The 112,864-nt window shown below is 72.1% G+C and carries 108 protein-coding genes and 1 riboswitch (2 of these 109 only partly in view); of the genes, 61 read left to right on the top strand and 47 right to left on the bottom strand.

Going from position 1 to position 112,864, the window contains the following annotated elements; all coding sequences use genetic code 11:
* Positions 1-223, top strand: partial view of a tRNA (adenosine(37)-N6)-threonylcarbamoyltransferase complex transferase subunit TsaD gene (gene tsaD / locus JI751_RS14460; RefSeq protein WP_201938131.1) — the 3' portion only. 824 nt of this gene lie to the left of the window's left edge; 223 of the gene's 1,047 nt are visible here — the last part of the coding sequence; its start codon lies beyond the left edge, outside the window; it ends in the stop codon at positions 221-223.
* Positions 224-306: 83 nt separating this feature from the next.
* Here tsaD and JI751_RS14455 read toward each other — a convergent pair whose 3' ends face one another.
* The gene (locus JI751_RS14455) at positions 307-1,752 is read right to left on the bottom strand and encodes a hypothetical protein (protein WP_201938122.1); all 1,446 of its coding nucleotides are present in this window, start codon (positions 1,750-1,752) and stop codon (positions 307-309) included.
* Entirely contained in the window at positions 1,752-2,219 is a 468-nt protein-coding gene (locus JI751_RS14450) for a hypothetical protein (RefSeq protein WP_201938120.1), read from the bottom strand. The genes JI751_RS14455 and JI751_RS14450 overlap by 1 nt, the downstream gene beginning before the upstream one ends.
* A gap of 173 nt (positions 2,220-2,392) precedes the next feature.
* Between JI751_RS14450 and JI751_RS14445 the strand changes: the two genes are divergently transcribed.
* Together JI751_RS14445 and JI751_RS14440 are read left to right on the top strand one after the other, a co-directional pair.
* On the top strand, positions 2,393-2,989 hold the full coding sequence (locus tag JI751_RS14445) for a hypothetical protein (protein WP_201938118.1): 597 nt from the start codon (positions 2,393-2,395) through the stop codon (positions 2,987-2,989).
* A complete protein-coding gene (locus JI751_RS14440; protein WP_201938115.1) occupies positions 2,986-3,597 on the top strand; it encodes a hypothetical protein in 612 nt (203 codons plus the stop codon). Before JI751_RS14445 ends, JI751_RS14440 begins: the two co-directional genes overlap by 4 nt.
* A gap of 10 nt (positions 3,598-3,607) precedes the next feature.
* On the opposite strand, the gene JI751_RS14435 is transcribed toward JI751_RS14440, so the two are convergent.
* Both JI751_RS14435 and JI751_RS14430 read right to left on the bottom strand, forming a co-directional pair.
* A complete protein-coding gene (locus tag JI751_RS14435) occupies positions 3,608-4,846 on the bottom strand; it encodes a TolB-like translocation protein (protein ID WP_201938113.1) in 1,239 nt (412 codons plus the stop codon).
* Positions 4,843-5,409: a SigE family RNA polymerase sigma factor gene (locus JI751_RS14430; protein ID WP_307814252.1), complete on the bottom strand. Its 567-nt coding sequence runs from the start codon at positions 5,407-5,409 to the stop codon at positions 4,843-4,845. The genes JI751_RS14435 and JI751_RS14430 overlap by 4 nt, the downstream gene beginning before the upstream one ends.
* Before the next feature lie 145 nt (positions 5,410-5,554).
* On the opposite strand from JI751_RS14430, the gene JI751_RS14425 reads away from it, so the two are divergent.
* Entirely contained in the window at positions 5,555-6,661 is a 1,107-nt protein-coding gene (locus JI751_RS14425; RefSeq protein WP_201938111.1) for an S-(hydroxymethyl)mycothiol dehydrogenase, read from the top strand.
* Positions 6,658-7,284: an MBL fold metallo-hydrolase gene (locus tag JI751_RS14420; RefSeq protein ID WP_201938109.1), complete on the top strand. Its 627-nt coding sequence runs from the start codon at positions 6,658-6,660 to the stop codon at positions 7,282-7,284. Before JI751_RS14425 ends, JI751_RS14420 begins: the two co-directional genes overlap by 4 nt.
* A gap of 3 nt (positions 7,285-7,287) precedes the next feature.
* Here the strand turns inward: JI751_RS14420 and JI751_RS14415 are convergent, their stop codons facing one another.
* Together JI751_RS14415 and JI751_RS14410 are read right to left on the bottom strand one after the other, a co-directional pair.
* Positions 7,288-7,836: a helix-turn-helix domain-containing protein gene (locus JI751_RS14415; protein WP_201938107.1), complete on the bottom strand. Its 549-nt coding sequence runs from the start codon at positions 7,834-7,836 to the stop codon at positions 7,288-7,290.
* A gap of 384 nt (positions 7,837-8,220) precedes the next feature.
* Entirely contained in the window at positions 8,221-8,781 is a 561-nt protein-coding gene (locus tag JI751_RS14410) for a TOPRIM nucleotidyl transferase/hydrolase domain-containing protein (RefSeq protein ID WP_201938104.1), read from the bottom strand.
* 83 nt (positions 8,782-8,864) lie between these two features.
* Here JI751_RS14410 and JI751_RS14405 point away from each other — a divergent pair, with 83 nt between their 5' ends.
* Both JI751_RS14405 and JI751_RS14400 read left to right on the top strand, forming a co-directional pair.
* Positions 8,865-9,323: a GNAT family N-acetyltransferase gene (locus tag JI751_RS14405; RefSeq protein ID WP_201938102.1), complete on the top strand. Its 459-nt coding sequence runs from the start codon at positions 8,865-8,867 to the stop codon at positions 9,321-9,323.
* Between the two features lie 61 nt (positions 9,324-9,384).
* Entirely contained in the window at positions 9,385-11,181 is a 1,797-nt protein-coding gene (locus JI751_RS14400; RefSeq protein WP_201938100.1) for a glycoside hydrolase family 3 protein, read from the top strand.
* Here JI751_RS14400 and JI751_RS14395 read toward each other — a convergent pair.
* Positions 11,175-11,480: a hypothetical protein gene (locus JI751_RS14395; protein ID WP_201938092.1), complete on the bottom strand. Its 306-nt coding sequence runs from the start codon at positions 11,478-11,480 to the stop codon at positions 11,175-11,177. The genes JI751_RS14400 and JI751_RS14395 overlap by 7 nt on opposite strands.
* 36 nt (positions 11,481-11,516) lie before the next feature.
* Entirely contained in the window at positions 11,517-12,692 is a 1,176-nt protein-coding gene (locus JI751_RS14390) for a class I SAM-dependent methyltransferase (protein ID WP_201938090.1), read from the bottom strand.
* A gap of 201 nt (positions 12,693-12,893) precedes the next feature.
* Here JI751_RS14390 and groES point away from each other — a divergent pair, with 201 nt between their 5' ends.
* The 3 genes from groES to JI751_RS14375 all read left to right on the top strand — a co-directional run bounded on the left by groES (position 12,894) and on the right by JI751_RS14375 (position 15,897).
* The gene (gene groES, locus JI751_RS14385) at positions 12,894-13,187 is read left to right on the top strand and encodes a co-chaperone GroES (RefSeq protein WP_201938088.1); all 294 of its coding nucleotides are present in this window, start codon (positions 12,894-12,896) and stop codon (positions 13,185-13,187) included.
* A gap of 99 nt (positions 13,188-13,286) precedes the next feature.
* Complete coding sequence (gene groL, locus JI751_RS14380; RefSeq protein WP_201938080.1) at positions 13,287-14,909, top strand: chaperonin GroEL; 1,623 nt, start codon at positions 13,287-13,289, stop codon at positions 14,907-14,909.
* 79 nt (positions 14,910-14,988) lie between these two features.
* Positions 14,989-15,897 (top strand): hypothetical protein, encoded by a 909-nt coding sequence (locus JI751_RS14375; RefSeq protein ID WP_201938079.1) that lies wholly within the window; start codon positions 14,989-14,991, stop codon positions 15,895-15,897.
* On the opposite strand, the gene JI751_RS14370 is transcribed toward JI751_RS14375, so the two are convergent.
* The 3 genes from JI751_RS14370 to JI751_RS14360 all read right to left on the bottom strand — a co-directional run bounded on the left by JI751_RS14370 (position 15,887) and on the right by JI751_RS14360 (position 19,359).
* Positions 15,887-17,248 carry a hypothetical protein gene (locus JI751_RS14370; RefSeq protein ID WP_201938077.1) on the bottom strand — a complete coding sequence of 454 codons (1,362 nt, stop codon included), beginning with the start codon at positions 17,246-17,248 and terminating at the stop codon, positions 15,887-15,889. The genes JI751_RS14375 and JI751_RS14370 overlap by 11 nt on opposite strands.
* Positions 17,242-17,763 carry a SigE family RNA polymerase sigma factor gene (locus tag JI751_RS14365; RefSeq protein ID WP_307814248.1) on the bottom strand — a complete coding sequence of 174 codons (522 nt, stop codon included), beginning with the start codon at positions 17,761-17,763 and terminating at the stop codon, positions 17,242-17,244. The genes JI751_RS14370 and JI751_RS14365 overlap by 7 nt, the downstream gene beginning before the upstream one ends.
* A gap of 63 nt (positions 17,764-17,826) precedes the next feature.
* Positions 17,827-19,359: a hypothetical protein gene (locus JI751_RS14360; protein WP_201938073.1), complete on the bottom strand. Its 1,533-nt coding sequence runs from the start codon at positions 19,357-19,359 to the stop codon at positions 17,827-17,829.
* 47 nt (positions 19,360-19,406) lie between these two features.
* Here JI751_RS14360 and guaB point away from each other — a divergent pair, with 47 nt between their 5' ends.
* Positions 19,407-20,909 carry an IMP dehydrogenase gene (guaB, locus tag JI751_RS14355; RefSeq protein ID WP_201938071.1) on the top strand — a complete coding sequence of 501 codons (1,503 nt, stop codon included), beginning with the start codon at positions 19,407-19,409 and terminating at the stop codon, positions 20,907-20,909.
* Between the two features lie 4 nt (positions 20,910-20,913).
* Here the strand turns inward: guaB and JI751_RS14350 are convergent, their stop codons facing one another.
* Positions 20,914-22,647: a CHAP domain-containing protein gene (locus JI751_RS14350; RefSeq protein ID WP_201938055.1), complete on the bottom strand. Its 1,734-nt coding sequence runs from the start codon at positions 22,645-22,647 to the stop codon at positions 20,914-20,916.
* Between the two features lie 96 nt (positions 22,648-22,743).
* Here JI751_RS14350 and JI751_RS14345 point away from each other — a divergent pair, with 96 nt between their 5' ends.
* The 7 genes from JI751_RS14345 to JI751_RS14315 all read left to right on the top strand — a co-directional run bounded on the left by JI751_RS14345 (position 22,744) and on the right by JI751_RS14315 (position 32,211).
* Complete coding sequence (locus JI751_RS14345; RefSeq protein ID WP_201938053.1) at positions 22,744-23,388, top strand: TetR/AcrR family transcriptional regulator; 645 nt, start codon at positions 22,744-22,746, stop codon at positions 23,386-23,388.
* A 144-nt stretch (positions 23,389-23,532) separates the two neighbouring features.
* Positions 23,533-24,642 (top strand): GuaB3 family IMP dehydrogenase-related protein, encoded by a 1,110-nt coding sequence (locus JI751_RS14340; protein WP_201938051.1) that lies wholly within the window; start codon positions 23,533-23,535, stop codon positions 24,640-24,642.
* A 32-nt stretch (positions 24,643-24,674) separates the two neighbouring features.
* Positions 24,675-26,387 (top strand): glycerol-3-phosphate dehydrogenase/oxidase, encoded by a 1,713-nt coding sequence (locus JI751_RS14335; protein WP_201938049.1) that lies wholly within the window; start codon positions 24,675-24,677, stop codon positions 26,385-26,387.
* A gap of 125 nt (positions 26,388-26,512) precedes the next feature.
* On the top strand, positions 26,513-28,123 hold the full coding sequence (locus JI751_RS14330) for a succinic semialdehyde dehydrogenase (protein WP_201938048.1): 1,611 nt from the start codon (positions 26,513-26,515) through the stop codon (positions 28,121-28,123).
* Complete coding sequence (locus tag JI751_RS14325; RefSeq protein ID WP_201938046.1) at positions 28,120-29,850, top strand: GMC oxidoreductase; 1,731 nt, start codon at positions 28,120-28,122, stop codon at positions 29,848-29,850. The genes JI751_RS14330 and JI751_RS14325 overlap by 4 nt, the downstream gene beginning before the upstream one ends.
* A 278-nt stretch (positions 29,851-30,128) precedes the next feature.
* Positions 30,129-31,706: a glutamine-hydrolyzing GMP synthase gene (gene guaA, locus JI751_RS14320; protein WP_201938044.1), complete on the top strand. Its 1,578-nt coding sequence runs from the start codon at positions 30,129-30,131 to the stop codon at positions 31,704-31,706.
* A 4-nt stretch (positions 31,707-31,710) separates the two neighbouring features.
* Positions 31,711-32,211, top strand: a complete 501-nt coding sequence (locus tag JI751_RS14315; RefSeq protein WP_201938034.1) for a hypothetical protein — start codon at positions 31,711-31,713, stop codon at positions 32,209-32,211.
* An 89-nt stretch (positions 32,212-32,300) separates the two neighbouring features.
* On the opposite strand, the gene JI751_RS14310 is transcribed toward JI751_RS14315, so the two are convergent.
* From JI751_RS14310 to JI751_RS14300, 3 genes are all read right to left on the bottom strand, one after another.
* A complete protein-coding gene (locus tag JI751_RS14310) occupies positions 32,301-32,657 on the bottom strand; it encodes a hypothetical protein (RefSeq protein ID WP_201938032.1) in 357 nt (118 codons plus the stop codon).
* Positions 32,658-32,745: 88 nt separating this feature from the next.
* Positions 32,746-34,155, bottom strand: coding sequence for an HNH endonuclease signature motif containing protein (locus JI751_RS14305; RefSeq protein ID WP_201938025.1), 1,410 nt, complete (start codon positions 34,153-34,155; stop codon positions 32,746-32,748).
* Between the two features lie 108 nt (positions 34,156-34,263).
* Entirely contained in the window at positions 34,264-34,881 is a 618-nt protein-coding gene (locus JI751_RS14300) for a pyridoxamine 5'-phosphate oxidase family protein (RefSeq protein ID WP_201938023.1), read from the bottom strand.
* Positions 34,882-35,091: 210 nt separating this feature from the next.
* Here JI751_RS14300 and JI751_RS14295 point away from each other — a divergent pair, with 210 nt between their 5' ends.
* The 13 genes from JI751_RS14295 to JI751_RS14235 all read left to right on the top strand — a co-directional run bounded on the left by JI751_RS14295 (position 35,092) and on the right by JI751_RS14235 (position 49,330).
* On the top strand, positions 35,092-35,934 hold the full coding sequence (locus tag JI751_RS14295; protein WP_201938009.1) for a VOC family protein: 843 nt from the start codon (positions 35,092-35,094) through the stop codon (positions 35,932-35,934).
* Between the two features lie 85 nt (positions 35,935-36,019).
* Positions 36,020-37,735: a sodium:solute symporter family protein gene (locus JI751_RS14290; protein WP_201938008.1), complete on the top strand. Its 1,716-nt coding sequence runs from the start codon at positions 36,020-36,022 to the stop codon at positions 37,733-37,735.
* A gap of 25 nt (positions 37,736-37,760) precedes the next feature.
* On the top strand, positions 37,761-38,078 hold the full coding sequence (locus JI751_RS14285; protein WP_201938006.1) for a hypothetical protein: 318 nt from the start codon (positions 37,761-37,763) through the stop codon (positions 38,076-38,078).
* Between the two features lie 20 nt (positions 38,079-38,098).
* Positions 38,099-39,361, top strand: coding sequence for a DUF6986 family protein (locus tag JI751_RS14280; RefSeq protein ID WP_201938003.1), 1,263 nt, complete (start codon positions 38,099-38,101; stop codon positions 39,359-39,361).
* 4 nt (positions 39,362-39,365) lie between these two features.
* Complete coding sequence (pucL, locus tag JI751_RS14275) at positions 39,366-40,235, top strand: factor-independent urate hydroxylase (RefSeq protein WP_201938001.1); 870 nt, start codon at positions 39,366-39,368, stop codon at positions 40,233-40,235.
* Positions 40,236-40,302: 67 nt separating this feature from the next.
* On the top strand, positions 40,303-40,797 hold the full coding sequence (gene uraD, locus JI751_RS14270; protein ID WP_201937999.1) for a 2-oxo-4-hydroxy-4-carboxy-5-ureidoimidazoline decarboxylase: 495 nt from the start codon (positions 40,303-40,305) through the stop codon (positions 40,795-40,797).
* Positions 40,797-41,126 carry a hydroxyisourate hydrolase gene (gene uraH / locus JI751_RS14265; protein WP_236666265.1) on the top strand — a complete coding sequence of 110 codons (330 nt, stop codon included), beginning with the start codon at positions 40,797-40,799 and terminating at the stop codon, positions 41,124-41,126. Before uraD ends, uraH begins: the two co-directional genes overlap by 1 nt.
* Before the next feature lie 2 nt (positions 41,127-41,128).
* Positions 41,129-42,457, top strand: a complete 1,329-nt coding sequence (gene allB, locus JI751_RS14260) for an allantoinase AllB (RefSeq protein WP_307814243.1) — start codon at positions 41,129-41,131, stop codon at positions 42,455-42,457.
* A 16-nt stretch (positions 42,458-42,473) separates the two neighbouring features.
* Positions 42,474-43,298 (top strand): bifunctional allantoicase/(S)-ureidoglycine aminohydrolase, encoded by an 825-nt coding sequence (locus tag JI751_RS14255; RefSeq protein WP_201937990.1) that lies wholly within the window; start codon positions 42,474-42,476, stop codon positions 43,296-43,298.
* 101 nt (positions 43,299-43,399) lie between these two features.
* Entirely contained in the window at positions 43,400-44,776 is a 1,377-nt protein-coding gene (locus JI751_RS14250) for a xanthine dehydrogenase small subunit (protein WP_307814241.1), read from the top strand.
* Positions 44,773-47,133 carry a xanthine dehydrogenase molybdopterin binding subunit gene (gene xdhB, locus JI751_RS14245; protein WP_201937986.1) on the top strand — a complete coding sequence of 787 codons (2,361 nt, stop codon included), beginning with the start codon at positions 44,773-44,775 and terminating at the stop codon, positions 47,131-47,133. Before JI751_RS14250 ends, xdhB begins: the two co-directional genes overlap by 4 nt.
* Positions 47,130-47,954, top strand: coding sequence for a xanthine dehydrogenase accessory protein XdhC (xdhC, locus tag JI751_RS14240; RefSeq protein WP_201937984.1), 825 nt, complete (start codon positions 47,130-47,132; stop codon positions 47,952-47,954). Before xdhB ends, xdhC begins: the two co-directional genes overlap by 4 nt.
* The gene (locus JI751_RS14235; RefSeq protein ID WP_201937982.1) at positions 47,951-49,330 is read left to right on the top strand and encodes a guanine deaminase; all 1,380 of its coding nucleotides are present in this window, start codon (positions 47,951-47,953) and stop codon (positions 49,328-49,330) included. The genes xdhC and JI751_RS14235 overlap by 4 nt, the downstream gene beginning before the upstream one ends.
* On the opposite strand, the gene aceB is transcribed toward JI751_RS14235, so the two are convergent.
* Positions 49,293-50,873, bottom strand: coding sequence for a malate synthase A (aceB, locus tag JI751_RS14230; RefSeq protein ID WP_201937980.1), 1,581 nt, complete (start codon positions 50,871-50,873; stop codon positions 49,293-49,295). The genes JI751_RS14235 and aceB overlap by 38 nt on opposite strands.
* Positions 50,874-50,898: 25 nt before the next feature.
* Between aceB and JI751_RS14225 the strand changes: the two genes are divergently transcribed.
* Both JI751_RS14225 and map read left to right on the top strand, forming a co-directional pair.
* Positions 50,899-51,591 (top strand): hypothetical protein, encoded by a 693-nt coding sequence (locus JI751_RS14225; protein ID WP_201937972.1) that lies wholly within the window; start codon positions 50,899-50,901, stop codon positions 51,589-51,591.
* Positions 51,588-52,361, top strand: a complete 774-nt coding sequence (gene map, locus JI751_RS14220) for a type I methionyl aminopeptidase (protein ID WP_201937970.1) — start codon at positions 51,588-51,590, stop codon at positions 52,359-52,361. The genes JI751_RS14225 and map overlap by 4 nt, the downstream gene beginning before the upstream one ends.
* Here map and JI751_RS21135 read toward each other — a convergent pair.
* From JI751_RS21135 to JI751_RS14200, 4 genes are all read right to left on the bottom strand, one after another.
* Positions 52,358-54,718 carry an MMPL family transporter gene (locus tag JI751_RS21135; RefSeq protein ID WP_236666264.1) on the bottom strand — a complete coding sequence of 787 codons (2,361 nt, stop codon included), beginning with the start codon at positions 54,716-54,718 and terminating at the stop codon, positions 52,358-52,360. The genes map and JI751_RS21135 overlap by 4 nt on opposite strands.
* Before the next feature lie 72 nt (positions 54,719-54,790).
* Positions 54,791-55,849 (bottom strand): hypothetical protein, encoded by a 1,059-nt coding sequence (locus tag JI751_RS14210; RefSeq protein WP_201937962.1) that lies wholly within the window; start codon positions 55,847-55,849, stop codon positions 54,791-54,793.
* Positions 55,850-55,851: 2 nt separating this feature from the next.
* Positions 55,852-56,706, bottom strand: a complete 855-nt coding sequence (locus JI751_RS14205) for a glycerophosphodiester phosphodiesterase family protein (RefSeq protein WP_201937960.1) — start codon at positions 56,704-56,706, stop codon at positions 55,852-55,854.
* Positions 56,703-58,556, bottom strand: coding sequence for an AMP-dependent synthetase/ligase (locus tag JI751_RS14200; protein ID WP_201937957.1), 1,854 nt, complete (start codon positions 58,554-58,556; stop codon positions 56,703-56,705). The genes JI751_RS14205 and JI751_RS14200 overlap by 4 nt, the downstream gene beginning before the upstream one ends.
* A 163-nt stretch (positions 58,557-58,719) precedes the next feature.
* On the opposite strand from JI751_RS14200, the gene JI751_RS14195 reads away from it, so the two are divergent.
* Together JI751_RS14195 and JI751_RS14190 are read left to right on the top strand one after the other, a co-directional pair.
* On the top strand, positions 58,720-59,010 hold the full coding sequence (locus JI751_RS14195) for a hypothetical protein (RefSeq protein ID WP_201937949.1): 291 nt from the start codon (positions 58,720-58,722) through the stop codon (positions 59,008-59,010).
* Positions 59,011-59,092: 82 nt separating this feature from the next.
* Entirely contained in the window at positions 59,093-59,329 is a 237-nt protein-coding gene (locus JI751_RS14190) for a hypothetical protein (protein WP_236666263.1), read from the top strand.
* Between the two features lies 1 nt (position 59,330).
* Here the strand turns inward: JI751_RS14190 and JI751_RS14185 are convergent, their stop codons facing one another.
* The 4 genes from JI751_RS14185 to JI751_RS14170 all read right to left on the bottom strand — a co-directional run bounded on the left by JI751_RS14185 (position 59,331) and on the right by JI751_RS14170 (position 60,704).
* The gene (locus JI751_RS14185) at positions 59,331-59,519 is read right to left on the bottom strand and encodes a hypothetical protein (RefSeq protein WP_201937945.1); all 189 of its coding nucleotides are present in this window, start codon (positions 59,517-59,519) and stop codon (positions 59,331-59,333) included.
* A gap of 78 nt (positions 59,520-59,597) precedes the next feature.
* Positions 59,598-59,984 carry an HNH endonuclease gene (locus JI751_RS14180; protein ID WP_307814239.1) on the bottom strand — a complete coding sequence of 129 codons (387 nt, stop codon included), beginning with the start codon at positions 59,982-59,984 and terminating at the stop codon, positions 59,598-59,600.
* Positions 59,985-59,994: 10 nt separating this feature from the next.
* Positions 59,995-60,501, bottom strand: a complete 507-nt coding sequence (locus tag JI751_RS14175) for a metallophosphoesterase family protein (RefSeq protein WP_201937944.1) — start codon at positions 60,499-60,501, stop codon at positions 59,995-59,997.
* A gap of 20 nt (positions 60,502-60,521) precedes the next feature.
* Positions 60,522-60,704 carry a PspC domain-containing protein gene (locus JI751_RS14170; RefSeq protein WP_201937942.1) on the bottom strand — a complete coding sequence of 61 codons (183 nt, stop codon included), beginning with the start codon at positions 60,702-60,704 and terminating at the stop codon, positions 60,522-60,524.
* Positions 60,705-60,819: 115 nt separating this feature from the next.
* On the opposite strand from JI751_RS14170, the gene JI751_RS14165 reads away from it, so the two are divergent.
* Genes JI751_RS14165 through JI751_RS14155 form a run of 3 tightly spaced genes read left to right on the top strand, consistent with a single transcriptional unit; the run spans position 60,820 to position 63,457 of the window.
* Positions 60,820-61,263 carry a ferritin-like domain-containing protein gene (locus tag JI751_RS14165; RefSeq protein ID WP_201937934.1) on the top strand — a complete coding sequence of 148 codons (444 nt, stop codon included), beginning with the start codon at positions 60,820-60,822 and terminating at the stop codon, positions 61,261-61,263.
* Between the two features lie 35 nt (positions 61,264-61,298).
* Positions 61,299-62,522 carry an NAD(P)/FAD-dependent oxidoreductase gene (locus tag JI751_RS14160; protein WP_201937933.1) on the top strand — a complete coding sequence of 408 codons (1,224 nt, stop codon included), beginning with the start codon at positions 61,299-61,301 and terminating at the stop codon, positions 62,520-62,522.
* Complete coding sequence (locus JI751_RS14155; RefSeq protein WP_201937929.1) at positions 62,519-63,457, top strand: NAD(P)/FAD-dependent oxidoreductase; 939 nt, start codon at positions 62,519-62,521, stop codon at positions 63,455-63,457. The genes JI751_RS14160 and JI751_RS14155 overlap by 4 nt, the downstream gene beginning before the upstream one ends.
* Here JI751_RS14155 and JI751_RS14150 read toward each other — a convergent pair.
* Together JI751_RS14150 and JI751_RS14145 are read right to left on the bottom strand one after the other, a co-directional pair.
* Positions 63,429-63,794, bottom strand: a complete 366-nt coding sequence (locus JI751_RS14150; RefSeq protein ID WP_201937927.1) for a hypothetical protein — start codon at positions 63,792-63,794, stop codon at positions 63,429-63,431. The two genes, JI751_RS14155 and JI751_RS14150, sit on opposite strands and share 29 nt — an antisense overlap.
* A 54-nt stretch (positions 63,795-63,848) precedes the next feature.
* Positions 63,849-64,649 carry a DinB family protein gene (locus JI751_RS14145; RefSeq protein ID WP_201937924.1) on the bottom strand — a complete coding sequence of 267 codons (801 nt, stop codon included), beginning with the start codon at positions 64,647-64,649 and terminating at the stop codon, positions 63,849-63,851.
* 55 nt (positions 64,650-64,704) lie between these two features.
* Here JI751_RS14145 and JI751_RS14140 point away from each other — a divergent pair, with 55 nt between their 5' ends.
* Positions 64,705-65,613, top strand: a complete 909-nt coding sequence (locus JI751_RS14140) for an alpha/beta fold hydrolase (RefSeq protein ID WP_201937915.1) — start codon at positions 64,705-64,707, stop codon at positions 65,611-65,613.
* A gap of 21 nt (positions 65,614-65,634) precedes the next feature.
* Entirely contained in the window at positions 65,635-66,462 is an 828-nt protein-coding gene (locus tag JI751_RS14135; protein WP_201937913.1) for an NADPH-dependent oxidoreductase, read from the top strand.
* Between the two features lie 3 nt (positions 66,463-66,465).
* On the opposite strand, the gene JI751_RS14130 is transcribed toward JI751_RS14135, so the two are convergent.
* The 9 genes from JI751_RS14130 to JI751_RS14090 all read right to left on the bottom strand — a co-directional run bounded on the left by JI751_RS14130 (position 66,466) and on the right by JI751_RS14090 (position 76,340).
* Positions 66,466-66,681, bottom strand: a complete 216-nt coding sequence (locus JI751_RS14130; RefSeq protein WP_201937911.1) for an amphi-Trp domain-containing protein — start codon at positions 66,679-66,681, stop codon at positions 66,466-66,468.
* Between the two features lie 21 nt (positions 66,682-66,702).
* Positions 66,703-67,851 carry an acyl-CoA dehydrogenase family protein gene (locus JI751_RS14125; protein WP_201937903.1) on the bottom strand — a complete coding sequence of 383 codons (1,149 nt, stop codon included), beginning with the start codon at positions 67,849-67,851 and terminating at the stop codon, positions 66,703-66,705.
* Positions 67,844-68,734: an oxygenase MpaB family protein gene (locus JI751_RS14120; protein ID WP_201937881.1), complete on the bottom strand. Its 891-nt coding sequence runs from the start codon at positions 68,732-68,734 to the stop codon at positions 67,844-67,846. Before JI751_RS14120 ends, JI751_RS14125 begins: the two co-directional genes overlap by 8 nt.
* Positions 68,722-69,762 (bottom strand): LLM class F420-dependent oxidoreductase, encoded by a 1,041-nt coding sequence (locus tag JI751_RS14115; RefSeq protein WP_201937872.1) that lies wholly within the window; start codon positions 69,760-69,762, stop codon positions 68,722-68,724. The genes JI751_RS14120 and JI751_RS14115 overlap by 13 nt, the downstream gene beginning before the upstream one ends.
* Before the next feature lie 257 nt (positions 69,763-70,019).
* Positions 70,020-71,762, bottom strand: coding sequence for an ABC transporter ATP-binding protein (locus tag JI751_RS14110; protein WP_201937864.1), 1,743 nt, complete (start codon positions 71,760-71,762; stop codon positions 70,020-70,022).
* Positions 71,759-73,474 (bottom strand): ABC transporter ATP-binding protein, encoded by a 1,716-nt coding sequence (locus tag JI751_RS14105; protein WP_201937862.1) that lies wholly within the window; start codon positions 73,472-73,474, stop codon positions 71,759-71,761. Before JI751_RS14105 ends, JI751_RS14110 begins: the two co-directional genes overlap by 4 nt.
* Positions 73,475-73,558: 84 nt before the next feature.
* Positions 73,559-74,206 (bottom strand): alpha/beta hydrolase, encoded by a 648-nt coding sequence (locus tag JI751_RS14100; RefSeq protein WP_236666262.1) that lies wholly within the window; start codon positions 74,204-74,206, stop codon positions 73,559-73,561.
* Positions 74,196-75,740, bottom strand: a complete 1,545-nt coding sequence (locus JI751_RS21580; RefSeq protein ID WP_201937860.1) for an amino acid adenylation domain-containing protein — start codon at positions 75,738-75,740, stop codon at positions 74,196-74,198. The genes JI751_RS14100 and JI751_RS21580 overlap by 11 nt, the downstream gene beginning before the upstream one ends.
* A 57-nt stretch (positions 75,741-75,797) precedes the next feature.
* Positions 75,798-76,340, bottom strand: coding sequence for a YbaK/EbsC family protein (locus tag JI751_RS14090; RefSeq protein WP_443678524.1), 543 nt, complete (start codon positions 76,338-76,340; stop codon positions 75,798-75,800).
* 66 nt (positions 76,341-76,406) lie between these two features.
* On the opposite strand from JI751_RS14090, the gene JI751_RS14085 reads away from it, so the two are divergent.
* Positions 76,407-77,417, top strand: a complete 1,011-nt coding sequence (locus JI751_RS14085) for a glycerophosphodiester phosphodiesterase family protein (RefSeq protein WP_307814235.1) — start codon at positions 76,407-76,409, stop codon at positions 77,415-77,417.
* Here the strand turns inward: JI751_RS14085 and JI751_RS14080 are convergent, their stop codons facing one another.
* Positions 77,418-78,185, bottom strand: a complete 768-nt coding sequence (locus tag JI751_RS14080) for a cytochrome c biogenesis CcdA family protein (protein WP_307814233.1) — start codon at positions 78,183-78,185, stop codon at positions 77,418-77,420.
* Positions 78,186-78,188: 3 nt separating this feature from the next.
* Positions 78,189-78,776, bottom strand: coding sequence for a TlpA family protein disulfide reductase (locus JI751_RS14075; RefSeq protein WP_201937854.1), 588 nt, complete (start codon positions 78,774-78,776; stop codon positions 78,189-78,191).
* A gap of 124 nt (positions 78,777-78,900) precedes the next feature.
* On the opposite strand from JI751_RS14075, the gene JI751_RS14070 reads away from it, so the two are divergent.
* Positions 78,901-80,589 (top strand): aminotransferase class V-fold PLP-dependent enzyme, encoded by a 1,689-nt coding sequence (locus JI751_RS14070; RefSeq protein ID WP_307814231.1) that lies wholly within the window; start codon positions 78,901-78,903, stop codon positions 80,587-80,589.
* Here JI751_RS14070 and JI751_RS14065 read toward each other — a convergent pair.
* Together JI751_RS14065 and JI751_RS14060 are read right to left on the bottom strand one after the other, a co-directional pair.
* On the bottom strand, positions 80,586-80,870 hold the full coding sequence (locus JI751_RS14065) for a hypothetical protein (protein WP_201937844.1): 285 nt from the start codon (positions 80,868-80,870) through the stop codon (positions 80,586-80,588). The two genes, JI751_RS14070 and JI751_RS14065, sit on opposite strands and share 4 nt — an antisense overlap.
* Positions 80,871-80,881: 11 nt before the next feature.
* Positions 80,882-82,150 carry a PspC domain-containing protein gene (locus tag JI751_RS14060; protein WP_236666261.1) on the bottom strand — a complete coding sequence of 423 codons (1,269 nt, stop codon included), beginning with the start codon at positions 82,148-82,150 and terminating at the stop codon, positions 80,882-80,884.
* A 157-nt stretch (positions 82,151-82,307) separates the two neighbouring features.
* Between JI751_RS14060 and JI751_RS14055 the strand changes: the two genes are divergently transcribed.
* The 6 genes from JI751_RS14055 (at position 82,308) to pcrA (ending at position 88,994) form a co-directional block, all read left to right on the top strand.
* Entirely contained in the window at positions 82,308-83,603 is a 1,296-nt protein-coding gene (locus JI751_RS14055; RefSeq protein ID WP_201937842.1) for an ATP-binding protein, read from the top strand.
* Positions 83,600-84,253 (top strand): LuxR C-terminal-related transcriptional regulator, encoded by a 654-nt coding sequence (locus JI751_RS14050; protein ID WP_201937832.1) that lies wholly within the window; start codon positions 83,600-83,602, stop codon positions 84,251-84,253. The genes JI751_RS14055 and JI751_RS14050 overlap by 4 nt, the downstream gene beginning before the upstream one ends.
* 67 nt (positions 84,254-84,320) lie before the next feature.
* Positions 84,321-85,751: an APC family permease gene (locus JI751_RS14045; protein WP_201937825.1), complete on the top strand. Its 1,431-nt coding sequence runs from the start codon at positions 84,321-84,323 to the stop codon at positions 85,749-85,751.
* 2 nt (positions 85,752-85,753) lie between these two features.
* Positions 85,754-86,197, top strand: a complete 444-nt coding sequence (locus tag JI751_RS14040; RefSeq protein WP_201937824.1) for a universal stress protein — start codon at positions 85,754-85,756, stop codon at positions 86,195-86,197.
* A gap of 27 nt (positions 86,198-86,224) precedes the next feature.
* On the top strand, positions 86,225-86,578 hold the full coding sequence (locus JI751_RS14035) for a hypothetical protein (RefSeq protein ID WP_201937823.1): 354 nt from the start codon (positions 86,225-86,227) through the stop codon (positions 86,576-86,578).
* 37 nt (positions 86,579-86,615) lie between these two features.
* Positions 86,616-88,994, top strand: coding sequence for a DNA helicase PcrA (gene pcrA, locus JI751_RS14030; protein WP_201937822.1), 2,379 nt, complete (start codon positions 86,616-86,618; stop codon positions 88,992-88,994).
* Positions 88,995-89,033: 39 nt separating this feature from the next.
* On the opposite strand, the gene JI751_RS14025 is transcribed toward pcrA, so the two are convergent.
* Positions 89,034-89,750: a M23 family metallopeptidase gene (locus JI751_RS14025; RefSeq protein WP_201937815.1), complete on the bottom strand. Its 717-nt coding sequence runs from the start codon at positions 89,748-89,750 to the stop codon at positions 89,034-89,036.
* Positions 89,751-89,992: 242 nt separating this feature from the next.
* Complete coding sequence (locus JI751_RS14020; protein WP_201937813.1) at positions 89,993-91,324, bottom strand: cryptochrome/photolyase family protein; 1,332 nt, start codon at positions 91,322-91,324, stop codon at positions 89,993-89,995.
* Positions 91,325-91,466: 142 nt separating this feature from the next.
* On the opposite strand from JI751_RS14020, the gene sucC reads away from it, so the two are divergent.
* On the top strand, positions 91,467-92,636 hold the full coding sequence (gene sucC / locus JI751_RS14015) for an ADP-forming succinate--CoA ligase subunit beta (protein ID WP_201937811.1): 1,170 nt from the start codon (positions 91,467-91,469) through the stop codon (positions 92,634-92,636).
* 17 nt (positions 92,637-92,653) lie between these two features.
* Positions 92,654-93,535, top strand: a complete 882-nt coding sequence (sucD, locus tag JI751_RS14010; protein ID WP_201937810.1) for a succinate--CoA ligase subunit alpha — start codon at positions 92,654-92,656, stop codon at positions 93,533-93,535.
* Positions 93,536-93,759: 224 nt separating this feature from the next.
* On the opposite strand, the gene JI751_RS14005 is transcribed toward sucD, so the two are convergent.
* Together JI751_RS14005 and JI751_RS14000 are read right to left on the bottom strand one after the other, a co-directional pair.
* Complete coding sequence (locus JI751_RS14005) at positions 93,760-95,040, bottom strand: hypothetical protein (RefSeq protein WP_201937806.1); 1,281 nt, start codon at positions 95,038-95,040, stop codon at positions 93,760-93,762.
* A gap of 66 nt (positions 95,041-95,106) precedes the next feature.
* Positions 95,107-97,008, bottom strand: coding sequence for a SigE family RNA polymerase sigma factor (locus JI751_RS14000; RefSeq protein ID WP_201937804.1), 1,902 nt, complete (start codon positions 97,006-97,008; stop codon positions 95,107-95,109).
* Positions 97,009-97,132: 124 nt separating this feature from the next.
* Between JI751_RS14000 and JI751_RS13995 the strand changes: the two genes are divergently transcribed.
* From JI751_RS13995 to JI751_RS13965, 7 genes are all read left to right on the top strand, one after another.
* A complete protein-coding gene (locus JI751_RS13995; protein ID WP_201937797.1) occupies positions 97,133-98,437 on the top strand; it encodes a cell division protein PerM in 1,305 nt (434 codons plus the stop codon).
* A 1-nt stretch (position 98,438) separates the two neighbouring features.
* Positions 98,439-99,629: a YibE/F family protein gene (locus tag JI751_RS13990; protein WP_201937795.1), complete on the top strand. Its 1,191-nt coding sequence runs from the start codon at positions 98,439-98,441 to the stop codon at positions 99,627-99,629.
* 10 nt (positions 99,630-99,639) lie between these two features.
* Positions 99,640-100,257 carry a phosphoribosylglycinamide formyltransferase gene (purN, locus tag JI751_RS13985; RefSeq protein WP_307814227.1) on the top strand — a complete coding sequence of 206 codons (618 nt, stop codon included), beginning with the start codon at positions 99,640-99,642 and terminating at the stop codon, positions 100,255-100,257.
* A 56-nt stretch (positions 100,258-100,313) separates the two neighbouring features.
* Positions 100,314-100,391: riboswitch (ZMP/ZTP riboswitch) on the top strand.
* Positions 100,392-100,425: 34 nt separating this feature from the next.
* Entirely contained in the window at positions 100,426-101,997 is a 1,572-nt protein-coding gene (purH, locus tag JI751_RS13980) for a bifunctional phosphoribosylaminoimidazolecarboxamide formyltransferase/IMP cyclohydrolase (RefSeq protein ID WP_201937793.1), read from the top strand.
* A 54-nt stretch (positions 101,998-102,051) separates the two neighbouring features.
* Positions 102,052-103,296 (top strand): MFS transporter, encoded by a 1,245-nt coding sequence (locus JI751_RS13975; RefSeq protein ID WP_201937791.1) that lies wholly within the window; start codon positions 102,052-102,054, stop codon positions 103,294-103,296.
* A gap of 171 nt (positions 103,297-103,467) precedes the next feature.
* The gene (locus tag JI751_RS13970; RefSeq protein WP_201937790.1) at positions 103,468-104,316 is read left to right on the top strand and encodes a bifunctional methylenetetrahydrofolate dehydrogenase/methenyltetrahydrofolate cyclohydrolase; all 849 of its coding nucleotides are present in this window, start codon (positions 103,468-103,470) and stop codon (positions 104,314-104,316) included.
* Positions 104,316-104,651: a DUF3017 domain-containing protein gene (locus JI751_RS13965; RefSeq protein WP_201937774.1), complete on the top strand. Its 336-nt coding sequence runs from the start codon at positions 104,316-104,318 to the stop codon at positions 104,649-104,651. Before JI751_RS13970 ends, JI751_RS13965 begins: the two co-directional genes overlap by 1 nt.
* Positions 104,652-104,735: 84 nt before the next feature.
* Here the strand turns inward: JI751_RS13965 and JI751_RS13960 are convergent, their stop codons facing one another.
* The gene (locus tag JI751_RS13960; protein ID WP_201937773.1) at positions 104,736-105,722 is read right to left on the bottom strand and encodes a malate dehydrogenase; all 987 of its coding nucleotides are present in this window, start codon (positions 105,720-105,722) and stop codon (positions 104,736-104,738) included.
* 97 nt (positions 105,723-105,819) lie between these two features.
* Here JI751_RS13960 and JI751_RS13955 point away from each other — a divergent pair, with 97 nt between their 5' ends.
* The gene (locus tag JI751_RS13955; RefSeq protein ID WP_201937771.1) at positions 105,820-106,506 is read left to right on the top strand and encodes a hypothetical protein; all 687 of its coding nucleotides are present in this window, start codon (positions 105,820-105,822) and stop codon (positions 106,504-106,506) included.
* Positions 106,507-106,525: 19 nt separating this feature from the next.
* On the opposite strand, the gene JI751_RS13950 is transcribed toward JI751_RS13955, so the two are convergent.
* Positions 106,526-107,635 (bottom strand): MIP family channel protein, encoded by a 1,110-nt coding sequence (locus tag JI751_RS13950; RefSeq protein WP_201937770.1) that lies wholly within the window; start codon positions 107,633-107,635, stop codon positions 106,526-106,528.
* 172 nt (positions 107,636-107,807) lie between these two features.
* Between JI751_RS13950 and JI751_RS13945 the strand changes: the two genes are divergently transcribed.
* The 3 genes from JI751_RS13945 (at position 107,808) to JI751_RS13935 (ending at position 111,602) form a co-directional block, all read left to right on the top strand.
* Positions 107,808-110,018 carry an NADP-dependent isocitrate dehydrogenase gene (locus JI751_RS13945; protein ID WP_201937768.1) on the top strand — a complete coding sequence of 737 codons (2,211 nt, stop codon included), beginning with the start codon at positions 107,808-107,810 and terminating at the stop codon, positions 110,016-110,018.
* An 88-nt stretch (positions 110,019-110,106) separates the two neighbouring features.
* On the top strand, positions 110,107-111,339 hold the full coding sequence (locus tag JI751_RS13940) for an MFS transporter (RefSeq protein ID WP_236666260.1): 1,233 nt from the start codon (positions 110,107-110,109) through the stop codon (positions 111,337-111,339).
* Positions 111,340-111,443: 104 nt separating this feature from the next.
* Complete coding sequence (locus JI751_RS13935; RefSeq protein ID WP_201937760.1) at positions 111,444-111,602, top strand: hypothetical protein; 159 nt, start codon at positions 111,444-111,446, stop codon at positions 111,600-111,602.
* Between the two features lie 19 nt (positions 111,603-111,621).
* Here the strand turns inward: JI751_RS13935 and JI751_RS13930 are convergent, their stop codons facing one another.
* A complete protein-coding gene (locus JI751_RS13930) occupies positions 111,622-112,806 on the bottom strand; it encodes a hypothetical protein (RefSeq protein ID WP_201937759.1) in 1,185 nt (394 codons plus the stop codon).
* On the bottom strand, positions 112,803-112,864 hold the end of the coding sequence (locus JI751_RS13925) for a sigma-70 family RNA polymerase sigma factor (protein WP_201937757.1). It continues 460 nt past the right edge of the window; only the last 62 of its 522 coding nucleotides appear in the window; its start codon lies beyond the right edge, outside the window; it ends in the stop codon at positions 112,803-112,805. The genes JI751_RS13930 and JI751_RS13925 overlap by 4 nt, the downstream gene beginning before the upstream one ends.

Here is a 112,864-nt window from a genome sequence, read left to right as displayed (position 1 = left end):
CATCGGCGGCGGCGTGGCCGCCAACAGCCGCCTCCGGGCGATGGCCGAGGAGCGCGCCACCGCCCGGGGCATCCGGGTCCGGGTCCCGCGCCCCGGCCTCTGCACCGACAACGGGGCCATGGTCGCCGCACTCGGGGCCGAGCTCGTCGCGCGAGGACGTACGCCGTCGCTGCTGGACCTGCCGGCCGACTCGTCCCTGCCGATCACCACCGTCGTCGCCTGAGCCGTCGCCCGGACGGTGCGGACATGACGAAGGTCCCCGCCCGAGAGCGGGGACCTGCATCGTGGCGTCCTGGCTGAGCTGCCTCAGTCGAGGACGCCGGGTGCGACGTCGTCGTCGCCGAGCCAGTCCTGGTCGTAGACCAGGCTGTCGCGCTCGTTGTCCTTCTCGTCCTCGCCCCTGCGGCCACCGCGGCCCGAGGCGCCGCCGGCCGAACCGCGAGAACCTGAGCGGGAGCCGCTGGAGCCGGCACTGCGGCCACCAGCGCCACCGCGACCGCCGGCGCTGCCCTTGGCGCTGCCGCGACCGGACGCGCTGCCGGTGCCGCGTCCACCGGCCGAGCCGGCGCCGCGACCAGCCGCGCTGCCGGCCGAGCCGGCGCGGCCTGCGGAGCCGGCCGAGCCCGCGGAGCGCGACAGTGCGCCCGAGCCGCCCGCGCGAGCGGAAGAGCCGATCGGACGGACCGGCGTCGCGCCACGGGTCGCCGAGGTCGGCACCGCGCCCGGGCGCATCGCGCCTGCGGCCATCCCACCGGCACCGCCCGCTGCGCCGAGTGCCGCGGCCGACGCACCGGCCGAGGGAGCAGAGCCCGACGTCGTCGGCGTGGGCACGCTGCCGCTGGACCCGGTGTAGTCGATCCCGCTCTGCGTCGTCCCGATGACGGACGTCGACGGCGTCGGGTGCGGGTGGGGGTTCGGGACCGGGGTGGGGTTGGGATTCGGGTTCGGGGGCCACGGCTCCGGCGGCGGCGGAGGCGGCCACTCGACCGGCGGGGGCGGCGGAGGCGGAGTGATGATCGGGTCCTTGTCCTTGTCCCTGTCCTTGTCCTTGCCGTCGTCGTCCCTCCCGTCGTTGTCGTTGCCGGGGGGCTTCGGCGGCTCGCTCGGCGTGCCCGGGGTGCCGGGAGTGGTCGGCGTGGTGGGACTGGTCGGTGAGGTGGGCACGTGGGGCGGCGGCTCGGTCGGGTCCGGCTGGCCGTGGATCGCCTGCATCGGCGGGATCGCAGCGAGGAACGCGGTGTCCATCTTCTGCGCCCAGTCGGCGGCGGCGGCCTCCTGCTCGGCCTTCTGGCTGTTGTAGGTGTCCATCTTGGCGTTGGCCGCTGCCCGGTCCTCGCCGTCCTTCTTGATCTGCGCCGACGACGGCGGGGCACCGGGGGAGTAGGTCGGCGGCGTGTAGGTGGGCGGCTGCTCGAGCACGGCCATCTTCGCCTCGGCCTCCTCGGCCTTGCGCATGACCTCGGCGGTGTCGCGCAGGGCCACGCCAGCGTCGTTGATCTTGACCGACTTGTCCTTCATCGACTGTGCCGAGGCCTTGAACGCCTCGAGGATCCTGGTGGCGGTGACGCCGCCCAGTCCGTCATCGGTGCCGTCGCCCTCGCGGACCTTGGTCATCCCCTGCTGCATCGCTTCCGCGGTCAGGCCCAGCACCTGGGCGCTCATCTCCCAGTTGTTGCCGGCGCTGCTGGTCGCCTCGTGGCGCGCGCCCTGGAGGTACTGGCGCAGCCGTGCGCGCTCGGGTCCGATGCTCATCAGGAGGTGCTCCCGTCCGTGGCGGGCGCGGCAGGCGCCGGCGGCTCGGTGTAGTGGCCGTCGCCGATGGTGTCGGAGGACGACTCGTCCTGGGCGGCGGTGACGGTGGTGTTCACCTGCTCGATCGCCTGCTGGCGCATGGTCATCTCGGCGTTGGTGTCCGCGTCGACACCGGCCACCTCGGTGGCCCACAGCTGGAGCGCCTCGCTGTACTCGCGCAGCGAGTTGGCGAGCTTCTGGAACTCCTCGACAACCTCCTGGTGCGCCATCCGCGTGTTGACGCCGATGCGGTTCGCGTTGGTGGAGCCGCCGAACCAGCTGGGCGCGACGTCCGTGACGCCCTGGCCCTGGCTCTCGAGGCCGTCCGAGTTCTCCAGCAGGAGATCCCGGATCTGCTGGATCAGGCTTGGTGGAGCGTTGAGCACCGTCATGGCGTTCGTGACGATTCCGATGTCCGCGAGCAGCATGTCGCCCCCTATTCCCGCATCCCCCTGCGGTGAAACACGTTGTCGGCGTCAGTTTTGCATGATCCCGCTACCAGCGCAGATCCTCGGGAAGAGCGGCCGGCGTGCGTGGGTTACGGTCGGGGCGTACGCCGACCAACGACTCGGGGGGACGTGGCATGGGCCAACGTGGAGCGATGGCCGTCGCAGGGCTGGTGCTCGTGCTGACCGGGTGTGCGGGGGTCGACGAGCCGGACGGGGCGGACGGGCCGTCCGAGAGCCCGTCCAGTCCGTCGTCGAGCGAGCCGTCCCCGTCCGTGACGGGGCTGCCGGAGTCGACGCCGACCGTCGAGCCCGCCACCGGTGTCGAGCTCGAGGTCAAGGACTTCACCGTCAACGCGCCGGAGAAGTGGCGCATCACCAACGACACGCCGTTCGGGGACACCGCCGTCGGGCCGGTCGACGACGGCCGCAGCGGCGGGCTGCTGCTCGCGACCGTCGCCGAAGGCAACGTGTCGATCGCCCAGGCCATGCGTACGTCGTGGCAGCCGGGCGCCAAGCCGACAGGCTTCGAGGAGCAACCTCGGACGGTGCTCGGCGGCCTGAGCGCGTTCTACTACACGGCGGTGGGGAACAAGCTCCTCACCGAGCACGTGCTGGGGACGTCGGACTCGGGCTACTCGATCGAGCTCAACATCCAGCTCCCGAACGCCCTGTCGCCGGACCGACAGAAGGAGATCGTGGACTCGATCGTCGCCAGCTACCACAGCCCGCGACCGGGGGCCCCGGAATGAGCGGCCGCCGCAGGTCGTTCGTGGTGCTGGCAGCGCTCGTGCTCACGGTGAGCGGCTGCGGAGGTGGTGGCGAGAGCCCCCGACCGAGCAGCGGCGAGAGCACGGCCACGTCGAGCGAGTCGCCGTCGGCCGACGAGACCCCCACCGAGACGACGACCGAGACGACCCCCGAGGTGGAGCCGGCCGACGGTCCGGTCCTCCAGGTGGGCAGCTACAGCATCTCGGCCCCGCGACGTTTCAGGATCAACAACGACACCACCTTCGCCGACAGCGCGATCGGGTCCTTCGGGAACCGCCTCTCGGGAGGGGTCTTCCTGGGGGTCTACCAGGCCGACCAGCTGTCGCTGGACGAGGCGATGCGGCGTTCGTGGCGACCCGACCGCACGAAGCCCCCCGGCTTCGAGCGGCAGCCGACCACCGTGCTGGGCTCGCGGACGGCCTACTACTACACGGCCAGGGACGGCTCGACCTACATCGACCACGTCATGGGGATGTGGGACGGAGCGGGGCTGGTGGAGATCCGGGTCAACGTGCCCCGCATCATGCCGGCCGAGCAGCAGCGCGAGGTCGTCGAGTCGGTTCGGCTGACCTACAGCTCGGGGTCCTGACTCCCTGCCCTCAGCTCGGCATGGCCACCTTCAGGCCGGACACCCCCGCGCTCTCGATCCCGATGCGTTGCACCGAGCCGTCGAGCCCGAGTCGCATCATGACGTAGTCCTCGCCGCTCGCGAGGCGCACCACGAGTGCCTCGTCCCCGACCCAGGTCATCTGCGTCCAGAACCCGCCGACCGTACGGCGCGGGAGGGCGGCCTCGAAGGTGAGGACCTCCTCCCCGGTGGTCGCGTCGAGCACCGTGATGTCGCGCGAGCCGGACTCGGCCTCCGGCAGGGTGCCCACGACGTACGTCCCGGTCGCGCTGAAGGGGCCGAGACGGTGGTCGCAGGTGGTCCAGGCGGGCCTCCCGCCCCCTGCGGCGGCGTCGACGACACCTGAGCAGGTCGCGTCCGGACGGAACTCGGTGATGCCGGCCACCACGCCGAGCGTTGACGAAGCCGTGTCGGCCTGCAGCAGGCCGGGCACCTCGACCGGCTGGCCGCCGCTGGCCACGAAGGTCTTCGGGTCACCGATGTTGTACATCGCCCTGACCGCCACGGCGTCGTCGGACACGAAGCCGACGGGGATCACCGGCTCCTCCTCGGCCGTCGGCGCGAACGTCGTCTCGACCGGCTCCGTCCCACCGGCCGGATCGGCGACCATCACGCGCCACCGGGTGCCGTCGTACTCCGACCAGGCGATCCGCGCGCCGTCCGGGCTCTCGACGAGGCCGCCGGTGGGGACGCCGCCGTCGTCGACGCGGAGGTCCTCGCCCAGGAACTCGATGAACGCACCGGACTTGTCGGGCTCGTCGTAGCGCGCGACTCCCGCCCAGCCGTCGAGGTAGGGGGTGAGGGTGTCGTAGGCCGCGGGCAGGTCGAGCGTGCCGTCGGGCGTGATCAGCGTGGGGCCGTCGACGTCGAGGAGCGGGACGGGCGTCTGCTCGACGACCTCCGCGCTCTCCGGGTCGACCTCGATGGTCCCGGACGTCACCTCCGGTGCGGGGCTTGGACTCGGGGTCGGGCTCGGCGACTGCGTCGCGGGAGGTACGTCGCTGCGCTGGTTGGTGCCGGTGGCGGAGAGGCCGACCGGTATCGCGATGGCGAGGACCGCGGCGACGGCGCCGCCGGCCACGGCCGCCCGGCGGCGCTGGATGCGGCGCGCGCGGTGGCGTACGTCGGTCACGGTGAGGGGCGCGTGCTGGATCGGGTCGACCCGACGGTGCAGGGCGTCGTGGACCTGGTCCTCGAGGGGAGTGTTCATGAGGCGTCTCCGGACTCGCGGGGGTTGAGTGACTGGGGAGCGCGGGCGCGCAGTCCAGCGAGGGCGCGGCTGGCCTGGGACTTCACGGTGCCGGCCGAGATGCCGAGCACGTCGGCGATCTCGGCCTCGCTGAGCTGCTCGTAGTAGCGCAGCACGATGACGGCGCGCTGCTTGGGCGGCAGGGTCTGGACGTAGGACCAGAGGGCCCCGCCCATGCCGTCGTCGTACGTGTCGTGGGCGCCGGTCTCCGGCATCGTGTCGGTGGAGTGCTCGCGACGCTTCCACGCCCGCCGCCAGAGCGAGTTGTTCTCGTTGACCATGACCCGGCGGACGTAGCCGTCCAGTGCGCCGTGGTCGCGGATCTTGTCCCACGAGAGGTAGAGCTTGGCGAAGGCGTTCTGGAGGAGGTCCTCGGCGGAGGCGTGGTCACCCGCGAGGAGGTAGGCCGTCCGGTAGAGGGCGGGCTGCCGCGCGGCCATGTACGCCGAGAAGTCGGCGTCCTTGTGGCTGTTCCTGCCGCCGCGACGGTCCTGCGACCCCATGTCCACGAGTGTCGTGGTCACCCTCCACCTCCTGTCCGATATCGGGGCCCCCGGCGGGGGCGTGTCGGGGTGAGGACGCGATCGCCGGTCAGGGGGTTGCATCTGTTTGGCTCGCATTGCAAGGCTCACCGCGACGCACCCTCAACCGACGTACAGGAGACACCGCATGCAGCAGGTCAAGGCCGTGGTCGCACTCGCGAAGGGCGCGCCGGTCGAGGTGGTCACGATCAACGTCCCGGACCCGGGTCCGGGCGAGGCGGTGGTGAAGGTGCAGGCCTGCGGCGTGTGCCACACCGACCTGCACTACCGCGAGGGCGGGATCAACGACGACTTCCCGTTCCTGCTCGGGCACGAGGCCGCGGGCGTCGTCGAGGCGGTCGGGCCGGACGTGACGTCCGTGGCGCCGGGTGACTTCGTGGTCCTCAACTGGCGCGCGGTCTGCGGCAACTGCCGCGCGTGCGACCGCGGCGAGCCGTGGTACTGCTTCGCGACCCACAACGCGACCCAGAAGATGACGCTGGAGGACGGCACCGAGCTCTCGCCGGCCCTCGGGATCGGCGCCTTCGCGGAGAAGACGCTCGTCGCTGCCGGTCAGTGCACCAAGGTCGACCCGTCGGCCCGGGCCGCTGCGGTCGGCCTGCTGGGATGCGGCGTGATGGCCGGCCTCGGTGCGGCGATCAACACCGGCAACGTCGGACGCGGCTCGACCGTCGCCGTGATCGGCTGCGGTGGTGTCGGGATGGCCGCGATCGCCGGCTCCGCGCTGGCCGGCGCTGCTCGGATCATCGCGGTGGACGTCGACGACCGGAAGCTCGAGCTCGCCCGGTCGATGGGCGCGACCCACACGGTGAACTCGAAGGAGGTCGACGCCGTCGAGGCGATCCGCTCGCTGACGCCGCCGCCGGACGGCACCGGCCACGAGGGCGGCGCGGACGTCGTGATCGACGCCGTCGGTCGGCCCGAGACGTGGAAGCAGGCGTTCTACGCCCGCGACCTCGCCGGCACGGTCGTGCTGGTCGGCGTGCCCACCCCGGACATGAAGGTCCCCGACATCCCGCTGATCGACGTCTTCGGACGGGGCGGGTCGCTGAAGTCGTCCTGGTACGGCGACTGCCTCCCCTCGCGCGACTTCCCGATGCTCGTGGACCTCTACCAGCAGGGCCGGCTCGACCTGGACGCGTTCGTGAGCGAGGAGATCGGCCTCGGCGACGTCGAGGCCGCCTTCGACACGATGCACGCCGGCGGGGTCCTGCGTTCGGTGGTCGTCCTGTGAGCGCCCGGGTCGACCACGCCGTCGTCTCCGGCACCTTCAGCCTCGACGGCGAGACCCACGACGTCGACAACAACGTCTGGGTGATCGGCGACGACGAGCAGTGCCTGGTCGTCGACGCCCCGCACGACGTCGACGCGATCCTCCGCCTCGTCGGCGGTCGGGCGGTGAAGGCCATCGTCTGCACGCACGCGCACGACGACCACGTACGCGTCGCGCCGGCGCTGCGCGTCGCGACCGGTGCGCCGATCCTGCTGCACCCCGACGACCGGCCGCTGTGGGAGCTGACCCACGGTGGTGACGAGGAGGGCGCCGAGCTGTGGGACGTCGACCTGTCCGACGGGATGACGCTGACCATCGGCGGCGCAGCGGTGACGGTGATCCACACGCCCGGGCACGCGCCGGGTGCGGTGTGCCTCTACGTCCACGACCTCGGCTGCGTCTTCACCGGCGACACGCTCTTCGAGGGCGGTCCAGGCGCCACCGGCCGGTCGTACTCGGACGCCTCGGTGATCGAGGAGTCGATCCGGTCGCGCCTCTTCGACCTGCCGGACGACACGGTGGTGCACACCGGGCACGGCCCCGACACGACGATCGGCGCCGAGCGGGCGAACCTCGACGGCTGAGACTCACGCCGCGCGCCGCCGGCCGAACCGCTCGTCCCACTCCTCGTCGAGGTGCTGCGCCTCGGCCACGTGCTGGTGGTGCGCGGGGTGGTCGATCGGCGTGCCGAAGACCAGCCGCCAGCGCCGGCGCCGGTAGACCGACGTGTCGTAGCGGACGGCCGGCTCGAGCCGCTCGCGCGACCGGCGGCGCCACCTGCCGGCGTCGACGGTGCAGTCCAGGCCGCGTGGGACGTGCCACCCCGTCACCGTCAGGTCGACGTGCGCCGGGTAGCGCCGGCCACCGCGATCACGTGCGCCGTCGTCACGCATCGGCTCGACCTCGGCGCCGGTCTCGGTGTCGTGCACCGTGCTGCCGAGCCCGGCGAGCCGCATGAGCTGCTGCATCACGCTGACCCGCGGGCTCGTGCGTCCGGTCTCCCACCGCGCGACGACGGACTGCGAGACCCCGATCAGCGCGGCGAGCCCGCGCTGGGACACGTCGAGGATCCGCCGGACGCGGCGCACGAGCCCGGGTGTGCCGCCGTCGAACGGACCCAGCAGGTAGGCCTCCACCTCCTCCCTGGTCCACCTGCACGCGGGCGTCCACTCCTCGTTCGTCCGCACCTCTACCGCCATCTGCCTGCCCCGTTCCTCGGTCGTCGTGGGTGTCGTCCGTGAGTCCACCCACCCCCACCGACAGCAGCGCCGAGGTCCTCCACAGCCGTCGTTCCTCCACAGGCTGCGGATGCCGTACGGGCCCGCCGTCCCTGCCCCTCCGCGGTCCCTCCGCTCCGCACTGGCCCCTGAGTCGCCCAGAGACTCAAGGGCCAGTGACCGCGGTGGTCGTGCCCGCGCTTGCACCTGAGTCGCTCAGAGACTCAAGGGCCAGTGACCGCGGGAGGGAGGGGATGGGAGGACGGGGGAGCGGGGGTGGTGGACGGGAGGCGTGGCGGGTGGTCAGGTCGGCGGCTCGACGCCGAGGTGGCTGAGGAGCGAGCGCAGGGGCGGGGGCTCGGACCCGCGGGGCAGTGCCTCGACGAGGAGGCGGGCGTAGCGCTCCTTCCGGCCGCTCTGCGAGGTCATGAAGCGCGCCAGCAGCTCCTCGCGGGTCCACCCGGCCTGGGCGGGCATCTGGGCGAGGAGCTCGAGCGACCGTGTCTCGCCGGCGGCGGCGATGACCCGCTCGACCTGGGTGACGCCGAGCGCGCGTCGGAGCTCGTCCTCGAGGTCGCGGGTGCAGCAGAAGAAGCCGTACGCCTCCAGGTCGGCGTCCTCGGTGGCGATCACGCCCGCCGCTGCGAGGCCGCGTCGGACGAACCGCACCTCGGGGTCGTCGTACAGCCCGGCGAGGCGATGGCCGGCCCCGTGCAGGCGGGTGGCGACGGTGCGGATGTGGGTGATGCCGCCCATCGGCAGCACGTCGACGTCGTACGTCGCGAGCGGGCGGCCCCACGACGTGGCGAGGGCGTGCAGCGCCACGGCGTCGCTGCGTCCCTCGACGAGCACGGTGGTGCGCACGTGCCCAGTGAACCCCGGAGCGGGCCGCGGTGCCGAGCGATATTCCGGTTGCCCGACTGCGGTGAGCCGCTAGCGTCGCGGGCATGAGCAGCGATCCGTTCGTGCCCGAGGACTTCGAGCCGCCGACACGGCTGGAGGCCGAGCAGTTCGTCCTCGAGCCGCTCGGGCCGGAGCACAACGACTCCGACCTCGCGGCGTGGAGCTCGAGCATCGAGCACATCCGGTCGACACCCGGCTATCCCGACGGCAGCTGGCCGCCGGTGGGCGGGATGTCGTCGGAGGCCAACCTCGGCGACCTCACGCGGCACGCGGCCGACTTCGTGGCGCGCAAGGGATTCACGTTCACGGTGCTCGAGCCGGGATCGGGCGAGGTCATCGGCTGCGTCTACCTCTACCCGACCAAGGCCGACGGCCACGACGTCGAGGTGCAGTCGTGGGTGCGCGCGGACCGGGCCGAGCTCGACGTCCCGCTGGCGGACGCGGTCGCCGCGTGGCTGGCCTCGGACTGGCCCTGGGAACGCCCCGAGCGCCACGGCAGGTGACGCCTGCCACCGGGTGCGGCGCCGGCTGGGACGTGTCCGACGGCCGTGCCACCATGACGGGATGCCTGCCCGCCTGACCACGTTGGTCGCGTCCCTCGCGCTGGTCGCGACGGCTGCGGCGTGCACTGGCGAGGACACGCCGGCGGAGAAGGAGAAGGACGCGCGCAGCACCGCGGCCAGCAGCACGCCGACCGTCCCGCCGACGCCGTCGGAGGCGCTGGGCCTGGTCGAGGGCTGGGGTCCGGACCGTGCGGAGCTCGACAGGGCGGCGAAGATCGTCGGCCGGATGCGGCTGCCCGACCTGGCCGGGCAGGTGATCGTCGCCGACTGGAGCGGCACGCGCGCGCCGGTCGCGATGGTGCGCGACCTCCACCTCGGCGGCGTGATCGCCTTCAGCTCCAACGTCGCGTCGGCCGACCAGATCCGGGGCGTCAACGCCGCGCTGACCCGGCAGGTACGCCGGAAGTGGCCGCTGTTCCTGGGCGTCGACCAGGAGGGCGGCGTGGTGGAGCGGCTGCGAGGAGCGGCGAGCCGCTTCCCGACGTTCATGAGCGTCGGCGCCGCCGGCGACCCGGCGCTGACCGAGCAGGCGTACGCCGCCAGCGGAGCCGAGCTGCGCGGACTCGGCTTCACCGTCGACTTCGCTCCCGATGCTGACGTCACCTCCGGACCGGGCGACCCGACGATCGGATCCCGGGCGGCGTCGTCGAGGCCCGCGACCGTGGCCGAGCACGTCGTCGCCGCGGCCGGCGGGTTCGCCGGCGCGGGCGTCCTCCCGGTCATCAAGCACTTCCCCGGCCACGGCTCGGTCCCGGCCGACAGCCACCTCACGCTTCCCGTGCAGACGAAGTCGCTCGCGGACCTCGAGGCCGCCGACCTCGTCCCCTTCCGCGAGGCGGTCGCGGCCGGCCTGCCGTCGGTGATGGTGGGCCACATCGACGTCCGGGCGGTCGACCCGCGCGTGCCGTCCTCGCTGTCGCGCAAGGTCACCACGGGGCTCCTCCGCGACGAGCTGGGGTTCGACGGGCTGGTCGTGACCGACTCGTTGCGGATGGCGGGCGTCACCCGCGGCCGCCCACCGGGACGGGTGGCCGTCCAGGCGATCCGTGCCGGTGCCGACGTGCTCCTGATGCCGCAGTCGCCGGCGCTGGCTCGCGCCGCGCTCGTGAAGGCGGTCCGGTCCGGGACCCTCACGCGGCGACGTCTCGAAGCGTCGGCAGCCCGCCAGATCGCCCTGCTCACCCACCTGGCCGCGACCGGTGGCCGCGGCAAGCCCGTCGGCTCCGCCGCAGGCGCGTCCCGCAGCCTGTCCGCCGCGGCGATCACCGTCACGGACGGAGCGTGCTCAGGCCGCCTCGTCGGGGACGCCGTCCATGCCTACGGCGACGCGGGCGCAGTGAGCACCTTCGCCGCCGCTGCCGACCGCGCCGGCCTTCCGGTCCTGCTGCGACGCTCGCCGCCGAGCAGGCTGGCCGACGCGAAGCCGAGACCCGAGCGCCGCACGAAGGAGGGCAAGCGCCACTTCAGGAAGCGCCTGCGGGCGTGGGAGAAGGCCGAGCGCCGCCGCGAACGCCGGCTCGCTGTCTGGACCGCCCGCGAGGACGCGCGCCTTGCAGCCGGGACCGGCGTCGGGTTCACCGGCTTCCACGACGCACCCGTCGACGGCGCGGTCGCGGTCGCCACGGACTCGCCGTGGGTGCTGGGCCAGGTCGGCGCACCCGTCCGCATCGCGACGTACGGCGACACGCCCGCGGCGATGGACGTGCTCGTCGAGGTGCTGCTCGGCAGCTCCACCGCTCCGGGACGGCTCCCGGTGAAGGTGGCCGGCGTCGGGCGCGCCGGCTGCGCGGCTCAGTAGGGAGGTCGCTCCGCGGCACCCGGGGGTTGCTCAGGTGACTCGGGTGGCTGCTCGGAGGGCGGCTCGGCGGCGCGCGCGGAGTCAAGTGCGGAGTCAGGTGTGGAGGCAGCCTCGGCCTCGGCCCGGTCGGCGGCCATCTGCGCCGCGAGCACCTCGTCCTCCCAGGTCGGTACGGAGTCGAGGGACGGAGGCGGCTCGAGCTTCTCGAGCTCGCTGCGCTGCTGCTTGGCCCAGCGGTTCGTCGCCAGCAGCAGGCCTGCCGCGACGATCGCCAGGAGGAGGAGCTGGACTGGTCCCATGGCGGACATTGTGGGCCGTGGAGCGCCGCTGTGAGGTCAGAACGGCTCGACCAGCAGGGCCGTGCCCTGGCCGGCCACGCGGGTCAGGACGAGGGTCGCCTCCTCGTCGCCCCTGAGGGCGAGCCGCTTGCGTAGCTCGTCGGGCACGACCTGCACGCCGCGCTTCTTGATCGTCAGGCGTCCGATGCCGCGCTCGTGGAGCGCCGCGCGGAGCTGCTTCTCGCGGTAGGGGAGGTGCTCGACGACGCGGTAGCCTCGCGCGAACGGCGTACGGAAGGCGTCGTCGCCGGTGACGTAGGCGATGTGCTCGTCGACCAGGCCGCCGCCGACGCCCGCCGCGACCGCGGTCACCAGGCCGGCGCGGATCACGGCGCCGTCCGGCTCGTAGAGGTAGGCACCGACCTCGCGGACCTCCGCGCCCGGATCATCGTCCTCGGTGAGGGTGGCCAGCCCTCCCTCGCCGATCACGGTGGCGCGACGGTCGGTGGTCGCCAGGCTCGGCGACCACAGCACCGCCTCCTTGACCTCGCCGCCGTCGCTGACCCACTCGGCCTCGACACCTGGCGGCACCAGGTCGTGGCCGATGCCGGGCGCGACCTTCACCAGGGACCGCCGGGCCAGCAGGTCGAGGACCCACGACCACGGCGGGGTCCAGCCCTCCACGTCGAAGACGCGCCCTCGTCCACCGCGACGGGCGGGATCGGCGAAGGCGGCGTCGAAGCCGCCGGTGTCGATGGTGGTCGCGTCGCCGACCATCACGGCGCCCGCGAGCCCGAGGGCGGCCAGGTTGGCCTCGGCCATCGCGACCCGGACCGGGTCCTGGTCGATGCCGGCGGCGACCAGTCCGGCCCGGGCGAACGCGAGGAGGTCGCCGCCGATCCCGCAGCCGAGGTCGATGACGCTGCCCCCGGGGATCGCTGCCGCGAGCCGGGCCGCGCGGTGGTCGGCGACGCGGGTGCGGGTGGCCTGCTCGAGCGCGTCCGGGGTGAAGAACATGAGGGGAGCGGCGCTGCCGAACTTCACCGCCGCCTTCGCGCGCAGCTGCGCCTGCGTGGTCGCCGCGGCTGCCTTCTCGGCGTCGGGCTCGAGACGGCGTACGACGTTGGCGACCCGCACCGGGTCGCCCGGGTGGTCGGCCCAGGCCCGGCTCGCGTGGGCGACCAGCCGTTCGCCCTCGCTCGTCCGCAGCCAGTCCAGCGTCGCGATCTCCACGCGCGCATCCTGTCAGTTCCGCGGTGAGCGCCCGGCGCTAGCACTCGGTCAGGGAGAGTGCTAGCGTCTGTTCTGGCACTCTCGCCCCGAGAGCGCCAATGCCCGAGGCCCCGGTGCGACCCCCGCGACGGCGTGCCGACCAAGGTCCGGGCTCACGTCCCTGTTCCAATCTCGTGCAGAGAAAGTGGAGGTTGATCCGAAGTGTCGGTCAACATCAAGCCCCTCGAGGACCGCATCGTCGTCCAGACGCTCGAAGCCGAGCAGACCACCGCCTCTGGCCTGGTCATCCCGGACACCGCCAAGGAGAAGCCCCAGGAGGGCGAGGTCGTGGCGATCGGTCCCGGTCGCATCGACGACAAGGGCAACCGCGTCCCGCTCGACGTCGCGGTGGGTGACAAGGTCATCTACAGCAAGTACGGCGGCACCGAGGTCAAGTACAGCGGCCAGGAGTACCTGATCCTGAGCGCCCGCGACATCCTCGCGGTCGTTTCCTGATCCCCTTCGCCCGGAACGTCATACGGACGGGGCATGCACGTGCCCTCTCCGTATGACGTCCGGGCGAACCCCTTTCATCTCTGACGTAGGAGCACAGCAATGCCCAAGATCCTGGAGTTCGACGAGAACGCCCGCCGCGCGCTCGAGCGCGGCGTCGACGCCCTCGCCAACGCCGTCAAGGTGACGCTCGGCCCCAAGGGCCGCTACGTCGTCCTCGACAAGAAGTGGGGCGCCCCCACGATCACCAACGACGGTGTCACCGTGGCTCGCGAGATCGAGCTCGACGACCCGTTCGAGAACCTCGGCGCCCAGCTCACCAAGGAGGTGGCCACCAAGACCAACGACATCGCTGGTGACGGCACCACCACCGCCACCGTGCTGGCCCAGGCCATGGTCCACGAGGGCCTGCGCGCGGTCGCGGCCGGCGCCAACCCGATGGGTCTCAAGCGCGGCATGGACGCAGCGGCCGAGGCCGTCGGCGACGCGCTGCGCGAGGCGGCCCGTGAGGTCGAGTCGCGCGAGGACATGGCGTCCGTCGCGACGATCTCCAGCCGTGACAGCCACATCGGCGACCTGCTCGCCGAGGCCTTCGACAAGGTCGGCAAGGACGGCGTGATCACGGTCGAGGAGTCCAACACCATGGGCACCGAGCTCGAGTTCACCGAGGGCATGCAGTTTGACAAGGGCTACATCTCGGCCTACTTCGTCACCGACCCGGAGTCGATGGAGACCGTCCTCGACGACCCCTACATCCTGCTCCACCAGGGCAAGATCTCCTCGATCCAGGAGCTGCTCCCGGTCCTCGAGAAGGTCATCGGCACCGGCAAGCCGCTCTTCATCCTCGCCGAGGACGTCGACGGCGAGGCGCTCTCGACCCTGGTCGTCAACAAGATCCGCGGCACCTTCAACGTCGCCGCCGTGAAGGCCCCGGCCTTCGGTGACCGCCGCAAGGCGATGATGCAGGACATCGCGACCCTCACCGGCGCGCAGGTCGTCGCCCCCGAGGTCGGCCTCAAGCTCGACCAGGTGGGCCTCGAGGTCCTGGGCCAGGCCCGTCGCGTGGTCATCACCAAGGACCACACGACGATCGTCGACGGCGCCGGCGACAGCGCGGGCGTCGAGGGCCGCGTCAACCAGATCAAGGCCGAGATCGAGAACACCGACTCCGACTGGGACCGCGAGAAGCTCCAGGAGCGCCTCGCCAAGCTCGCCGGCGGTGTCTGCGTGATCAAGGTCGGCGCTGCCACCGAGGTGGAGCTCAAGGAGAAGAAGCACCGCATCGAGGACGCCGTCTCCGCGACGCGCGCCGCGATCGAGGAGGGCATCGTCCCCGGCGGTGGCTCCGCCCTCATCCACGCCGTCTCGGTGCTCGACGACAACCTCGGCCTCACCGGCGACGAGGCTGCCGGTGTGCGCGTGGTCCGCAAGGCGGCCGACGAGCCGCTGCGCTGGATCGCCGAGAACGGTGGCGTCAACGGCTACGTCGTGACCGCCAAGGTCCGCGAGCTCGGCGTCGGCAACGGCTACAACGCCGCCGACGACACCTACGGCGACCTCGTCGCCCAGGGCGTCCTCGACCCGGTCAAGGTCACCCGCTCGGCGCTCGTCAACGCGACCTCCATCGCCGCGATGCTGCTCACGACGGAGACCCTGATCGTGGACAAGCCCGAGGACGAGGAGCCGGCCGCCGGCGGTGGCCACGGCCACGGTCACGGCCACTGATCCACTGATCCAGCCGCCAGGCTGCGTCAACCACCCGGCCACGTGTGCGCGTCCCAGAGACGTGCGCACGTGGCCGTTGGTGCTCCTGCTCCCGCTCCTCGCCGTGGGATGTACGACGACGCCCGCGCCACCACCGACCCCGACGCCCTCCGAGGCGACGCCCGCGAAGCCGGAGGCGGCTGAGCCACCGCCCGCACGACTGGATCCCGGGGACCTCGACCGTTCGGGCCCGCCCCGGCTGGCGTACGTCCGCGGCCACCTCCTGCACCGTCCCGACGGCAGCGAGCTGACGGTCCGGCTCGGTCTCCGCGGCCCGTGGGGGATCAGCTCCGTGGTGCCCGTGCGCGACGGCTACCTGGTCACCGACGACCGGTGGTTCGAGGGGTCGGTCGGCATGCACCGCATCGACGACGACGGCGACGTCGTCGCGAGCTGGACCTCGACCGGTCCGGCCCTCTCCTCGCCGACGGGGAAGGTCGCGTGGGTCAGCGTCGTGCCGCCGGAGTCGGGCGAGACCGGCGCCACCGTGCTGCACTCGGAGGTCACCACGCAACGACTCCCGCGCCTGGTCTGGCCCGTGCTCAGCCGTCACGACGACAGTGTCGTCACCTTCACCGCCCTGCGCCGCGAGGGCACGACGTGGAGGCGCAGGGGGTTTGCGAGCGACCTGCGCCGACCGCCGCACCGCGTCCCGACCCCGTCCGGGCGGACCCGGTCACCCGACGGACGTCACTGGTGGGTGCTCCGCCGGCACCGGCTCGTCATCGGCGGGGCGGAGGGCGAGGTCGAGCTGCGGTCGCGGCCGTTCGTGCAGGCGTTCGGTCGTCCCGCGTGGGAGGACGACGAGCACCTGCTCGTCACCCTCACGCAGCGCCGGCACCAGGCCATCGCCCGCATCGACCTCGACGGCACGGTGACCCTCGCGAGCGGCTGGTCACCGTTCGCGAACGCCGGGTACGCCTTCGTCGAGCGGCCCGTCAGCGGATGATCTCGCCGAGGTGCACCTCTCCACCGGCGTTGCCGAACGTCCTGGAGAGCGCACCGGAGGCGGTCGTCCACATCAGCTGGTCACCCGGCGTCGGACCCTGCCCGACCGTGAAGGCCGATCGCGAGTCGCTGAGCCTCAGCAGCTGGCGCTCGTCGAAGTCGTAGAGGTAGGTGCCCACGGTCGCCCGGGCGTACGACGTCAGCGTCAGGTAGTCGCCACCCGCGACCAGGTCGCCGGCGTCGATGCCGTCGTCCTGGAGGGTCACCACCTGTTCCCCGTCCTTGGTCACCACCTGGACCCTGTCGTCGCGCACGCCGTCGTAGGTCCCGCAGTACTGCGTCATCGCGATCCGACCGCCTGCCGCGTCGAAGCCCAGGAGGTTGCACCGCTCGCCCAGGCGGGGGTCGAACGAGCTCTCCTCGCCGGTCGTCAGGTCGCGGACGTGCACCATGCCGGCGGCGCCGTTGGTGGAGTCGGTCCAGACCATGTCGTCGCCGTCGAAGGCGAAGCTGCCGACCCGCACGCCCTCGTCGCGGGCGTCATCGGGGTCGGTCAGCGACATCGACCACAGGGCACGGACGTCGCCCTCGGCGTCCGACTCGTCGACCTCCCCGCTGGGCAAGGTGGGCCGGCCGCCCTCCGGGATGTCGCCCCGGTCGGCCATGACGGCGACGTAGGCACGCCCGTCCGGGCCGATCTGGACGAAGGAGGGGAAGTCGCTCGCCGGCAGGCCCGGCCACGTGATCGTGCGCCAGGTCCCGGTGGTGCGGTCGTAGACGTCGAGCACCGGTCGGGTCTCCATCAGGGTGCTGGACCCGACAGTCACCAAGCGCATGATCACGAGCCGCTCGGAGCCGAGCTCGATCGCCCAGGACTGCTCGCCGTCGCCGGGGCGCTCGGGCAGCCACCACTTCTCGCCCGTGGCCGGGTCCATCAGCGCGTAGCGCTCGACCATCCGCTCCGCAGTCTGCCCCTCGCGAAAGAGCACCAGCCCGTCGTCGGTGACGCCGTCGAAGTACTCGCCGTTGTCCGTGTCGAGATCCTCGTTGGCGTACGACGTCAGCTCGCGGTAGTCCTCGCCCTCGACGGCCGGCTGCGCTCCGGCGACCCGGATGACCGGGCCCTCCGCGCGCGGCACCCCGGCGGCGGCGAGGTCGGCGGGCGCGGGGTTGAGCCACGCGTAGGACCCGAGCGAGATCGCGCCGGCGGCGAGCGCCGTACCGCCGACGACGGCTGCGCGGCGCACCCGCACCCGGCGGCGGCCCCCGGACAGGACGGCCGACAGGTCGTCTTGGTCGCGCGGCGGCCGGTCGGTCGCCTCGTGCATCAGCTCGCGCAGCTCGTTCACCATGAGACGGCTCCCTCGGACAGCTCGCCGATCGGCGAGTCCTCGAACATGGACCGGAGGGAGAACAGCGCCCGCGAGGTCTGGCTCTTGACCGTGCCCTCGGTGCAACCGAGGAGCGCGGCGGTGTCGGCCACCGACAGGTCCTCGAAGTAGCGCAGCACCACGCACGCCCGCTGCCGCGGCGGCAGGTCGGCGAGCGCAGACATCAGCGCCGCCCGTGTCGTCACCGCGGTGGCGACGTCCTCGCCGGAGGCCGTCGTGGGATCGGTCTCCTGCGGCCGCTCGGTGCTCGACCGGCGCCGCTTGTGGTCGAGGAAGGCGCTGACCACGGCCTTGCGGGCATAGGCCAGCTCGCCGCCGTGGCGCACCAGCCGCGGCCAGCGGACGTACACCCGGACCAGCCCCTCCTGCACGAGGTCCGAGGCCTGGTCCCAGTCGCCGCAGAGCAGGTACGCCGTGCGGCGCAGCCGGTCGCGGGACGCCTGTGCGAACTCGACGAAGGCCGCCTCGTCACGCACTGTTCTTCTCCATGACCGACCCAACGAGGTGAGCTCGCCCGGAGGTTGCACGGCGGCGGGGATTCACTGGCCCCAGATGGTCCGGTAGGGGGTCGTGCAGTCGACGTCGACCTTCACCGGGTCGACGCTGTTGAGGTGGTAGATCCGGTAGCGGTCGCACGCGGTGACCACGAACTCGTACTTGCGGATCAGTGAGCTCTCGATCGGCCGGGTGCCGAGCTCGCTCCACGTGTTGATGTAGCTCGCCTCGACGAACCACGTCGGCGGGTTGTTGCCCGTCAGCGTGGCGCGGAGGTCCTCGAGGCCGGGGTCGAGGGTGCGCATCGGCAGCGACCAGAGGTAGGGGTACGGCGACCCGGCGTGGGTGGCCCACTGGATGTCGGCCCGTCCGCCGTAGACCAGCACCTGGTCGCCGGGCTGGGCGATCGCGTCGAGCGCCTCGCCGGTGCGCACCTCGACCGGGACGCGGCCGCCCACCCAGGCGCCCGTCCAGCCGACGAGCGCGACGACGCTGGACGCGACGACGAACGCGATGGCGGCGGGGTTGACCTTGTCGCGGGTCCCGCGCACTCGGTCGTTGGACAGCAGCAGGGCGAGTGCCAGCGCGAGCGGCGGGATCGGGACGAAGAGGTAGGGCATCCAGTAGCTGCCGCTGACCGCGACGCCGGCGAGGTCGACCCCGAGCATGACCAGCGTGGCGACGACCGGCACCGCATCGAGGCGCAGCAGCCCGACCAATTGGGCGAGGAACAGGACGACCAGCAGCAGCATCCCGACGCCGACGAAGACCAGCAGCAGCACCCAGACCCGGCTCGTCGCGCCCTCGGAGCTCTGGGTCGCGATGATCCGGTTGGCGTCGGAGCGGAAGGAGACGGTGGTGTACCAGAGCGTCTCGAGGCGTACGCCGACGGCGAGCGCCCAGGCCACGACGGCGACCACCGGCACCGCCGCTCCGGCGAGGGCCGCCAGTGCGCACCTCACTGTTGCGCTGACCGGCAGCTGCCGGGCGAGCACGGACCCGAGGAGCAGGACGCCGCCGAACACCAGCCCGCCCACGATGCTCTGCTTGAGGCCGACGGCGAGCATCGCGAGGAAGCCCGCCCAGAACGCGTCGCCTGCCGAGATCCGGCGTACGGCACGCAGGGAGAGCCAGCACGACGCCATCACCAGCGGGATGCCGAAGAGCTCGCCCTTGGCGGCCACCGGGTCGATCTGCGCGTTGCTCACGAGGGCGGCGGTCCCCACCGCGACCCAGGCCGTGACCCGTCGTACGGCGGCCGGGTCGACCAGGCCGGCGCGACGGGCGAGCTCCCGCGCGGCGGCGGCCGAGGCGAGCACCAGCACCGAGCAGCCCACCGCTCCGACGAGGCGGTGCGTGTAGGCGCCGCCGACGGCGTCGGTCGCCTGCATCAGCCAGATGATCGGCGGCGGGCGGTCGACGAAGTAGCGGCCGTAGACCGAGTCGGCCTCGGGCTGCCACGCCCGGGCGACCAGCAGGAAGCCCGCCTCGTCGGGCCGCAACGGCCAGAGGAGCCCCGGGAATCGGGCCACGAAGGCCATCACGGCGGCCAGCCACGCCACGCGCCCCATCCCCATGCCGACACCCTCTCAGGAGACGGTGCGCGCGCCCGTAGAATGGGCGCGTGGAGATCCCCGAGAAGTTCGCTGCGCTGGGCCTCACCTACGACGACGTGCTGCTGCTGCCGGGCGAGTCCGACCTCGCGCCGAGTGACATCGACACCACGACGCGCCTGACCCGCGAGATCTCGATCCGGGTCCCGCTGATCAGCGCCGCGATGGACACCGTCACCGAGTCGCGGATGGCGATCGCGATGGCCCGCGAGGGCGGCATCGGCGTGCTGCACCGCAACCTGTCGATCGAGGACCAGGCCCGCCAGGTCGACCTCGTCAAGCGCACCCAGACCGGGATCATCTCCAACCCCGTGACGATCGGCCCCGACGCGACGCTGGAGGAGCTCGACCGGCTCTGCGGCGAGTACCGCGTCTCCGGCCTGCCGGTCGTCGACGTCGACGACCACCTGCTCGGCATCATCACCAACCGCGACCTGCGCTTCACGCCCGTCGCCGAGTGGGCCACCACCAAGGTCACCGAGGTGATGACCAGCGAGGGCCTGATCACCGGCGACATCGGCATCTCGCGCGAGGAGGCGACCGCGCTCCTGCGGGCCCACAAGCGCGAGCGGCTGCCGCTCGTCGACGGCGAGGGCCGGCTCGGCGGGCTCATCACCGTCAAGGACTTCGTCAAGGGCGAGCAGTTCCCGCACGCGTCGTACGACGGTGACGGCCGGCTGCTCGTCGGCGCGGCCATCGGCTACTTCGGCGACGCCTGGGAGCGGGCGACGACCCTCGTCGAGGCCGGCGTCGACGTGCTCGTCGCCGACACCGCGCACGGCCACGTCCACCTGCTGCTCGACATGGTCAGGCGGCTCAAGACCGACCCGGCGACCAGGCACGTGCAGGTCATCGGCGGCAACGTCGCCACCCGCGAGGGCGCCCAGGCGTTCGTCGACGCCGGTGCGGACGCGGTCAAGGTCGGCGTCGGACCGGGCTCGATCTGCACCACCCGCGTCGTCACCGGCGTCGGCGTCCCGCAGGTGACCGCGGTCTACGAGGCCTCGCTGGCCACCAAGCCCGCGGGTGTGCCGCTGATCGCCGACGGAGGCATGAAGCACTCCGGCGAGATCGCCAAGGCGCTCGTCGCGGGCGCCGACGCGGTCATGGTCGGCTCGATGCTCGCCGGCTGCGAGGAGTCGCCCGGTGAGGTGGTCTTCGTCAACGGCAAGCAGTTCAAGTCCTACCGCGGGATGGGCTCGCTCGGCGCGATGAGCAGCCGCGGCAAGAAGTCCTACTCCAAGGACCGCTACTTCCAGGCCGAGGTCGCCAGCGACGACAAGATCGTCCCGGAGGGCATCGAGGGCCAGGTCGCCTACCGCGGCCCGCTGTCCGCCGTCGCCCACCAGCTCGTCGGCGGCCTCAACCAGTCGATGTTCTACGTCGGTGCGCGCACCATCCCCGAGCTCCAGGACAAGGGCCGGTTCGTCCGGATCACCTCGGCCTCGCTCAAGGAGAGCCACCCGCACGGCGTGCAGATGACCGTCGAGGCGCCCAACTACAGCGGGTCCTGACCGATCAGGGCGTGAAGCCGGCCTTGGTGGGCGACGACGCGTCGACCAACGCCGAGGCGGGCCGCGTCAGCAACCGTGCCGTCGTGCGTCGGCCGGAGACGACGAAGACCCCCGCGTTGCGACGGGTCACGAGTCCGGGGGAGCGGGTGACGTCGCCGGCACGGGCCACGCGGCCGGGCATCTGCGAGCGCTCGCCCGGCACCGCCGCGCGGACCAGCACGGCACCGCGACGGTCGACCGCCGCGACGTGCAGGTGGCCGCCCAGCACACCGACCGTGGGAGAGGCGTAGGGCGAGAAGTCACCGGGGATCTTGTCCGCTCGGCTCCAGCGCGCACCGGTCAGGGTGCGCACGAGCAACCGGCCGCGCGCGTCGACCTGGTGGACGTACGTCGTGCCGTCACCGGTCGTGGTCAGCGCGGGCGTCGAGGTGATCGAGCCCGGCGCCCCGGGCAGCCGCACGAGGCGTCCTGCCTCGAGCGGCAGGGCGAACGTCCTCCCGGCGCGGCCGACCGCGACCAGCAGCGTGCGACCGGCGCCGTCGGGACCGAGCACGGGCGCGACGTGCGTGGCCCACGAGCCCGCCCGGCCGATGCGGTCCGGTCGGCTCCAGCCGGCGTGCAGGGTCAGCCGTCGGACCTCGAGCGTGCCGGCGGGTGAGGTGGTGGCCACCAGCGGCCGTCCGGTGCGCGAGAGCGCGATCGCCGGGCTGGCCGTGGGCGCGGACGCCGCCACGCGTCGCAGCGCCAGCCGGCCGTTGCGCGGCGTCCCGGCGAGGACGCGGCCGTCGCGGGTCGTGGCGGCCAGCCAGGGCAGGCCCTTGCCCGACAGGGTGAGTGCGGGGGCGGCGAGGGTCGAGAACGCGCGGCGCGGACCGACGGCTCGGGCGGCCCCGCCCGGACGCGACAGCAACAGCGTCCCGGACCCGTCGATGCGTGCGGTCCAGGACTCGCCGAGCCCGTCGGGCACCGAGACGACGGGACGGTCCGAGCCGAGCAGGGGCGAGGGCGCCACGTCGTCGAGGTGGAGGTAGCGGAACTCGCCGACCGGCACGGTGCGCGTGCCGTAACCGCCCACGACACCGTGGTTGTACTCCTCGACGGTCACGGTGCCCGGCCCGATCGCGCTGACCCAGGCGACGTGCCCGACCCGACCGTCGTCGGTCTGCGCGACCGCGCCGATCGCCGGCACCGAGTCGACGCGGTAGCCCAGGCGTCGGGCGACGTCGTCCCAGTTGCGCGCGTCGCCCCAGTGCTCGCCGCCGAAGGAGTTGCTGAAGTCGGCCATGCCGTTGCGCTCGTGCAGGCGCCACGAGACGAAGCTGGTGCAGTTGCGCAGCACGAAGCCCCACGCGTCGCCGATCGAGCCATTGATCGACCAGACCCTGCTCGCGCACGTCGGTCGCGGCCCGCGCGGGTCGTACGTGTGCCCGGTGACGGGGTCGAACACCGGCGGCGGGGGAGGAGGCGGCTCGACGACGGGCGCGGCCTGCTCGCCCGGCTTCGGCGCGGTGGCGTTCGGGCCGGCGTTCGGGCCGGGGCTCGGGATGGGGCTCGGGGTGGGTGTCGGGGTGGGCTCGACGATCGGCTCCTGCGGCAGGATCGGGCACTGGCCCTTCCAGGCCCACGGGTAGTCGTCCGAGGCGGTCGCCGACGCGGCCGACAGCCCGGCCAGGCCGCCGGCGAGACAGGCGGCCGCGAGCGCGCGCGCCAGTAGTCGTCTCCCTGCTCCGAATCCCACCCGACCACCGTAGGCAGGCGATCCCGACCGCGTGGCGCTTTGGCGATTCTGCCTACCCGTCGCTCGTCGGTGGCCGAGGTCCCCTAGGCTCGCAGGGTGGAGGAGGAGGCTGCCCCGGCACGCCGTCCGTACGACGCGAGCGGGCGCCGAGCGGCCGCCGAGCGGCGACGCCTCCACGTCGCGCAGGTCGCGGCCGGGCTCTTCGCCGAGCGCGGCTGGGGCGGGACCACGATCGCCCAGGTCGCCGAGGAGGCAGGGGTCTCGGTCGAGCTGGTGACCAAGACGTTCGGCGGCAAGGCCGGGCTGTTCCTGGACGCCTTCGTCTCGGCGAGCCTCGGCAGTCGCAGCGGGCTGCAGGAGGCGTACGCCGAGCTCCGGCTCGCCGAGGTCCCGGGCCCGGAGGACAGGCTCGACCGGTTCGTCGAGTTCGTGTGCGGGCTCGTCGTCCCGATGGGCCCCTTGCTGTCCGTCCTGTCCAACGGGGCCGAGCAGGACCCCGCACTGCGCGACATGGCCCGGGTCGCGCAGCTGAGCCACCTCCTGGTCTGCGAGGACGTGGTGCGGCTCGTGGCGACCGGGGCGCCGGCGCCCGACGCCGTCGACGAGTTCTACGTGCTGACCCGGGCCGAGACGTGGCTGACGTTCGCCCAGCACCGTGACTGGACGCCCGAGAGGTACGCCGCGTGGCTGCGCCGGGCGTTGCGCGCGGCGGTCGACGGACCCGCGTCAGGCCGGGATTGACGAAATCCAGACAATTGTCGGCCCCATTGGGTACGGTGTGACCGGATCCAATTGTGGGGGTGGATCCCCGGTCCGCGTGGGCCCGGTCGGGTGGGGGTCCGGCCGGCCCCGCGGCGGACGTGGTGCCGCCGATAGGCTCCGGCCATGACCGAGATCGAGATCGGCCGTGCCAAGCGCGGTCGCCGCGCATACTCCTTCGACGACATCGCGATCGTGCCCTCGCGGCGCACCCGCGACCCCGAGGAGGTCAGCACCGCCTGGCAGATCGACGCCTACCGCTTCGACATCCCGGTGGTCGCCGCGCCGATGGACTCGGTGATGTCGCCCGCGACCGCGATCGCGCTCGGTCAGATGGGCGGGCTCGGGGTGCTCAACCTCGAGGGCCTCTGGACGCGGTACGACGACCCCACGGGGCTGCTCGAGGAGGTCGCGGGCCTCCAGGGCTCCGACGCGACCCGGCGGATGCAGCAGATCTACACCGAGCCGATCAAGCCCGAGCTCATCACGGCCCGGCTCAAGGAGATGCGCGCCGCGGGCGTCACCGTCGCGGGCTCGCTCTCGCCGCAGCGCACCAAGGAGCACGTCAAGGCCGTCGTCGACGCCGGCGTCGACATGTTCATCATCCGCGGCACGACGGTCAGCGCGGAGCACGTGAGCAGCCAGGCCGAGCCGCTCAACCTCAAGGAGTTCATCTACGAGCTCGACGTCCCGGTGATCGTCGGTGGCTGCGCGACCTACCAGGCCGCGCTCCACCTGATGCGCACGGGCGCGGCGGGGGTCCTCGTCGGCTTCGGCGGCGGCGCGGCCCACACCACGCGCACGGTCCTCGGGGTCGCGGTGCCGATGGCCAGTGCGGTCGCCGACGTGTCGGCCGCGCGCCGCGACTACATGGACGAGTCGGGCGGCCGCTACGTCCACGTCATCGCCGACGGCTCGATCGGCAGCTCGGGCGACATCGCCAAGGCGATCGCCTGCGGCGCCGACGCCGTGATGATCGGCTCGCCCCTGGCCCGCGCCACCGATGCGCCCGGCCGCGGCTTCCACTGGGGGAGCGAGGCGACCCACGCCGACCTTCCCCGTGGCGAGCGCGTCGGGTTCGCGCCCGTCGGCTCGCTGGAGGAGATCATGTTCGGCCCGTCGCGGGTCGCCGACGGCACGATGAACCTGATCGGCGCGCTGCGTCGCGCGATGGCGACGACGGGCTACACCGAGCTCAAGGAGTTCCAGCGCATCGAGGTCGTCGTCCAGCACTGACGGCCGACCGGCGCCCTGCCAGACTGGGACCCATGAGCATCGCCAGGGCCCTCGACGCCGACCAGCGCGCTGACGCGCTCGAGCAGCTCGGGGCCGGCGAGCTCGACGTCCTCGTCGTGGGCGGCGGGATCGTCGGGGTCGGCGCCGCGCTCGACGCCGTCACCCGCGGCCTCAAGGTCGGCCTCGTCGAGCAGCGCGACCTCGCCTCCGGCACGTCGTCGCGCTCGTCCAAGCTGGTCCACGGGGGACTGCGCTACCTCGAGATGTTCGACTTCGCGCTGGTCAAGGAGGCGCTCGAGGAGCGCGGCCTGCTGCTGACGCGGCTCGCGCCCCACCTCGTACGCCCCGTGCCGTTCCTCTATCCCCTCGAGCACGCATGGGAGCGGCCCTACGTCGGCGCCGGCGTCGCGCTCTACGACGGCATGGCGATGTCCGGGAAGTACGACATGGGCGTGCCGAAGCACAAGCACGTCTTCCGCAAGCAGCTGGCGCGGATGGCGCCGGACATCCGGACCGACGACCTGCACGGGGCGATCCGCTACTACGACTGCCAGGTCGACGACGCCCGGCTGGTGATGACGATCGCGCGCACGGCCGCCAACAACGGCGCGCACGTCGCGACGCGCACCAAGGTGACCGGTTTCCTGCGCGAGGGAGACCGCGTCGTCGGGGCGACGGTGCGCGACCTCGAGGGGGAGCGGGACATCGAGGTCCGCGCCAAGGTGGTGATCAACGCGGCCGGCGTCTGGACCGACGAGGTGCAGGACCTCATCGGCGGGCAGGCCCAGCTCGACGTCGACGCCAGCAAGGGCATCCACCTCGTCGTGCCCCGGGACCGGATCCGCTCGGAGTGCGGCTTCATCACCAAGACCGAGAAGTCGGTGCTCTTCGTCATCCCGTGGGACCAGTTCTGGATCATCGGCACGACCGACACCCCGTGGGACTACGACCTCGCCCACCCCGCGGCCAGCAAGGCCGACATCGACTACCTCCTCGGGCACGTCAACCGTCTGCTCAAGGACCCGCTCGACCACCGTGACGTCATCGGCGTGTGGGCCGGGCTGCGCCCGTTGCTCAAGCCGATGCGCAAGGAGGGTGAGATGGGGGAGACCACCAAGCTCTCCCGCGAGCACACCGTCGCCAACCCCGTCCCGGGCCTCGTCCTGGTGGCTGGCGGCAAGCTGACGACGTACCGCGTGATGGCCCGCGACGCCGTCGACCACGCCATCCGCGACTTCGACGCGACCCGGCCGTCGATCACCGACCGCGTGCCGCTGATGGGTGCGTGGGGCTTCGAGGCCCGCAGCAACCAGCGGGTCGCGCTGAGCCGCTCGTCCGGCCTCGACATCGGCATGGTCGACCACCTGCTCGGCCGCTACGGCGGGCTGGTCGACGAGGTGCTCGCACTGATCCACGAGCGGGCCGAGCTGGCCGAGCCGCTTCCCGGTGCCGAGCACTACCTCAAGGTCGAGGTGCTCTACGCGGTCACCCACGAGGGCGCGCGCCACCTCGACGACGTGCTCGCCCGCCGGACCCGCGTCTCGATCGAGACCTTCGACCGCGGGATCGCGGCCGCCCGCCCGGCCGCCGAGCTGATGGCCGAGGCGCTCGGCTGGGACGAGGCGCAGCTGGCGGACGAGGTGGACCACTACCTCCGGCGGGTCGAGGCCGAGCGGCAGAGCCAGCTCATGCCGACCGACCAGGAGGCCGACGAGGCGCGGGTGCAGGCACCCGACATCGTCTGAGGCGGGTCAGAGGCGCTGGATCGGGCCCGTCAAGGGCGTTGGACAAATGTCACAGATGTGTCAAATGTCGGGACAGAAGTGACCGACCGGTAGCAACCCTCCCGACACCGTCCTACGCTGCAACGATGAGCGAGCAGAGCGCCAGTCCCCTCACCGACGGGCCCGCGGATCCCGAGCACGACAGCACCGCGGCCTACGGCCTCGACCGCTCGTACGTCGCCGCCCTCACGCGCCGGATCGTCAGCACCACCGGAGAGACGCACGCCGTGTCGTCGCCGATCGGCGGTGCCCCGCTGGCGCACGTCCCGCAGTCGGGGCCGGCCGACGTGGCGGAGGCCTTCTCCCGGGCCCGCCACGCGCAGGCCGCGTGGGCGGCCACGCCGCTCGACGAGCGCGCCGCTGCCCTCCTGCGCCTCCACGACCTCGTGCTCGACCGGCAGGACGAGCTCATCGACCTCGTCGTGTGGGAGTCCGGCAAGGCCCGCAAGGACGCCTACCTCGAGGTCGCGCACCTCGCCCTGACCGCGCGCTACTACGCCCGTACGGCCCACCAGCACCTCGACGTCCAGCGGGTCGGCGGGATGTTCCCCGTGCTCACCCGTGCCGAGGTGCACCGCGTGCCTAAGGGCGTCGTCGGCATCATCTCGCCCTGGAACTACCCGCTCACGATGGCGCTCTGCGACGGGCTCCCGGCCCTCCTCGCGGGCAACGCCGTCGTCTCCAAGCCCGACGCCCAGACGATGCTCACCGCGCTGCTCGCCGCGCAGCTGCTCGACGAGGCCGGATTCCCGCCCGAGGTCTGGCAGGTCGTCGCCGGTCCCGGCCCCGAGGTCGGCGGCGCGATCGTCGCCGAGGCCGACTACGTCTGCTTCACCGGCTCGACGGCCACCGGACGGATCATCGCGCAGCAGTGCGCGGAGCGGCTGATCGGCTGCTCGCTCGAGCTCGGTGGCAAGAACCCGATGCTCGTCCTGCGCGACGCCGACGTGCACCGCGCGGCGGAGGGCGCCGTGCGCGCCGTGTTCTCCAACGCCGGCCAGCTGTGCGTCTCGATGGAGCGGCTCTTCGTCGCCGACCAGGTCTACGACCGGTTCGTCGACGCGTTCGTCTCGCGCACGCAGGCGATGACGCTCGGCGCCAGCCAGGACTGGAGCGTCGACATGGGCTCGCTGATCTCGCAGGCCCAGCTCGACACCGTCACCCGCCACGTCGAGGACGCCGTCGCCAAGGGCGCGCGGGTGCTCACCGGCGGCAGGGCGCGTCCCGACCTCGGCCCGTTCGTCTTCGAGCCGACGATCCTCGAGGGCGTCTCGGCCGACATGGAGTGCTTCGGCAAGGAGACCTTCGGCCCGGTCGTCTCGCTCTACCGCTTCCACAGCGAGGACGAGGCCGTCGAGCGCGCCAACGACGGGCACTACGGCCTCAACGCCTCGGTCTACACGCGCGACGCCGCCCGCGGTCGCGCGGTCGCGCGTCGGATCAGGTGCGGCACGGTCAACGTCAACGAGGCCTACGGCGCGACCTTCGGCTCGCTCGGCGCCCCGATGGGCGGGATGCGCGAGTCCGGGATGGGGCGACGCCAGGGCGCCGAGGGCATCCTCCGCTACACCGAGGCGCAGTCGGTCGCGACGCAGCGGCTCGTGCCGATCGCACCGATGTTCGGGATGTCGGAGGAGACCAACGCCAAGGTGCTGACCGCCTCGCTCCGCCTGCTCAACAAGCTGGGCCGCGCATGACCTCCCCCGAGGTCCAGCACTACGACGTCCTCGTCATCGGGTCCGGCTTCGGCGGCTCGGTCACCGCACTGCGGCTGACGGAGAAGGGCTACACGGTCGGCGTGCTCGAGGCCGGTGCCCGCTTCGAGGACGGCGACTTCCCAGCGACGTCGTTCGACGCGAAGCGCTTCCTCTTCGCACCGTCCCTGGGGATGTACGGCATCCAGCGCATCGACATGGTCAAGGACTGCCTGATCCTCGCCGGGGCCGGCGTCGGCGGTGGGTCGCTGGTCTACGCCAACACCCTCTACGAGCCGCTCGACGCGTTCTACCGCGACCCGTCGTGGGCGCACATCACCGACTGGAAGACCGAGCTCGCGCCCTACTACGACCAGGCCAAGCGGATGCTCGGCGTGGTCGAGAACCCCCGGCACACCCCGTCCGACGAGGTGATGAAGCAGGTCGCCGAGGACATGGGTGTCGGCGACACGTTCCACCCCACGCCGGTCGGCGTCTTCTTCGGCGGCCCCGACGCGCAGGGCGGCGAGGAGGTGGCGGACCCGTTCTTCGGTGGCGCCGGACCGACCCGCAACGCCTGCCTCAACTGCGGCGAGTGCATGACGGGCTGCCGCCACAACGCCAAGAACACCCTGGTCAAGAACTACCTCTACCTCGCCGAGGAGGCCGGGGCGGTCGTCCACCCGTTGACCACGGTGACGCGCGTGCGCCCCCGTGACGGTGGCGGCTACGAGGTGACCACGCGCTGGACCAAGGCCAAGCTGTCGCGCCTGTCGAGGAAGCGCCCGGCGACCAAGGTGTTCACGGCCGACCAGGTCGTCTTCTCCGCCGCCGCGCTCGGCACCCAGAAGCTCCTCCACCAGCTCAAGAACGACGGCGACCTGCCCGGGATCAGCGACCGGCTGGGCGTGCTGACCCGGACCAACTCCGAGGCGATCCTCGGTGCGCTCGCCCCGCGCGCGACGACCGACTTCACCGAGGGGGTCGCGATCACCTCGTCGTGGCACCCCGACGACGTCACCCACATCGAGCCGGTGCGCTACGGCAAGGGCTCCAACGCGATGGCGCTGATGCAGACGGTGCTCGCCGACGACACCCCCGGCGTCTCGCGGGTCCGGACCTGGGTGCGCGAGCTCTGGGCGCAGCGGCGTACGGCGTTCGACCTCTACGACTTCAAGCACTGGTCCGAGCGCACCGTCATCGCCCTGGTGATGCAGACCCTCGACAACTCGATCACCACGAAGTGGGTCAAGGGACGCACCGGCTGGCGGATGACCAGCGAGCAGGGCCACGGCCTGCCCAACCCGACCTACATCCCGATCGCCTACGAGGCGACGCGGCGGATGGCGGACGTGATCGGCGGCACCGCCGGCGGCAACGTCGGCGAGGTCTTCAACCGGCCGCTGACCGCCCACTTCATCGGCGGCTGCACCATCGGCGACTCGCCGACCACCGGCGTCGTCGACCCGTGGCAGCGGCTCTACGGCCACGAGGGACTGCACGTCGTCGACGGGTCCGCCGTGTCGGCCAACCTCGGTGTGAACCCGTCGCTCACGATCACCGCCCAGGCGGAGCGGGCGATGGCGTTCTGGCCCAACAAGGGCGAGGTCGACACCCGTCCCGAGCTCGGCGCGACCTACCGCCGGCTCGCGCCGGTCGAGCCGAAGAACCCGGTCGTGCCCGAGGCCGCCCCGGGTGCGCTGCGCCTGCCCATCGTCGGCGTCAGCTGACGGGTCGCATTTACTTCCGCGCCGCCCGTAACCGACCTCCGCAGGGGTCGTTGCCCAAGGTGAGGGGTCCGGCAGTCATGCTCCCTCCCAAGGGCCGGGTCCTTCGTATCTCGGCACTGTTCTGCAGTGGCGGGGACTCAAGTCCCAGGGCCTGACCACCCTCCCTCCCCGGTCGGGCCCTGGGGCGAGTCATGACCGGGATGGACAGGCCGGGCCTGACGCTCCGCCCTCGCTCCCCGGTCGGGCCCTGGGGCGAGTCCGCTCGGTAGACTCCGCGCGTGACGCAGCCTGCAGAGCACGACCTGGTCCTCGTCGTCGACTTCGGGGCGCAGTACGCCCAGCTCATCGCCCGCCGCGTGCGCGAGGCGCGGGTCTACTCCGAGATCGTGCCGCACACGATGCCGGTGGCCGAGATGCTCGCCCGCGGACCGAAGGCGATCATCCTGTCCGGCGGTCCGTCCAGCGTGTACGCCGACGGCGCCCCCGGCATCGACGACGCCGTCTTCACGGCCGGCGTACCCGTCTTCGGCATGTGCTACGGCTTCCAGCTGATGGCCAAGGGCCTCGGCGGCGAGGTCGCCCACACCGGCGCGCGGGAGTACGGACGTACGCCCGTCTCGGTCACCGAGCACGGCACGCTGCTCGACGGCATCCCGGCCGAGCACAAGGTGTGGATGTCGCACGGCGACTCGGTGGCCCAGGCGCCCGCGGGCTTCACCGTCCTCGCCTCGACGGCCGACACCCCGGTGGCGGCGTTCGAGGACGTCGCACGCGGCCTGGCCGGCGTGCAGTGGCACCCCGAGGTGCTGCACACCGAGCACGGCCAGAAGGTCCTCGAGCACTTCCTGCACCACATCGCCGGTGCCCGCCAGACCTGGACGATGCTCAACATCGCCGAAGAGCAGATCGAGCGCGTCCGCGACCAGATCGGCGACAGCGGCCTGGCCATCTGCGGCCTCTCCGGCGGCGTCGACTCCGCGGTCGCCGCGGCCATCGTGCAGCGCGCGATCGGCGACCGGCTGCACTGCGTCTTCGTCGACCACGGCCTGCTCCGCGAGGGCGAGGCCGAGCAGGTCGAGCGCGACTTCGTCGCCGCGACCGGCGTCAACCTGCACGTGTACGACGCCCGCGAGACGTTCCTGTCGGCGCTCGCCGGGGTGACCGACCCCGAGGAGAAGCGCAAGGTCATCGGTCGCGAGTTCATCCGCGCGTTCGAGGCCGCCGAGGTGCAGGTGCTCGGCGAGGCTGCCGACTCCGGCGAGAAGGTCGGCTTCCTCGTGCAGGGCACGCTCTACCCCGACGTGGTCGAGTCCGGCGGCGGCGCGGGCACCTCCAACATCAAGTCCCACCACAACGTCGGCGGCCTCCCGGAGGACCTCGAGTTCGAGCTCGTCGAGCCGCTGCGCACGCTCTTCAAGGACGAGGTCCGCCTCGTCGGGGAGCAACTGGGCCTCCCGGCCGACATCGTGTGGCGCCAGCCGTTCCCCGGCCCCGGCCTCGGCATCCGGATCATCGGCGAGGTGACCGCCGACCGGCTCGACATCCTGCGTCGCGCCGACGCGATCGCCCGCCAGGAGCTGACCCGCGCCGGCCTCGACCGCGACATCTGGCAGATGCCGGTCGTGCTGCTCGCCGACGTGCGCTCGGTCGGCGTCCAGGGTGACGGCCGCACCTACGGCCATCCCGTCGTGATCCGACCGGTCACCTCCGAGGACGCGATGACCGCCGACTGGGCCCGCCTGCCCTACGAGGTGATGGAGCGGATCTCCACCCGCATCACCAACGAGGTCGCCGAGGTCAACCGGGTCACCCTGGACATCACCTCCAAGCCCCCGGGCACCATCGAGTGGGAGTGAGCGGGTGTCGCTGACGCCCCTCGAGGAACGCAGCGTCCTGCCGTTCTACCTGAACATGATGGGGACGAACGCGCGCCGCAACGCGACCGACCTGTGGCCCGACCTGCTCCGCGCGGGCGAGGACGTCACGCTCGCCGACGCGTCCTGGCTCATCAGCTCGGGCGATCGGAACTGGCGGCCAGTGGTCATGGGCGCCTGGTTCAGCCTGAAGTTCGACGAGCACGAGATCGGCGAGCCATTGCGTCGAGCGATGGCCGAGTCGCGGGGCTCGCTGACCGCGCCGCCGCTCGCTGTCGCCTGCGTCGTGCTGCTCGGCCGGGGGGCGACCGACGCGCTCGCGTCCTACCCCGATCCACCCGACGCATCCGGGAGCTTCGTGGCGGCCGCACGCGAGAGTGTCGACGGAGGGCAGGCCGAAGAGAGCACCGCAGAAGATCGGACCGCCTTCGCGGAGATGCGCGCGATCGGAACCAGTCTCCGGGACGCTTGGCGACCGACGCGCTGAGCCCTCCGCAGTCGGCGGCCGCCGTGTGCCACTGCCGTCACAGCTCCGCCCTCAGGCGGGATCAGCGCCATGGGCTGGGAAGAGCGGGTCTAGCGCGACTCGTCGAGGCAGGTCGATCGGTCGATGCTGCGCGGGCAGCCGCGGAGGTCCGAGCCGATAGCGACGCCGGTCACGAAGGTCGTCACCACCGCCAGCGCGAGGGCGCCGACCGCCAGGCCGCCGCTGCGGCGCACGAGCGCGTAGACCGCCAGCGGCAGGGCCGCGACCAGTCCGGTCACGCCCAGCATCACGAGGGTGGCGTCCGGGTCGGTGGATCGGCCGAAGCCGCCGCCCGAGCAGCCGGAGATCCCGCAGATCGCGATCGTGGCCATGAACGCCGGCGCGATCGCCAGGACGACACCGAGCACCACCAGGACTGTCGCCACGCGTCCCGAGACCCGCTTCATGCCGGCCACCCTGCCAGACGCCTTCCGGACGCCTCGTTGCATGGCTGTGCCCCCGCCGCGTGGTGCTGCGGCGGGGTGTGGGGCGGGGTCATGGTCGTTCGGGTGGGCCCGGATCGATCGCGCTCGTGCCGGTGTGGTCGCGTCGGTAGTGGTGGCCGTGGGGGCTGGTCCACTCGTACGCACCGGGTCCGGTGACGCGGTAGCGCCAGGCCGAATGGGTCTTGAGGCGGTGGTGGAACCGGCACAGGCAGGCGAGGTTCCGGGTGCTCGTGGGGCCGGGTTGCGACCTGCCCTCGGGCTCGGCCTGGTGGTCGTGCTCGACGACGTGGTCGACGTCGCAGCCGCGGGCCGGTCGCGTGCACCACGGGAACACACAGGTGCGGTCGCGGAGCATGACTTGCTCCCGGATCCGGTCGGGAATCGCGTAGCCGGGTGCGGCCATCTCGGCGTTGAGGTCGATGACAGGCTTGATCGTGACCTTCGTCCGGCTGTCACCACACCAGGACTGGACCTGGTCGAGCAGGACGAGCCGCTGGCCCTCTTCGAGGCGGCCGGTGGGACCGAACACGGTCTGCTCACCCACGGAATCTGCGGAGAAGTGGGCGTGGAGGATCACCTCGCGGGCGACCGGGAGGTGGTCGGGTGTCGATGCACCGGCTCGTTCCTCACCGGCTCCTTCGCCGGACGTCTGCAAGTCCAGTGCGGTCTGGGTGCGGGCGAGGTCACCCAGTGCCTTGGACCGGCGCACGTCCAACGACTCGGTGGAGCCGAGGGCCTTCTGCTCGGCGGCCTTCTGGGTCAGGACGTTGTTGAGGTCGAGGGAGTCGGCGATGTCGAGCTCGGCCTCCCACCGCATGGTCCCGGCGAAGTGCACGTCCTCGTCGTGCAACGTCACGTGCCGCGGGTCCACCGAGAGGTAGCCGTCCTCGGGATCCGCGGTCGGGTCCGGGGTGGCGAGGTCGTAGCGCTTGATGGTCTCGGCGATGAGTCGGGCGAGCTGTGCGGGACCGATCCGCCCTGCTACGGCAGACACCTGCGCGTCCACAAAGGCCGCAGCCTCCCGGGTCAGTGCGGGAGTGGTGTGGATCGTCGTCTCGGCCACAGTGCGCGCACGCCAGGCCGGGACGTGGCCGAACTGGACCTGCGCCCAGAGGCGGGGGAGGCGGTGGCGGAGCTCGAGGGCGTGGCCGATGAGCTTCTTCGCCGACGTGGTCGAGATCCCGAGGACGGTGCCGAGCTCGGCGATGCAGAACTCCGCCACGAGCGGGCATCCCTCTCCGGCGAGGGGTTCCTCGTGGTCGGTCCCGGGGACGGTGAACGCTGCCGCGGAGTGGATCGACTCCGGCGGGTGGAGGTCGGCCCAGCGGGCGGCGAGGTCGAGCTGCCGGGCCGCTTCAGCGTTCTCGAGGTCGCGCGAAGCGCGGATCGAGGCGAGCAGGTCGGAGCCGGTGAGGGCGTCTGCCTCACCAATCTCGGGTCCCGCCAGCGTATCGATCATGCGTTCGATTATATGCTTGGGCACCGACAATGGGTCGGTCGTGCACAGGTGGGTTTCTATGCTCGCTGCGCTCGCACCTCAACCATCGAAAGAGTTCGCAGGAGGACCTCAGAAGCGCGGGATCGACGGCGCGCTCGGGCGGGTCGCGTCGAGGGCGGGGTCGCCCTGGGGGAGCGTGCCCTCGAACCACTCGTCGAGCTTCCAGTCGGGCACCGGCGGCTGCTCGCCCTCGACGGGCACGAACACCGAGCGCTCGGCCGGGCCGTGCGTGTGGACGTACCTCCGGCAGTTGGGGAACACCGCGCGGGCACGGACCCGTACGACGAGCTTGGCGCCGGGGAAGTCGGTGACCAGCGGGTCGGCCGGATCGACGGTCGCCTCGCCGTTGACCCGCAGCCGGGAGCCGTTGGCGAAGTCGACGAACAGCAGGCCGACCAGGCGGTTCTCGGTGACGTTGCCGATCGTCAGGAACATGCCGTTGCCGTCGTACACCGGGAAGGCGATCGTGTGGTCGTCGATGACGCGGACGAAGCCGGGGTCGCCTCCCTTGTAGGAGCACTGCGGCTGCCCGTCGGCGTCCGAGGTCGCGATGAAGAACATGTCGCGCGCCTCGATGAACTCGCGGAACCCCGACACGTCGTCGCCGGCGACACTGGCGAGGCGGTCAGCGAGCCGGCGCGTGTCGAAGGCGTCCTGCAGGGCGCGGTGCGAGTCTCGGTAGTCCATGGCGGTGCCTCTCCACGTCGATGGTGGCACCGCACGCACGCTGCAGGAAGGCCGGTCTAGGTTGGCTCCCGTGCCCCGCGCCCTCCACCACCTCGACCTCTGGGTCGACGACGTCGCGCTACGTCGAGAACTCCGAGGGCTTCGAGGTCGAGGTCGTGGTGGACGGCTGACCCGTGACCGCTGTCCCCGGTGCGGCGTACGGTCTGGAGCATGGCCTCGGGAACCACGGACAACCCACACACCTACCCGCAGGGAGTGACCTGCTGGATCGACCTCCAGGCGCCCGACGCGGCAGCAGCGGCGGTGTTCTACGGCGACCTGCTGGGGTGGCAGACGCACGACGCCCTGCCTCCGGAGGTGCCGGCGACCTACCTCATCGCCACCCTCGACGGTCTGGACGCGGCCGCCATCGAGCCACGCGAGGGCGGGCCGGCCTTCTGGCTCACCTACATCGCGGTGGACGACGTGGATGCCACGGTCCCGCGGGTGGTCGATGCCGGCGGCGAGCTGGTCGACGGACCGCACGACGCGGGACCGGGCGGCCGGTGGGCGGAGGTGCGCGACCCGCAGGGCGCGGTGTTCCGGCTGTGGCAGGCACGCAACCGGCTCGGCTCGCAGGTCAACAACGTCCCGGGCTCCTGGAACTTCAGCGACCTGCACACGCCGGACCCGCCGCAGGACCTCCGCTTCTACCGCACCCTCCTCGGCTGGCAGGTCGAGGACATGGGGCCCGACGCCGGGGCGATGATCAAGGTGCCGGGCTACGGCGACCACCTCGAGTCGACCGTCGACCCCGACATCCGCGTGCGCCAGGCCGGCGCCCCGGAGGGCTTCGCCGACGCGATCGGCGGTGCCGTCGGCCTGCGCGACGGCGAGGAGGCGCACTGGCACGTGACGTTCAGCGTGGCCGACCGGGATGCGTCCGCGGCGCTGGCGACGAGTCTCGGCGCCACGGTCCTCGACACCCGCGAGGGCCAGTGGGCGAGGACCGCGCGGGTGCGGGATCCGTGGGGAGCGGAGCTCACGCTCAGCCAGTTCGTCGCTCCGGGCTGACGGGCCACACACGGAGGGGTGGTCGCGCCGATCGCCCGGCAGGTCTAGGTTGCTGCGTGGCCCAAACTGAATCTCGGGAGGACGCATGAGCTCCGACACGCTGATCGACGCGAACTGGCTGGACTACCTGCTGGTCGCGATCTACTTCGGCTTCGTCCTCGGCATCGGCGTGATGGCGCGACGATCGGTGTCCGACTCGATCGACTTCTTCCTGTCCGGCCGCTCGCTCCCGGCCTGGGTCACCGGGCTCGCCTTCATCTCCGCCAACCTCGGTGCCGTCGAGATCATGGGCATGTCGGCCAACGGCGCGGAGATCGGGCTGCCGACCGTCCACTACTTCTGGGTCGGCGCGGTGCCGGCGATGCTCTTCCTCGGCGTCGTGATGATGCCGTTCTACTACGGCTCCAAGGTCCGCTCGGTCCCCGAGTTCATGTTCAAGCGCTTCGGCACCGGCGCCCACCTGGTCAACGCGATCAGCTTCGCCGTCGCCCAGCTCCTCATCGCAGGTGTCAACCTCGCGCTGCTGGCCGGGATCGTCCACGCGCTGCTCGGGTGGCCGATCTGGATCGCCCTCATCGTCGCCGGTGCGATCGTGCTGTCCTACATCACGCTCGGCGGGCTGAGCGCGGCGATCTACAACGAGGTCCTCCAGTTCTTCGTCATCGTCGCCTCGCTGCTGCCGCTCACGCTGATCGGGCTGCACCGCGTCGGCGGCTGGGACGGCCTCACCGACAAGATCACCGCAGCGGCCGACAAGGCCCCGGCCAGCGCCGAGGTCGCGCCCGCCGCCCAGCAGCTCGAGTCGTGGCCCGGCCAGGCCCTGTCGGGCTTCGACTCCCCGCTGCTGTCGGTCATCGGGATCGTGTTCGGCCTCGGCTTCGTGCTGTCCTTCGGCTACTGGACGACGAACTTCGTCGAGGTCCAGCGCGCGATGGCCTCCGACTCGATCTCGGCAGCCCGCAAGACGCCGATCATCGGTGCCTTCCCGAAGATGTTCATCCCCTTCATCGTCATCATCCCGGGCATGGTCTCGGCCGTGCTGGTCACCGAGATGATCGACCTGAAGAACGGCGGGTCGCCCAGCGGAGGCGCCTCCGGGGACGGCGTGGCCTACAACGACGCGCTGCTCCTGCTGATGCGCGACGTGCTGCCCAACGGCTTGCTCGGCCTGGCGATCGCCGGCCTGCTCGCGGCCTTCATGGCCGGCATGGCGGCCAACATCTCCGCGTTCAACACGGTCTTCTCCTACGACCTGTGGCAGCGCTACATCCGCAAGAACCACAGCGACGACTACTACCTGCGCATCGGTCGTCTCGCGACCGTCGCGGCCACCGTGATCGCGATCTTCACCGCCCAGATCGCGATGGGCTACGACAACGTCATGAACTACCTGCAGACGCTCTTCGGGTTCTTCAACGCACCACTTTTCGCGACCTTCATCCTCGGCATGTTCTGGAAGCGGATGACGCCCACTGCGGGCTGGGTCGGCCTCGTCGCCGGCACCCTGTCGGCGATCGCGGTCGACCGCCTCGCCGCGGCCGGGGTGATCGACCTGCCCGGGCAGGGGGCGGCCTTCCTCGCTGCCTCCACGGCGTTCGTGGTCGACATCGTGCTCAGCGTCGTCGTCTCGCTCGTCACCAAGCCAAAGCCCGCCTCCGAGCTGCGCGGCCTCGTCTACTCCGAGACGCCCAAGGAGGACCGCACCGATCCCGACGAGGCGTCCATGCCGTGGTGGCGTCGTACGGCACCGCTGGCCGGCATCGCGCTCGCGATGGTCGTCGTCCTCAACATCGCCTTCTGACCCGGCTCGACCGAGAGGAGTCACCATGTCCGACGTGCAGTCCACCGAGACCACCGGCTCGACCCACAAGGCCGGTGTCTTCGACATCCGCAACATCATCGGCGCGCTGATGGCCATCTACGGCGTCATCCTGATGCTGGCCGGCCTGCTCGGCGAGCACGAGCCGGAGAAGACCGGCGGCGTCAACGCGAACCTCTGGACGGGGCTCGCGCTCCTCGCCGTGGGAGCCGTCTTCATCGTCTGGGCGCGGCTGAAGCCGATCGTCGTGCCCGAGCACGTCGAGGCGCCCGACGACGACCCGACGCGCCCCGCTCCGCAGCGCAAGCGGCCGCCCGTCCACTGACTCTCCTCTAGGGTCACCGCATGGAGAGCCCCGTCGACGTCGCTGGTCTCGTCGACGCGATCGGCGGTGAGCTCGACGAACGCCTCGCCGGGGTCGACGCCGACCTCGCGCGCCACTACCCGGGCGGACGCCTCGGCCGGCAGCCGGTGCACACCGTCTACGTGCCGGCCGACCGGTTCCGCGCCGACCTCGTGACGTCGTACGGCGCCACGGCACTGCGCGCGACCGAGGAGCACCAGGCGGTGCTCCTGTCCGTGCTCGACGGTGACGCCGACCTGCTCGCGCGGGTGCGCGACAAGCTCGCCCGCGAGCCCGTGGAGGACGTCCGGATCGACCTGGAGGACGGCTACGGCTCGCGCCCCGACGACGAGGAGGACGCCGACGCCGTACGCGCGGCCGACGCCCTCGCGGCCGCGCTGGCCGACGGCACTGCGCCTGCCTGGTGCGGCATCCGGTTCAAGAGCTTCGAGGCGCCGACCCGGCGACGCGGGATCCGCACGCTGACGGTCTTCCTCGAACGCCTCGTCTCCCGCGCGCCGCTGCCCGACGGCTTCGTGGTGACCCTGCCGAAGGTCACCGCGGTCGAGCAGGTGGAGGCGCTGGTCCACGCCGCCGAGCGGCTCGAGCCGGCCCTGGGACTGGAGGCCGGATCGCTGCGGTTCGAGATCCAGGTGGAGACCCCGCAGTCGATCCTCGGCCCGGACGGCACGGCACTCGTGGCCCGGATGGTGCACGCGTCCGGCGGCCGGTGCACCGGGCTGCACTACGGCACCTACGACTACAGCGCCTACTGCGGCATCGCCGCCGCGCACCAGAGCCTCGACCACCCGGTGGCCGACCACGCGAAGGCGATCATGCAGGCCGCCGCGGCGGGCACCGGCGTACGCCTCTCGGACGGCTCCACCAACGTCCTGCCCATCGGCACGTCCGAGGAGGTCGGTGCTGCGTGGGCCAACCACCTGAGGCTCGTGCGGCGCTCGCTCGAGCGCGGCTACTACCAGGGCTGGGACCTGCACCCCGCACAGCTGCCGACGCGGTTCGCCGCGACCTTCGCGTTCTACCGCGAGGGCTGGGCGGCCGCCGCCGCGCGGTTGCGCACCTACGTCGAGCGGCGCGAGTCCGGCGTCCTCGACGAGCCGGCGACCGCCCGCGCGCTGGCCGACTTCCTGCTCCGCGGTACCGACTGCGGCGCGCTGTCCACCGACGAGGTCGCCGCGGCGACCGGGCTCGACACGCGGGCACTGATGACACTGGCGCACCGCGCCATCGAGGCTGGAGGCTGAGGACATGGGGATCGTGCTGGGACCGAATCGCTACGGCAAGGCGGAGAACCGCGTCGTCCGGATCGTGCGCGACACCGAGCGCCACGAGATCCGCGACCTCAACGTCTCGACGTCGCTGCGGGGCGACTTCGCCGCGGCCCACACCGACGGCGACCAGTCGCAGGTGCTGCCGACCGACACCCAGAAGAACACCGCGTTCGCCTGGGCGAAGAAGCACGGCATCAGCTCGCCCGAGGACTACGCGCTGGCGCTGGGCGGGCGACTGCTCGCGGCCACCCCGGTGGCCGACGGCGTGACCGTGAAGGTCGAGGAGTGCGCCTGGGACCGGATCGAGGTCGACGGGGCGGGCCACGACCACGCCTTCGTCCGGCGCGGCGGCGAGGTGCGCACCACCACGGTCGATCTCACGCGCGACGGCGCGCAGGTCGTCTCCGGCCTCCAGGACCTGGTCGTGCTGAAGTCGACCGGCTCGGAGTTCAAGGGCTTCCTGCGCGACGAGTACACGACGCTCCCCGACGCCGACGACCGGATCCTCGCCACGGCCATGCGCGCCGAGTGGCGCTACGTCCCGGGCGCCGACGCGGGATCTGGACGGGACTGGAACGCGACCTACGACGCCGTACGGGCGCTGCTGCTCGCCACCTTCGCGACGACCTACAGCCGGGCGCTCCAGGAGACCCTCTACGCGATGGGCCGCGCCGTGCTCGAGGCGCACGACGAGATCGCCGAGATCTCCTTCGCCGCCCCCAACAAGCACCACTTCCTCGTCGACCTCGCCCCGTTCGGGCTGGACAACCCCGGTGAGGTCTTCATCGCCGCCGACCGGCCCTACGGCCTGATCGAGGCGACCGTGACCCGCGGGGAGGAACGATGAACCACCCCTCGGAGTTCTCGTTCTCCTCCGCTTCGCTCCTCCGCCCGACAACTCCGAGGGGACCCCGATGACTCTCGCCGAGTTCAACGAGCTGGACGACGCCGCCGCCCGCGAGCGGCTCCTGGTGTGCCTCGACGTGCCCCGCTGGGCCGACGCGGTGGCAGGCGGCCGGCCCTACGACGACATCGGGCAGGTCGAGGCCGCGATGACCGCCGCGTCCGCGACGATCACCGACGACGAGTTCGAGCAGGCACTGGCCCGGCACCCCCGCATCGGCGAGCGCGCCGACGCCGCCAAGCACGACGCCGCCCACTCCACCCGTGAGCAGTCGGGTGTCGACCAGGATGACGCCGACCTGGCCCGGCGCCTCGAGGAGGGCAACCGGGCCTACGAGGAGCGCTTCGGCCGGGTCTTCATCGTGCGGGCGGCCGGTCGCAGCGGGCAGGACATCCTCGACCACCTCCAGCACCGCCTCGACAACACCGACGAGCTCGAGCGTGCTGCGACGATCGACCAGCTGACGCAGATCGCCCAGCTCCGGATCCGGGAGGCGCTGTCCTGATGGCCCACTCGAAGGCTTCCCTCAGCACCCACGTCCTCGACACCTCGACGGGCCGACCGGCCGCCGGCGTTCCGGTGACGCTGTCGACGGCCGGCACCACCGTGGCCGAGGGCGTGACCGACGACGACGGGCGGATCTCCCCGCTCGCGGGCGACCTCGCACCCGGGGACCACACCCTCCGCTTCGACACCGGCGCGTGGTTCGCGGCCCAGGGCACGACCGCGTTCTACCCCGAGGTCGTCGTCACCTTCACGGTCGCCGACGACCGGCACCACCACGTGCCGCTGCTGCTCAACCCCTTCGGCTACTCCACCTACCGCGGGAGCTGAGGGTGGCAGCCGATCTCCTCGTCCGTGCCCGCCGGGCCGTGGTCGGTGGCAGCGAGCGGGCGGTCGCCGTCGAGGTCACCGGCGGAGTCATCACCGCCCTGCACGCGTACGACGCCGAGGTCGAGGCCGACGTCGTGGTCGAGCTCGCCGACGACGAGGTCCTCCTGCCCGGCCTGGTCGACACCCACGTGCACGTCAACGAGCCGGGTCGCACCGAGTGGGAGGGCTTCGCCAGCGCGACCCGCGCGGCCGCGGCAGGTGGCGTCACGACCATCGTCGACATGCCGCTCAACAGCATCCCGCCGACCACGACGGTCGCGGCCCTCGACGAGAAGCGTGCGGTCGCGCGCGACCAGGTCCACGTCGACGTCGGCTTCTGGGGCGGAGCGGTGCCCGACAACCTCGACGACCTCGCGGGGCTCCACGACGCCGGGGTCTTCGGCTTCAAGTGCTTCCTGCTGGACTCCGGCGTCGAGGAGTTCCCGCACCTCGAGCGCCCGGACTTCGCCCGCGCGATGCAGGAGACGGCGCGGTTGGGGGCGCTGTTCATCGTGCACGCCGAGGACGGCGACCTCATCGACGACGACCGCCTGGCCGGTCGGCGCTACGACGGCTTCCTCGCGTCGCGGCCCCGGGTCGCCGAGGAGTCGGCGATCCACACGGTCATCGAGGTGGCCCGGGACGCCGGCGCGCGCGCCCACATCGTGCACCTCAGCGATGCCGACGCGGTGCCGATGCTGCGTGCTGCCCGCGCCGAGGGCGTCGACATCAGCGTCGAGACCTGCCCGCACTACCTGACCTTCGACGCCGAGCACATCGCCGACGGTGCGACCGAGCTGAAGTGCTGCCCACCGATCCGCGAGGCCGACAACCGCGAGGAGCTCTGGGCGTCGCTCGCCATGGGCGACATCGACCTCGTCGTCTCGGACCACTCGCCCTGCACCGTCGAGCTCAAGGCGCGCGGCGACGGTGACTTCGGCGCGGCCTGGGGCGGGATCGCCTCGGTGCAGCTCGGCCTGCCGGCCGTGTGGTCCGGCGCCGTGGCACGCGGCTACTCGCTCGTCGACGTCGTCCGGTGGATGGCGACGGCACCGGCGGACCGGGTGGGCTTGGTCCACAAGGGCCGCATCGAGGTGGGCGCGGACGCCGATCTGGTGCGGTTCGCGCCCGACGAGGAGCTCACCGTCGACGTCGCCCGGCTGCACCACAAGAACGCCGTGTCGGCCTACGCCGGCCGCCGGCTCCGCGGCGTGGTGCGCGAGACGTGGCTGCGGGGAGCGACGATCGGCGAGACCCCGACCGGACGACTGTTGAGGAGAGGCCAGCCATGAGTGAGCGGAGCGAGCGATGAGCTTTTTCGTACCGAGGGGCGGGCTTCCGGGGCAGACCGAGCTCACCACGGGAGATTCCGGCCGGGCGGTCTTCACCGAGGCGTACGCCGTCCTCCCGCGCGGCACCATGCGCGACATCGTCACCAGCCGGCTGCCGCACTGGGCCGACACCCGGCTCTGGGTGATCGCGCGACCGCTGTCCGGGTTCGCCGAGACCTTCTCGTGGTACGTCGTCGAGGTGGCCGCGGGCGGTGGCTCGGACCGACCCGACGACGACCCGGACGCCGAGTCCGTGCTCCTCGTCGTGGAGGGTGCGCTGTCGCTGACGATCGACGGCGTGCAGCACCGGATGGGTCCGGGCGGCTACGCCTTCCTGCCGCCCAGCGCCACGTGGACGCTGCACAACGAGAGCGACGAGGCGTCGACCTTCCACTGGATCCGCAAGGCCTACGAGCGCGTCGACGGCGTCGACGAGCCCGCGGCGTTCGTCACCGCCGAGGTCGACGTGGCGATCGAGCCGATGCCCGACACCGACGGGGCCTGGGGCACGCAGCGCTTCGTCGACCCCCTCGACGTACGCCACGACATGCACGTCAACATCGTCACCTTCGAGCCCGGCGGCGCGATCCCGTTCCCCGAGACCCACGTGATGGAGCACGGCCTCTACGTCCTCGAGGGCAAGGCGGTCTACCTGCTCAACCAGGACTGGGTCGAGGTGCAGGCGGGCGACTTCATGTGGCTGCGCGCCTTCTGCCCGCAGGCCTGCTACGCCGGAGGTCCCGGCCGGTTCCGCTACCTGCTCTACAAGGACGTCAACCGCCATCCCGGTCTTCGCCTCTGACGTGACCCAGGACACGTACGATGTGGGACGGCAGGTCGTCGTTCGCATGGCAAACCGTCGGCCCGTGACTCCCACGAACCATGCAGCGAGGGGAGTCCGACGTGCCTGAGCCACACATCACGGTCAACGGTCGCCCGCGCGCGCTCGGCGCGACGCCGGCCCACACCAACGTGCTCGACTTCCTGCGCGGCCTCGGCCTCACCGGGGCCAAGGAGGGCTGTGCCGAGGGGGAGTGCGGCGCCTGCGCCGTGATGGTCGCCCGACCCGAGATGCCGGGGGACGGTGACGGCAGCCGGTGGACCCCGGTCAACGCCTGCCTGGTGCCCGCCGCGGCGCTCGACGGGCAGGAGGTCGTCACGGCCGAGGGCCTCGGGCGTCCGGACGCGCTGCACCCGGTCCAGGCCGAGCTCGCCCAGCGCGGCGGCTCGCAGTGCGGCTACTGCACGCCCGGCTTCGTCTGCTCGATGGCCGCGGAGTACTACCGGCCCGGGCGCGAGGACTTCGACCTCCACGCCATCGGCGGCAATCTGTGCCGTTGCACGGGCTACCGGCCCATCCGCGACGCGGCGGCCGCCCTCGGGGCGGCACCCGCCGACGACCCGTTCGCCACGCGCTGCGCGAGCGCCGCACCCGCGAGCGTGCCCACCCGGATCGACGGCTTCGCCCGCCCGGCCGACCTCGCCGAGGCGCTCGCCCTGCTGGCCGAGCACCCCGAGGCGACGGTCGTCGCCGGCTCCACGGACTGGGGCGTCGAGGTCAACCTCCGCGGCCGCCGGGCGTCCCACGTCGTCGCGGTGGACCGGTTGCCCGAGCTGCGACAGCTCTCGGTCGGTGACGCGATCGAGATCGGTGCGGCCCTGACCCTGAGCGAGGTCGAGGCCGGCCTCGGCGGCAGCGTCCCGCTGCTGGAGCAGGTGTGGCCGCTCTTCGCCTCCCGGCTGATCCGCAACGGCGCGACGATCGGCGGCAACCTCGGCACCGCCTCGCCCATCGGCGACCTCGCGCCGGCGCTGCTCGCCCTCGAGGCCACGCTCGTGCTGGCGTCCGCCGGCGGCGACCGCGAGGTCGCCCTGGCCGACTACTTCACCGGCTACCGCGAGACCGTACGGCGACCCGGCGAGCTGATCCGCTCCGTGCGGATCCCGACGCCGCTCGCGTCGCACACCACGTTCCGCAAGATCTCCAAGCGGCGCCTCGACGACATCTCCAGCGTGGCCGTCGGCGCGGCGCTCGACGTCGTCGACGGCACCGTCGTCAGGGCCCGGATCGGGCTCGGCGGCGTGGCCGCGACGCCGATCCGCGCGCTCGCCACCGAGGCGGCGCTGGAGGGCCGGGTGTGGAGCCGGGCGACCGTGGAGGAGGCGGCCACCGTCATGGCGACCGAGGGCACCCCCATCGACGACCAGCGGGCGAGTGCGGCCTACCGCTCCGCGATGCTCGGCAACGCACTCCGCGCCTGGTGGGAGGAGGCACGATGAGCCACCTCTCCGACCGCCCCGACGACGCCGTCGTCGGCCGCGCGCTGCCCCACGAGAGCGCCGCCCTGCACGTCACCGGCGACGCCCTCTACACCGACGACCTGGTGGTCCGTACGCCCGGCGTCCTGCACGCGCACCCGGTCTCCTCGCCGCACCCGCACGCCCGGGTCACCCGCATCGACACCTCGCCCGCGCTCGCGGTGGCGGGAGTCGTCCGCGTGCTGACGGCCGACGACGTGCCCGGGACCAACGACGCGGGCGTGAAGCACGACGAGCCGCTCTTCCCGGAGATCGTGATGTTCGTCGGGCACGCGGTCTGCTGGGTGCTGGGGGAGACGCTGGAGGCCGCCCGGCTCGGTGCGGCCGCCGTCGAGGTCGACTACGAGCCGCTGCCCGCTGTCGTGGCGCTGACCGAGGCGATCGCCGCGGAGAGCTTCCAGGGCGGCCAGCCCGTCGTCACGCGCGGTGACGTCGAGGAGGGCCTCGCCGGAGCCGCCCACGTGTTCAGCGGCACGACCGAGATGGCCGGCCAGGAGCACTTCTACCTCGAGACCCACGCGTCGCTCGCCCTCGTCGACGAGGGCGGCCAGGTGTTCGTGCAGAGCAGCACCCAGCACCCCACCGAGACGCAGGAGATCGTCGCCCACGTGCTGGGTCGGCAGTCCCACGAGATCACCGTCCAGTGCCTGCGGATGGGCGGCGGCTTCGGCGGCAAGGAGATGCAGCCGCACGGCTTCGCCGCCGTCGCCGCCCTCGGCGCGACGCTGACCGGTCGTCCGGTCCGGCTGCGGCTCGACCGGACGCACGACATGACCATGACCGGCAAGCGGCACGGCTTCCACGCGCAGTGGCGGGTGGGCTTCGACGACGACGGCCGGTTCACCGCGCTCGAGGCGACGCTCACCTCCGACGGGGGCTGGAACCTCGACCTCAGCGAGCCCGTGCTCGCCCGGGCGCTCTGCCACGTCGACAACGCCTACTGGATCCCGCACGTCCGCGTGCACGGACGCGTCGCCCACACCCACAAGACCTCGCAGACCGCGTTCCGCGGTTTCGGTGGTCCGCAGGGGATGCTCGTCATCGAGGACGTGCTCGGCCGGTGCGCGCCGCTCCTCGGCATCGACCCGGTCGACCTGCGCCGCCGCAACTTCTACGTCGACGGGCAGGCGACGCCCTACGGCCAGCCGGTGCGCCACCCCGAGCGGGTCGTCGCCGCCTGGGACCAGGTGCTCGAGACCGGCGAAGTCGCGCGCCGCCGCCGCGAGGTCGCGGAGTTCAACGCCGCCCACGAGCACCGCAAGAGGGCGCTCGCGGTGACCCCGCTGAAGTTCGGCGTCTCCTTCAACTTCACCGCCTTCAACCAGGCCGGTGCGCTGGTGCACGTCTACAAGGACGGCTCGGTGCTGATCAACCACGGCGGCACCGAGATGGGCCAGGGGCTGCACACCAAGATGCTCCAGGTGGCGGCGACCAGCCTCGGCATCCCGCTCGGGCGCGTCCGGCTCGCGCCGACCCGCACGGACAAGGTGCCCAACACGTCGGCGACCGCGGCCAGCTCGAGCGCCGACCTCAACGGCGGCGCCGTCAAGGACGCCTGCGAGCAGATCCTCGGCCGGTTGCGCGAGGTCGACGCGGGCCGCGGCCTGGCCTGGGACGACCTGGTGCGCGAGGCGTACTTCGGCCGCGTGCAGCTGTGGGCGGCCGGCTTCTACCGGACCGAGGGCATCCACTGGGACTCCACGGCGATGCAGGGACACCCGTTCAAGTACTTCGCCTACGGCGTCGCCGCCGCCGAGGTCGAGGTCGACGGCTTCACCGGCGCCTACACGACCCGGCGCGTCGACATCGTGCAGGACGTCGGCGACAGCCTGTCGCCGCTCGTCGACATCGGGCAGGTCGAGGGCGGCTTCGCCCAGGGAGTGGGCTGGCTGACGCTGGAGGACCTGCGCTGGGACGAGACCGACGGCCCCGGCCGCGGCCGGCTGACCACCCAGTCGGCCAGCACCTACAAGCTGCCGAGCCTCGGCGAGCTGCCCGGCGAGCTCCACGTCGCGCTGCTCGAGCAGGCCCACGAGGACGGGGTCGTCTACGGCTCCAAGGCGGTCGGCGAGCCGCCGCTGATGCTGGCCTTCTGCGTGCGCGAGGCGCTGCGCGAGGCGGCTGCGGCGTTCGGCGCGGAGGGCACCAGCGTGGACCTGCCGTCACCGGCCACGCCGGAGGCGGTCTTCTGGGCCGTGGAGCGGGCCCGCACCGCGGGGCCGGACCACGTCGTCGACGGCCTCCCGGGCGTCGTGCCCGACCCTCCCGACCCGAGTGCGCCGGCCCTCCACCCGACCTCCGAGCGGAGTGCGCCGTGAGCTGGCTCGACGCCGTACGACGCCTGCGCGACGACCGCGTGCCCGGCGTCCTGGTCACGGTGAGCGACGTACGCGGTCACGCGCCGCGCGACGCCGGCGCGAAGATGGTCGTCGCCGCCACAGGCACCTGGGGCAGCGTCGGCGGTGGCAACCTCGAGGAGACGGCCGTCGCCCGCGCCCGGGTGATGATCGACGCGGGCGCCGCGGTGCCGGAGCAGCTCACGGTCGGCCTGAGCGACAAGGCCCGCACCGACCACGGCCGCCAGTGCTGCGGCGGCGAGGTCACGCTGCTCCTCGAGCCGCTGCCGGTCGTGCCCTCGGTCGCGATCTTCGGTGTGGGCCACGTCGGCCTGGAGCTGGCCCGGGTGCTCTCCGGCCACGACCTCGACCTCCACCTCGTCGACTCGCGCCCCGGCCAGCTGGACGACGTACGGCTGGCGCGGGTGCTGGAGGGGGAGGCGCGGGTCGAGGCCCACCGCGCGCCGGTCCCCGAGCTCGCGCTCGGGTCGGTGCCGCCCGGCACCCACGTCCTGGTGATGACCCACGACCACGCCGAGGACTTCGCGCTCTGCGACGCCGCCCTGCGGTGCACCCATCTCGGCACGATCGGGCTGATCGGGTCGTCGGCGAAGTGGACCCGGTTCCGCACCGGCCTGACCGTCGAGGGCCACGACGAGGCGACCATCGCCCGGATCCGTTGCCCCATCGGCCTCCCTGGCCTCGGATCGGGCGGCGGCAAGGAACCGGCCACGATCGCGGTGTCGGTCGCGGCTGAGCTGCTCGGGCTGTTCGCCGCCGAGCGCGAACGGGCGGTCCGATGATCGACGCTGCGACGAGCCCGGGATTCCTCTACCGGGCGCGGGCCTTCGACACGCCCGTCGACCCGTTCACCACCGGCGACGGACCGGGCTTCCGCCACGACGACGACCTCGGCCTGCTCGTGTCGCACGACGACGGCACGATCGTGGCCCGCGGGCCGTTCGCGGCACTGGCCGCCGTCCACCGCACCGCCCCGGTGATCGACCTGCGCGACGGCATCCTCCTGCCCGGCCTCGTCGACACCCACGTCCACTTCCCGCAGGTGCGGGTGATCGGCGCCCTCGGGATGCCGCTGCTCGAGTGGCTCGACCGGTGTGCGCTGCCGGAGGAGCAGCGGCTCGCGTCGACGGCGTACGCTGCCACGATCGCGGGGGAGTTCGTCGCCGGCCTGATCTCGGCCGGGACGACGACGTCGCTGGTCTTCGGGTCGCACTTCGCCTCTGCGGTCGACGCGCTCTTCACCGAGGCCGAGCGCTACGGACTGCGGGTCACGAGCGGACTGGTCCTGAGCGACCGGATCCTGCCCGAGCCGCTCCTGACCACCCCGGACCGCGCCTACGACGAGTCGGTCGACCTGGCGACGCGGTGGCACGGCAACGGGCGGTTGCGCTACGCCGTCACCCCCCGCTTCTCGCTCTCCGCGTCCGACCCGATCCTGGCCGCGTGCGGGGCGGTGATGGACTCGGTGCGCGACGTCTGCTTCACCTCCCACGTCAACGAGAACAACGCCGAGGTCGCCACGGTCGCGGGGCAGTTCCCCGACCGCGCGCACTACGTCGACACCTACGACCACCACGGCCTGCTCGGTCCGCTCTCCGTGCTGGCCCACGACGTGCACCCCACCGACCCGGAGCTCGCGGTGATGGCTGCGCGCGGGACGTCCGTGGCGTGGTGCCCCACCAGCAACGCGGCGCTCGGCTCGGGGCTGTTCCCGCTGCGCCGCCACCTCGAGGCGGGCGTACGGGTCGCGCTGGGCAGCGACGTCGGTGCGGGCACCGGGTTCTCGATCTTCAAGGAGGGCCTGCAGGCCTACTTCCTCCAGCACCTCATGGGTCCCGACGGCATCCCGCTCGGTGCCGGCCACCTGCTCCACCTGAGCACGTCCGCCGGCGCCGCTGCGCTCGGCCTGGCCGACACCGTCGGCGACCTGTCGGAGGGCAAGCAGTTCGACGCCGTGCTGCTCCGTCCGCCGCCCGGCACGGCGCTCGACATCGGCCTGCGGCACGCCGACTCCCCGGAGTCCGCGCTCGGCAAGGTCTTCGCGCTCGCGTCCGACGCCGACGTGGCCGACGTCTGGGTGGGCGGCGAGCAGATCGCCTCGGGCGGCTTCGTGCGGCCGGTCAATCGCCTCGCGCCAGCAGGACGTCGTACGCCCTGAGGGTCAGGAAGTCGGGGAAGTCCTCGCCGAGCGCGCAGTCCACGAAGAGCCGGCGGGCGTCGTCGTCGACGCTGCCCTCGAGTGCGGTGAACTCCTCCTCGACGACTCGTTCGACCAGCTCGCGCGTCACGACCTCGCCGGTGTCGAGCGCCGCACCGTTGTAGACCCACTGCCACACCTGTGAGCGGGAGATCTCCGCCGTGGCCGCGTCCTCCATCAGGTTGTCGATCCCGGCGGCACCGTTGCCGGACAGCCAGGCGTGGAGGTACTGCATGCCGATGCGGACGTTGCCGCGCAGGCCCGCCTCGGTCCGCTCGCCGGGCGTCTCGCCGACGGCGAGCAGGTCGGCCGCGGCCACGGACACCTCGTCACGCGTGACGTCGAGCTGGTTGTCGCGGCCCGCGAGGGCGTCGTCGAAGACCTCGGCGCACAGCGGGACCAGGTCGGGGTGGGCGACCCAGGACCCGTCGAAGCCGGCGCGGACCTCGCGCGTCTTGTCCTCGCGCACCTTCGCGAACGCGCGCTCGTTGACCTCCGGGTCGCGTCGGCTCGGGATGAAGGCCGCCATCCCGCCGATCGCGAAGGCGCCGCGCCGGTGGCAGGTCCGCACGAGCAGGTCGCTGTAGGCCTTCATCATCGGGGCGGCCATGGTGACCGCGTTGCGGTCGGGGAGCGTGAAGCCGGGACCGGCGTCGCGGAAGTTCTTGATGATGCTGAACAGGTAGTCCCAGCGCCCGGCGTTGAGGCCGGCGGCGTGGTCGCGCAGCTCGTAGAGGATCTCGTCCATCTCGAAGGCCGCGGTGATCGTCTCGATCAGCACCGTGGCGCGTACCGAGCCGTGCGGGACGCCGAGCGCCTGCTCGGCGTGGGTGAAGACCTCGTCCCACAGCCGCGCCTCGAGGTGCGACTCCATCTTCGGCAGGTAGTAGTAGGGCCCGCTGCCCCGGGCGAGGAGCTCGCGGGCGTTGTGGAAGAAGTGCAGGCCGAAGTCGACGAGCGCGGCGACGACCGGACGGCCGTCGCGGGTCAGGTGCGCCTCGTCGAAGTGCCAGCCGCGCGGCCTCGGCAGCACGACCGGCGTCGCCGACGGGTCGGCGACGGCGTACTCCTTGCCCTCCGGCGAGGTGAAGGACAGCTGCCCGCGCGTGGCGTCGCGCAGCGTGAGCTGGCCGCCGACGACGTTGCGCCAGTGGGGGGTGTTGGCGTCCTCGAGGTCGGCGAGCCACACGCGCGCGCCGGAGTTGAGGGCGTTGATCGCCATCTTGGGCTCGGTCGGTCCGGTGATCTCGACGCGCCGGTCCCGCAGGTCCGCGGGGACGTCGGCGACCCGCCAGTCGCCGGCGCGGACGTCGGCGGTCTCGGCGAGGAAGCCGAGGGTGCCGGTGCGGGCGATCTCGCCCCGGCGCGTACGGCGTGCGGCGAGCAGCTCGTCGCGCCGTGCGTGGAAGCGCTCGTCGAGGTCGGCCACGAATGCCAGCGCCTCGGGCGTGAGGACCTCCTCGGACCGTGGCACGGCAGGGGCGAGGAGGTCGAGGTCGGTCATGGCGGTCACGATAGCCTCGGGCCCGATGCTCCGAGCCCGACTTCTGACCTGCGCCCTCGTGGTCCTCGCGCCCCTGCTCGCGGGGTGTGACGGCGACGAGCCCACGATCGCTCTGCTGGTCGCCGACGGCACCGACTCCACCTCGCGCGCGGTCGACGTCGACCAGTTCACCGAGCGGGTCGAGTCGACCTGCGACGAGTGCCGCGTCGCGGTCTACGACGCCGAGGGCGACGCCGGCACGCAGCGCAGCCAGGTCCGCCAGGCGGAGGCGCGCAGCTCCGACGTGATCGTCGTCGTGCCGGTCGACGTCGACGACCTCTCGTCGCTGACCCGACCCGAGGTGCCGGTCGTGTCGCTCGGCGAGGTGGTGCCGGGGTCGGACGGCTTCGTCGGACTCGCGGACGGCGACGTCGCGGCAGCGCCGGTGACCGACCTGGAGGCCGCTCGCGAGGTGCTGCTGGGCGACGAGGAGTCGATGACCTTCGTCCCGACCCGCGCGATGAGCGAGCAGGCCGCCGACGTCGCCGTCGCACTGCTCGCCGGGAACCCGGTGCCGGACGCCGAGGAGGTCGACGGCGTCGACGCGTGGCTCTACCGGCACCAGGACGTCACGATCGACGACCTGACGTCCGTGCTGGTCCGACAGGGTGTGCTGACGCTGGACGAGCTGTGCAGCGGGACCGCCGAGAAGCGCTGCGAGAAGCTGGGACTGAAATGATCGAGATCCTCACCCCTGCCCAGGTCGACCGGGCCCGTCGGACCGGTGCACTGGTCGGCGACATCCTCGCGACGCTGCGGGGGCGCAGCCTGGTGGGCACCAACCTGCTCGAGCTCGACCGGTGGACCGCGGAGATGATCCGCGACGCGGGCGCGGAGTCCTGCTACGTCGACTACGCGCCGTCGTTCGGCCGCGGGCCGTTCGGCCACTACGTCTGCACCTCCGTCAACGACGCGGTGCTGCACGGTCGCCCGCGCGACCAGCGCCTCGAGGACGGCGACCTGCTGACGCTCGACCTCGCGGTCCGCCTCGACGGCGTCGCCGCCGACTCCGCGATCAGCTTCGTCGTCGGTGACACGCGGCCGGCCGGGAGCGTCGAGATGATCGAGACGACCCAGCGCGCGCTGGCGGTCGGCATCGCCGCCGCCCGCCCGGGGGCGAAGATCGGCGACCTCTCCCACGCGATCGGCTCGGTCCTGCACGAGGCCGGCTACCCGATCAACATGCAGTACGGCGGCCACGGCATCGGCACGACCATGCACCAGGACCCTCACGTCTCCAACGACGGCCGCCCGGGCCGCGGCTACAAGCTCCGCCCCGGCCTGCTCCTGGCCCTCGAGCCGTGGATCATGGTCGACACCGACGAGCTGGTCACCGACGACGACGGCTGGACGCTGCGCAGCGCCACCGGGTGCCTGACGGCCCACAGCGAGCACACGATCGCCATCACCGAGGACGGCGCGGAGATCCTGACCCTGCCGACGACCTAGTGCACCGTCTCCAGCGGAGCCTGCGCCTCGGCCTCGGTGAGCGGAACGTCGGCGGAGTCGAGCTTGCTCGGCCACCAGATCTTGCCGCCGAGGTCGAGGTTGAGCGCGGTGACCAGCACGGAACGGACGATCATCGTGTCGAGCATGACGCCGAGGGCCACCGCGACGCCGAGCTCGGCGAGGAACACCAGCGGCAGTGACCCGAGGACCAGGAACGTCGCCGCCAGCACGATGCCGGCCGACGTGATCACGCCTCCGGTCGAGGCGAGGCCGATCAGCGAGCCCTTGCGGGTGCCGTAGGTGATGGTCTCCTCGCGCACGCGGGTCATCAGGAAGATGTTGTAGTCGATGCCCAGGGCCACCAGGAACACGAATGCGAACAGCGGGAACCCGGGATCGGACCCGGCGAAGCCGAAGACGTACTCGAAGAGCAGGGCCGAGATGCCGAGCGCGGCCCCGAACGACAGCACCACCGTCGCGATCAGGATGAGCGGCGCGACGAGCGCCCGGAGCAGGCCGATGAGGATGAGCAGGACGACGGCGAGCACCAGCGGCATGATCACCTTGCTGTCGCGCTCGCTGGCGATCTTGGTGTCGAGGTAGAACGCCGATCCGCCACCGACGAGGGCGTCGGCACCGTCGACGGCGTGGACGGCGTCGCGGGAGGCCTCGACGATGTCGGCCGCGGTCGCCGAGGAGATGTCGGCGTTGATCGTCGCCTCGAACCACGAGCGTCCGGTGGAGAGCTGCTGCACCTCGCCCGGCTCGCCGAGACCGTCGATGCCCGACAGGGCCGACCGGACGTCGGCCGCTGCGTCGGTCTCGGTGGTCACCTGGATGGTGTTGGAGCTGTCGGAAAGGTCGTGCTCGGTGAGCAGCTTCTGACCCTTGATGGAGTCGAACTCCTTCGTGTAGGTCTCCTCGGTCGACAGCCCGGAGGTGTCGAGGCGGAACAGGCCGAGGCAGGCCAGGAGCAGCAGGCCCGTGGTCACGACCCAGACCCGGCGCGGGCGAGGGCTGATCGCGCGGCCGACGCGCGACCATAGCCCGCTGGCGGTGGGTTCGGCGCTGCGGAAGTCGGGGCGGCTGTGGACCTTGGTCCAGTGCTCGATGGCGACCTGGATGAGGACGAGGAGCCCGAGGAACGCGCTCAAGCCACCCAGCCCAGACATGAGCGCACCGAGGCCCGCGAGGGCGCCGCCGCCACTCGCGAGCGCGGCACCGGCGCCGGCGATGGCGAGACCACCGACGATCTCGCCCAGCCCGACCTTCACCCACGTGCCATGCCCGTCGCGCGCGGGCCCGAAGACCCAGCGACCACAGATCACGAGCAGGGCGGGCAGCAGCGTGACCATCACGAGCACGGTGACGGCCACACCGATCGCGAGGACCGGGCCGAGCCCGGCGGTTGAGTTGAGCTCGGCGAACGACAGGCACAACATCCCGATCGCCACCGTCGCAGCGCTCGCGAGGATCGCGGGGGAAGCCCGGTGCAGGGCGAACGCCATCGCCTCGTGGCGGTCCTCGTGGCGACGCAGCTCCTCCCGGTAGCGCGCCACCAACAGGAGCGCGTAGTCAGTGCCGGCACCGATGACCAGGATGCTCAGGATGGCCTGGCTCTGCCCGTTGACGGTGAGGCCGGCGTACTTCGCCAGCAGGTAGACCAGGCCGGTCGCGATGAAGTTGGCCGAGATCGCGCAGAAGATCGGGAGCAGCCAGAGATAGGCGCTGCGGTAGGTGATGAGGAGCAGGACGACCACCACGAGCAACGTGGCGAAGATGAGGTTGGTGTCGATGCCCTCGAACGCCTCCGCGGAGTCGGCCGCCTGGCCGCCGTAGCCCGCGAGGTGGACCTCCCCGCCGTCGATCTGCGCGATGTCCCGGATCTCGTCGGCGGCGTCGGGGATGGCGTTCCACCCGTCGGTGCCGAAGTTGAGCACGAAGTAGAGGTAGGCGACCTCTCCGTCCTCCGACACGAGCGTGGGCACGGGGGCTCCCTGGGCAGCTGCCGCCTCCGCGGCGGCAGGCGTCAGGACACCCTGGTCGGTGACGCCGTCGAGCTCGGCGATCTCCGCGCCGTCCTCCTCCATCGCCGCGAGGTCGTCGTCGGTGAGGCCACCGTCGCGGTGGAACACGACCAGCGTCGGGATGTCGTTGGGGTCGACGGTCTCCGAGAGCTCGTCGAGGACCTTCGTCGACTCGGCCGAGCCGGGCAGCCACGACGACGCCTCGTTGTTCTGGACGTCGGCGAGCTTGGCCGAGAACGTGGCCATGAAGCCGGTGATGACGAGGACGGCGACGAGGACGACCCACTTGGTGACCCTGCCGGTGAGCGAGCCGGCGATCTGACGATGCATGCGTCCAGTCGACCAGCCGGGACCGACATCGTGCATCGGTGATTCCCCCGAGGTCTAGACAGGGGGCTGACCTCAGCGCGTCTGGAGCCGGAAGGGCGAGAAGGTGTCCATCGAGCCGCGACGCGGGGCGACGGCGTACTCCATCGAGCCGTCGACGCCGAGCCGTACGACCGCCCACTCGCCGTCCTGGTAGGTCACGACGAGCACGTGGTCGGCGTCCTCCCAGACCTCGTCGAAGTACGTCGCCGAGCTGCCGTCGCGGGCCGAGGAGAAGGAGCGGACCACGGAGCCGTCGGACGTCGCGAGGACGGCCAGGGCGGTCGGCCCGAAGCCGTCGGCGTACGCCGGGGTGCCGAGGACGTGGCGGTTGTCGGTCGAGATGTCGGAGAGCTGGTTGTCGCACGTGCGCCACGTCACGCGCCAGCTGCGGAGCATCGCGCTGCACGAGCCGAAGTCGCTGACCGAGGTGAGCCCGCCGAGCCAGCGACCGCGTCCGGTGTCGACCTGGCGCAGGTGGGGGACGGTGTCGACGATGCCGTGGGAGGAGGTGTAGAAGGCGCGGCGCGGACCGTTGACGGCGATCGAGCAGCCGAAGCCGGGGTCGCCCTCACCCTCCTTGCAGTTCTCGCCGGTGACCGCCGCGGCGTGGGCGGTTCCGGTGACCGGCAGCCGGTTGAAGCGGAGGACCCGGTCGCCCTCCTGGTCGATCGTCCACACCCGGCCGGCGCGTCCGGCGAAGGCGACGACCTGTCCCTGCGGGGAGACGGCGAGGCCGTAGCCGGTGCGCCACTCGCCCGCGCCGGGTGTGCCGTCGGCGGCGATCCAGCGGGTGGTGGCGCGTCGGCCGATGGTCTGGACGACGTAGCCCGAGCCCATCGGCGCGAACTGGTCGAGCGCGTTGGCGACCGGTGTGGTCGTGCCGCCGGTGCCGTGGATGACGGTGCGACCGGAGCGTCGCTCGGACCACGCGATCGCCGGGGGCGCGCCCTGGGCGAGGTCGGAGACGTCGAGCACGACGCGCTTCGGTGCGGGCGTCGCCGGGCTCGCCGGGCTCGCCTGGGTCGTCGTGGCGAGGGAGGCGGAGAGCGCGAGCGTGGTCGCGGCGAGGACGGCGGCGCGGACGATGGTCATGCTCAGGAGACGTCCGGGGCGGCGGCGTGGTTGCCCCCACCGGGAAAGGATTCCGGCAGCTCGAGCCCCTGGTCCGCGATCACCTCGCGCAGCCGCTCCGGATGGTTGGTGATCAGGCCGTCGACCCCGAGGCGGACGAGGTGGCGCATGGTCGGCTCGTCGTCGACGACGTACGGGATCACGCGCAGGCCGGCTCCGTGGGCCTCGTCGACGAGGGCCGCGGTCGCGAACGGCCGGTATGCCGGGTCGTCCACGCCCGACGTGTAGGGCGAGCCGTGGATCGGGGAGATCGCCGTGAAGCCCTCCTTCGCCGCCGTGCGCACGAAGTCGGCGTCGACCGCGAGCCCGTCGAACCAGGGGGACGGGCTGCCCTTCAGGTACTTCGGCGAGACGAGCAGGTTGCGCTCCAGCGCCGGCTCCGCCTCCGCGACCCGGACGAGCACGCCCCAGTCGAAGCACTGGATGCTGGTCCGCCCGACCAGGCCGTCGATCCGCAGCGCGTCGACGACCTTGGCCACGAACGCCTCGCGCGTGGTGAGCTGCGCGGCGTCGACGGCGTCGTACTTGATCTCGAGGTTGATCCGGACCGGGTCGGCACCGCGCTCGCGCACGAGCGCCGCCACCTGCCGCAGCAGCGGCATCGTCGGCGGGAGGTCGGCGCGGGTGAGCCGGCGGATCAGGCGGGCATCGTGGAGGGCCGCGTCGTGCGCGACGACCACGTCGTCCTCGGCGGTGAGGTGGACGTCGAGCTCGAGCGTCGAGACGCCGAGCGCGAGGGCGCGGCCGAACGCCTCGAGGGTGTTCTCGGGCCAGAGCCCCGCGCCCCCGCGGTGGGCCTGCAGGTCGAACGGGCTCACGTGTAGAGGGCGTCCACCACGTCGGCGTACTTCGTCTTCACGACGCGGCGCTTGAGCTTGAGGGTCGGGGTCAGCTCCTCCGACTCCGCGGTCCACTCGTCGGGGAGCAGCTCCCACGCCTTGACCTGCTCGGGCCGCGAGAGCCGCTCGTTGGCCGCGTCGACGGCCGCCTGCGTCATCGCCCGGATCTGCGGCTTGGTCGACAGGTCGGCGAGGTCGGTGAACTCGACGCCCATCTTCGCGGCCACGAGCGGCGCGATCTCGCCGTCGAGGGTGAGGATCGCGACGACGTAGGACTGGCCGTCGCCGAGGGCCATCGCGTGCCCGACGATCGGCGACTCCTTGAGGTAGTTCTCGATGTTGGAGGGCGCGATGTTCTTGCCCGCCGAGGTGATGATCAGCTCCTTCTTGCGATCGATGATCGAGTAGAAGCCGTCCTCGTCGACGGTGCCGATGTCGCCGGTGTGGATCCAGCCGTCGTCGTCGATGAGCGCGCGGGTCGCCTGCTCCTGGAGGTGGTAGCCGGGGGTGTTGACCGGGCCGCGGCAGAGGATCTCCCCGTCCTCGTCGAGGCGCACCTCGATCCCGGGGTTGGGCACGCCGACGGTGCCGAGCTTGAAGTGCTCGGGGCCGTTGGAGGTGAAGGCCCCGGTGGTCTCGGTCATGCCGTAGACGTCGTACACGCGCAGGCCGAGGCCGCCCATGAACTTCGCCACCTCGAGCGGCATCGGCGCGGCCGCGCTGGCCGCCCACTCGACCTGGTCGAGCCCGAGCAGCAGCCGGAGGAAGCCGAGGATCGCCTCGTCCGCCTTCGCGTAGGCCTCCTCGACCTCGGGCGTCATCGCGTTGCCGTACTCGTGGGCCTGCGTCCACGCGAGACCCGCGGCCATCGCGTTCTTCACCAGCTCCTGGTTGTCGGGGTTCGGGTCCTCGGCGAGCTTGGCCGAGATGCCCGTCTTGATCTTCTCCCACACGCGCGGGACGCCGAAGAACGCCGTCGGGTGCACCTCACCGAGCGCGCCGAGCAGGCCGGCGGGGTCGGGGATCGCGTGCACGTGGCTGCCGAGGAACGGAGGGGCGTACGTCGCCAGGACCCGCTCGGCGATGTGGGCGAGCGGCAGGTAGGAGACGGTGCGCTGCGGGCCCTGCAGCCCGGCGTTGTCGAGCGTCGAGACGGCCTCGAACATGACGTTGTGGTGGGTGAGCACGACGCCCTTGGGGTTGCCGGTCGTGCCCGAGGTGTAGAGGTAGGTGGCCGGCAGGTCGGGGGTGATCCGGTCCATCCGCTCCTCGACGCCGCTGGTGTCGTCGCCGCGGGCGAGGAGGTCGTCCCACGTCATCACCCGCGGGTCGTCGACGCTGTCCGCGTCGGCCAGCATCACGACGTGGCGGATCGAGTCGACGTCGGCGAGCGCCTTCTCCCAGCGCTGGTAGCGGTCGTGGTCCTCGAGGATCACCACGACGGGTCGTGACTCGCCGGCGATGAAGGCCACCTGGTCCTGGGCGAGCGTGTTGTAGATCGACATCGGGACCGCCGCCGCCGTCATCACGCCGTAGTCGGCCAGCGTGTGCGCCGTACGGTTCACCGCCATGATCGCGACCGGGTCACCCTTCTCGACGCCGAGGTCCATCAGCGCCGCCGCCACGCGCTGGGTCTGCTCCCACGTCTGCGCCCACGAGATCGTCGACCACGTTTCGCCCTCAGGCACGTCGAACCGGTCGGAGAAGGCGGGCGCGTCGCCGAACCTCTCGGCCGCCTGACGCACCGTCGCCGGCATGTGCAGGCCGAGGATGCGCGCCTCGTAGTCCTCGCGGACCGTGGCGATGTCGTCGGGGACTTCGGTGGCCATGGCAGCTCCTCGGCGAACATGTGTGGCGGGGGTCACATCATGGCGGGTCGGTGCAAGGGTGTCGACGGATGTCTGGATGTCTGGTGCCGCACCACCTCCGGGGACGTCATACGCTCGGGGCCGACGGTTGCCCCCTCCGTATGACGTCGTGACACTGGGCACCATGAGCTCTGCCGAGCAACCGCCGCGCGATCCGTCCGGGCGTACGCCTGCCCAGGCCGCCGCGTGGGCCAAGGTCGAGGAGGAGCGCCGGCTCGCAGGCCCACGCGGCCGGATCGGCCCACCGCCCCGGGCGATCGCACACCTGGTCATCGGGGTGCTGGTGGTCGTCGCCGCGCTCACGGCGTGGTGGGTGAACCCGGAGCCGTACGACGACCGGCTCGACGTGCTCGTGCTGATCGGCCTGCTCGCCGGGGGAGCGACGCTCGCCGCCTCGGTGCTGCCGCGGGAGTGAGGGCGGGTACGGTCCGCCCATGGTGGCGAGTCGATCAGCGCGGGAGCGCAAGGCAGGGACCCAGGCTGGTCCTCTGGCCCGCGTGAAGATCGACCTCGACGGCGAGCAGCAGTTCCTCTACCGGATCAGCTGCGCGACGTGCACGGCCCGCGGCCACCGTCCGTGGTCGACGCACCGCGCCGGCGCGGACAACGGGTTCCTGGCGGCGATGGACCGCTGGATCTTCCACCTGGTCGAGAAGCACCCGGACGAGGACGCTCCCTGCCTGGCGTTCCGCGCCGAGGCCGAGCAGCGGCTGCACGAGCGGCGCGAGGGGTAGGTCAGGAGTCGGTCCGTCGGGCGAGCAGCTCGGCATCGGGCACGGAACACGTCGCTGCCTCGCACCTGTAGTCCACGACGGTGACGAGCGCATCGCCGCCCGGGGTGAGGACCCCGTGCTCGTGGAACACGACCGACAGGGAGGCGGTGCCTGTGCAGACCGGGCAGTCCAGGACCTGACGAGTGAGCATGCGCCCACGTACCCCGGGGACGGCTGGTGCATCTCCGCGCCGGAGGACGTGTGTGGCAGAACCGGATGGAGCAGTCGCTCACCTGCGCGAGGTGTCGAGCGAGCCCTGTTCTGGCTGGCTGCCTGAGCCGTCGAACGCAGCGAGGAGCTCTGCGTGCCTGGTGAGGAACGCGCGCTCGTCGAGACGCTTGCGGCGGAGCCAGCCGGTGACCTCGTCGTTGCACTTGCTGGCGTTGCAGGAGCCGCAGGCAGGAACGACGTTGAGGAGCGTGTAGCGACCGCCACGCGAGATGGGAAGGACGCAGTCCTTCTGCAGTGGCCGTCCGGTGACACCGCAGTAGGCGCATCCACCCCAGGCCGAGACGAGGGCAGACCACTGGGCCGGCGTCAGGTCGTGCTCGACCCCTGCCATCCGGCGCTGTCGCTTGCGCGCGGCTCGGGCACGGCGGGTCCTGGCAACGGGCACGCCTGTCAGGCTAGGGCCGCGGCAGTCGGTGCAGCGTGACCTCCGACAGCGCGCCGTCCTGCGCAAGAGCCGTCATGTAGGTGCAGTGCGGCTGTCGGCGGCGGTCGGTGGGCGAGCCCGGGTTGAGCAGCCGCAACCCGGATGCCGCGGTCGTGTCCCACGGGATGTGGCTGTGCCCGAAGACGAGGACGTCGAGGTCGTCGTACGCCGCCGCCATCCGCTCCTCCCGCCCTGCGGACTGGCCGGTCTCGTGCACCACGCCGATGCTGAGGCCCTCGAGCGAGACCCGCGCGACGTCCGGAAGACGCTCGCGGAGCTCGCCGTGGTCGTTGTTGCCGTAGCACGCCACGAGCCGGCGCGAGCGCGCCTCGAGCTCGTCGAGCAGCCCCACGTCGACCCAGTCGCCGGCGTGCACCACGACGTCCGCCTGCTCGACGGCGTCCCACACCTCCGCGGGCAGGTCGCGCGCCCGCTTCGGGACGTGGGTGTCCGCCAGCAGGAGCAGTCGGGTCGCCATGTCGTCAGTGGATCCCCGTCTCACTCGCCCTTGGGGATCAGGATCCACCCGATGATGTAGGCGAGCTCGCCGGCACCGACGATGCCGCCGATCACGAACACGATCCGGACCAGGCCACGCGAGATGCCGAACCGGTCGGCCAGACCGGCGCAGACTCCCGCGATCATCTTGCCGCGACGGGGACGCACGAGGAGTGAGGACATGCGTCATGTGTACCCCACATCCCTCACCCCTACGGGGACACACACCCCCGGGGATGGTCCGCCGTGGTGACGGGGTGGACCAACGTGGGGAGCTCCCTACGAAGGAGAGAACACCGTGTCTGATGACGCCAAGGCCGCCAAGGAGCTCGTCGAGACCCTGAAGGACGGCGAGAAGGGCTACGCCAGCGCGGCGGACAAGCTGCGCGACAGCGACCGTCCCGAGTGGGCCACCACCATGGAGAGGCTGTCGCAGCAGCGCGCCGGCTTCGCGCGCGAGATCGTCGAGATGGGCCACGAGTACGGCGACGACGTCGACGAGAGCGGGTCCGTGGCCGCTGCCGTGCACCGCGGCTGGCTGTCGCTCAAGGACGCCGTCTCCGGCGACGACCCCGACGCCGTGCTGAAGGCCGCCGAGACCGGCGAGGACCACGCCGTCTCGGAGTACGAGGACGCGCTGAAGATGGATCTGAGCGCCGGCTTCCGCGAGGTCGTCGTACGCCAGCAGGCCGACGTCCTCGCCGCGCGCAACGAGCTGAAGGCGCTCGCGAGCGCCAGCTGACGGGAGGCTCTCGTGCCGCTGGCTAGGGTCGCGGCATGAGAGCCGACGTCGTGGTCGTGGGAGCAGGCCTGGCCGGCCTCCGGTGCGCCCGGGTGCTGCAGGACGCCGGTCGCGACGTCGTGGTCCTCGAGGCCGCGGACGAGGTCGGCGGGCGGATCCGCACCGACCGGGTCGACGGCTTCCTCACCGACCGCGGCTTCCAGGTGCTCAACCCCGCCTACCCGGCCGTACGCCGCTGGGTGGACCTGGACGCGCTGCGGCTCCGGCCCTTCGGGGCCGGGATCGCGGCGCGTACGGACGAGGAGCTCGCCGTCCTCGGCCACCCGCTCCGCAGCCCGGGCCTCCTCCCCGCCACCCTGCGCGTCGCGGGCCGGCGCCCTGCGGAGGTGGCGGCGCTTGCCCGATGGGCCGCGCCGCTCGTGCGACCGCGGCCGGGTCGCCCGCTGTCCGAGGTCGTCGGGCGACGCGCCGACGTGGCCAGGCGGGTCGCGCTCGACGGGGCCGGCGTGGACGGCCTGCTCCGGCGGGTCGTGGACCGGTTCCTCTCGGGGGTCGTCCTCGAGGACGACGGCAGCACCGCCGACCGCTATGCGCTGCTGCTCGCGTGGATGTTCGCCCGCGGCGTGCCGTCCCTCCCGTCGGACGGGATGGCCGCACTGCCGCGTCAGCTGGCCGCACCGCTCGGCGACCGGGTCCGACTCGGCCAGCCGGCCCGCCGGGTCACCGGCACGACCGTCGAGAACGACGACGGGACGTGGAGCGCCGACCACGTCGTGGTCGCGACCGACGCGGTCGCTGCGGCCGGGCTCACCGGGCGTCCGACGCCCGCCACGAAGGGCGTCGTCACCGTCTGGTGGTCCGCGCCCGAGGCCCCGAGCACCGACCTGGTCCACGTCGACGGCAGGCAGAGCCCGACCGGCCCGCTGGTCAACGCGGCCGTGGTGTCGCGCGCGGCACCGTCGTACGCCCCCGCCGGTCGCCACCTGGTCGAGGGCTCGGCCCTCCTCGGGCCGGGCCGCGACACGGACGAGGCGTCGATGCGGCGCCACGCCGGCGACCTCCTCGGGACCGACGCGTCCCGGTGGGAGGTCGTCGTACGGCACGAGGTCCCGCACGCACTGCCCGTGCAGGAGCCGCCCTTCACGCTCCGCCGGCCCGTGCAGGTCGGCGACCTCGTCGTGTGCGGCGACCACCAGGACACCGGATCGATCCAGGGTGCCCTCGTCAGCGGCCAGCGCGCTGCGGAGGCGCTGCTGTGAGCGACGTCGTGGTCCTCGGCGCCGGTCTCGCGGGCGTCGCCTGCGCCCGGGAGCTCCGGGCGTCGGGCGTGGACGTCCGGCTGCTCGACCGCGGGTACGTGCCCGGCGGCCGGATGGCGTCGAAGCGGCTGTGGGGCCGCCCGGTCGACCTCGGTGCGTCGTACTTCACGGTCGACGACCCGGGCTTCGCGGCCGTCGTCGACGACTGGGCCGCGCGCGGCCTGGCGCGCGCCTGGACCGAGAGCTTCACCGTCCTGGGGGACGACGGAACGCGCACCACGACCGGGCCGGTCCGGTGGGGCGCCACCCATGGCCTGCGTTCGCTGGTGGAGGACCTGGCGCAGGACCTCGACGTCGAGCGCCGGGAGGTGGCTGACCTGGCCGAGCTCGGTGCGAGGACCGTCGTGCTCGCGATGCCGGACCCGCAGGCCCGGCGGCTCGTCGGCGACCACCCGGTCTCCGAGGTCCTGGACCGGGAGTGGGAGCCGGTGCTCGCCCTTGCCGCACGCTGGCCGGAGCGCGGGTGGGACCTCGACGGCGCCTTCGTCAACGACGACCCCGACGTCGCCTGGATCGCCGACGACGGTCGTCGTCGCGGTGACGACGCACCCGTGCTGGTGGCGCACTCGACGCCCGCACGCGCCGCGCGGCACCTCGACGACCCGGCTGGCGCGGCGCCGGCGCTGGTCGCAGCCGTACGCCGCCTGCTCGACGTCGGCGAGCCGGAGGAGGTCCACGTCCACCGCTGGACCTTCGCCCGTCCGACCGGCGAGCGCGAGGCACCGTACGCCCTGGTCGACGGTGAGCCGCTCGTCGGTGTGTGCGGCGACGGCTGGGGACCGAGGCCCAAGGTCGAGACGGCCTGGGTGTCGGGCACGTCGCTGGGACGCGCGCTCGCGGCGAGGATCAGCGCGGGCGGAATCCCGAGCACATGATCCGCAGGTGCTCGATGGTCTCGCCGCCGCGGTAGTAGGCCTGCTGCTCGGCGACGTAGGAGCCGTTGTCGTTCGCGAGCTCGAAGCGGTAGCTCACGTGCGAGGTGTCGACGACGTCGTCGCGCTCGGACACCTCGACCACCCGCTCGATCCGGTCGGACTCCTCGAACCACGAGCCGAGCAGGACCGTGACCACGTCGTCGGGACCGGTGCCCTCCCACGTGCGCCCGGGCGTCAGCCCGCGGAAGTCCACGTCGTCGGCGAGCAGGGCACGGAGCGCGGCCTCGTCCTTCTCGGCGACAGCGTGCGCGAAGCGGGCGCCCAACGTCTCGGTCATGGGGTCAGTCTGCATCCGGGGCGGCCCTCCGGGAAGGCGCTCGATCGAGCTGGCCTAGACGCTCGCGCCGAGCTTGACGAGGTCGCGCTCGGCGTAGAGCCGGTGCTGGAACTCCTCGTTGAGCACGACGCGGAGGCAGTCGGCGACGGTGAGGTCGGTCGCGTCGGTGAGGAACGGGGTCGCCGAGGTGACCCGGCGGCCGAGCCCGGCGTCCGTGATCCCGTCGAGGACCTCGGCCACGGTGGCGCGTCGCTCGCGGCGCAGGGCGAGGACCTCGTGGAGCTCCGGCCTGGCCCGCCTGGCCCACGGCACGTCCTCGTGGACCGGGGCCTCGTCCCAGGGCAGGTCGAGCGGGTGCCACGGCGACTTCTGGGCGAGGACGACGCCACCGACCCAGCAGGCGTGTGCGAAGCCGAGGTGGCGCAGGGTCTCGATGAACGACCACTCGCCCTCGACCTGCTCGTGGAGCTGGTCGGGCGTCAGCGACCGGGCGAGCCGCATCGTCTCGCCCCAGAGCGTGTCCATCGTCCCGAAGGCCGACCAGAAGCCGGCCACGTCGGTCGGTGACATCTGGGCGCGCTCGGGCATCCGCCGGTTGAGCTCGGCCTCGACGTAGGGCACCACGTCGACGCCGTTGACGACGAGCCGCACGACCTCGCCGCTGATCTCCATGTCGGGGATCTCGACACCGGTCATGCGGACGCCGTCGAAGTACGCCGCCCGCACCCGGGTGCCGCTGAGGTTCACCTCGCGCATGTCGAGGTCGGTCATGTCGGCCTGCCGGAAGGTGCTGCCCGAGAGGTCGACTCGCTGGAAGCCGGAACCGGAGAGGTCCTGCTCGGTGAAGTCGGTCATGGAGCGAGCGTAGGAGTGGTTGCGGACGTTCGGGGGCCGAATCGAGACTGTGCCCATGACCACTGAGCGCACGACCGAAGCAACCCGTACGCCGGGCACCGTCGCCGTTTCGGGGGCCGTCCTCTCCTACACCGTCATCGGCGACCTCGCGGACGCGACGCCGGAGGCTCCGCCGCTGCTCCTCGGCGGGTCCCCGATGGACAGCACCGGCTTCGGCAGCCTGGCGGCCGGCCTCGAAGGAGCCGGTCGTGTCCTCGTGCTCACCGACCCCCGCAACGTCGGGCGCAGTACGCGCGACGACGACACGGCGGCCGTCACGCCCGAGCAGCACGCCGAGGACCTCCACGCCGTGATCGAGGCGCTCGGCGTCGGCCCGGTCGACTTCTTCGCCACGTCGGGGGCGGCGGTCAACGCGCTGTTCCTGGTCGCCGCGCACCCCGACGACGTACGCCTCCTGGTGGCGCACGAGCCGCCGATGGCGCCGCTGCTCCCGGACGGCGACGCGATCGGGCGGGCGTGCGACGACCTGGTCGCGGCCTACGACGCCGACGGCATCGGTGCCGGGATGTCGCGCTTCATCGCGCTCGTGATGCACCGCGGGCCGTGGACGGGCGACGAGCCGCTGCCGGACCCGGCGATGTTCGGCCTGCCGACCGAGGACGACGGCTCGCGCACCGACGGGCTGATGGCCAACATGCGCGGCGAGGGGTGCACCCGCGTGCCGGACCTCGACGCGATCCGCCGCTCGTCGACGACGATCGTCATCGGTGTCGGCGAGGAGTCGGGCGGACCCGACGACGGCGAGATCGCCGGGCGGGCCGGCCATGCCGTCGCCCGCGAGCTCGGCCTGAAGCCCGTCGTCTTCCCGGGTGGCCACAACGGGTTCCTCGGCGGCGAGTACGGCCAGACGGGCAAGCCGGAGGAGTTCGCCGCGAAGCTGCGGACGGTGCTCGAATACAAGTAAGTCAGTAGGTATTGTCTTTATATGACGATCACCGACCGACCGCAGGACACCGGCTGGAACCAGCGCTACGGCGACGACGCCGACCACAGGCCCTCGGCACCGTCCGACGTGGTCCGGCTCCAGCTCGCCCACAGGTCCGTACGCCGCTTCCTGCCCGACGCGGTCTCCGACGACGACCTGCGCACCCTCGTCGCTGCTGCGCAGTCGGCTCCGACCTCGTCGAACCTCCAGCCGTGGAGCGTGGTCGCCGTGCGTGACCCGGAGCGCCGGCGCCGCCTGTCCACCCTGGCCGCGCGCCAGCAGTTCGTCGCCGACGCGCCGCTGCTGCTGGTGTGGATCGCCGACCTCGGTCGCGCCCGGCGCCTCGCGGAGCGGAGCGAGCAGAAGCTGGAGGCCGCCGACTACCTCGAGACCGCGCTGATCGGCTTCATCGACGTCGCGCTCGCCGCGCAGAACGCCGTGGTGGCGGCCGAGTCGCTGGGCCTCGGGTCGTGCTACGTCGGGGCGATCCGCAACAACCCCGAGGACGTCGCCGCCGAGCTCGGCCTGCCGCCGCACGCGATCGCGGCGTTCGGCCTGGCGGTCGGCCGACCGGACCCGACCGAGCAGGCCGGGGTCAAGCCGCGGCTGCCGCAGCAGGCCGTCCTGCACCACGAGCAGTACGACGCCGAGCTCGCCGACGCACACCTGGCGGCGTACGACGAGCGGCTGGGCGCCTACAACGCCCGCTGGGGTCTCGACGGCGCGTGGACCGACCGCGTGCTCACCCGGCTCGCCGGGCCCGAGTCGATGGCCGGTCGGCACCGGCTCCGCGAGGCGCTCGAGCGACTCGGCCTGCCGGTGCGCTGAGGGCTACCAGGTCAGCTCGATCTCGATCTCGTTGTCCTCGCCGAGCTCGACCTCGACCTTGAGCCTCACCTCGTCGGGCACCGCCACGGTGATCCGGCCGCCGTCGCGCGCGAACTCGACGGAGTTGTGCTTGGCGAGGGAGTCGGCGAGGTCGCGCAGCCGCGCGGCGGCCTCCTCGCGGGTCATCGTGCGGGTCTCGTCCATCTCGAAGAGGTCCATGTCGCCGAACCTAGCCAGAGCTCACAACCCGAGCATCCGCCCGATGATCTCCTTCTGGATCTCGGTCGTGCCGCCGTAGATCGTCTGGATGCGGGAGTCCACGTAGGCTTTCGAGATCGGGTACTCGTTCATGTAGCCGTAGCCGCCGTGCAGCTGGACGCCGGCGTCGACGACGCGCTTCTGGAGCTCGGTCGTCCACCACTTCGCCATCGACGCGAGGGCGGTGTCGACCTCGCCGGCATTGAGCCGCAGCACGCAGTCGTTGATGAAGACCCGCGCGATGTGGGCCTCCGTCGCCATCTCGGCCAGCACGAAGCGGTTGTGCTGGAACTTCCCGATCGGCTTGCCGAAGGCCTCGCGCTCCTTGGCGTACGCCAGGCACAGGTCGAGGACGTGCTCGACCGCCGCGACCGCGATGCAGCCGATGGAGATCCGCTCCTGGGGGAGGTTCTCCATGAGGGAGATGAAGCCCGAGCCCTCGGCGCCGAGCAGGTTCTCCTTCGGCACGTGGACGTCGGTGAACGACAGCTCCGCGGTGTCCTGCGCGTGCAGGCCCATCTTGTCGAGGTTGCGGCCGCGCTCGAAGCCCTCCATGCCGCGCTCGACCACCAGCAGCGAGATGCCCTGGTGCCCGGCGTCCGGGTCCGTCCGGCAGACCACGATCACCAGGTCGGCCATGATGCCGTTGGAGATGAAGGTCTTCGAGCCGTTGAGGACATAGTGGTCGCCGGCGTCGACGGCCGTCGTACGGATCCCTTGCAGGTCCGAGCCGGCGCCCGGCTCGGTCATCGCGATCGCGGTGACGATGTCGCCGGACACGCAGCCGGGCAGCCAGCGCTGCTTCTGCTCGTCGGTCCCGAGCGAGGAGATGTAGGGGACGATGATGTCGGTGTGCACGGCGAATCCCGGGCCGGAGGCGCCGGCGCGGGCCGACTCCTCGGCGAGCACCATGTTGTAGCGGAAGTCCCGGATGCCGGGCCCGCCGAACTCCTCGGCGACGTCGAAGCACAGCAGCCCGCGCTCGCCCGCCTTGCGCCAGAGCTCGCGGTCGACGATGCCGGCCTCCTCCCACGCGGCGTGGTGCGGCACGACCTCCTTGTCGAAGAAGGCGCGCGCGACGGCGCGGAAGTCCTCGTGCTCCTGCTCGAGGATGCTGGGGCGGTCAGGCATGTGTGGTCTCTCCGTTGAGGTGGTCGAGCATGGACAGCGGCCCGAGGTCCTCGAGCCGGTAGCCGTGGGGATAGGTGACGGGCCGGTGGACGTACGCCGTCCGCCGCGGCGGTGCGAACCGGAGCAGCCGGCCGCGAAGCCGCAGGCCGCCGCGCACCGCACGGACGAACCACCGCGGCTGCCGCGGCAGGCCCAGCGCCTCGCGGAGCGGCTCGTCCATCACCGCGATCGTGACCCTGCGCAGCAGCGGTCGCATCGGGGGAGGGGAGACCTCGCGGGCGATCCGGATCGATGACTCGGCCAGCCGGGTGGCTGCGGGGGTGTGGGCGAACATCCGCCGCTCGGTGTCGACCAGCAGCGCGAGGTAGCCGTCGTACGTCGTGGGCAGTCCCTTGATGCCCATGAGCTCGCCGAAGCGGGTCGTCACCTTCGCGATGGCGGCCAGCTCGCGGGGGTCGAGGCGGCGCCAGCCGTAGGCGTCGATCCAGCGGACCGGGCCGACGATCGTGGTGGCGAGGACGTAGGCGAACTCGTCGTTGGTGATGTCGTAATGGCCGTGGATCCGGTTGAGCCGGCGCAGCGCCGCGTGCGAGCGCGGCGAGTCGATGCCGTCGAGGGTGGCCTCGTCGCCGATCAGGATGGTGTCGTCGTAGCGCTTGACGCCGTGGTCCTCGAACTCGCGCGTGCGGTCGAGCAGCTCGGCGATCGACGGGATGCCGTAGTCGCGCATGAAGGCGATGCCGGTGCCCTGCGAGTAGTCCCACGGGAACTCGAAGCGCGCCACCAGCCGCAGGATCTCGTCGTGGTCGACCTCCGGGTCCAAGGACCGGATCCGGCGGAGGTTGGCGTAGCGGCCAGGGGCGTGCAGCTTCAGGACACCCATTCCTTCACCTGGGCGACCGTGGCCGCCGGGTCGTCGGACACCGGGGTGATGTTGAGGTCGGTGACGCCGGCCTCCCGGAAGGCGGCGATCCGCTCCTTGACGTACGACTCGGGGCCGACGAGGTTGGCCGCCTCGAGCCACTCGGTCGGGATGAGTGCCTCGGCCTCCTTCTTCTTGCCGGAGAGGTAGAGGTCCTGGATCTCCTCCGCCTCCTTCTCGTAGCCGTAGGCGCGGGCGACGTCGTTGTAGAAGTTCTTGCCCTTGGCGCCCATGCCGCCGACGTAGAGCGCGAAGATCGGGCGCGCGAAGTCGAGCAGCGCCTTGGTCTCCGGGCCCTCGCCGATCGCGACCATCCCGCCGGCCATCACCTGGAGCGGGTCGAGGCCGTCGAGCCGCTTGGCGTTGCCGGCGGCGAGCGCGTCGCCCCAGACGAGGTGCGCCTTCTCGGGGTGGAAGAGGTGGGGGATCCAGCCGTCGGCGATCTCGGCGGTCTGCTCGACGTTCTTCGGGCCGAGGGCCGCAATCCAGATCGGGATGGTGTCGCGCTCGGGCCTCGTCAGCAGCTTGAGCGGCTTGCCGAGACCGGTGACCGCCCCGTCGTCCTTGGTCAACGGCAGGTGGAACTCCCCGCTCGCGGTCAGCGGCTCGCGCTTGAGGCCGCTCCGGATGATCTCGACGACCTCCTGGGTGCGCGCCATCGGCTTCCGGTAGGGCACCCCGTGGAAGCCCTCGATCACCTGTGGCCCGCTCACCCCGATGCCGAGGATCGCGCGGCCGCCGCTGACGTTGTCGAGCCCGGCCGCCGTCTGGAGCAGTGCGCCGGGCGTGCGCGAGTAGATGTTGAGGATTCCCGAGCCGATCTTCACGGTCTCCGTCTTCGCCGCGAGGTAGCCCATCAGCGTGGGGGAGTCGAAGCCGTAGGCCTCCGCGACCCAGACGCTGTCGAGGCCCGCCTTCTCCAGGGCGACGACGTCGTCGGCCGCCTTCCTCGGGTTGCCGTCGTACATCAGCAGGGTGGCGAGACGCATGCCGCAACTGTGACAGTTTCACTGTCACGATGGCAAGGGTGGTCAGCGGCGGATCCGGCTCGTCGCCCGTGGCGCCAGGGCGGGTCCGACACGTGTCCGCGATGTTGCCCCTGCGCGGCCGGATGAGGGGCCACAGCTCGGACACGTGTACGCCGTCAGCGGCGCAGGCCGTCGACCTGTCATGCGGCGATCCCGGTTGCGCGGTCGAGGAGCTGGGAAGGTCGTCGTGACATGTCGGGGACGACCTTCCCAGCTGATCAGCCCTTGCCGTGCCACGACTCCCAGAGGGCGGCGTAGGAGCCGCCGGCGGCGACGAGCTCGTCGTGCGAGCCGAACTCCGAGATGACGCCGTCCTCGACCACGGCGACGCGGTCGGCGTCGTGGGCGGAGAAGAGCCGGTGCGCGATGGCGATGACCGTACGTCCCTCGAGGACGGCCGCGAGTGAGCGCTCGAGGTGCCGGGCGGCGCGGGGGTCGATCAGCGAGGTCGCCTCGTCGAGGACGAGGGTGTGCGGGTCGGCGAGCACCAGCCGGGCGAGGGCGACCTGCTGGGCCTGGGCAGGCGTGAGTGCGCGGCCGCCGGAGCCGACCACGGTGTCGAGCCCCTCGGGGAGCGCGGACACCCACTCCCACGCGTCCACGGCTTCGAGAGCCGACGTGATGGCCGAGTCGGACGAGCCCGGGCGGGCGAGGACGACGTTCTCGCGCAGGGTGCCGACGAAGACGTGGTGCTCCTGCGTGACCAGCGCGACGTGGCCGCGTAGGTCGTCGAGCGGCAGCTCGACCAGGCCGACGTCACCCACGGTGACCCGTCCGGTGCGGGGCGGGTGGATGCCGGCCAACAGGCGCCCGAGCGTCGACTTCCCGGCGCCGGACGGCCCGACCATCGCGATCCGCTCACCGATGCCGACGTCGAGGTCGACGCCGTGCAGCACGTCGCGACCCTCGATGTAGGAGAAGCGGACGTCCTCGGCGTCGAGCTTCTCGTCGGCGGGGACCGCGCCCGTCACGGAACGGTCGTCGGGCACCTCGGCGACGCCGAGCAGCCGGGCGAGCGAGGCGGCGCCCATCTGGAGCTCGTCGAGGATGGAGATCAGCCGGTCGACGGGGTCGATCAGCATCTGGACGTAGAGCGTCGCGGCCGTGACCTCGGCCAGCGACACCTCCCCGCGCGTGTAGAGCCAGCCGCCGAACAGCAGCGTGCCGACCACCGGCAGGAGGTAGGCGATCTCCATCGACGGGAAGAAGACCGTGCGCAGTCGCAGCGTGTAGCGCTCGGCGTCGTAGGACTCCTTGCAGTCCGCGTCAGCCCGCGCGACCCGCTCACGGCCGAGGCCGAGGGCCTCGACGGTGCGGGCCCCCTCGACGGTCTCGGCGAGGGTGGTGGTGATCTGGCTGTACGACGCCGACTCCCGCTCGTAGCCCGGGCGGGCCCGGCGGAGGTACCACCGCAGCCCGGTCACGAGCGGCGGCAGCGCGAGCAGGCAGGGGAGGAAGACCCACCAGCCGACGGACAGAGCGGCGGCGAAGGTGAGCACCGCCGTGACGACCGCGATCGTCCACTCGGGCAGCGCCCAGCGCACCGACCAGCCCAGCTGGTCGACGTCGCGGCTGGTGCGGGTCAGCAGGTCGCCCGAGCCGGCGGACTCGACGGTGCCGACCGGGAGCGCCAGCGCGTTGGCCACGAAGTCCTCGCGGAGCTCGGCCAGCACCTGCTCGCCGAGGACCTGGGACAGGTAGCGGGCATAGCGGGTGAGCACCGTCTGGAGCACCAGGAAGCCGGCGAGCAGCATCGCGATCCGGTCGACGTGCGCGGTCGTGGTGCCGTCCTCGACCGCCTGCACCAGGCCGCCGAGGAGGCGCGGCGCGGCGAGCCCGGCGGTCGCGGCGAGCACGTGGAGGGCGAGCGCCGACCACAACATCCGCGGGTGGCGACGGGCGAGGTCGCGGGCATAGCGGCGTACGGCAGCAGGCCCGGCGACGGGGAGGCGCTGGTTCACGAGGCCACCTCCGACACGTCGCGCGTGACGACCGCGCGGTAGGCGGCGTCGGTCTCCAGCAGCTCGGCGTGGGTGCCGGTCGCCACGATGCGGCCGCCGACGAGCAGGGCGACCTCGTCGACCGCGTCGAGCAGCAGCGGGCTCACCGTCGTGACGACGGTCGTCCGGCCCGCGCGGTGGTCGCGCAGCCGCGAGGCGATGCGCGCCTCGGTGTGGGCGTCGACCGCCGACGTCGGCTCGACCAGGACGAGGATCTCGGGGTCGGTGGTCAGGGCGCGGGCCAGCACGAGTCGCTGGCGCTGGCCGCCGGAGAAGGTGCGCCCACGCTCGGCGACCACGGTGTCGATGCCGTCGGTGAGGCCTTCGAGGACGTCCTCGGCGGAGGCCGTGTGCATCGCCGCGTCGACCCCGCCGCGACCGCCGACGTCGAGACCGGCGCCGAGCCGCCCGCTGAAGAGCTGGCTGCTCGTGTCGGAGACGACGATGCGGCGGCGGACCTCGGCGCGCGCCAGCGCCGTGAGGGGTACGCCGCCCAGTGTCACGTCGTCGTCCGCCGGTGCGGCGCAGAGGCCGAGGCGGTCGGCGAGCTCGGCGGAGTCGTCGGGCTGGTCGCTGACGATCGCCACCATCCGGCCGGGCTCGACCCGCAGGCCGGTGCGGGCGTCGGCGAGCACGCTGCCGACCGGCGGCGGGGCCTGCGGCGAGGCGGGGTCCTCGACGTCGGGCTCGAGGGCGAGCACGACGCAGACCCGGCGCGCGGCGACGTGCGCGCGGATGTAGCGGTTGGCGAACTCGGTGGCCGTGCGGAGGGGCAGCATCAGGAAGGCGGCGTAGCCGTAGAACGCGACCAGCTCGCCGGCCGAGATCTGGCCGGAGACGGCGGTGCGCGCCCCGAGCCAGACCACGACGACCACGAAGATGCCGGGCAGCAGCACCTGGAGGGCGTCGAGCACGGACTGCACCCGGGCCACCTGCACGCCGGCGGAGCGGGTGCTCTGTGACTCCCGGCGGTAGCGCTCGAGGAAGACCTGCTCGCCGCCGATCCCGCGCAGCACGCGGAGGCCGCCGACGATGTCGCTCGCGGTGTTGGACAGCGCCCCCATGAGCTGGCGCTGGTGGGCGCTGCGGGTCTGCAGCGGCTTGAGCAGGGGGCCGACGGCGACCATCAGGAGCGGCACGCCGATCAGCACGACGAGCCCGAGCGTGACCGACGTACGCAGGAGCAGGAACGCGACGAGGAAGAAGGAGACGACGGAGCCGGTGAAGCGGGCGCTCACGTCCATCAGGCTGCCCAGGTGCGAGAGGTCGCTGGTGCCGATCGCGACGACCTCGCCGGTCGACACCTTGCGCGGCAGGGTGCCGCCGAGGCGCACCGTCTGGCGGCTCACCAGCTGGACGGTGCGGTAGGCGGCGGTGAGCCAGTTGGTGACCGCGAAGCGGTGGCGCATGATCCCGCTGATCGCCTGGACGAGGCCGACGGCGAGCATCACGCCGGTCCAGTAGACGAGCTGCGAGGTGTCCTTGTCGGCGACGCCCCGGTCGATCGCGCGACCGAGCACGGCCGGCATCACCGCCTGGGCACTGCCCCAGAGGATGCCGAAGAACATCCCGCCGAGCAGGGTGACCCACTGGGCCTTCGCCATCCACCAGAGGAACCGTCCGGGAGTGCGGTGGTCCGCGATGCCTGGGTCGGGGACGGGAAGGCTGCGCACCGGCCGATCCTAGGTTCGCCCCCGACGCGCGACGAATCCTTTTTGGACGGGCGCTGTCGGACGGGCGCTGTCGGTCGGGCGCCGTCAGCCGAGCAACGTGGACACCACGAAGTCGGCCGCCCACTCCTCGAACGCGCGCCCGTGGCGCAGCATCGCGTGCTTGCCACCCTCGATGGAGACCTGCTCGACCTCGGTCCCCGACGGGAGGCGGCGCACGAAGTCGGCCGAGCGTGCGGGCGAGGCGATCCGGTCGTCCGTGCCGTGCACGACCAGCACGCGACGACCACGCAGGTCCACGCGGTCGCTCGGCAGCACCCACGGGTTGAGCGCGACCACGCAGCGCACGTGCGGGTCGTCGCCCGCGAGCAGCGCGGCCCGGCCGCCCAGCGAGTGGCCGACGAGCGCGACCGGCAGGTCGCCGTGCCGGTCGCGGACCTGCTCGATCGCCCAGCGAGCGTCCGTCACCGGCGTGGTCGTGGTGTCCCAGCCGCGGTGCGAGTTGAGGAGCCGGTGCACGGCGAGCCGGGACCGGCCGGCCCGGGCGATCCGCCGTGCCACGGGAACCATCCGGAGCACCGACAGCTGGGCGGGGCTGACCCCCACCTGCTCGCCACGGCTGGCGCCGCCGTGGAGCACGACGACCACTCCCTCGGGCGAGGCAGGCGTACGGACGGGGATCAGGCGTGGGCTCGGCATGGTCTGCGGCTCGTACCCGCGGGTGTCACGATCCATTCCAGCGAGCCAGCGCCAGTCTGACGTCGTCGCCGAGCGCCATCTCGCGGTCCAGCTCGGCGACGAGCGGGCGCAGGTCCGGCACGAGGTCGCCGACACGGACGTAGAGCTCCGGCCGGTCGAAGGCCAGCCCGAAGCCGCCGTGGTTGCCGAAGCGGTACATGTCGCGGGGGAGGGGAGTGACGTCGAGGTCCGGCGTGAGCTCCCAGCGGAGCGCCAGCTTCCGGCTGTTGAGGGCGTCGACGAGCCGATCGCCGGCGTCCACGATCGCGGCGTCCGGCACGGTCTGAAGGAGGCGCGCGATCGTGGCCGGTTGCTGCTGGTCGCGGCCGTCCCGGGCCTTCGTGAGCCAGGTCGCCAGCACGTCCGCGGCATCTGCGCTTAGGAGCATCGCCCCGCCGCGGCGGAGCTCGGCCAGGGCCCGCTCGTGTGCGGAGCGGTCGACCGTCCCGCGGAGGGCCGCTGCCCGCAGCTGCTCGACGTCGGCGTCCCGGTCGGCCACGTCGTGCCACGCCCGGTCGAGCGCGGCGAGCGTGTCGGGCGAGACGACCGGGTCGACGGACCCGCCGTCGGCGACGAGGTGGTGCACGGCCCGCCGGTCCGGGCCGACCTTCCGGGGGCGTCCGCGACCGAACCCGACGACCCACTCGTTGCGCGAGGTCAGTGAGACCCAGTGGAACGCGTTGAGGAGGGGCACCGGGAGCACCACGCGCGCCGAACCGGTGACCACTGAACGTCCCTCGACCCCCACGTGCCAGAGGTCGCGGCCGAGCAGCCCGGCGGGGTCCGGCCGACGGGCCACGTCGAACACGACGGCGTCGTCCGGCAGGGCGCCCGTCCACGACAGCACGGTGCCGCCCTCGACCTCCTCGAGGGCGGTGTCGCCGGGGAGGGCGTGCCTCGCGGCCTCGCGCAGCTGCGCCGCCTGCTCGGTCGTGACCAGCACCCGCCCGGTGCCTCCGTCGCCCGCCTGCCAGCTCCTCTGCCACACCGCGCCCGCCGCACCGCGGACGAGCACGTCGCGGACGGTGCCCGACTCCAGGTCGGACGGCAGCACGACGGCTCGGCCCCGCACGTCGACGGGCACGAAGGACCCGGCCGCCCTGCGCAGCCGGGCGAACGCGATCCGACCGCCGATCGCCTGCGCCGCCCAGACCACGACGTACGCCGTCGGGAGCACCGCGAGCCACCGCGGGTCCCCGCCCGCCGCGACCGACATCGCGACGAGGAGCATCGCGGCCAGAGCGAGCAGGGCCTGCACCAGCCGGCCGCCGAGCGCCAGGACGACCCACGCCAGCACCGGCACCGACAGCAGCATGCCGACCAGGACGAACCCGACCGAGAGGCCGATCACGGAGCCGCCGACACCACCGTCGGTCCCGACGGCGAGGCCCACGACCCGCGCGACCGTCCACACGACCAACGAGGCGAGCACCAGGGGCAGGAGCGCCGGGTGCCACGGCACAGCCATCGTGCCGACGGGGAACACCCACCGGAAGCCGAGCAGGCGCAGCACCCGCGAGGACCACCTCATGCGGCGATGATGACGGCGGTCGGCGTCCGCCGCATGAGAACGGCTACTCGGCCCGGGTCAGCGACCCAGCCCCTCCACGACCTCGGCTCCCGGCAGGTCGGCGAGCAGCCGGCCGGGGACGAGCAGCTTGGAGCGTCGTACGCCGCTGCCGATCACGACGACCGGCTCGTCGAGCAGGGCGTCGTGGACCAGGATCCGCCAGCCCGACGGCAGGCCGAGCGGGGTGATGCCGCCGTACTCCATCCCGGTCTCCTCGACCGCGCGGTCCATCGGCAGGAAGGAGCACTTGCGGACGTCGAGCAGCTTGCGGACGAGCGTGTTGACGTCGGCGCGGGTGTCGGCGCGCACCACGCAGGCCGCGATCCGCTCGTCGCCGGCACGGGCGCCGGACACGATGACGCAGTTGCCGCCGGCGGTCATCGGGATGTCGTAGGCCTCGCTCATCGCCGCGGTGTCGGCGAGGTCGGGGTCGATGTCCACGACGGCGACCTCAGCGGCGCCGGACCAGCCGGCCAGCGCCGCCGCCACGGGCTCCGCCACCAGGTCGGGGTGCTCAGCGGCCGGGAGCGAGGTCAGGGACGGAAAGCTCGGGAGCGTCACGCCGACATCATGCGGCATTCACGTCCGCGTCACCCTGCCGTTCACCGAGGGGTGCACGGTCGTGTCGTGACGGTGACTCGCGAGGCGGCCCCGAGGCAGTGGAGCCGGACCCCGTCGTTGGTCCTCACGCCCGCCGTGGTCGCGCACCGCGGCGCCAGCGGTCATCGTCCCGAGCACACCCTCGACGCCTACCGGACCGCCATCCGGATGGGGGTCGACGACATCGAGCTCGACCTCGTCGCCACCCGCGACGGGGTGCTGGTCGCCCGTCACGACCTCGAGCTCAGCGCGACGACCGACGTGGCGTCGCGCCCCGAGCTCGCCCACCTGCGCCGCAGTCTCGTCGTCGACGGCGTCGCGCAGGAGGGCTGGTTCGCCCAGGACCTCACCCTCGCCGAGCTCAAGACGCTCGCCGCCCGCGAGCGGATGCCGGGCACCCGGCCCGCCAACACGGCGTACGACGGTGCGGAGGGGGTGCCGACGCTGACCGAGGTGCTGGCGATGGTCGGCGCCGAGTCCGTACGCCGCGGCCGCCCGGTCGGACTGCTGCTCGAGCTCAAGCACGCCGCGCACCACGACGCGATCGGGCTGCCGCTCGACGTGTCGCTGCTGCGGCTCCTGGCCCGCCACGGCCTCGACCACCCGTGGGCGCGCGTGGTCCTCATGTCGTTCGAGCCAGGGATCCTGCGCCGCCTCGCCGGGCGCACCCGGCTGCCGATCGTCCAGCTCGTCGAGCTCGCGCAGCGCGGGATGCTGACGCCCGAGGGCCTCGAGGGCGTCGACGAGTACGCCGACGGGATCGGGCCGCACGCCTCGCTGGTGCTGCCGCGCGACGCCGGGGGAGCGATCGGGCTGCCGTCCACCGTGGTCCGTGACGCGCACCGGCTCGGCCTCACGGTGCACGTGTGGACGGTCCGCGGAGAGAACCGCTTCCTGCCGAGCAACCTCCGCCACGGCGCGGCCCCCGACGCCCTCGGCGACATGGCCGGTCACGTCCGCGCCCTGCTTGCGGCCGGCGTCGACGCGGTCATCACCGACCATCCCGAGGAAGCGCTGGCGGTCCTGTGCGAACGGTGACTAGGGGGCCAGCGCCCTGACCCAGTCGGCGAGGGTCCGCTGGATCCGGGCTGCGGCCTCGATGACCGGGTCAGCGGGGTCGCTGCCGCCGAGCACCCGCAGCTCCCAGGCGCCGTACCACGCGACGTAGGCGCCGACGACGAGCAGGAGCAGGCCGCCGACGCGGGGCACCCACCGTCCGGTGCGGCGCATGCGTGTGACGAGTCCCCGTCGGGCGAGCGCGACGGCCACGGCGGCCACCCCGACGAGCAGACCCATCCCCACCCCGTAGGCCACGTAGAGGACAGCCCCCTCGGCGGTCGACCCGGCCCGGAAGCTGGTGACGACCAGGGCGAGGAACGGTGCGATGGAGCAGGTCAGCGAGGCGGTGGCGTAGGACGCGCCGAAGCCCACCATGGCCGGCGCGGAACGGGTCACCGCCTTGCCACCCGACCGGCCGAGTCGCAGCGTCGGCAGCCCACGACCCGCGACCAGCCACAGGCCGGCGGCCGCCACCAGGACACCGAAGCCCACGGTGAACCAGGGCAGGTACTGCTGCACCTGGGAGGCGACCGGCGAGATGACGAGCCCGAAGACGCCGAAGACGGCGATGAACCCCACCGTCATCCAGGCGGTCAGGGCCAGCGCCCGACCGACCGCGCGGGCCGTGCCGGGCGAGTCGTCGCCGATCACCAGGACCGAGAGGTAGGCGGGCAGCAGCGCGAAGCCGCACGGGTTCACGGCTGCGAGCATTCCGGCCGCGATCGCCAGTGCGAGTGACTCGGACACGCGTCAGCCGAGGACGTCGTCGACCTGTGCGTCCAGGTCGTCGGTGCCGCCGTAACCAGCCTCGAACACCACCGTCCCGTCGGCGTCGAGGAGCACGAAGGAGGACTGCTCGGTGACGCCGAACCGCTTCCAGAGCTCGCCGTCGACGTCCTCGAGGTGCACGACGTCGTCGACGTCCCCGGCGAAGCCCGCGATCGCCTCGGCGCTGTCGAGGGAGCCGATGCCGATGACGTTGATCTCGCCGGCATGGTCCGCGGCGATGCCCTCGACCTGCGGGATCTGTCCCCGGCAGGTCGGGCACCAGGGCGCCCAGAACCACAGGAGGGTCGGCCGTCCCGCGAGCGACGCGCCGTCGAAGCTCTCACCGGAGACCGTGGTGCCGGTGAAGTCGAGGGTCGCCGGCACCGTGCCCCCGGCCTGGTCCGTGCTCCGGTCGTCGGGCGCGGGCTCGGTGGCGTCGACGGCGGTGGACCGGGACGACACCGGCTCCTGCGCGACGTCGGTACCGCCGGCACCGTCGGCACCACTGTCGGCGCATCCTGCGAGGAGCAACCCGAGCGTCGCGGCGGCGATGGTCACGAGGCGGGACATGACTCCATGGTCCCATCCCGCACCTCGGTCCACGGTCCGCCAGGCATGTCGTCACCGATCCGTAAGACCTCGGTGCCCCGCGCAGGGTGACAGGCACGGCCTTGCACCGGCGTACCCTCGGGTCGTGACACGCGACACCCCCGCCTCGACCGCCCTCCTCGAGCAGATCCGCGCGTCCGTGATCGGTGACGACCAGGTCATGCACGGCCCCTACGGCCCGCGCCGGGTGACGTACGCCGACTACACCGCGTCGGGACGCAGCCTGAGCTTCATCGAGGACTTCATCCGCCACGAGGTGCTGCCGGCCTACGCCAACACGCACACCGAGGCGAGCGGCACCGGGCTCCAGACCACGCGGCTGCGCGAGGACGCGCGCCGGATCATCCGCGACGCGGTCGGCGGGGACGACGAGACCGTCGTCGTGTTCTGCGGGTCGGGCAGCACCGCCGCGATCGACAAGCTCATCGGCATCCTCGGCCTGCGGGTCCCGGCCGGCCTCGACGACCGCTACGACCTGAGCTCGGCGATCCCCATGGAGGAGCGGCCGGCCGTCTTCATCGGCCCCTTCGAGCACCACTCCAACGAGGTCAGCTGGCGCGAGACGATCGCCGACGTCGTGACCATCCACGAGGACGCCGACGGCCGGGTCTCCCTCGACCACCTCCGCGAGGAGCTCGAGCGCCACGCCGACCGCCCGCTCAAGATCGGCTCCTTCTCGGCCGCCTCCAACGTCACCGGCATCGTCACCGACACCGAGGGCGTCGCCGACCTGCTGCACGAGCACGGTGCCCTGAGCTTCTGGGACTTCGCCGCGTGCGCGCCCTACGTCGACATCGAGATGTACGGCCCCGGCAGCTCCCGCAAGGACGCGATCTTCATCAGCCCCCACAAGTTCATCGGCGGCCCCGGCACCCCCGGCGTGCTCGTCGTGCGCAAGGAGCTGATGGTCAACCGGGTGCCGGTCGTGCCCGGTGGCGGCACGGTCATGTACGTCAACCCGACGGAGCACCGCTACCTCGACGACAAGGCCCACCGTGAGGAGGGCGGCACCCCGGCGATCGTCGAGTCGATCCGCGCTGGGCTGGTCTTCCAGCTCAAGCAGGCGGTCGGCGTCGAGACGATCCAGGCCCACGAGGAGGAGATGCTCCACCGCGCCGTCGAGGCGTGGGTGGCCGAGCCGACGATCCAGATCCTCGGCAACCTCGACTCGCAGCGGCTCTCGATCGTGTCCTTCGTGGTGAAGGCGCCCGACGGCAGCTACCTCCACCACAACTACGTGGTCGCGCTGCTCAACGACCTCTTCGGCATCCAGACCCGCGGCGGCTGCTCCTGCGCCGGTCCCTACGGCCACCGGCTGCTCGACATCGACCTCGACCGCAGCCACCAGTTCGAGGCGCAGATCGCGACCGGGTGCGAGGGCATCAAGCCCGGCTGGGTGCGGGTGAACTTCAACTACTTCGTCGACGAGGAGGTGTTCACCTACGTCGTCGAGGCCGTCCGGCTCGTCGCCCGCGAGGGGTGGCGGCTGCTCGGTGACTACCGCTTCGACGCGACGACCGGGCTGTGGCACCACCGCACCGGGGCGGTCGAGCCGCCGATGCGCCTGGCCCACGTGACGTACGCCGACGACGGCAGCATGCAGTGGCCGACGCACGCGACGACGGCCCCCGTCTCGGTGCTCCGGGAGCACCTCGACGAGGGCCGCGCGATCATGGCCGCCGCGTCGCCTCCGGACTGGTCGGACACCGCCCACCTCGGCGCCGACTTCGACGACCTGCGGTGGTTCGCCCTGCCGGCCGTCTCGCTGGGCTAGGCGCGACGCCCCGGCCACACGGTGGCGGCGAGCCCGGCGGCACCGGCCGCGATCCACGGGATCGGCATCAGCCAGCGGAGCTCGCCGGTCCCGACGACGTCGCCCTGGACCAGGGCCCAGACCAGCACCATGCCGGCGAAGGCGACGCCGAGGACGAGCTGGGTGATGTTGACGGGGTGGAGGCCCGAGTCCTTGTCGGGGGCGTCGAGCGGGCCGACCATCGGCTCCTCGTACCCGTGGACGTCGCTGTCGTAGCTGTCGTAGCTGCTGTTCTCACTCATGGCGCTGCTCCTCAGGCCGCTTCGCGGACGATGATCTCGCCGGCGACCAGGTCGATGTTGATGGACATGTCGGGCACGTCGTCCCCGCCGTCGAGGAAGCCGTCCTGGGTGATGTCGAACCCGTCGCTGCGCTGGTCGAAGACGCGGCTGTCGCCGCCGACGACCTGCGTGCTCACGTCGACGTCCATGCCGTCGGGCACGATCACCTCGACGCGGCCACCGACCCCGTCGATGGCGATGTCACGGCCGTCGAGGGCGTCGACGTCGGAGATCCCGGAGAGGTCGAGGGTGAAGCGGCCGCCGCCGAAGTCGTACTGGTCCTGCACGTCGCCCGCGCTGGTCGGGGAGTAGGAGCGGTCCTCCTCGTCGAAGTTGTTCCCGATCGTGGAGCCGGCCGTCGCGATCGCTGCGATGAGCCCGAGCGCGATCAGGCCTCCGGCTCGGCCCCAGAAGGAGCCGAGGATGAGCATGAGCGCGATGATCCCGAGGGCGAGCGCGGGGTAGGCACTGTCGACCACCGGCATGCCAGCGAGGTCGACCACGCCGAGGACACCCTCTGCCAGCGCGATCAGCGCGAGCGTGAAGAGGAACAGCTTGGGTCCGCGCTTGCGCGGGTTGCGCGGGTTGCGCGGCCGGCGCGGCACCTGGGCGTACTGCCCCCAGTGCCCGGGTGCGTCGGTCGGGCCGTGGGTGGGGTAGGTCGGCTGGTCGTACGCCGACCCGGCGCCCGGCGCGTACGACGTCTCCGCGTAGGCGGTCTCGTCAGTGGTCGAGGCGAAGCTGGGCTCGGAGTAGCCGTAGCCGGTGCGCGGTCGCGAGCCGTTCTTCTCCTTGCGGTGCAGGAACCACACCACGAGGGCGGCCACGATCGCGACGGGCCACGGGAACCAGAAGGCGCCGGCCCAGTCCCCGACGGCGGCCAGGAGGGCGAGGATGCCGACGCCCGCGAGGGCCATCGAGCGGCTGCGCCGGTCGAGGCCGAGCGGCTCGTCGTCGGTGCCCTCCTCGGGCACGAGGAGCCAGGCGCCGACGTAGAGGAGGAGGCCGGCTCCGCCGAAGAACACCCCGACGACGAGGGCGACGCGCACGATGATCGCGTCGATGTCGAGGTGGCGGGCGATGCCACCGGCGACGCCGGCGATGTGCCGGTCGGTGACGCTGCGGCGCAGGCGGCCGAGGTCCTTCATCTCGTCGCGGCTGACGCGGGGACCGGTGGTCGGCGTCGGGGCCTGTGTCTGGGTGGGCTGCTCGCTCGGAGCGGCGGGGTCGGCGTCGTTCATGGCTCCACTCTCGCCGCCCGCGCGGCCCACCACCATCGGGGACAGCCCTGATTCGCAAGGCCGTTCGGCCCGTCCCGGCCCGGGGGTCGGACTCAGGGTCGGGTCGGGGTCTCTCCTCATGGTCCGGGCCCAGCCCGCCTGCGACGATGGAGGCACGATGAGCCACCCACACGCGCCCCGAGCCGGTCGGTCCCGCCGGGCCTACCGCGACATCTCGGCGCCCATCGCCGGCGGCGTCGCCTCCGGCCTGGCGAAGCACCTGGCCCTCCCCGTGCTGTGGGTGCGCGGGTTCTTCGTCGCGACCGCCTTCCTCGGCGGCTTCGGCCTGATGCTCTACGCCGGGCTCTGGATGTTCCTGCCCGCCGACCAGTTCTTCGAGACGAGCGCACCCGGCCTGGAGAGCGCGTCGCGGACCGGGAAGCGCCCGCGCCGTCGCTCCCGCCTCCGCGACGCCGGGCCGGCGATCGCCCTCGGCGCCCTCTTCTTCGGCGTGGTGCTCGGCGTGGAGGGCATCTTCGGCCAGGGCGCACTGTTCTGGCCGGTCGTCCTCGGCGTCGCCGGCATCGCCCTGCTGTGGCGCCAGGCCGACGAGGCGCAGCGCGAGCGCTGGACCGACACCACCGGCCGGATCGATCCCTTCCGCGCGGTCTTCGGCAACGGCGGCTGGGCGGCCTACGCCCGCATCGCCGCGGGTCTGGGCCTGATCGTCACCGCGATGATCGTCTTCGCGGTGGCGGCGGGGAAGGCGACGTTCGCCGTGCCGGTGCTGGTCGCCGGCCTCCTCGGCCTCCTCGGCCTGGCGATCGTCGTCGGGCCGTGGGGCCTGCGGCTGGTCAACGACCTCAGCGCCGAGCGCGCCGAGCGGGTCCGCACGCAGGAGCGCGCCGACATGGCCGCGCACCTCCACGACTCGGTCCTCCAGACCCTCGCCCTGATCCAGAAGAACTCGCACGACTCGACGATGGTCGCCCGGCTCGCGCGCTCCCAGGAGCGCGACCTGCGCCAGTGGCTGTTCGAGGCCGACACCTCCGACTCGACGACGCTCGCCGGCGCCCTCAAGGAGATGGCCGCCGACGTCGAGTCGCAGCACGACGTCGTCGTCGACGTGGTCACCGTCGGCGACTGTCCCCTCGACGAGGAGCTGCGCCCCGTCGTGCACGCCGCCCGCGAGGCGGTCGTCAACGTCGCCAAGCACGCCGGCACCCAGCGCGCCGACGTCTACGCCGAGACCTCCGACTCCGCGGTCGACGTGTTCGTCCGCGACCGCGGCACCGGCTTCGACGTCGGCGGCGTCGCCACCGACCGCCACGGAGTCCGCAGCAGCATCGTCGACCGGATGGACCGCCACGGCGGCCGTGCGGACGTACGCTCTGCTCCCGGCGAGGGGACCGAGGTCCGGCTCCACATGCCCCGCACCGCCACCGCCCGCAGCAACGCCGAGGAGAACCGATGACTGTCACACCCGTCCGCGTGGTGCTGGTCGACGACCACGCCATGTTCCGGGCAGGCGTACGCGCCGAGCTGGCCGCGGCGGGGGCCGGCGTGGTCGAGGTGGTCGGCGAGGCCGCCGACGCCGACTCCGCGATCGCAGCCGTCCACGAGCTCCGGCCCCAGGTGGTGCTGCTCGACGTCCACCTGCCCGGTGGCGGCGGCGTCGAGGTGATGCGTCGCCAGCCGTCGCCCGACGCGCTCTACCTCGCGCTGTCGGTCTCCGACGCCGCCGAGGACGTCATCGGCACCATCCGCGGCGGCGCGCGCGGCTACGTCACCAAGACGATCACCGGCCCCGAGCTGGTCGACGCGATCACCCGGGTCGCCGGGGGAGACGCGGTGTTCTCGCCGCGCCTGGCCGGCTTCGTGCTCGACGCGTTCGCCGGGTCGATCGACGTCGCGGCCGTCGACGAGGACCTCGACCGGCTCACCGAGCGCGAGCGCGAGGTGATGCGCCTGATCGCCCGCGGCTACGCCTACAAGGAGGTCGCGAAGGAGCTCTTCATCTCGGTGAAGACCGTCGAGACCCACATGTCGTCGGTGCTGCGCAAGCTCCAGCTCTCGAGTCGTCACGAGCTGACGAAGTGGGCCTCGGACCGCCGCCTCCTCTGACGCCGATCGCCCTCCGTCCGGGTGGGCGAGGTTTGACAACGACCACCCGAACCGAAACGGTCGGAGGATGTCAGACACCGTCACAGACTCTCGGCTCGACGAGGACGACAGCGAGCTCAAGCGCTCCATCACGGGGCGCCTGCTCTTCTTCTACACGCTCGGGGACGTGCTCGGATCGGGCATCTACGTCCTCATCGGCCTCGTCGCCGCAGCGGTCGGTGGCGCCTTCTGGATCGCCTTCGCCCTCGGCGTCGCGGTCGCGGCGATCACCGGTGCGGCCTACGCCGAGCTGGTCACGAAGTACCCCCAGGCGGCCGGCGCCTCGCTCTACGTCAACAAGGCGTTCGGCAGCCGTCCGCTGACCTTCCTCATCACGGTCTCCTTCCTCGCCGCGAGCATGGCCGCCTCCGGCTCGCTCGCGACCGGGTTCGCGTCCTACTTCTCCGAGCTGTGGGCGGCACCGCCCGCGCTGCTCGTCTCGCTCGTCTTCGTCGCGATCCTCGTGGTGGTCAACTACATCGGCATCACCGAGTCGGTCGTGATCAACATGCTGATGACCTTCGTCGAGGCGGCCGGGCTGGTCATCGTGATGATCATCGGCATCGTCTTCATCGCCCAGGGCAACGCCGACTTCGGTGTGCTGACCAAGATCGACACCGGCGGTGACTACAGCAGCCCCGCGCTGGCCGTGCTCGCCGGCATCTCGTTCTCCTTCTTCGCCATGACCGGCTTCGAGAACACGGTCAACGTCGCCGAGGAGACCATCGAGCCCTACAAGGCGTTCCCGCGCTCGCTCGTCGGCGGCATGATCGTGGCCGGGCTCGTCTACGTGCTCGTCTCGATGGCTGCCGCGCTGACCGTCCCCGTCGACACGCTGGCCGGCTCCGACGCGGCGCTCCTCGAGGTCGTCAAGGCGGGCATCCTGCCCTTCTCCACCGACCTGATGGCGACGATCTTCTCGATCATCGCGCTGGTCGCGATCACCAACACGACGCTCGTGACGATCGTCACCCAGCCGCGGATCCTCTACGGCATGGCCCGCGAGGACGTCGTACCCGGCATCTTCGCCAAGATCCACCCGACCCGACGCAGCCCGTGGGTCGGCCTGATCTTCAGCGGCGTCGTGGTCGGGCTGCTGCTGATCATCGGCACCGCGGTCACCGCGTCCGGCGGCGGGATCGACCTGGTCGGCCGCCTCGCGACCGTCACCGTGGTCCTGCTGCTCGCCATCTACGCCCTCGTGATCGTGTCCTGCCTCAAGCTCGGTGGGCAGGACGAGCACGACGAGTTCTTCCACGCCAACCGGCCGCTGCTCTTCGTGGGCCTCATCGGCAACCTCGCGATCCTCGGGTTCACCATCTACGACGACCCGCACTCGCTCATCTGGTGCGCCGGGCTGCTCGCCATCGGCGGGGTGCTGTTCGTCGCCGAGCAGCTCTTCGGCTCCAAGGGCACCGGCTCGAACACCCCGGACCTCGACGACGTGAAGGGAGTCTGACCGTGCACGTCATCGTCGCCACCGACGGTTCGCGCCAGTCGCTCGCCGCCGCCAAGCACCTCAAGTCCTTCGCCGACCCGACCAAGGTCACCGAGATCTCGGTGGTCGCGGTCGTGCGGCCGCTCGCCTCGGTCGCCTTCGCCGACGACCTCTCCGAGGGCAGGATCGACGGCTCGTTCCGCGACGCCGCCTCGAGCGCGGTCGACACCATCGCCGCCGTTTTCGACGGCTGGGGCCCGAAGGTCCACAAGCGGGTCCGCAGCGGCTCGGCGGCCAACGAGATCATCAAGGCCGCCAGGCAGTACGACGCCGGGCTGGTCGTCGTGGCGTCCGGTGGTCGCGGCCTGACCGACGGCGTCCTCGTCGGCAGCACCGCGCAGCGCGTCCAGCACTATGCACCCTGCCCGGTGCTCGTCGTACGCCCCGCGCCCCGGAAGAAGAAGTAGCGCCGGCACCGCCCTAGGGTGTCCGCCATGGAGACCCTGCGGCTGGTGCTGCTCTTCGTCCACATCCTCGGCTACGCGGCGCTGCTCGGCGGCCTCCTCGTGCAGGTGCGCGAGGGGACCAAGTCGGTCAACCCGCTCATGCGAGACGGCATCGGCACGGCGTTCCTCGCCGGCCTGCTGCTCGTCGGCGTGCTGGAGAGCCTGGGCTCTCCCGACCACGCCAAGATCGGCGTGAAGTTCGCGATCGGGCTGGTGATCCTGGTGCTGGTGATGGTCAACGTGCGCAAGCCGAGCATCCCGCAGGGGCTCTACTTCGCGCTGCTGGGCCTGACCCTCGTCAACATCGCGGTGGCCGTGTTCTGGTCACCTGTGCACGCCTGACTCCTCTGTCGCCGGGGCCGCATAGGGTTGGTCCGAGATGACTCCTCCGACCCCCTCCGAACAGACCCAGGCCGCCCTGCTCGAGCACCCCCTCCTGGAAGGACTCAACGACCCCCAGCGGGCGGCCGTGACCCACTCCGGCGCGCCCCTGCTCGTGGTCGCCGGAGCCGGCTCGGGCAAGACGCGGGTGCTGACCCGCCGCATCGCCTGGCTGATCTCCGAGCGCAAGGCCCACCCCGGCTCGATCCTCGCCATCACCTTCACCAACAAGGCCGCGGCCGAGATGAAGGAGCGCGTCCAGGACCTGGTCGGCAACCGCGCGAAGATCATGTGGGTCTCGACCTTCCACTCCTCGTGCGTGCGGATCCTCCGCAAGGAGATCGACCGGGTCGGCTTCAAGTCCAACTTCTCGATCTACGACGCCGCCGACTCCAAGCGGCTGATGACGCTGGTCCTGCGCGACCTCGAGCTCGACCCGAAGCGCTACCAGCCCAACGCCGTCCTCCACTGGGTCTCCGACCAGAAGAACGAGCTGCGCGACGCCGAGGACGCCGCCAAGGAGGCGCGCAACTCCTTCGAGGAGGCCTACGCCAGGGCCTACACCCACTACCAGCGTCGGCTGCGCGAGGCCAACGCGCTCGACTTCGACGACCTGATCATGACGACGGTCCACCTGCTCCAGGCCTTCCCCGACGTCCGCGAGAACTACCGCCGGCGCTTCCGCCACGTGCTGGTGGACGAGTACCAGGACACCAACCACGCCCAGTACAGCCTGATCCAGCAGCTGTGCGGCCAGTCGCTGGAGGAGGAGCACCACGAGTCCGTGGAGCCCAGCGAGCTGATGGTCGTCGGCGACGCCGACCAGTCGATCTACGCGTTCCGGGGCGCCGACATCCGCAACATCATGGACTTCGAGCAGGACTTCCCCAACGCGCAGACGATCCTGCTCGAGCAGAACTACCGCTCGACGCAGACGATCCTCACCGCCGCGAACTCGGTCATCGGCAACAACTTGGGCCGCAAGCCCAAGCGGCTGTGGACCGACGCCGGCGAGGGCTCGCGGATCGTCGGCTACGTCTCCGACGACGAGCACGACGAGGCCCGCTTCGTCAGCCAGGAGATCGACCAGCTCGTCGACGACGCCGGCGTACGCCCTGCTGACGTCGCCGTGTTCTACCGCACCAACGCCCAGTCGCGGGTCTTCGAGGAGGTGTTCATCCGCACCGGCCAGCCCTACAAGGTGGTCGGCGGGGTGCGCTTCTACGAGCGGCGCGAGGTCCGTGACGCCCTGGCCTACCTCCGGATGCTGGTCAACACCGCCGACGAGATCTCGCTGCGGCGGGTGCTCAACACCCCCAAGCGCGGCATCGGCGAGCGCGCCGAGGCGTGCATCGCCGCGCTCGCCGAGCGCGACCGGACCACCTTCTGGGAGGCGCTGACCCGTGCCGCCGAGGCGCCGGGCCTCGCCACCCGCAGCCTGAAGAACATCGAGGCCTTCGTCGCGATGGTCCAGGAGCTCCAGTCGATGGTCGAGGCCGACGAGCGCCCCGACGTGATCCTGGAGTCGGTGCTCGAGCGCTCGGGCATGCTCACCGAGCTCGAGGCCAGCGACGACCCCCAGGACGGGACCCGCGTGGAGAACCTCGCCGAGCTCGTCGCCGTCGCCCGCGAGTTCGCCGAGGACCCGCAGCCCGGTCCGAGCGCCGACCCCGCCGAGGTCGAGGCCGGGACCGTCTCGGTCGGGCTGGGCGACTTCCTCGAGCGGGTCGCCCTCGTGGCCGACGCCGACCAGATCCCCGACGCGCCCGACGGCGACGACTCGGGGGTGGTGACGCTGATGACGCTCCACACGGCGAAGGGGCTCGAGTTCCCCGTCGTCTTCCTCACCGGACTCGAGGACGGCGTCTTCCCGCACCAGAGGTCCCTCGGCGACCAGCCCGAGCTCGAGGAGGAGCGCCGGCTGGCCTACGTCGGCCTGACCCGCGCCGAGAAGCGCCTCTACGTCTCCCGCGCCCTCGTCCGGTCCGCGTGGGGCGCGCCCAGCCACAACCCCGCCAGCCGGTTCCTGGACGAGCTCCCCGTCGACCTCGTCGACTGGCGCCGTACGGCCGCCGAGCAGACGCGCTGGGGCCGGGCCGACCACGCCGGCGGCTCCACCCGCCTCGGCACCCCCACCGACGCGGGGCGCCGCAACTTCTCCTCAGCCGCGCTCCGCGCCGACGCCGCCTCCAAGGCCAAGCCGGCCCGCGACATCCCGAGCCTCTCGCCCGGCGACCGTGTCGTGCACGACTCCTTCGGCATGGGCACCGTCGTCGCCGTGGACGGGGTCGCCGAGAAGTCCGTCGCCTCGATCGACTTCGGCTCCGAGGGCGTCAAGCGCCTGCTGCTCCGCTACGCCCCGGTCGAGAAGCTCTGAGGGACCGCCGACGGCGGACGAGCAGGGGCGAGCCCCAGGTCAGGGGACGATGCCGTGCTGGACGAAGGCCTGGAAGGGGTCGACCGGGCCACCGCCGCCGGGGCGGACCTCGAGGTGGAGGTGGGAGCCGGTGACGTTGCCGGTGGCGCCGACGGTGCCGATGGTGTCGCCGCCGTAGACCCGCTCGCCGACGGAGACGTAGATCGTCGTCTGGTGGCAGTACCAGATCTCGGTGCCGTCATCGAGGGTGACGACGGTCTTGTTGCCGTAGGCGCCGTCGTAGCCGGTCGAGGTGACCGTGCCGTTGGCGATGGCGTGGATCGGGTCGCCGGTGTTGCCGTTGAAGTCCAGGCCGGTGTGGTAGCTGGCCCAGAGGCCGTACTGACCGAAGGTCGCGGTGATCTGGTAGACGTCAAGCGGCAGGAGCCACTTGTTCTCCTTGATCTTCGCCGCCTGCTTCTCGGCGGCCTTGCGGATCTCGGCGAGCTTGGCCTCGCGCTCGGCCATCTGCTTCTCGGCGAGGGCGACCAGCTCGGGGTCGGTCTCCTCACCGGTGGAGTCGCGGCTACCGCTGCGGCTGACGACGGCGCCGCGGCGCGAGAGCGCCTGGCCGGCGACGGAGCCGATCGAGCCCTGGGCGTCGAGCGAGGAGCCCGACGAGGTCAGCGCGGTGACACCCGCGCCCGATGCGGTGACGGCGCCACCTGCGGAGATGGCGAGCACGGCGACCCCGGCCACGAGAGGCAGGGACGGCACGCTCCGCAGCACCGAACGGCGGGTCGGCGTGGTCGCTCGACGCTTTCCGATCAGGGGTGCTTCCGCTGCCGAGGGGGTGCGTCGCTTGGGAGCGCGCTCCGCTCGGTGGTTGCCCATAGGAAATAGTCACCAATCTGCCGGGTCGTCATCAGGGGGGTTTGAGGTCGGCAAGACCGCGCACGACTGTAACGGATAGATCACGGAAAAGGACATCGACGGCAAAATTCGTGCATAGCTGCAGGTCAGGAGCGTGCGGCCTGGTAGCGCTCGAGGGCTTCGACCCGTTCGTCGGCGTGATCGACGATGCGGAGCGGGTAGTCCTTCTCGTAGCCCACGTCGGACTTCCACGGCTCGTGGGCCGCCTTGCCGGGCAGGTGGGCGAGCTCGGGGACCCAGCGGCGTACGTAGTCGCCCTGCGGGTCGAACTTCATCCCCTGGGTGATCGGGTTGAAGACGCGGAAGTAGGGCGAGGCGTCCGTCCCGGTGCCCGCGACCCACTGCCAGCCGTGGTTGTTGGACGCCACGTCGCCGTCGATCAGCAGGTCGAGGAAGTGCCGCGCGCCGACCGGCCACCACACGTGGAGGTCCTTGGTGAGGAAGGAGGCGGTGATCATCCGGACCCGGTTGTGCATCCAGCCGGAGTGGAGCAGCTGGCGCATCCCCGCGTCGACGATCGGGAAGCCCGTCGTCCCCGTGCGCCACGCCTCGATCGCGTCCTCGGGCTCGTCGTAGCGCATCCCCTTCAGGGCCGGCTTGAGGTCGGTCCACGCCGACGCGGGCTCGTGCCAGAGCACGTCGGCGTAGAACTCGCGCCACGCGATCTCGTTGGCGTAGGTCGACCGGGTGTCGATGTCGGCCAGCAGCGAGCGCGGGTGCAGGACGCCGAGGTGGAGGTAGGGCGAGAGGCGCGAGGTGCCGTCGTGGTCGGGCCGGTTGCGCTCGTCGGAGTAGGACCGGAGGCCCTCGTCGCGGAACGAGCGCCAGCGACGCCACGCGGCGTCCTCGCCGGCCCCGGGCAGCTCGAACGGCGCGTCGGCCACCGCCTTCTCCAGCATGTCGAGAGCCCGCTTGTGGGAGTCGGCGGGCGCGAGGTCGGGGGAGCGGGGCGTGGCGGCCGGCTCGGGCCACCCGTGCTCGCGCCAGCCCCGGGCGAAGGCGGTGAACACCTGGTAGGGGTTGCCGCTGCCGTTGCGCACCCGCCCCGGCCCCACGGCGTACGGCGACCCGGTGGCGACCAGCTCGACCTGCTCACCGACCGCCTCGTCGCGGCGGCGGCCGTAGGGCGTCGTCTCCGCCGACACGTGCACGCGGCGACCGTCGGCGACGCGGGGGACGACCTCGCGCGGGTCGCCGTGGTGGACGGTGAGCGGGATCCTCTCGGCGAGCGCGAGCACGTTGGCCGCGAGCCATGCCCGCCGCGCCGCACCCGCCCCGGACCAGATCGCGGGGTCGACGACGAAGAGCGCCGTGGTCGTGCCCTCCTCGAGCGCCGCGAGGAGCGCCGGGTTGTCGCGCACCCGCAGGTCGCGCCGGAACCACATGACTGCCGAGCTCGGCCTGGACGTGGAGGACATGCGGTTCAAGGTAGCCCGGCGCGCAGACAGGGGGTGACCACCACCACGCTCACCCGGCCTCGTGGAGACCCGCCCGACGGGTCTAGGGTGCCGAGAGGGAAAACCCGCCACTGTTCGCAAGACGAAAAGGATCGGTCACCTCGTGGACCTGATGGAATTCCAGGCGAAGGAGCTCTTCGCCAAGCACGGAGTCGCAACGACGTTGGGTGTGGTCGCCGAGACCCCCGAGGCCGCTCGCGCAGCCGCCGAGGAGATGGGCGGAGTCACGGTCGTCAAGGCGCAGGTCAAGGCCGGCGGCCGCGGCAAGGCGGGCGGCGTGAAGATCGCGAAGACCGCCGACGAGGCCGAGTCCTACGCCCGCGACATCCTCGGGATGGAGATCAAGGGCCTGCGCGTCAACCGCGTCCTGGTCACGCCGGCGACGCCGCCGGTCGAGGAGTACTACTTCTCGTTCCTGCTCGACCGCTCCAACCGCTCGCACCTGTGCATCGCCTCGGTCGAGGGCGGCGTGGAGATCGAGGAGGTCGCCAAGACCAACCCCGACGCCGTGAAGCAGATCCCGATCAACGCGCTCGAGGGCGTCACGCCCGAGAAGGCCGCCGCGATCGTCGACGAGGCCAAGTTCCCCGCCGAGCTGCGCGACCAGGCCATCGAGATGGTGCAGAACCTCTGGAAGGTCTACGTCGAGGAGGACGCCACCCTGGTGGAGGTCAACCCGCTGGCCCGCCTCGAGGGCGACAAGCTCGAGGCGCTCGACGGCAAGGTCTCGCTCGACGAGAACGCCTCCGAGGTGCGTCACCCCGACCACGCGCAGTTCGAGATCCGCGAGGAGGCCGACGCGCTCGAGTCGAAGGCCAAGGACAAGGGCCTCAACTACGTCAAGCTCGACGGCCAGGTCGGCATCATCGGCAACGGCGCGGGCCTCGTGATGAGCACCCTCGACGTCGTCGCGTACGCCGGTGAGGCGCACGGCGGCGTGAAGCCGGCCAACTTCCTCGACATCGGTGGCGGCGCCAACGCCCAGGTGATGGCCGACGGCCTCGACGTGATCCTCAACGACGAGCAGGTCAAGAGCGTCTTCGTCAACGTCTTCGGCGGCATCACCGCCTGCGACGAGGTCGCCAACGGCATCAAGGGCGCGCTCGAGATCCTCGGCGACAGCGCCACCAAGCCGCTCGTCGTACGCCTCGACGGCAACAACGTCGACAAGGGTCGCGCGATCCTCGACGAGCTCAACCACCCGCTGGTCACCCAGGTCGACACGATGGACGGCGCGGCCGACAAGGCCGCCGAGCTCGCCCACCAGGCCTGAGAGAGAGAACTGAGAAGATGAGCATCTACCTCAACAAGGACTCCAAGATCATCGTCCAGGGCATGACGGGCGGGATGGGCGCGAAGCACACCACCCTCATGGTCGAGTCGGGCGCCAACATCGTCGGCGGCGTCAACGCCCGCAAGGCCGGTACGACGGTCGAGCTCGGCGGCCAGGAGCTGCCGGTCTTCGGCACCGTCGAGGAGGCCATGAAGGAGACCGGCGCCAACGTCTCGGTCGCCTTCGTGCCGCCCGCCTTCACCAAGGACGCCTGCATCGAGGCCATCGACGCCGAGATCCCGCTCCTCGTCGTGATCACCGAGGGCGTCCCCGTCCTCGACACCGCCGAGGTCGTCGCCTACCTCGAGGGCAAGTCCACCCGGATGATCGGCCCCAACTGCCCGGGCATCATCACGCCCGACGAGTCGCTGGCCGGCATCACGCCGCACACGATCGCGGGCAAGGGCCCGGTCGGCCTGGTCTCGAAGTCGGGCACGCTGACCTACCAGATGATGTTCGAGCTGAAGGACTACGGCTTCACGACCGCCATCGGCATCGGTGGTGACCCGATCATCGGCACCACCCACATCGACGCGCTCGAGGCCTTCGAGAACGACCCCGACACGAAGGCGATCGTCATGATCGGCGAGATCGGCGGCGACGCCGAGGAGCGTGCGGCGGCCTACATCAAGGACCACGTGACGAAGCCGGTCGTCGGCTACGTCGCCGGTTTCACCGCCCCGGAGGGCAAGACGATGGGCCACGCCGGCGCCATCGTGTCGGGCTCGTCGGGCACCGCGCAGGCCAAGAAGGAGGCCCTCGAGGCCGCCGGGGTCAAGGTCGGCAAGACGCCGTCGGAGACCGCCGCGCTGATGCGCGAGGTCCTTCAGGCGCTCTGATCGAACGCTTCCAGACGGCTCCGCAGGTCAGCCTGCGGGGCCGTCGGCGATTTCGGGTGCTCCTGCCCGTGGCGGTGGCGCGCCGGTCGCTGGGCCTCCCAGAGGATCCGCCACACGACGTGTGCGCCCAGGAGGCGCACCGGCGCCACCGCGGAGACGCGGCGGGGCGAGGGGAGGGTCGGGCAGGCCGAGCTGGCCAGCGTGGATGGAATGGACATGACTGGTTAACACCCCGTTTTCGTGAACTGACACATCTGTGCGATCGACCTCGCGGCCTCTGAGCCCATGGCGTCGACCTGTTGCTGTCCGTCGCCACCGGGATAGCCGGCATGGCCCCCGTGGCTCACGACCAGCACTGCTCGTCCGACCCGTACGACCACGGTGCTCGCACCGAAGACGGACGGACTCCCGTTGAATGTGTCGCGCTCGAGTATCGCCCACCCGTCGTCCCCGAGCGCAACCGGGCGGACCTCGCGCTCGGTCCCGAACCCGTCCTCTCCGGGCGGCTCGGTCGGGCAGGACCGCTCGAACGCGACGAGGTCCTCGACGGCCGCCACCGCCGCGTCGTCGTCGTCGTACGTCGTGAGCTGGCGGGTCCGGTAGTCCTCGGCGCTGTCCCAGCCGGCGCGGACCCGGTCGACCCGCGCGGGCTCTCGCCACTCGGTGCCGCACGCCGTGAACACGACGGCGTCGGCCACGCGGCTCGGTCCGGACCGGCCGTCCCCGTCGGCCTCCGAGCTCGGCGGCCACCCGGCCAGCATCGGGAAGTCGTCCGGGATCTGCTCAGTCTGCGCCACGGCGGGCTCGCCGCCCTCGGTGAAGACGTCCATCGCAGCGACGACGTCCTGGAGCTGCTGAGCGGTGCCGTCGACGCCGTCGGACACGTCCGGCCACTCGCCGTAGGTCTGGGTCACCAGCAGGGCCGCACCGACCGGTACGACGTGGACCACCAGGTGGCCCGGCCCGGGCTCGCCGTCGAAGAGGTAGCCCTGCACCACGACGGTCGCGGGCGCCTCGCCGAAGGTCGACTCGCGCGCCTCGGCGGTGGTCTCCACACCGCTGCCCGTCGTCGGGCGGTCGCAGCCGGTGGCCAGGTCGGTGAAGGACGCGGCAACGCGCGCGGACTCGTCGGGGCTACCGAGCAGCACCAGCTCGCGGGTGGCCAGGGACTCGCCACCGCTGTTGTCGGCGACCATCCGGTCGCGGGTGCCCAGTCCGCGCAACGGGGACGTGCCGCACAGCTCGAAGCTGCGCAGCCCGGTGCCGGTGCGGGTCGTGGGGACGGTGTCGCCCGGTCCACCCATCCCGGCGGACAGCGGGAAGTCGTCCGCGATGCGGGTCGCCGCCGCCGCGGTGGTCGGGGGAGAGTCCTGATCGCCCGCCGTGGGGTCGGCGCCCGCCGCCCCGGAGCCGGTCGACGGCCCGGCCGACGGCTGGCCGCCGCACGCGGCGAGCGTGGCCGTGCAGGCCAGTGCCGCGGCCAGCAGTCGCGCGGAGGAGCTCATGACAACTGAGACACCGCACAGGGCGAAAAGGTTGCGTCACGTGCCCGCAGGATCAGCGGGGCGGTGTCAACGAGGAAGGCCCTCGAGGCGATCGAGCATGCGGCGGGAGAGGGCGACGAAGTCGTCGCGCGCCATCGTCATGTCACGTACCGGGGCGAACCCCAGCTGGGAGACGGCCGTGCCGTCGCGCACGATCGCCATCAGGAAGGGGAACGACTGGCTGTCGTTGAGCTCGATCGACAGCGCCCACACGCTCAGGTCCGAGTCCGCGGACGACGACGAGGCGAGGGGCGTGACCGTCGTGCCGAGGTTGGCCTGGCCGCACTGCCGGATCTTCGTGCGGATGCCGGCGACGAAGTCCCGGGCCTTCGCCTGGGCCATCTCGCCGATCGTCTGGGTGAGGCCCAGCTGGTCGTTGGGCGTCCCGGGGAAGAGGAAGGTCCGGGTCTTCGCCCGGCTGATCCCCTTGCCCGCGAACGAGGTGTTGTCGCAGCGGGTGGCGGCGTAGTTGGCGCGGGCCCGCTCGGGGTCGGTGCCCACCCAGGGGCCGACCACCGATGCGACCGGCGGCAGGTCGACGACCGACAGGAAGCCGGGCGGCGCGCCGATGTCGAGCGGCGCCGTCGCGCTGGAGCGAGCCCGACCGGCGCACGCCGCGGCGCCCTCGGTGCCGCAGAGCGCGTTGACGGAGGCGGAGAGGCCGGTGAGGGTCGCCTTGTCGCTCGCCGCACGACCGGTGCTGCGCACGACCGTGGTGACCACCAGGCTCCCGGTGCGGGCCAGCCCGACGGTGAGCGTGGACTTCTGCTTGCCCCACGTCCGCAGCCGGAAGGCGCGGGCCTCGTCGCCGACCCGCTTGACGGTGAAGGTGTCGAGGAGCTGCGTGCGCGGGTCGGCGCACCCGCCGTACCAGACCGACGCGGTCTGGAACGCGGCTGCGGCCCGGTCGGCGTCACGTGACATCTCGACGAGCTGGACGGCCGTCGACTCGACCCGGGTCTCCTGGCTCTTGCGGGTCCGCTTCCCGGCGCCCGTGGCGCCCTTCTTGGCGGTGGTGCGCACCGTGCGGGTCGCGGATCCCTCCCAGGTGCGAGCGAGGGCGGTGACGCCCTCGGGGTCGGCGAAGCGCTCGCGCTGGCACGGCGCGAGCAGGCCGGAGCCGGACAGGTTGTCGGTGGTGGCGGTCTCCGACCAGTCGAGGCCGGCGCCGAAGCGCGCCATCTGGGCGGGGGAGAGCAGCGCCGCCTCGTCGATGAGCGGCTCGCCCGTCGCATCGGCCGGCTCGGGTGCATGGACCGTCACCCCGGCCGACACCTTCTCCTCGCGGAGGCTGGTCGCCTCGGCGTCGGCGCCGGTGGCCACCAGCGAGCCGGAGACGACGAGCGCGGCGGCGGCCACGCCGGCGCCGATCACGGTGTGCGTACGGCGGCGCGCGGCGCCCGCGCGCCGGATGACGGTCGCCCGCGGCCACCGGATCTCCTCCAGCGGCGCGGCGAGCTCGCCCAGCAGGCGGCGTACGTCGGTCGTCTGCACGTCGCGGGTCAGCGCGAACTGCGACGTGGCGGTCTGCAGCTCGCGCTCGGCGTCGGAGCGTGGGAGGCCGACCATGCGGCCGATGTCGGTCAGCGACAGCGTCGAGAGCGCGTTGAGCACCAGCAGCTCGCGCTGGCGCGGGGTCAGCTTGGCGAGCGCGTCGAGCGTGGCGCGGACCTCGGGGGCCAGCGACTTGTCGCGGTGCCAGATCCGGGCCGTGTGCTTGCGCCGGGCGCGTCGGAAGGCGAGCGGGCGGATGTAGCCGTCGCGGTCGTCGAGGGAGCCGACCTTGCGCCAGTGGTGCCACGTCACGACGAACGCGTCCCGCACGGCGGCCCGGGAGGCCGGCGCGTCGCCGGTGAGGGCGTACGCCTCGTGCAGGAGGCGCGTGCGCGTCTCGACGTAGTAGGCGTCGAAGGTCTCGGGGCTCCTCATGACCCGCTCCACGGTACGGGAGTGGCACACGCCGCGCACATCGATCCCGGCTGGATCCGGGAGGTCCGCGAGTGCGGCGTGGGAGCACGGCCAGCCGAGGGTGCCGGGTGATGATGGATCGGCCATGACGTCGCTCCTCACCCGTCCCGACAGTGCCCGGTCGAAGGCTGCCCGCTCCCAGCGCGGCCCGGGCGATGCGGCCCGCCAGCGGCCGCTCGTCCTGATCGCGACCCTGGGCGGCGTGTGCGCGGCGCTCGCCCCCCTCGTCGTCCTGCTCGCGGTCGGCGTGATCGGCTGGTTCGTCACCGACGCGGGCGTCCACGGTGCCCCGCGCGACGGGATGCGGATGGGTGCGCTGGCCTGGCTGGCGGGCCACGGCTCGGGCTTCACCGTCCTCGGCACCCGCGTGACGATCGTGCCGCTCGGCGTCACCGCGATGACCGTCTGGTCGATGTGGCGCCTCGGCCACCGCGTCGGTGACGCGGTGTCGAGCCACGGGCCCGACGCCGACCGCATCTCCGACGGCGAGCGCGACTTCACCGTCCCGATCGCGATCGCGACGTTCTTCGCCGGGTACGCCGTCGTGGCGGTCGTCGTCGCCACCCTCGCGGCCGGCACCACCGCGGACCCCTCGGTACCGCGGGTGCTCGCGTGGACGATCGCGATGACCGCCGTCGTCGCGGCGCCCGCGATCGCGACGGGCTCCGGCCGCGCCGCCATCTGGGCGACCTTCGTGCCGTCGACCGTGCGAGCCGGTGCGGCGGTCGCCGGTGCCGTGCTCTCCACGCTCCTCGTGGTCTCGATGCTCACCTTCCTGGCCGCGCTCGTGATGTCGTTCGGCGAGGCGGCGACGATGACCTCGAGCCTCCACCCGAGCCCCGCCGAGGCCGGCCTCTACACCGTCGTCAACGCCGCCTTCGCCCCCAACGCCGCGCTCTTCGCCGGCTCGTTCCTCCTCGGCCCCGGGTTCGCCGTCGGCGGCGCGACGGTGGTCTCGCCGGCCGCCGTGGTGGTCGGACCGCTCCCGGTGGTCCCGCTCGTCGCCGCGCTGCCCTCGGTCGGCACACCGGCCGGCTGGGTGGGTGGCCTCATGCTGCTGCCGCCGCTGGTCGCGGCGGTCGTGGCCTACCGCACGCTCCGCCCCCGTCCACTGACCTGGGACCAGGTCGCGCTGGCCGGATGCGGTGGCGGGCTGGTCGCGGGCTTCGGCTTCGCGGTCCTCGCCTCGCTGTCCGGCGGCGCCGCCGGACCGGGTCGGATGCGCTTCATCGGCCCGTTCACGCGCGACGTGCTGGTCCACTCCGTCACCGCGTGCGGTGTCGGCGCCCTGATCGGCGCCTCGGTCGTGGCGCTCCTGGTCTGGCGCTCGAACCGGGCCTGGCCCGACCCCGCCCGGGAGTCGGCCACCGTCGAGCCCGACGAGGACTGACGTGGGAGCTGGTCACAGCCACGGCGACCGGCCGTCGCTCGGCCCTGCCCCGCGCCGGCTGCGGGTGCTGGTCGCGCTCCTCGTCGCCCCGCTGGTCCTCGCGACGGTCGTGGGGCTCGTGGTGCTCTGGCCCGACGGCGACCTCCAGGTCACCGGCATCGGGACCGACGTCGAGCGCGGCAAGGCCGTCGTCACGGAGGTCGGCGAGTGCCGCAACGACGTCGACGGGTGCCGGCTCGCGCAGGTCGACCTGGTCAGCGGTCCCGGAGCGCCGGGGAAGGCCGAGGCACTGATGCCCTACGGCCCGGGTGCCCCCGAGGTGGCCGCCGGCGACCGCATCGTCGTGTCCTACGCCCCCGAGGCGCCCGAGGGGGAGCGCTACGCCTTCCAGGACTTCGACCGCGGTCCGCCGCTGCTCACGCTCACGATCCTCTTCGCCGTCGGCGTCCTCCTGCTGTCGCGCTGGCGCGGGATCGGGGCGCTGGCGAGCCTGGCGTACTCGCTCGTGCTCATCGCGATGTTCACCCTGCCGGCGATCATGGAGGGCTCCTCGCCGCTGGCCGTCGCCGTGGTGACGGCTGCCGCGATCATGCTGGTCACGCTCTACCTCTCCCACGGGTTCGACGTGCGCTCGACCGTCGCGATGCTGGGCACGCTCGTCTCGCTGGTGGTCATCGGCGTCCTCGGGTGGGCCTTCACCCGTGTCGGTCACTTCACCGGCCAGGTCGACGAGGGCAGCCAGTACATCTCCGGCATCGCCGCGCAGGTCGACCTCCGCGGGCTGCTGCTCGCCGGTCTGGTGATCGGCGCGCTCGGGGTGCTGGACGACGTGACCGTCACCCAGACCTGGGCGGTGTGGGAGCTCGCCGACCTCGACGCCGACGCGACCACCCGCTCCCTCTTTACGCGGGCGATGCGCATCGGCCGCTCGCACGCCGCCTCGACGGTCAACACCCTGGTCCTGGCCTACGTCGGGGCGACCCTGCCGCTGATGCTGGTCTTCTCCGCGCTCGACCTGCCCTTCCAGATCGCGGTCAGCCAGGAGATCGTGGCGCAGGAGGTGGTCCGCGGCCTCGTCGGCGGGCTCGGCATCCTCGCCGCCGTACCGGTCACGACCGCGATCGCCGCGCTCGTCGCGAGCCGGCTGGTCCGTCAGCGGACACCGGACTCTTCGCCGTCCCACCGCGCCTAGGATTCGGGGCGTGAACCGCCCCGCACGCCTCGTCGTCCTCGTCTCGGGGTCCGGCACCAACCTCCAGGCCCTGCTCGACGCCTGCACCGATCCGGCGTACGGCGCCCGGGTGGTCGCCGTCGGCGCCGACCGGGACGGGATCGAGGGCCTGGCGCGCGCCGAACGAGCGGGCATCCCCACCTTCGCGCGGTCGGTGTCGGACTTCGAGACGCGCGAGGGCTGGGACGCTGCCATGACGACCCTGGTGGAGCGCTTCGAGCCCGACGTGGTCGTGTCGGCGGGCTTCATGAAGCTGCTGTCCACGGACTTCCTGGCGAAGTTCCTCACCCTCAACACCCACCCGGCGCTGTGCCCGGCCTTCCCGGGGATGCACGGCCCCCGCGACGCGCTCGAGCACGGCGTCAAGGTCACCGGAGCGACACTCTTCGTGGTCGACGCGGGCGTCGACACCGGACCGATCGTCGCGCAGGTGCCCGTCGAGGTGGCCGAGGACGACGACGTCGACTCGCTCCACGAACGGATCAAGACCGCCGAGCGGGCGATGCTCGTCGACGCCGTCGGACGGATCGCCCGCGAGGGCATCACGGTGGACGGTCGCCGGGTTCGCATCGGGACGAGTGCTCGCTAGGCATGTCGCTCAGGCCCGGGGCGCAGCAGGTCCGGGCGTGAGTGTCATGCCTTAGTCTGCTGCCACACGACTGGCGCAGGTGGGACACCACCAGGGAGTGACGCGCGAGGGGATCGAACGCCTGGGTGCCCTCGACTCGACAGTGAACCGATCCGTCCGAGGAGTCCCGTGTCCCCCGAGAACCGCATCCCGATCCGCCGAGCGCTCGTGTCCGTCTACGACAAGGCCGGGCTCGACGACCTGGTCCGCGGCCTGCACGACGCCGGCGTCGAGCTCGTCTCCACCGGAGGTTCCGCCGCGCTGATCGAGTCCCTCGGCCTGCCGGTCACGAAGGTCGAGGACCTCACCGGGTTCCCCGAGTGCCTCGACGGCCGGGTCAAGACGCTGCACCCGCGCGTGCACGCCGGCATCCTCGCCGACCGCCGCCTGGAGTCCCACGTCGCCCAGCTCGAGGAGCTCGGGGTCGAGCCGTTCGACCTCGTCGTCAGCAACCTCTACCCGTTCACCCAGACCGTCGCCTCGGGTGCGAGCCCCGACGAGTGCGTGGAGCAGATCGACATCGGCGGCCCGTCGATGGTGCGCGCCGCGGCCAAGAACCACCCGAGCGTCGCGATCGTCACCTCGCCCGCGGCGTACGCCGACGTGCTGGCCGCCGTCGCCGCCGGCGGCTTCACGCTGGCCGAGCGGCAGCGCCTCGCCGCCGAGGCGTTCGTGCACACGGCGACGTACGACGTCCACGTGGCGTCGTGGATGGGCAACGTGCTCACCGACACCTCCGAGGGCTCGGGCTTCCCGGCCTGGATGGGTGCGACGTGGAGCAAGGAGGCGGTGCTGCGCTACGGCGAGAACCCGCACCAGGGCGCCGCGCTCTACAGCGACGGCTTCCTGCCCGGTGGTCCCGGCCTGGCGCAGGCCACGCAGCACCACGGCAAGGAGATGTCCTACAACAACTACGTCGACGCCGACGCCGCCCGCCGCGCGGCCTACGACTTCAGCGAGCCGGCCGTGGCGATCATCAAGCACGCCAACCCGTGCGGGATCGCGATCGGCACCGACGTGGCGGACGCCCACCGCAAGGCCCACGAGTGCGACCCCGTCAGCGCCTTCGGCGGCGTGATCGCCACCAACGTCCCGGTCTCGGTCGCGATGGCCGAGCAGGTCGCGGAGATCTTCACCGAGGTGATCGTCGCGCCCGGCTACGAGGACGGCGCGATCGAGGCGCTCCGGGCCAAGAAGAACATCCGCGTCCTGGAGTGCCCGCCGCTCGCGCGCGGCGGCGCCGAGACCCGCGCCATCTCCGGTGGCCTGCTCCTGCAGCACCGCGACGTGCTCTCCGCCGAGGGTGACGACCCCTCGACCTGGACCCTCGCCACCGGCGAGGCCGCCTCGGAGGAGGTGCTCGCCGACCTCGCCTTCGCCTGGCGCGCGTGCCGCGCGGTGAAGTCCAACGCGATCCTGCTCGCCGCCGACGGGGCCTCGGTCGGCGTCGGCATGGGCCAGGTCAACCGGGTCGACTCGTGCCGGCTCGCGGTCGAGCGTGCGGGGGAGCGGGTCACCTCCGCGGTCGCCGCCTCCGACGCCTTCTTCCCCTTCGCCGACGGTCCCCAGATCCTCATCGATGCGGGCGTGAAGGCGATCGTGCAGCCCGGCGGATCAGTGCGCGACGAGGAGGTCGTCGCGGCGTGCGAGGCCGCCGGGGTGACCATGTACCTCACCGGCGCTCGCCACTTCTTCCACTGATCCGGCGGCGAGCGGTGTTATCTTGACGTCAAGATAACTCTCAGGGGGTACGACGTGCGCTGGTGGCAGCGGATCCTCCCGCCGACGAAGCTCGAGCGGGACCTGGTCTGGCAGTGCGTGCTGTCGGCCTTCGCGACCGGGACGTTCCTCACCGGCACGGCGGTCTACTTCACCAGGGTCGTCGGGCTGTCCGGGGCCGAGGTCGGCCTCGGCATGTCGATCGCGGCCGCGGTGACCCTGTTCCTCCAGCTGCCGATGGGCCGGCTGGCCGACCGGGTGGGCGCGAAGCCGCTGTGGGCGACCGCGAGCGCGGTCGAGGCCGCGCTCTACTTCGCCTGGCCGCTCATCGGCGGCATGACGACCTTCGTGCTGATGCTGAGCGTGCTGGCGATCTTCGAGACGGCCGGGCGCAACGCGCGCAACGTCTACCGGATCGCGGTCTTCGCGCGGGACGTACGCGTCCGGGCCCTGGCCTACATGCGGGCCGCGCGCAACGTCGGCTACACCCTCGGCGCGGGCGCCAGCGGCGTCGCGCTCGGTCTCGGCACCGACGCCGTACGGCAGATCCCGTACGTCACCGGGGCCCTGCTCGTGCTCAACGCGCTGCTGATCGCGACCGTGCTGCCGGTGATCGCCCGCCAGGTGCCGGCCACCGACGGCGACGACCCCACCACCGCGGCGCCGCCGGCCTGGCGCAATCCCGGTTTCGTGGTGCTGAGCATCTGCAACGGCGTGCTCTCCTCCAACCAGGTGCTGCTCAACGTCGTCGTACCCCTCTGGCTCGTCGAGCGCACCGACGCCCCGCCGGCGCTGCTCGCGTGGCTCTTCGGCACCAACACGGTCCTCGCGGTCGCGCTGCAGGTCCGCGCGAGCCGCGTCGCCGACTCGGTCGACGGCTCGTTGCGGGCGGTGCGGTGGTCGGGCTGGGCGTTCATCGTGTCGTGCGGGCTGATCGCGTGGACGCACGAGACGGTCGGCTGGGTCTCGATCGTGCTGATCTGGATCGGGCACGTGACGATCACCGGCGCCGAGCTGTGGCAGTCCGCCGCGGACTGGTGCCTCACCAGCGAGCTCTCCGACCACCGGCGCCTCGGCGACTACCAGGGCGTGTGGGGCCTGGGCTACCAGATCGAGCCGATCGTCTTCCCCGCGCTCTACACGTACCTGGCCCTCCAGGTCGGCACGCCCGGCTGGATCGTGATCGCCCTGATCGGGGTCACCGCGGCCGTTGTTGCGCATCCCGCTGCGCGCGCCGCCGAGCGTCACCTCGTCCGTATCGGTGCGCCCCTTGGTGTCTAGGGGGTGGCTCTCAGCTCCATGGCCTGCTGCGCGCCGCCCTGCGGGCACCTCGCTGCGTTGTCGTCAGTCGTCGATGCTGGCGCATCGCCTTCCTCCTCCGCCTTGCGAGGCACTCCGCAGGACGACGCTCGCGACGGCCGAGAGCTGAGAGACACCCCCTAGACTGCGGGCGTGACGGCACAGATCCTGGACGGCGAAGCCACCCTGCGGACCATCAAGGCGGAGCTCACGGAGAGGGTCGCTGTCCTCAAGGAGCAGGGCGTCGTGCCCGGCCTGGGCACGGTGCTGGTCGGCGACGACCCCGGCTCGCACTGGTACGTCGGCGCGAAGCACAAGGACTGCGCGGAGATCGGCATCACCTCGATCCGGCGCGACCTCCCGGCGACCGCCTCGCAGGCGGAGGTGGAGGCCGTGATCGACGAGCTCAACGCCGACGACGGGTGCACCGGCTTCCTCGTGCAGCAGCCGACCGGCCTCGACGAGTTCGCCCTGCTGTCGCGCGTCGACCCGGACAAGGACGTCGACGGGCTCCACCCGATGAACCTCGGCAAGCTCGTCCTCGGCGAGGCCGGCCCGCTGCCCTGCACGCCCGTCGGCGCGATCGAGCTGCTGCGCCGTCACGACGTCGAGATCGCGGGAGCGGAGGTCGTCGTCGTCGGTCGTGGCCTGACCGTCGGGCGCCCCCTCGGCCTGCTGCTGACCCGCCGTTCCGAGAACGCCACCGTGACCCTGTGCCACACGGGCACCCGCGACCTGGCCTCCCACGTGCGCAACGCCGACATCGTCGTCGCCGCCGCGGGCGTGCCGGGCATCATCACCGGCGACATCGTCAAGCCGGGGGCGGCCGTCCTCGACGTCGGCGTCTCCCGCGTCGACGGCAAGGTCACCGGCGACGTGGACCGGAGCGTGTGGGACGTGGCCGGCTGGGTCTCGCCCAACCCCAAGGGCGTCGGGCCGATGACCCGCGCGATGCTCCTCACCAACATCGTCGAGATCGCCGAGCGGTCCGTCCGGTCCTGATGTCCTCGACCGAACCCGAGCACGTCGAGGGCGCCCCCGAGGAGGAGCGCCGCTACCCCTCGACCATCGGCGGGATGTTCTACCTGCTCGTGCTGGTGGTCGTCGTCGCGGCACTGGTGCTCGCGGCGTTCGCCGACGGCGGGTGGCGCACCGGCGTACGGATCATGGGAGGGGCGCTGGCCTTCGGGGCGTTCGTCCGGCTGATCCTCCGCGCCCGCGACGCCGGCATGCTCGCCGTACGCCACAAGGTGCTCGACGCGCTCATCCTGCTGGTCCTCGGCGGCCTGCTGATCTTCCTGGCCGGGTCGATCCCCGAGCAGCCCGGCGGCTTCTGAGCCCGTCACAACGCACGAGCGGTGCGTGAGGGGGATCTCCCGGACCGGGAATCCTCCTCACGCACCGCTCGGTGCGTGCACGACTCAGATCAGGCCGAGCTCCGTGACCGCGGTGCGCTCGTCGGCCAGCTCGGCGGTCGAGGCGTCGATGCGGGCGCGGGAGAACTCGTCGATCTCGAGGCCCTCGACGATCGACCAGTCGCCACCGGAGGTGGTGACGGGGAACGACGAGATCAGGCCCTCGGGCACGCCGTACTCGCCGCTCGACACGACGGCCATCGAGACCCAGTCGTCGGACGCCGACCCGAAGAGCCAGTCGCGGGCGGCGTCGATCGTGGCGGACGCGGCCGAGGCGGCCGAGGACGAGCCCCGGGCGTCGATGATCGCGGCGCCGCGCTTGGCGACGGTCGGGATGAAGTCGTTCTCCAGCCAGGCCTGGTCGCCGACGGCCTCGGCGGCGTTCTGCCCGTTGACCTCGGCGTGGAAGAGGTCGGGGTACTGGGTGGCCGAGTGGTTGCCCCAGATCGTCATCTTCTTGATGTCGGTGACCTTTGCGCCGGTCTTCGCCGCGAGCTGCGAGATCGCGCGGTTGTGGTCGAGGCGGGTCAGCGCGGAGAAGCGCTCGCGCGGGATGTCGGGGGCGTTGCTCATCGCGATGAGGGCGTTGGTGTTGGCCGGGTTGCCGGTCACGCCGATGCGTACGTCGTCGGCGGCGACGGCGTTGAGCGCCTTGCCCTGCGCGGTGAAGATCGCGCCGTTGGCCGAGAGGAGGTCGCCGCGCTCCATGCCGGGGCCGCGCGGGCGCGCGCCGACGAGGAGGGCCAGGTTGACGCCGTCGAAGATCTTCTCGGCGTCCGCGCCGATCTCGACGCCGGCGAGGTTCGGGAACGCGCAGTCGTCGAGCTCCATGACGACGCCCTCGAGCGACTTGAGGGCGGGCTCGATCTCGAGCAGGCGCAGCTCGATCGGGCGGTCCGCGGCCAGCGCGCCGCTCGCGAGGCGGAAGAGCAGGCTGTAGCCGATCTGGCCGGCGGCGCCAGTGACGGCCACCTTGAGGGGTTCGGAGGTCACGGATCTTCTCCTCGTGAGGGGTGTCTGGGTGTCTCCGGCTGACGCTAGCAGCGCCGCGTCGGGGGCTGGCTGGTGGGCGGCTGGCATGCTGGCGCCCATGCCCGCGTCCGTGCCCGTACGCCGCCTGCGTGTGACCGCGGCCGCCGCGCTCGTGCCGCTCGCCGCGCTCGCCGGGTGCGCCGGGCTCGGCCAGCCGCAGGCCTACGACCAGCCGGGGATCAACGGGCTCGTGATCCCGTCGGCGTCGCCCGACCCCGACGACTTCGTCGACGTCGTCGACAACCCGTGGCTGCCGCTGGAGCCGGGGGACACCGCGCGCTACGACGTGACGGAGGACGGCGTCGACCTCGGATCGATCGAGACGGCGGTGCTCGACGGACCGACCGAGATCGGCGGGCTCGAGGCGACCGGCGTCACCACGGCGTACGACGTCGACGGCACCACGGACATCACCACCCGCTACTACGCGCAGGACGCGGCCGGCAACGTGTGGGTCGTGGGCGCCGACGCCGGCGGCCCCGGCAGGGGCGACTGGCGCGCGGGCGAGGACGGCGCCGAGGCCGGCCTCGTGATGCCCGCCCACCTGCGGATCGGGGACGGGTGGATCGCCTCCGCCGTGCCGTCGCTCCCGGAGGCCAGCAGGCAGGTCGAGGAGCTGTCGAGCGGCATGGTGCAGATGCTCGACGAGGTCGACACCACGACCCGCAGCGTGTACGAGAAGGGTGTCGGCCTCGTGTCGATCGAGGACCTCGACGGTGGTCGGACCACCGTCCTGGTCCGCTAGACCCGGGACAGGCTGAGGACTAGGGCTGGTCTGGGCGGCGCACCTGGGTGCGGCCGTCGTCGTCGCCGTCGGGGTTGCCCCAGTGACCGGGAGCGCCGGGCTGGCCGGGGGCCGGCTGCTGCGGCGGGGGAGCGCCCCACTGGCCGGGCTGGCTCGGCGGCTGCTGCTGCGGCTGCTGGGTCTGGTCGGGCTGGCCCCACTGGCCGGGCGCCGGCTGCGCCTGCGGCGTGGAGTAGGGGTCGGGCTGCTGTTGCTGCGGCTGGCCCCACTGCTGCTGCGGCGGGGCGCCCCAGGCGGCGCCGGGCTGGCCCCAGCCGCCCTGCTGGCCCTGCTGGCCCTGGTTCCACTGGGCCTCGTAGCTGCCGGGCACGAACTGGTTGCCCTTGCGGCCGCCGCCGAAGTTCAGGCCCGATCCCGCGACGGGCTCGGCGCCGTGGCCGAAGAGGACCGGGTAGGTCAGGCCGGCGATCGCGGCGCCGACGAGCGGCGCGACCACGAAGAGCCAGAGCTGGACGATCGCGTCGGTGCCGGCGAAGACGCCGACGCCGATGGAGCGGGCCGGGTTGACCGAGGTGCCGGTCGCGCTCATCGAGGCGAAGTGGATCATCGCGAGCGCCAGGCCGATGGCCAGCGGGCCCATCGCGACGTTGACCTCGTTGCGCTCGTCGGTGACCGCGAGGATGACCCAGAGGAAGACGGCGGTCATCAGGATCTCGAGCAGCAGGGCCGCCCACCAGGCGAACCCGGTGCCCTGGTCGCCGAAGAAGTTCTGCGCCATGTTGCCCTCGGCGCTGAAGCCCTCGAAGCCGTGGTTGAGGCCGAAGAGCATCGCCCCGGCGAGGAGGCCGCCGAGCAGCTGGGCGGCGAAGTAGATGCCGACCTGGTTCCACGGGAGACGCCCGCCGAGGACGGCGCCGAGCGTGACGGCCGGGTTGAAGTGGCCGCCGGAGATCCGCCCGACGGCGTACGCCATCACGACGACCGTGAGGCCGAACGTGAGGCCCGTGGCGACGTAGTCACCGCCGCTGCGCATGGCCGCGCCGCAGCCGAAGAAGACGAGCACGAAGGTGCCCAGCGTCTCGGCCGTGAACTTCTGGCCGGTGGACGGTGTGTCGATGGTGTCGCTCATCTCGAGCTGTCCTCCCAGTCATGGTGGCCGTACCCCGCGTAGGCCACGCTCACCCTAGCGATGCCGGAACGGGGGTGCGAGGGTAGGCGAGTCGCGTCGCTTCCCCACGTCAGGTATCTTGACGTCAAGAGTTATTGCTGGACCACCCCGATCCACAGGAGATGTCCGACCCATGGCCAAGATCATCTACACCCACACCGACGAGGCGCCGCTGCTGGCGACGTACTCCTTCCTCCCGATCATCGCGGCCTACGCGAAGACCGCAGGTGTGGACGTCGAGACGCGTGACATCTCCCTGGCCGGGCGGGTGATCGCCCAGTTCCCCGACCGCCTCACCGACGAGCAGCGCATCGACGACGCGCTCGCCGAGCTCGGCGAGCTGGCCACGAAGCCCGAGGCCAACATCATCAAGCTCCCCAACATCTCGGCCTCTATCCCGCAGCTCAAGGCGACGATCGCCGAGCTCCAGTCGCAGGGCTACGACCTGCCGGCCTACCCCGAGAACCCGCAGACCGACGAGGAGCGCGAGACCCGCGCCCGCTACGACAAGGTCAAGGGCTCGGCGGTCAACCCCGTGCTGCGCGAGGGCAACTCCGACCGCCGCGCGCCGGCCTCGGTGAAGAACTACGCCAAGTCGCACCCGCACTCGATGGGTGCCTGGAGCAGCGACTCGCGGACCTCGGTCGCCACGATGGGCCACGACGACTTCCGCAGCAACGAGAAGTCGACCGTCCTCGACGCCGACGACACCCTGTCGATCGTGCACGTCGGTGCGGGCGGTGAGGAGACGGTGCTCAAGGAGGGCCTCAAGGTCCTGGAGGGCGAGGTCGTCGACGGCACGTTCATGAGCGCCGCTGCGCTCGACGCGTTCCTCGTGGAGCAGGTCGCGAAGGCGAAGGCCGACGGCGTCCTCTTCTCCGCCCACCTCAAGGCCACGATGATGAAGGTCTCCGACCCGATCATCTTCGGCCACGTGGTGCGCGCCTACTTCGCCGACGTCTTCAGCCAGTACGGCGAGCAGCTGGCCGCCGCCGGCCTGTCGGCCAACGACGGCCTGGGCGGCATCCTCTCCGGCCTCGACTCCGTCGACGGCGGCGCCGAGATCAAGGCGGCCTTCGAGAAGGGCCTCGCCGAGGGCCCGGCCCTCGCGATGGTCGACTCCGACAAGGGCATCACCAACCTCCACGTGCCCTCCGACGTCATCATCGACGCCTCGATGCCGGCGATGATCCGCACGTCCGGCCAGATGTGGAACGCCGACGGCGAGCAGCAGGACACCCTCGCGGTGATCCCCGACTCGTCCTACGCCGGCGTCTACCAGGCCGCGATCGACGACTGCCGCACGCACGGCGCGCTCGACCCCTCGACCATGGGCTCGGTGCCCAACGTCGGTCTGATGGCGAAGGCGGCCGAGGAGTACGGCTCGCACGACAAGACCTTCGAGATCCCTGCCGCCGGCACGGTCGAGGTCCGCAACGCCGCCGGCAACGTGCTCATGTCGCACGACGTGGAGCCCGGCGACATCTGGCGTGCCTGCCAGACCAAGGACGCCTCGATCCGCGACTGGGTCAAGCTCGCCGTCACCCGCGCCCGCGCCAGCGAGACCCCGGCGGTCTTCTGGCTCGACGAGACCCGCGCCCACGACGCCAACCTCATCGAGCTCGTCACCGAGTACCTGAAGGAGCACGACACCGACGGCCTCGACATCTCGGTGATGGCGCCGGCCGAGGCGACGACGTACTCCCTCGAGCGGATCCGCAAGGGCGAGGACACCATCTCGGTGACCGGCAACGTGCTGCGTGACTACAACACCGACCTGTTCCCGATCCTCGAGCTCGGCACCAGCGCCAAGATGCTGTCGATCGTGCCGCTGATGAACGGTGGCGGCCTGTTCGAGACCGGCGCCGGCGGCTCGGCGCCCAAGCACGTGCAGCAGCTGGTCAAGGAGGACTACCTCCGCTGGGACAGCCTCGGCGAGTTCTTCGCGCTGGCCGCCTCGCTCGAGCACCTCGCCGGATACGACGACAACCAGCGGGCCAAGCTGCTCGGCGACGCCCTCGACCGGGCGACCGAGACGTTCCTCAACGAGGACCGCTCGCCGGGGCGCAAGCTCGGCACGATCGACAACCGCGGCTCGCACTTCTACCTCGCGCTCTACTGGGCCGAGGAGCTCGCGAAGCAGACCGAGGACGCCGACCTGGCCGCGGCCTTCGCCGACCTCGCGTCGACGCTGCGCGCCAACGAGCAGACGATCGTCGACGAGCTGCTCGCCGTGCAGGGCAAGCCCGCCGACATCGGCGGCTACTTCCGCCCCGACCCGGAGAAGGCGGCCGCGGTGATGCGTCCGTCGGCGACGTTCAACGAGGCGCTCGCCTCCCTCTGAGTCCAGCGCTGAGTCCAGCGCTGAGTCACGCGTCACAGGCAGGGCCCTCGGGGAATACCTCCCCGGGGGCCCTCTCTTGCATCCTGTGATGACCATGACGACTGCCGCCACTGACACACCCGCCGATCTCGACGCACCGTCGGTGACGGCGCGCCACTTCGGCCTCGCTGTCGTCGCGCTGGCGATGGGCGGCTTCGCCATCGGCACCACCGAGTTCGTGACGATGGGCCTGCTGCCGCAGATCGCCAGCGGCGTCGACGTCTCGATCCCCACGGGTGGCCACGTCATCTCGGCGTACGCCGTCGGCGTCGTGGTCGGCGCCCCGCTGCTCGCCTTCCTCGGCGCGCGCCTGCCCCGCCGGGCGCTGCTGATCGCGTTGATGGCCGCCTTCGCGGTCGGCAACGGCGTCAGCGCGCTGGCGACCTCCTACGAGCAGCTGATGCTCGCCCGCTTCGCCGCCGGGCTGCCGCACGGCGCGTACTTCGGGGTGGCGTCGCTCGTCGCGGCCAGCATGGCGCGTCCCTCGCGCAAGGGCCGTGCGGTCTCCCAGGTGATGCTCGGGCTGTCGGTCGCCAACGTGATCGGCGTACCGGCTGCGACCCTGCTGGGCCAGGAGCTCGGCTGGCGCGCTGCCTTCTGGGCCGCCGCGGGCCTGGCCGTGGTGACCCTCGCCCTGGTGGCGTGGTTCGTCCCGTCCTGCCCCGGCGACGCCGAGGCGAGCGGCCGCCGTGAGCTCAGTGCCTTCAAGGTGCCGCAGGTCTGGCTGACGCTGCTCGCCGGTGCCGTGGGCTTCGGCGGCATGTTCGCCGTCTACACCTACATCGCCCCGGTCGTCACCGACGTGTCCGGGCTGGGGGAGCGGGCCGTGCCGGTCTACCTGCTCTTCTTCGGCCTCGGCATGGTCGCCGGCACGTGGGTCGCCGGGATCATGGCCGACTGGTCGATCTTCCGCTCACTGATCATCGGTGGCGTCGGGATGGGCGCCACGATGCTGGCGTTCTGGCTCACCGCCCCCTACGGCTGGGCCGCGCTGCCCGTCGTCTTCCTGATCACCGTCCTCGGGTCGGTGCTCGTCGTGAACCTCCAGCTGCGGCTGATGGACGTCGCCGGAGATGCGCAGACCCTGGGTGCCGCGATGAACCACGCGTCGCTCAACATCGCGAACGCGCTGGGCGCCTGGCTCGGCGGGCTGGTCATCGCGGCCGGCTACGGCCTGCGCGCACCGGCCCTCGTCGGCCTCGTGCTGTCGCTCGGCGGCGTCGCGATCCTGCTGGTCTCCGCGCGGCTGCACGTGCGAGGCCAGGCCGTCACCGGCGGCTGAGTTTTCCTGTCGTTAACACGACGGGAACCCTTGCGTAGCCTGAGTTTGGAACGATCCAATGGTCGCAGGCGGACGGACCGCCCGACTGACCCTGGGGAGTCGTCATGGACGAGATGAAGATGCAGCAGGCGATCGAGCGCCGGCGTGAGCTGGCGGACCGCAACGTCGGCAACGTGGTGACGCTGCTCGAGCGCCGGCAGGAGCTGCGGGGGATCTACCCGATGGCCGACCTGCTCGCCGACAACGTCGGCTGGCTGGTCTGACCCGAGTCGTGGGTGCCGATCAGCCCAGCCCCGGCAACGGCTGGTCGGCCCACTCGGTCAGGCCGTCGGGCGAGCACAGCAGCGCGTCGTAGCGTCCGCGCTCGCCGACCAGGCACACCTTGTCGCCGGACGTGAAGACGCCGGTGTCGAAGGCCGAGAGCTGGACCGGCGTCGCGAACCCCTCGTCGTCGATGCGCACCAGGTGGTGCGTCGCCGTCGTGAGGTACGTCGTCCCGTCCGCGCCGACCGCGAGGGACGACATGTCCTGCACGCGGTCGCCCCCCTCGGTGTCGAGGTTCACGGTCGCCACCCAGGCGCGACCGCCGTCGTGCGAGACCTCCACGTCGAGCACCGGGATCGAGCCGTCGGGAGCATCGCCCAGGGACACGCGCGCAACGTGCTCGCCGTTGCCGGCCACGACGATGGTGCGGTCGGAGTCCGGCCAGCTCGACATCGTGGTCTCGCCGTCCGGCCCGACGGTCACCACCTCGGGCCCCTGCTGTCCCGAGCCGGCGACGACCAGCCCGCCGTCCGGTGTGACATAGGCACCGCTGACGAAGGCGGTGGGTGCGTCCGAGGGCAGCGGGACCAGCTTGTCGCCCCGCAGCAGCCGCCAGCCGTCATCGGTCTGCACCGCGGTGTCGCCCGCCATCACGTCGCCGCCACCCGGTCCGGTGTCGACGATCTCCGACCGCTCGCCCGCCGGGGAGATCCGGAAGGTGCCGCGGGCGTCCTGGACGAGCCAGCCACCGGGCACCGGGCTGACCCGGGGGTAGGACGCGCCGAGCTTTTCGCCGAAGACGTCGTCGCCGTCGCGCGTGACCAGCGCGAACTGGCACGGGTCGTCGTCGCAGCCACGCCAGAGGGCCGCCTCGGCACCGCCCTCGCCCCCGGTGACCGACCAGAGCTGGACCTGGTCGTCGTCCAGCACGGCGACCACGTCGGACGGCAGCCGGTCGTCGGGCGTCGACGTGCCGTCCCAGGGGGAGGGCGCGGGGCTCGCCGGCTCGGGCGTCCGACCGTCGCCGCCCGAACCGCCGGCAACGGCGGCGACCCCGGCGACCACGACCGCACCCGCGATCCCCGACGCGATCGTCGTACGACGTCGGCGGCGGCGGGCGTCGGCGCGGGCAGTCACGGCGTCGAAGCCCGGCTGTGGCGCACGGGCGGCGACCTCGTGCTGGAGCTCGGGAGGCAGGTTCATCGGGGGCTCCGCTCGGACGTGTCGGACTCGTCGGTCTCTCGGTCGGAGAGCAGCTCGG

The sequence above is a fragment of the Nocardioides baculatus genome (genome assembly GCF_016735675.1).
Taxonomy (GTDB): domain Bacteria; phylum Actinomycetota; class Actinomycetes; order Propionibacteriales; family Nocardioidaceae; genus Nocardioides; species Nocardioides baculatus.
Note: the sequence above shows the minus strand (reverse complement) of the source record. Positions and strands in the feature narration are given on the sequence as shown.

What these genes read in the sequence shown, in the direction of transcription:
- JI751_RS14455 (WP_201938122.1), bottom strand. Translation starts at nt 1,752, where the DNA reads ATGAGCATCGGACCCGAGCGCGCACGGCTGCGCCAGTACCTCCAGGGC.
- JI751_RS14450 (WP_201938120.1), bottom strand. Translation starts at nt 2,219, where the DNA reads ATGCTGCTCGCGGACATCGGAATCGTCACGAACGCCATGACGGTGCTC.
- JI751_RS14445 (WP_201938118.1), top strand. Translation starts at nt 2,393, where the DNA reads ATGGCCGTCGCAGGGCTGGTGCTCGTGCTGACCGGGTGTGCGGGGGTC.
- JI751_RS14440 (WP_201938115.1), top strand. Translation starts at nt 2,986, where the DNA reads ATGAGCGGCCGCCGCAGGTCGTTCGTGGTGCTGGCAGCGCTCGTGCTC.
- JI751_RS14435 (WP_201938113.1), bottom strand. Translation starts at nt 4,846, where the DNA reads ATGAACACTCCCCTCGAGGACCAGGTCCACGACGCCCTGCACCGTCGG.
- JI751_RS14425 (WP_201938111.1), top strand. Translation starts at nt 5,555, where the DNA reads ATGCAGCAGGTCAAGGCCGTGGTCGCACTCGCGAAGGGCGCGCCGGTC.
- JI751_RS14405 (WP_201938102.1), top strand. Translation starts at nt 8,865, where the DNA reads ATGAGCAGCGATCCGTTCGTGCCCGAGGACTTCGAGCCGCCGACACGG.
- JI751_RS14400 (WP_201938100.1), top strand. Translation starts at nt 9,385, where the DNA reads ATGCCTGCCCGCCTGACCACGTTGGTCGCGTCCCTCGCGCTGGTCGCG.
- JI751_RS14395 (WP_201938092.1), bottom strand. Translation starts at nt 11,480, where the DNA reads ATGGGACCAGTCCAGCTCCTCCTCCTGGCGATCGTCGCGGCAGGCCTG.
- groL (WP_201938080.1), top strand. Translation starts at nt 13,287, where the DNA reads ATGCCCAAGATCCTGGAGTTCGACGAGAACGCCCGCCGCGCGCTCGAG.
- JI751_RS14370 (WP_201938077.1), bottom strand. Translation starts at nt 17,248, where the DNA reads ATGGTGAACGAGCTGCGCGAGCTGATGCACGAGGCGACCGACCGGCCG.
- JI751_RS14360 (WP_201938073.1), bottom strand. Translation starts at nt 19,359, where the DNA reads ATGGGGATGGGGCGCGTGGCGTGGCTGGCCGCCGTGATGGCCTTCGTG.
- JI751_RS14340 (WP_201938051.1), top strand. Translation starts at nt 23,533, where the DNA reads ATGACCGAGATCGAGATCGGCCGTGCCAAGCGCGGTCGCCGCGCATAC.
- JI751_RS14335 (WP_201938049.1), top strand. Translation starts at nt 24,675, where the DNA reads ATGAGCATCGCCAGGGCCCTCGACGCCGACCAGCGCGCTGACGCGCTC.
- JI751_RS14330 (WP_201938048.1), top strand. Translation starts at nt 26,513, where the DNA reads ATGAGCGAGCAGAGCGCCAGTCCCCTCACCGACGGGCCCGCGGATCCC.
- JI751_RS14325 (WP_201938046.1), top strand. Translation starts at nt 28,120, where the DNA reads ATGACCTCCCCCGAGGTCCAGCACTACGACGTCCTCGTCATCGGGTCC.
- JI751_RS14310 (WP_201938032.1), bottom strand. Translation starts at nt 32,657, where the DNA reads ATGAAGCGGGTCTCGGGACGCGTGGCGACAGTCCTGGTGGTGCTCGGT.
- JI751_RS14305 (WP_201938025.1), bottom strand. Translation starts at nt 34,155, where the DNA reads ATGATCGATACGCTGGCGGGACCCGAGATTGGTGAGGCAGACGCCCTC.
- JI751_RS14300 (WP_201938023.1), bottom strand. Translation starts at nt 34,881, where the DNA reads ATGGACTACCGAGACTCGCACCGCGCCCTGCAGGACGCCTTCGACACG.
- JI751_RS14295 (WP_201938009.1), top strand. Translation starts at nt 35,092, where the DNA reads ATGGCCTCGGGAACCACGGACAACCCACACACCTACCCGCAGGGAGTG.
- JI751_RS14290 (WP_201938008.1), top strand. Translation starts at nt 36,020, where the DNA reads ATGAGCTCCGACACGCTGATCGACGCGAACTGGCTGGACTACCTGCTG.
- JI751_RS14285 (WP_201938006.1), top strand. Translation starts at nt 37,761, where the DNA reads ATGTCCGACGTGCAGTCCACCGAGACCACCGGCTCGACCCACAAGGCC.
- JI751_RS14280 (WP_201938003.1), top strand. Translation starts at nt 38,099, where the DNA reads ATGGAGAGCCCCGTCGACGTCGCTGGTCTCGTCGACGCGATCGGCGGT.
- pucL (WP_201938001.1), top strand. Translation starts at nt 39,366, where the DNA reads ATGGGGATCGTGCTGGGACCGAATCGCTACGGCAAGGCGGAGAACCGC.
- uraD (WP_201937999.1), top strand. Translation starts at nt 40,303, where the DNA reads ATGACTCTCGCCGAGTTCAACGAGCTGGACGACGCCGCCGCCCGCGAG.
- uraH (WP_236666265.1), top strand. Translation starts at nt 40,797, where the DNA reads ATGGCCCACTCGAAGGCTTCCCTCAGCACCCACGTCCTCGACACCTCG.
- JI751_RS14255 (WP_201937990.1), top strand. Translation starts at nt 42,474, where the DNA reads ATGAGCTTTTTCGTACCGAGGGGCGGGCTTCCGGGGCAGACCGAGCTC.
- xdhB (WP_201937986.1), top strand. Translation starts at nt 44,773, where the DNA reads ATGAGCCACCTCTCCGACCGCCCCGACGACGCCGTCGTCGGCCGCGCG.
- JI751_RS14235 (WP_201937982.1), top strand. Translation starts at nt 47,951, where the DNA reads ATGATCGACGCTGCGACGAGCCCGGGATTCCTCTACCGGGCGCGGGCC.
- aceB (WP_201937980.1), bottom strand. Translation starts at nt 50,873, where the DNA reads ATGACCGACCTCGACCTCCTCGCCCCTGCCGTGCCACGGTCCGAGGAG.
- JI751_RS14225 (WP_201937972.1), top strand. Translation starts at nt 50,899, where the DNA reads ATGCTCCGAGCCCGACTTCTGACCTGCGCCCTCGTGGTCCTCGCGCCC.
- map (WP_201937970.1), top strand. Translation starts at nt 51,588, where the DNA reads ATGATCGAGATCCTCACCCCTGCCCAGGTCGACCGGGCCCGTCGGACC.
- JI751_RS21135 (WP_236666264.1), bottom strand. Translation starts at nt 54,718, where the DNA reads ATGCATCGTCAGATCGCCGGCTCGCTCACCGGCAGGGTCACCAAGTGG.
- JI751_RS14210 (WP_201937962.1), bottom strand. Translation starts at nt 55,849, where the DNA reads ATGACCATCGTCCGCGCCGCCGTCCTCGCCGCGACCACGCTCGCGCTC.
- JI751_RS14200 (WP_201937957.1), bottom strand. Translation starts at nt 58,556, where the DNA reads ATGGCCACCGAAGTCCCCGACGACATCGCCACGGTCCGCGAGGACTAC.
- JI751_RS14195 (WP_201937949.1), top strand. Translation starts at nt 58,720, where the DNA reads ATGAGCTCTGCCGAGCAACCGCCGCGCGATCCGTCCGGGCGTACGCCT.
- JI751_RS14185 (WP_201937945.1), bottom strand. Translation starts at nt 59,519, where the DNA reads ATGCTCACTCGTCAGGTCCTGGACTGCCCGGTCTGCACAGGCACCGCC.
- JI751_RS14175 (WP_201937944.1), bottom strand. Translation starts at nt 60,501, where the DNA reads ATGGCGACCCGACTGCTCCTGCTGGCGGACACCCACGTCCCGAAGCGG.
- JI751_RS14170 (WP_201937942.1), bottom strand. Translation starts at nt 60,704, where the DNA reads ATGTCCTCACTCCTCGTGCGTCCCCGTCGCGGCAAGATGATCGCGGGA.
- JI751_RS14160 (WP_201937933.1), top strand. Translation starts at nt 61,299, where the DNA reads ATGAGAGCCGACGTCGTGGTCGTGGGAGCAGGCCTGGCCGGCCTCCGG.
- JI751_RS14150 (WP_201937927.1), bottom strand. Translation starts at nt 63,794, where the DNA reads ATGACCGAGACGTTGGGCGCCCGCTTCGCGCACGCTGTCGCCGAGAAG.
- JI751_RS14145 (WP_201937924.1), bottom strand. Translation starts at nt 64,649, where the DNA reads ATGACCGACTTCACCGAGCAGGACCTCTCCGGTTCCGGCTTCCAGCGA.
- JI751_RS14140 (WP_201937915.1), top strand. Translation starts at nt 64,705, where the DNA reads ATGACCACTGAGCGCACGACCGAAGCAACCCGTACGCCGGGCACCGTC.
- JI751_RS14135 (WP_201937913.1), top strand. Translation starts at nt 65,635, where the DNA reads ATGACGATCACCGACCGACCGCAGGACACCGGCTGGAACCAGCGCTAC.
- JI751_RS14130 (WP_201937911.1), bottom strand. Translation starts at nt 66,681, where the DNA reads ATGGACCTCTTCGAGATGGACGAGACCCGCACGATGACCCGCGAGGAG.
- JI751_RS14125 (WP_201937903.1), bottom strand. Translation starts at nt 67,851, where the DNA reads ATGCCTGACCGCCCCAGCATCCTCGAGCAGGAGCACGAGGACTTCCGC.
- JI751_RS14120 (WP_201937881.1), bottom strand. Translation starts at nt 68,734, where the DNA reads ATGGGTGTCCTGAAGCTGCACGCCCCTGGCCGCTACGCCAACCTCCGC.
- JI751_RS14115 (WP_201937872.1), bottom strand. Translation starts at nt 69,762, where the DNA reads ATGCGTCTCGCCACCCTGCTGATGTACGACGGCAACCCGAGGAAGGCG.
- JI751_RS14100 (WP_236666262.1), bottom strand. Translation starts at nt 74,206, where the DNA reads ATGGATCGTGACACCCGCGGGTACGAGCCGCAGACCATGCCGAGCCCA.
- JI751_RS21580 (WP_201937860.1), bottom strand. Translation starts at nt 75,740, where the DNA reads ATGAGGTGGTCCTCGCGGGTGCTGCGCCTGCTCGGCTTCCGGTGGGTG.
- JI751_RS14075 (WP_201937854.1), bottom strand. Translation starts at nt 78,776, where the DNA reads ATGTCCCGCCTCGTGACCATCGCCGCCGCGACGCTCGGGTTGCTCCTC.
- JI751_RS14065 (WP_201937844.1), bottom strand. Translation starts at nt 80,870, where the DNA reads ATGAGTGAGAACAGCAGCTACGACAGCTACGACAGCGACGTCCACGGG.
- JI751_RS14060 (WP_236666261.1), bottom strand. Translation starts at nt 82,150, where the DNA reads ATGAACGACGCCGACCCCGCCGCTCCGAGCGAGCAGCCCACCCAGACA.
- JI751_RS14055 (WP_201937842.1), top strand. Translation starts at nt 82,308, where the DNA reads ATGAGCCACCCACACGCGCCCCGAGCCGGTCGGTCCCGCCGGGCCTAC.
- JI751_RS14050 (WP_201937832.1), top strand. Translation starts at nt 83,600, where the DNA reads ATGACTGTCACACCCGTCCGCGTGGTGCTGGTCGACGACCACGCCATG.
- JI751_RS14045 (WP_201937825.1), top strand. Translation starts at nt 84,321, where the DNA reads ATGTCAGACACCGTCACAGACTCTCGGCTCGACGAGGACGACAGCGAG.
- JI751_RS14035 (WP_201937823.1), top strand. Translation starts at nt 86,225, where the DNA reads ATGGAGACCCTGCGGCTGGTGCTGCTCTTCGTCCACATCCTCGGCTAC.
- pcrA (WP_201937822.1), top strand. Translation starts at nt 86,616, where the DNA reads ATGACTCCTCCGACCCCCTCCGAACAGACCCAGGCCGCCCTGCTCGAG.
- JI751_RS14020 (WP_201937813.1), bottom strand. Translation starts at nt 91,324, where the DNA reads ATGTCCTCCACGTCCAGGCCGAGCTCGGCAGTCATGTGGTTCCGGCGC.
- sucD (WP_201937810.1), top strand. Translation starts at nt 92,654, where the DNA reads ATGAGCATCTACCTCAACAAGGACTCCAAGATCATCGTCCAGGGCATG.
- JI751_RS14005 (WP_201937806.1), bottom strand. Translation starts at nt 95,040, where the DNA reads ATGAGCTCCTCCGCGCGACTGCTGGCCGCGGCACTGGCCTGCACGGCC.
- JI751_RS14000 (WP_201937804.1), bottom strand. Translation starts at nt 97,008, where the DNA reads ATGAGGAGCCCCGAGACCTTCGACGCCTACTACGTCGAGACGCGCACG.
- JI751_RS13995 (WP_201937797.1), top strand. Translation starts at nt 97,133, where the DNA reads ATGACGTCGCTCCTCACCCGTCCCGACAGTGCCCGGTCGAAGGCTGCC.
- JI751_RS13965 (WP_201937774.1), top strand. Translation starts at nt 104,316, where the DNA reads ATGTCCTCGACCGAACCCGAGCACGTCGAGGGCGCCCCCGAGGAGGAG.
- JI751_RS13955 (WP_201937771.1), top strand. Translation starts at nt 105,820, where the DNA reads ATGCCCGCGTCCGTGCCCGTACGCCGCCTGCGTGTGACCGCGGCCGCC.
- JI751_RS13950 (WP_201937770.1), bottom strand. Translation starts at nt 107,635, where the DNA reads ATGAGCGACACCATCGACACACCGTCCACCGGCCAGAAGTTCACGGCC.
- JI751_RS13945 (WP_201937768.1), top strand. Translation starts at nt 107,808, where the DNA reads ATGGCCAAGATCATCTACACCCACACCGACGAGGCGCCGCTGCTGGCG.
- JI751_RS13940 (WP_236666260.1), top strand. Translation starts at nt 110,107, where the DNA reads ATGACCATGACGACTGCCGCCACTGACACACCCGCCGATCTCGACGCA.
- JI751_RS13935 (WP_201937760.1), top strand. Translation starts at nt 111,444, where the DNA reads ATGGACGAGATGAAGATGCAGCAGGCGATCGAGCGCCGGCGTGAGCTG.
- JI751_RS13930 (WP_201937759.1), bottom strand. Translation starts at nt 112,806, where the DNA reads ATGAACCTGCCTCCCGAGCTCCAGCACGAGGTCGCCGCCCGTGCGCCA.